The sequence below is a fragment of the Glutamicibacter sp. NPDC090743 genome (assembly GCF_044769125.1).
Taxonomy (GTDB): domain Bacteria; phylum Actinomycetota; class Actinomycetes; order Actinomycetales; family Micrococcaceae; genus Glutamicibacter.
Genome location: NZ_JBIVXE010000003.1, coordinates 56,476 through 170,657 on the forward strand (window position 1 = coordinate 56,476; position 114,182 = coordinate 170,657).

A 114,182-nucleotide genomic window follows, 5' to 3' on the forward strand; every position below is an offset into this window, starting at 1 on the left:
CAAGCGCGTGCTCAGCATCGATGAATGCCGCAACGCCGCCGGCTTTCTGCGCGCTGGCGACTGCATGCAGGGCAACCGTGGTTTTACCCGAGGACTCAGGGCCGTAGATTTCCACCACGCGGCCGCGTGGCAGGCCGCCAATGCCAAGGGCGACATCCAAGGCAACCGAACCGGTAGGAATTACTTCAATGGGTGCACGGGTTTCATCGCCCAGGCGCATGACCGAGCCCTTGCCGTAGGCCTTGTCGATTTGGCCCAGGACAGCCTCTAGCGCCTTTTCCCGATCATTTTTTGCTGCCATGGTTCACCTTTGCTCTTGCAAGCTTGCTACGTACTTGCTCATGAATTTTGTCCTGCAATAGACAGTATGCTTGCCCACCGACACTTTGGACTCCGATAGCCCTCAAGTGTGGACAGTCTCAGTGCTTAAGTTCTTGGTGCAGTTTCCTGCGTTGCTTCTAGGATAACCCTATCCGAACAGATGTTCGAAATTCAACACGGCATGTTCGAAGATCCAGTGCCGGGACTTTCGAACGGAGTCGCTACGATTCCTTCGGCTCGATATCCACGCCAAGCCAGCGTTCGGCCGGAATGTCTTGCGCCTTGCACAGGGCTTCCCAAATCCGCTTGGGCTTGATGCCCTTGTCCAGCGCCTGCGCGGCGGTAAGGCTGCCAAGTTCGGTAAGGGCCATGGAATCGGCCAGCACGTGGGAGTACCGCGCGCCGAACTCGTTTTCCATGTTGCGCCAGAAATCGCTGATTTTCACCTAATTATTCTCCCACGCATAGGCAAGGAGCCCACGCATTTCGCGCAGGCTCCTTGCACGGCTGCCGGCAGTCTCGATTACTGAGTAGCGGTAGCCCTAAAAAATTTGGTTCTAGACCGAGGCCAATGGCTTGTTGCCGCTCTTGGCGGCAAACTCGTTGGCCATATCCGTAGGGACGGTATCCGGGATAGCAATGCCCTCTGCCAGGGCAACGCGCTCGGATACTTCACGGAGCATCAGGGACAATGGGATTTCCAGCGCCACGCAGATCGAGGAGAGCAGCTCCGAAGAGGCTTCCTTCTGGCCACGCTCAACCTCGGACAGGTAGCCAAGGGAAACACGTGCGCTATGCGAAACCTCGCGAAGGGTACGTCCCTGGCGCTGACGGACGTCGCGCAGAACATCGCCGATTTCATGACGGAGTACTACCATTTTGTGCTCCTCCTTCTCGGGCTGGACCATATGGGCTTCTCCCATATCGCGCCAACGGACGACACCATTGACAGTTACGGGTTGCTTGACCATGAATTTAGCCTCTGCTCCTAGGTCCATCTCGAAGATCTAATCAAATACGGGGGCCATCCTTGCGGCCCTGCAATTCGTACAACGACAGGTCATACGATTTTGTTCCCGTACATTCACCCTAATCACTTAAATGCGACCTACGCCACATTTGCCGTGATTTTTGCGTAACATCTCGGGAAGAAGAGTATTTCGCGTCTTACTGTGAAGAAGCTTTATCCAAGATGGCAGCGAACTGGTGAAGTGCCGCCAGGGTGCTCTGCTCGCGGATCTGTGCCCGGTCTCCCACGAAGTGGTGGACTTCGGATCCCGAGTCAGCGCCCATGGCCCACCCAATATACACGGTTCCCACCGCCTTGCCATCGTGCGGGTCCGGTCCAGCGACCCCGGTTGCAGAAATCGCCGCGTCTGCACCGCAGGCACGCTGCGCCCCCACGGCCATCTGCCGGGCAACCTCGGGATCCACCGATCCCTTGGAGGCAAGCAGCGACTCATCGACGCCCAGCAGCGATGACTTCACCGCCGAGGAATAGCTGACAACTCCCCCGCGCAGCACCGCCGAGGCGCCGGGCACCTCGGCCAGGCGCGCGGCAATCATGCCAGCGGTCAACGATTCGGCCGTAGCCAGCTGCACATCGCCTTCAATGGCCTTGGCGATCACCTCGGGTGCCTGGGGCTTCATGGTGCCGGCCCTACTTCTGCTTCTTGGCCGCGGCTGCCAGCTGGCCGGCCTTGACCAGGTATTCCAGTCCGGTGACCACGGTGACGGCCAGGGTCAGCAGCATCAGGTACCACGCCACGGTGCCCAGCCAGTCAATGGTGTGGGTGTAGGGCAGCAGGTACAGGCCGATCACGATGGCCTGCAACACGGTCTTGATCTTGCCGCCCATATTCGCGGCAATCACGCCGTAGCGGATGACCACCACGCGCAGCAAGGTGATGCCCCATTCGCGCACCAGGATCACGATGGTGACCCACCAAGGCAGCTCGGCCAGGATCGAGAAGCAAACCAGCGCCGAACCGGTGAGCAGCTTGTCGGCGATCGGGTCCGCGATCTTGCCGAAGTTGGTGACCAGCCCGCGGCTGCGCGCCAGGTCCCCGTCGAGCTTGTCGGTGTACATGGCCACCACGAAAAGTCCCAGCGCGACCCAGCGCCACAGGCCTTGCTCGTGGTTATCGGCCATCAGGGCCCAGACGAAGAAAGGCACCATGATGATGCGGATGGTAGTGAGCACGTTGGCGATATTCAGCGTCGGTACCGGTGGCTGGGCACTGCGGCCAGCTTGCTCGCTCATGGGTTTCAGTTTCTTCCTGTCAGGTCCCAGGCGTCTTCGCCAGGTTCGTCGGAGCCATCGAAGTAGTCGACGGCTTGCGGGCGTTCTTCCAGATCCTTGGCAACCAGGTCCTCGGCATAGTCGGTGACCGGCTCGGCGTGGTTCACGTTGGCTTCGGCCACCAGCGCGGCCTCGGTGGCCGACGGGGTGCTGGTCGCCGGGTCATCGCCGCGCATCGCGGCCAGGACCATGGGCAGGTCATCGGGCTGGATCAGCACATCGCGGGCCTTGGAGCCCTCGGAAGGGCCGACAACGCCCCGCGATTCCATCAGGTCCATCAGGCGTCCGGCCTTGGCGAAGCCCACGCGCAGCTTGCGCTGCAGCATCGAGGTGGAGCCGAACTGGCTGGTGACCACGAGCTCGGTAGCCTGCAGCAGCAGATCCAGATCGTCTCCGATGTCCTCATCGATCTGCTTCTTCTTCTCGGCAGCCGGGATCACGTCTTCCCGGTACTCGGGCTTCAGCTGGCTCTTGACGTGCTCGACCACGCGGTGGATTTCGGATTCGGTCACCCAGGCGCCCTGCACGCGCATCGGCTTGGAGGTGCCCATCGGCAGGAACAGGGCGTCGCCCTGGCCCAGCAGCTTCTCGGCCCCGGGCTGGTCCAGGACCACACGGGAGTCGGTGACCGAGGAGGTCGCGAAGGCCATGCGCGAGGGCACGTTGGCCTTGATCAAGCCGGTGACCACATCCACCGAGGGGCGCTGGGTGGCCAGCACCAGGTGGATGCCGGCGGCACGCGCCAGCTGGGTGATGCGCACGATGGACTCTTCGACATCGCGTGGGGCGACCATCATCAAGTCGGCGAGCTCATCGACGATCACCAGCAGGTACGGGTAGGGCTTGAGCACGCGCTTGGAACCCTCCGGAGGGTGCACCTTGCCGGCCTTGACCGCCTTGTTGAAGTCGTCGATGTGCTTGAAACCGAAGTTGGCCAGATCGTCGTAGCGGGTGTCCATTTCGCGGACCACCCAGCCCAGTGCCTCGGCGGCCTTCTTCGGGTTGGTGATGATCGGGGTGATCAGGTGCGGCACGCCTTCGTAGGCGGTCAGCTCCACGCGCTTGGGGTCGACCATGACCATGCGCACCTCGTCCGGGGTGGAGCGCATCAGGATCGAGGTGATCATCGAGTTCACGAACGAGGACTTGCCCGCACCGGTGGCGCCTGCCACCAGCAGGTGCGGCATCTTGGCCAGGTTGGCCACGACGAAGCCGCCTTCCACGTCCTTGCCCACGCCCATCACCATCGGGTGCTCGGTCTTGCGGGCATTGGAGCTGCGCAGCACATCGCCCAGCGCCACGACTTCCTTGTCGGTGTTCGGGATCTCGATGCCGATGGCTGACTTGCCCGGAATCGGCGAGAGGATGCGCACATCCGAGGAAGCCACCGCATAGGAGATGTTCTTGGACAGCGCGGTGACCTTCTCCACCTTGGTGCCCGGAGCCAGCTCGATCTCGTAGCGGGTCACCGTGGGCCCGCGGGAGAACCCGGTGACCTTCGCGTCGACCTTGAACTGCTGCAGGGTGTTGGTCAGCGCATCGACCACCACCTGGTTGGCCTCGGAGGCTTCCTTGGCCGGCGGGCCGGCAGGAAGGTAGTGCTCCTCGGGCAGGGTGTAGGTGACATCCCCGGACAGCTGCAGCTGCTCGCTGCGCGCGGGGATCGGCGCCTGCGGGGATGCGGCGAGCCCGGCGGCGCGCGAGGAGACCTGGCCCATCGCGGAGGTGGTGGCCTCGGGCTCGGCCTTCAGCCCGATATTGGCCATGATCTCGGCCATCTCGGATTCGGCCTTGGTCGGGCGCTTGACCCCGGGCGGAGGACCGGAGGGCTTCGGGATGGCCACCGTGGCGGTGTCTTCCTGGGCCGGGGCGGCGGCGGACTCGAAGTCCGGGCGGGCGATGGCCTGGGTGGCGGCCTCGTCGGCGTCGAAGATCTTGCCGGAGTTGCGGTTGACGGCAGGCATCGCGCCGGTGGACTGCTCGGCAGGATCATCCTGGCCGATGACCGCCTTGTCGTAGGCGACATCGCCGGGGCGTTCAGCGTGCTCGCCGCCGTCCACGTCGTAGACCTCGGTGACCTTGCGGGCGGCCGCGGCCCGGCGTTCGAAGAAGCCGGGCTTCTTCTTCCTGGCAGCGGGGGCCGGAGCCTCGTCCTGCGGGTAGAGGTAGGACTGGTCATGGTCCTCGCCGGCTGGATCAAGTTCCACTGCGGCCGTGGGGCGGGCGGCACGGGGTGCGTCCGGGTCCTGGCCGAGCAGGCGGTTGTAGCCCGAACGCACGCGCGAAGGGATCTGCGTAAATGGCGTGGCGGTGACGATCAGGATGGACATGACCACCAGGAAGATGAACACGGCCATGGCGCCCGGGACCGAGATCAGCAGGCCCAGCGGGGTGCCCAGGATGGAACCGGCCATGCCGCCGGCATTCCAGAGGGCCTGGAAATCGTCGGAGACCGCTGGCGAGCCGTTGGCCAGCGAGGCGATGGACGAGCCGGAGAGCGTCATGATCAGCAGGCCGATGCCGATGCGGTTGTTCGCGGTGACCGCCTCCGGGTAGCGGAAGAGCCGGAAGGCGCCGATGAACAAGATCACCGGCAGCAGCACGGCCATGAAGCCCAGGGTGCCGCCGGCGACCGCGTGCACGCCGGTACCGAACCAGCCCGCATCGCGCAGGCCCCACCATTCGATGATCGCGACGATCATCGAGATCAGCGCGAGGAACAGTCCGGTGCCGTCGCGGCGCAGCTCGTAGTCAGGCTTGACGGTTCCGCCGATGCGGCGGAATGCGCCGCCGAAGATCCGGGCAATGCCCATCCACACGCTGCGTATTGCGCGCAGCGGCAGGGCGAGTTCCGCATCCGGGTTCTCGGGCGTTTTCTTGGAGGACGAGGAGCCAGGCGCCTTGGGTTTGCGCGCCGCGGTCTTCTTCGTCCCCTGAGACTGGGTACGTGGGGCCATACTCCAAGGGTATCGCCCCCGGCTGGATGCGCCCCGAATTTACACGTCTGCACGGGGTGCGCCAGCAGCTAGATAATCGTCACGTGGCGCCCGGGAACTATTGCGAGTACTCGATCACCAAGGTGTAGCGGCCATTGCCTTCCAGGCAGGCGTGGCTGCCGACTTCGTACCCGGACGCCTTGAAGGCATCCACCGTGGCGGTTTCCATCATGGCGCAGGTAGCGGCGCTGGAGACCTCTTGGGTGTAGGTCGTGCCGCTGGCGTGGGCCCCCGGGATTCCGGCCAGCCCCACCGCCCCGGCCAGCATTCCTGCCGCCGCGCCTGCGGCGAGATGGCTCTTGAACTTCATTTCCACTCCTGGTCTGCTTTCGTGCCGGGCGCTTGGGCCAAGCGCCCGCTTCCCAAGGTGCCACAGCACGGCCCTGCACTGCCAGCGGCGTCCAGCCAAGATCCAGCCAGCGCCTGGCTGCGCAGCCCGAATGGACTCAGCCGCGGGCCGCGCAGCGGTTGAGCCCAGCCCGGATGGCGAATCCTGTGGCGAAGCACACCGCCAGCAGCCCCAGGGCTGTGCCCAGGAACGGGGCCGGATCGATTTCGCCCCAGCCCAGCGCGGCCACTGCCGACGCCGGAAGCAGTGCAGCGATGCCCGCGCCGATCCCAGCAGCGGCCGATTGCCTGGCTGCTGAGACCGGATGGTTCCCCATGGCCTGGATTTCAATGGCCGCATACGCACCGCTGCAGCAGATCAGGCCCACCACCACTCCTGCGAGCGCGCCGTAGGCCAAGGGCAGGCCGAGATCACCCAGGCCGCTGCCATAGCCGTCCCCGCGGATCGGCCAGAACATCCAGAGCACCGCCAGCGCACCGAGCGCCATGCCCACCCCTGCAGCGATCGCGAACATGCTTCGGGTCATCGAGGCCACGGTCCTTGAAGTTTTCCCATTCATGGCTACAGCCTAGGACGACTAGGCAATATTTGCTACTGCCAGCGGGTTCAGCTGCCAGGTGGCCTCGGTTCGCTGCCGGGAGGCCGGGCCGCCGCTAGGAGAAGTCCAGGCCGAGCAGGGCGTTCTCGGTCACCTCGGGAAGTGCAGGGTGGATCCAGTACTGCTTGGCGGCCACCTCGCGCACATCCAGCCCGAAGGCCATCACCGTAATCATCTGCTGGATCAGCGTTGACGCCTGCGGTCCCATGTAGTGCGCGCCCAGCAGCTTGCCGGTTTCCCGGTCAGCGATGAGCTTGGCGATACCGGTGCTGTCTTCCATGGCCCAGCCGTAGGCCACATCCCCGTACTTCTGCACCTTGGCGGTAATGTCATGGCCTGCCTCGCGGGCTTCGTCCTCGGTCATGCCGACGTAGGCGATCTGCGGGTGGGTGAAGACCGCCGCTGGCACGTGCTCATGGGGCATCTGCTTCATGTCCTGTGGGTTCAGCAAGTTATGGCGTACCGCGCGCATTTCCGCGTTGGCCACATGCTTGAGCAGGAAGGGCGAGGAAATATCGCCCAGCGCCCAGATGCCCTCGGCAGATGTCGAACGGCCGTACTCATCCACGCTGACCCGGCCGTCCTCGGAGTCGATGCCGGCACGGTCCAGATCCAGCTGGTCGCCGTTGGGGATGCGCCCCGTGGCCACAAGCAGCACCTCCGCACTGGCGGTGGAACCGTCATCCAGGGTCAGCTTCACCCCGTCGGGCTCTTGCACGGCGCTGACCATGCTCCTGCCCTGGCGCACGTCATAGCGTTCTGCGGCCATCTGGTTGAATGGACCGCGCAGATCGGCATCCAGCTGGCGCATGAGCTCGGAACGGGCCAGGATGGTGACCTTGGTGCCCAGTGCCTCGAAGACGTGGGCGAACTCCATGGCAATGTAGCCGCCACCGATGATCACGATGGACTTGGGCTGGCGGGCCAAGCGCATGATGTCCTCGTTGGTGTGGAAGGCTACGCCGGAATCGATGATTTCCTGCGGAATAAACGGGCGCGACCCGGCGGCCAGGACAATCTGGTCCGCGCTGATGGTCCTGGCTTCTGTTCCCTGCCCGGTACGCAGCGTGCGCTCGCCGACAAACCGCGCGTGCTGGTCGTAGACATCGATATTCGGCGTCTGCGCGCCACGGCGGTAGTCCTCGCCGCCCTGGGCAATGGGATCGATGCGCTTGCCGAAGACCCGGCTGACGATGCCTGGCCAGTCCACCGAATTGACCTGCGCCTCGATTCCCAGCCGTGCCGCTTGCCTGGTTTCCAAAGCCACGTCTGCGGCGTAGACATACATCTTGGTCGGGATGCAGCCGACGTTCAGGCAGGTACCGCCGAAAGCGCCCTTCTCGATGATGGCAATGGATTTTCCATCGAATTCTGGACCGGGGATGGAGTTGCCCGAACCGGTGCCGAGGATGATCAGATCGTAGTGCTTATCAGCCTCGAATGCGGCGGAATTCGTCATGGCAGGGATACCTTTCACGGTCAATGCTGGGGCCCGGCAGGCAGGCGCTTGGCCAATGCTTGCCTACCGGGCAGGCTATCATCCGGGCACTGGAGTGCCACTATGTTGCACCTTGGGCTCATCGGCCAGGCTGAAGACCAGTTGCACGATGCCGTTGACCAGCACCTGCTCCGCGTGGACCCCGTAGACCTGCAGCAGAAGCCCAGGGTCCAGCACCTCCTGGGGCGTGCCCGCAGCGATGACCCCGCCGTTGGCCAGCATGACCAGCTTGCTGCAGTAGCGGGCGGCCAGATTCAAATCGTGCAGCACCACCACCGTGGTGGTTCCCAGTTCCCCGACCATGCGCAGCAGCTCATGCTGGTAGCGGATATCCAGGTGGTTGGTGGGTTCGTCCAGAAGCAGGTGCTCGGCCTGCTGGGCCAGTGTCCGGGCAACCAGCACGCGCTGCTTCTCGCCGCCGGACAGGGTCGAGTAGCGGCGGTCGGCCAAATGCCGGGCGCCGACCCGGGACAGTGCCGAAGCAACCGCCTGGTGGTCCTCGCGGGCAAAGGCGGCCAGCGCCTTGCGGTGCGCAACCCTGCCCAGGAGCACCATTTCGGCGACACTGACCGGCAGTTCGCTCGGCGTTTCCTGGGCCACGACGGCAATCCTGCGGGCCAGTTCGTTGCCGCGCAGTCCGCTGACCGGGCGCTCGTCCACGAGCACCAGCCCTGCCGTGGGCCGCAGCGCCGCATAGAGCGTGCGCAGCAGGGTGGACTTGCCGCTGCCGTTGGGGCCGATCAGCCCCACCACTTCCCCGGGGCCTGCCTGCAGCCCCGCCGATTCAATGACCAGCTTTCCGCCATAGCCCACCGAAATATCTGTAGCAGTAATCATGGTTCTTGCCTTCTTCCAGGTCCTTGGTTCCTATTGGGCCGCATTGAGCTTGCGAACCAGCGCGAACAGCAGCGGGGCGCCGAGCAATGCGGTGACGATTCCCAGCGGCAATTCCTGCGGTGCCATGGCCGTCCGGGCCAGCACATCGGCCCAGACCAGGAAGATCGCGCCGAGCAGGGCGGCTACCGGAATCAGGGTGCGGTGCGTGGCACCGACGCACAGCCGGGCTACGTGCGGAATCACCAGCCCGACGAATCCGATGCCGCCGGAGGACGCTACCAGCGCGCCCACGCACACCGCGGTCACCACCATGACGGCCGCACGCAGCTTCGCCGGAGATATTCCCAGCGCTTGCGCGGTGCCATCGCCGATGGCCAGCGCGTCCAGCGGCCGCGACCAATAGGCCAGCAGCGTGGCGGTCCCGAGCACCACGATCCAGGTGATCATTGCCGATTGCCCGGTCGCCTGCGCCAGTGAACCCAGCGTCCAGAAAAGCACCGAACGGCCCGCATTGGGATCATCCGAAGCGAAGATCAGCAGCGAGGTGAGCGCGTGCAGCACATAGCCCACGGACACCCCGGCCAGCACCAGCCGGGTGGACGTCATCTCCGAACCGACCCGCGCCAGCAGGTAGACGAAGATCCCGGCGGCCAGTGCCCCGGCAAAGGCGCTGGTGGCCAGCGAGGCCGTGCCGATGCCGGCCGTGGCGCCGAAGAGGATCGCGGCCGCCGAGAGCGTGGAGGCCCCGGAGGTCACGCCCAGCAGGTAGGGCTCGGCCAGGATGTTGCGGGTCAGCGCCTGCAGCGCCACCCCGGCCAGGGCCAGCCCGGCCCCGACGGCGGCACCCAGCAGCACCCGCGGCACGCGCAGCAGCAGGACGATGGACTGGTCCGAGGCGCTGAATGCACCAGGTACGGGCATCCCGGAAAGGTGCGCCTTGAGGATCTGCAGCACGGTGCCCGGCTCGATGGACACCGGGCCGAGCCCTACGGCCACCGGCAAGGTGGCCACGAGTACGGCCAGCAGCCCGGCGATCCACAGCCAGGTGTGCCGGGCCCGCCGGTCATGGTCCAGGTCATCGCCGGCGCAGGCCAGCGGTTCCCGGGGTTCTCGCACGATAGGTTCCAACGGGGTCATGGCTGCCTTTCGGGGGTTTCGCCAATGGAATCGGTGCGCAGGCCCAGTGCGGCACCCAGCGCAATCAGGGTCAATGCGCCAAGCACGGCAGCGGCGGCCAGGTAGCCGGCGGCGGCCAGCGCCGCTCCGGAGGCTGCTGTGCCCAGGAACAGGCCCAGGGACATGCCGGCCGCGTTCAGGCTCAGCGCGGTGCCGCGCACCTGCGTGCAACGGCTCACCAGCAGGCTCATCACGGCGGCCGCGACCACCGCGTGGCTAGCCGAAAGCAGCGCCGTGCCGGCCACCGCCAGCGGCAGCACCGGTGAGAGGTAGACGCCGAACAGCGCCACCAGCGAAATGCCCAGGCTGAAAACCATCACCGCACGGGTGCGCCGCTGCGAATCCCCGGCGTTGAGCATCCGCCCGGCCAGCAGGTGCCCCAGGAAGAAGGCCCCGCCGCTGACCGACCAGATGAACGCGAACCAGCTGGCGGTCAGCGCGAACTTCTCCGCGTACAGCGGGGCAAGGAAGGCCAGGTGCCCCATGAAGGCGCCGGCGCGGCCGAAGGAGACCAGCAGCAGCGCCCGGGCTCCGGGCACGCCGGCCAGGGTGCGGAAGGCAGCCAGGTAGCCCAGCCGGGCTGGAGCCGGAGCCGGGTCTGCCGCGCAGTGCCCGGCGCCGCGGCGGCCGTAGCGCAGCACCGCCGGGATCAGGGCGATGCTGATGGCGGCGATGGCGACCAGGTTTCCCTGCCAGCCCCAGAACATCGCCGGCAGCACCAGCAGCGGCGCGCCGATCGTGGAGGCCAGGGTCTGGGCCGTCATCACCAAGGTGGCTGCCCGGCCCGCGGCCGGGGTGGTGCCGAAGCGGTCCGCGGCCGCGGTGGACAGCGCCGGGTAGAGCAGCGCGTTGGACACCCCGGTGGCCAGGCAGAAAACTGCCAGTGCCGCCAGGCCCGAGAAGGTCCCCGCGATGGCGGCGGCGCCCATCAGCCCCAGCGCCGCGGCGGCCACGGTGCCCGGGGCGATGCGCCCGATCAGCGGGGCCAGCGCAACCCCGGCGAGCACCGCGCCGACGCCGGCCAGCCCGCGCAGGGTGCCGGTTTCGGCATAGCCGGCCCCGGCCCAGTCGGCGATGGGCACCAGGAAGGTGCTCAGCACCGTGAAGGGCAAAAGGCCCAGCGCCGAGGCCAGCAGCGCCGGCCAGATCTCGGCGATGATGCGCCGTTCGCTGGGCAGCTGCTGCGCTGTTTCGACTTCTGGCTGGCTCATGCCGCACTCCCGATTCCGGCGCTGATCATGGCCAGGTCCTCGGCGAAATCCTGCACCGCGAAGGCCGGCGAGCAGCCCTGGCCCTCCCGGGCCGAGGCCGCTTGCACCAGGGCGTCTTCGTAGGCGGCGAGCAGCGTGTCGATCATCGGGCAGGCCACGGCCAGTTCCCGGGCCAGACCGGCGATGATCCTGGTGCGGTAGTAGTCTTCCTTGGGCATCCGCGGCACATCCCACTGGCCCTGGTCATCGCGGAAGACCGGGCGGAAGGCGATGGCCGAGAAGTCGAAGTAGCGGCCCTGCGCGTCGGGCTGCGAGAAGGGGTCGATGAGCAGCGAGGCGTAGCGCACGTAGAGCAGGTACTCCTGCTCGATGGCCGGCAGCTGCTCGAAGCTGGCCGCTTTCCCCGGGTCGATGCTCTGGGGGTGCACCGGATACCCGTCATCGAGCATGAAGGCCAGCAGGTTGACCGGCTGGCCGCCCAGTGCGGCGGTGATGGCCGACAGTTCCCGCCAGGCCTCGGCCATGGAGTGGATCAGCGCCGGGGTGACCGGGCCTTCGGGATAGAGCTTGTAGACGTACTGGACGGGCGGGGCGGGGGCGAAGACCGCGCGCAGCGCCAGCTCGTTGAAGAACAGGGCCGGATGCACGTACAGCGACATGTTCCGCGCCTCGGCTTCAACCGGCGATCCCGCCAGCTGCACTTCGGTGCCGGCCGCGGCATGCACCGCACGCAGCCGCTGCAGCGCGGGCGTGGCCCCGCCAGTGGAGCTGGCGTAGATGCGGGCCTTGGCGCCGGCGGTCAGCACCAGCGCTCCGCCGGTCCCCTCCACCTGCCGGGTGTCCCCCAGATAGCTGGAGAAGCTGATGATTTCCGGGTCGACGCCGCTGCGGCGGGCGAATTCGCGCACCAGTGCCGCCGAGCCCAGCGTGGGCGAGAGCAGCACGATCCGCGCCAGCGATGCGAGCACCCCCGGTGGCAGTTCGCGCAGCACCGGCAGGTAGGCGTCGGCGGTGGCCGCCAGTACCAGGGTGTCCCAGCCGCCGCGCACCTGCTGGTAGCTGCGGTAGCGGTGCTCGATGCGCACCTGCCCGGCCAGTGCGGCATGGGAGGGGTTTTGCACCTGGACGCGGGCGGTGCCGGCGTTGGCCTCCAGCGCGTCGAAGAAGGCGGCGCAGCGCTGCGAGGCGCGCCCGGCAATGCCCAGTTCCCCGGGCAGCGCCCCGAGCAGCACGGCGCTTTGCACCGCAACCGGTCCGGTTCCGGCAATGAGGATATTTCCCAGTTCATCCATGGGCTAATTGCTTTCCGTTCTCGTGCGCGCCTTGGTGTACAGCGCGATGTCGAAGACCTGCCCGGGCTGGCGGATCGTTCCGTCCAGCTGCCACCGCCGGGGGTCCACTGGTTGCATCGGGTAGTTGAACAGCGACTTCAGCCCGTCGCCGAAGCGCATCGCGACCACCACGTCCTGCCGGGTGCGCGCGTGCAGCTGGTGCAGCAGCTCGTATTTCACGGCCACCGTGGAGCTGAAGACGATGTGCGTGGCCTGCGGCAGGAAGTCCAGCTGGTGGATTTGATCGCCCTGCAGGCCGATGTCCAGGCCCTGCCCCAACTGCGCCACGACCCGGCGGCCCAGCTCCAGCGCTTCGGGATCGATGTCGATCCCCACGGCGCTGGCCCCGGTGCGCGAGGCCAGGTTCAGCAGGGTCATCGGGAAGGAACCCGAACCGACCAGCAGCACCTTGGAGCTGGAGTCCGGGGCGACGGCGCCGAATTCCCCGGCGATGCACGATTCGATGTTGGCGAAGTAGCCCTCGGCTCCGCTGCGGCCTTCGAGCAGGCGCAGCGCCCGGTACTTCTCGATGACTGCGACGCAGCGCGCCGATTCGGTGCGCAGCGCCGCCACCAGCGCCGTGCCCTGGTCGGTGGCGGCCATCTGGACATAGCCCGGTTCATTGGCCGGGTCGGTGACCAGCTGCGCATAGCCGGCCAGCAGCTCTTCGAGCGCCGCCGCGTGCCGCGTCGATCCGTCATAGTCTCGGGCGGCTTCGGCGAACCGTCCGAGGTAGCCGTGCAGCACGCCGGCCAGGCCGGCGGCGGCCTGAGGGGCCAGTGGTGTTTCAGTCATGGATATATGCAGTCCCTTCGGCCACGATGCTTACTTCGGTGCTGATCTGCAGCGCGGTGGCCTTGGCGCGGCTGCCATCGGCGTGCACCTGCACGGTGCCTCCGGGCTGTTTCACGCTGGCATTGACCGGAGCGCCGGCTTTCGCTGCCAGGAAGGCGCCCAGCGCGGCGCTTCCCGAGCCGCAGCTGCCCTCCCAGATGAGGCTGCCCAGTGCCGGGACGCTGACCAGCGGGGCCAGCTGCCCGCGGTCCGGATCGTAGAGCATGATGCCCACGACGGACACCGCTTCGCTGGCGCCCAGATCCAGGGCCAGCTGCTGCGCACGCCCGCGCAGCTGGGGATCCGAGCCGTCGCATTCGGCGACCAGATGCACCGCATCGGCGTAGCGCACCAGCCCGGCGCCGGCGACGCCCGGGAACGGGTACGGGTCGATGCGCAGCGGCCAGGGCATTTTCAGCTGGCAGCGGTAGACGGCACCGTCCGGCTCGACCCGGCAGCCTAGCAGCTGCGCGGCGCCGGAGGCTTCGATCAGCAGCTCAAGCGGGCCGCTGCGGGCGCGGCGCGCGGCCTGCAGCGCGGCCAGCGACAACGCGGCATTGGCGCAGAATTCGCCACCGGCCATGCGCAGCCGGGCCTGGGCCCGGGGCGAGCTGGGAGGCAGGATGAACCCGACTTGCTCGGCGTGCACATGTTCGGCGCGCAGCAGCCGGTCAGCGATGCTGCGGTAGTGCGCCGCCGGGTGCCGGCTGGTCACCAGCACGGTGGTATTCGATGCCGGACTGAGCTTGACGAATTCCACGGGGGTGGCGCCCCGGACCAGGCCGCGGTTGGGGCCGCGTCCGTGCCCCGGGCGGGCCACGCGGCGCGATGAGGCCGCTTGCCGGCGCAGCGCCGCTGGCTGGCTCATCAACGGGCCAGCCGGTCGGCGATCAGCTCGACCCCGTCCACTGCCAGCGGACCGGGCGAGGAATAGTAGTAGTTCAGCGGCACGATGGCGCTGTCCTGCTCGATGGCGGGCAATCCGGCCAATTCGGGGCGGTCGCGCAGCGCCTCGATGACCTGCTGGTCGGTTTCCAAGTTCGAGGAGCCTGTCGGCAGGTACATGGCGAAGACCTTGTCGGCGCCGCTGTTCACGAGTTCTTCGGTGGAGGGCTCGAAGTAGCGCTTGGGCACGTCGTTGAAGACGTTCTGAAGGCCAAGCAGTTCCATCTGCTCGGCAACCAGCGATTCATGGCCGTAGGATCCCAAGGTGCCTGCGGTGGGCACGTACAGCGGCATCCCGCGCTGCTGGCTTTCCTGCTTGACGCTGCGCGCGGCTTGCTCGACGCGTGCTCGCATCTGCTGCACGGAGTCTTCGGCCGCCTGCTCGGTGCCGAAGAGCTGGCCGTAGGACTGGACATCCTTGTAGATCTGGTCGAAGCCGCTGAGCCCGCCGGTGGATCGGTCCTCGAATCCGGCGCAATATCCGCTGACGGTCAGCATCTTCACTCCGGCGCTTTCCAGGCGTTCAGCCAACGAGTCGAGATCGATTCCAGCAGCGATATCGGTGCCGATCACCACGTCTGCTCCCGAGTCCAGGATCATTTCGTAGGAGACATCATGCGAGTCCTCGGTAATCCGCTCCGCGTTGCGCACTGCCGCCATGGTTTCTTCGTCGAAAGGCACCTGCCAGCTGCCTGCGTAGTGCGTGAGCTTGTCTCCCGCTCCAGCGGCGGCCAGCAGGGCCGGGGCTTCCGACCCGACTGCAAGAACGCTGTCCGGCGCCTTGTCGAAGACGACCTGCCTTCCGCAACTGTCCAGGGAAATGCTCTTGGCGCCGGTGCCCTGCGGTGCACCGCTGGCAGATCCGGCTGGCGCGCCGCATCCGGTGGCCAGGGCCAGGATGGCAACCGGCACGGCCAACTTCCAGGGATTGAGTTTTTTCATCTATCAGTGCTCCATTCATGGCGGGCAGGCCTCGGCCGCCGAGATCCGGCGAGCTCCTCTGCCAACAGAGCTAAACACTAATGAGAATCATTATCAATTGTCAAAACGAGCAAGCCACGGAATACCCACTCAGCCAAGCCGTTGCCGTTTCCGGACAAGGAAAAGCAGCCGCACTGCCCGTCATTGCGTGGGCGGTGCGGCTGCTGTGAAGCTATATTCTCGTGCTGGGTTGCCGGGCTACAGCCCCTCGGACGTCAGCCATGCCGAAGCGATGTCGGCGGCAGACTTCTTGTCCACGGTGCTCTGCACGTTGAGGTCCACCAGAACCTGCGCTGTCAGTTTTTCGCTGACCGGATTCAGGACTTCTGCCAATTCCCCGGATTGATCAGCGGCCACCAATGGCACCACATTCGATGCCAGGAATAGCGACTTCGGGTCTTCAAGGACTACCAAGTCCTCCGTCTGGATCCGCGGATCCGCGGTAAAGACGTTGGCGACATTCACCGTGCCAGCGGCCAGGTCTTCAACGGTCGTGTCGCCAGTTGCCGAGAATTCGGCCTTGACGCCATATGCGCTCTCCAAGCCCTTGGGTCCATAGGGGCGTTGCGCCAATTCAGGCGGGCCGCCCACGGTCAAGGGTTCGGAAATGCCGGCCAAATCCTCGATGCTCGCAAGCTTATTGGCTTCAGCGAATTCCTTGGTCACCGTGTAGGAGTCCTGATCCGAAGCTGGCGCGGCTTCGAGCACGGCCAGCGAATCCGGCAAGGATTCCTTCAGCTCGCTGTACACCTCATCGGCGGAGCGTGCTTCGGTGTCTTCCTTGTAGAACTGCAGCAGGTTGCCGGTGTATTCAGGGAAGACATCAATACTGCCGTCTTCCAGCTGGGGCATGTAGGCATCGCGCTGCCCGATGCTGAATTTCCGTTCCACTTCCATGCCGGCTCCCTCAAGCGCCTGGGCATAGATCTCAGCAACGATTTCATTGGAATAGTAGGCCTGCGAACCGACAACGATCGCTTCCCCACCCTCCCGGGTGGCATCGCTTTCGGTGGCTAACGGATCCGCACCGGAGCATCCAGCGAGTGCGAGGCTTCCGGCCAGCACGAGAGCACTCGTGGACAATATCTTCTTGGTTCTCATGACATTTCCCTTTCGCGGGTGATTGAGTCATCGGTATCTTGGTAAGTTTTCTTCTTCTTCGAGGGCACGCCCAGCCCGTGGGGTACAGCCGTTTTCTGGGCGATGGCAAATGCCAAATCCAGCACCAAGGCCAGCGCGGCAACCATCAAGGCGCCGCCCAGGACCATGTCGAAGCGCCGCAGGTTCAGACCGGTGATGATGGGCAATCCCAGGCCGCCGAGATTCACGTAGGCGGCAACAGTAACGGTGGCGACCACTTGAAGCACTGCGGAGCGGATCCCGCCTACGAGCAGCGCAAGTCCCAGCGGGATCTCGACTTTGACGAGGATCTGCCATTCGGTCATCCCCATGGCCCGGGCAGCATCGATGGTCTTGCGGTCAATTGCTTCGAAGCCGGTATAGGCTCCGGCCAGCAATGATGGAATTGCCAGCACGACGAAGGTCAGCATGGCCGCTTCTGGCTTATGCAGTACCCCCAGAAGCAGCACCAGCAGAATCAGCAGGCCGAAGGATGGCACCGCACGCGCAACGCCGGCCAGCCCGACGGCCAATTCCCTTCCTTTCCCCGTGTGCCCAATGGCCCATCCGGCAGGGATGGCAATCGCGCTAGCAATCAGCACAGCAGCCACGGTGAACAGCAAGTGCTGCCCCAGCAAGCTAGCCAGTCCCCCATCGCCCTGCCACTGCTCGGGAGCGAAGATCCACGCCAGCGCATCGGAAATCAGATTCATGAGGACACCTTCTGCGTGGATGGCTGCGCTGCAGTTCGTTTTTGCCTGGTGCTCGTTGCATCCCAAGGCATCAGCCAACGGCCGGCCAGGAGCAACAACAGGTCAACGAGCAACGCGATCGCTGCCACCGCGATGATCCCCGCCAGGACTTCTTCAATGATGCGACGCTGCAGACCGTTGGTGAACAGGTAGCCCAAGTTGGTTACCCCGACCAGGATGCCGACGGTTGCCAGCGAGATGGTGCTGACCGCTGTCACTCGCAGACCAGCCAGAACTACGGGACCGGCCAAGGGAAGGTCGACAGCGAAGAAGCGGCGTGCCGATCCGTAGCCCATGGCAGTTGCGGCCGACCTGGTTGCCGGGTCCACCGAGTTCAGCCCATCGACCACGCTGCGCACCATGATCGCTATCGCGTAGATCGCCAAGGCGAGAATGAGATTGGCTTCGCTGATCGCGCTCATCCCGGTGAGTACGGGCAGGATCATCAGCAGAGCCAGCGAAGGGATCGTGTAGAGCAATCCGGTGATGCTCACGACCGGTCCGCGCACCAGTTTGTAGCGCCAGGCCACCCAACCCAGCGGAATCGACAGAATGAATCCGAGAATGATTGCTATCAGGGACTGGCGCAGGTGCTCCAGCGATAGCGAACCAATGAGTCCGAGATTTTCCAGGACCCAGTTCACTGGACTGACCCATCCTCGACGAGCTTGCCTTGAGTCCGGCCTTGCGCATCAACCAGGACGGTTCCGTGCTCGGTCTGCTTCAAGCTCAGCGCCCGTGCCCCACGCTGCGCGCCAATGAAGGAGGCGACAAAATCATTGGCCGGATTTTCAATGATCTCACTCGGGCTGCCGACCTGGAGCTTCTGTGCGCCCGCCGCCAGAATTACCACCTGGTCCCCCAGGAGGAAGGCTTCATCAATATCGTGGGTGACAAAAACAATGGTCTTATCGAGTTCTCTTTGGAGACGAATCAATTCTTCTTGCAGCTCGGCGCGAACGATAGGGTCCACGGCGCCGAAGGGCTCGTCCATGAGCAGGATGTTCGGATCGGCGGCCAGCCCGCGTGCCACGCCAACGCGTTGCTGCTGGCCTCCAGAGAGCTGATGCGGATACCTGTCGGCCATGGAGCCGGCAAGCCCAACCGTGCCCATCAGTTCCAAGGCACGCGCTCGTGATGCCTTGCTCGTTTCACCCATGAGCCGCGGCACGGTCGCAATGTTCTGTGCGACAGTGAAATGAGGCAGCAGGCCGGAGTTCTGCATCACGTAGCCGATGCTGCGGCGCAGGCCCACCGCCGGCTTGCTGGCGATGTCCTCGCCGTCGATACGGAGCGTACCGCTGCTCGGATCAACCATGCGGTTGATCATCCGCAGCAATGTTGTCTTGCCGCAGCCTGAGGAACCGACGAAGACAGTGGTGCGGTGGGCCGGAATTTGCAGGCTGAAATCCTTGACGGCAACGGTGCCATCCGGATAGTGCTTGGAAACATTATCGAACTCAATCATGCACATTCCTCCACAGCGGCTTCGATCCAACCCATTGGGTGATGCCCGGGCATATTCCGTCTCCTTGAGCTGGCGTTGAGCCCAATTCTGCCTTAAAAGTGCTGTGACAGCACCAGATGTCCGGGAAATAGCCAGTTTCAGGCTGCGTGGTGGTTCCCGGTTTCCTTCGGGAACATCGGTAGAGTCAGTGAAAATCATCTTTACTGCATTTGGAGAAGACCTTGCGCATATGCTCAATTGGCATCGCGACAGCAACCTTAATCGTTGGCGCCCTGGCACTCTCATCACCGGCACTCGCTGGCCAGCAAGACGTCGCCCCATCCGGTGATTGGGACAGCTCAGTGTCCATGGAAGCCCGCACCGGCGAGGTGCTGGAGCAGATCGATATGGACCAGTGGGATTCGGTCGTCGTAGTAGACGCGCAAACAGGACAAATCCTGCCGCAAAGTCCCGCCCCGGCAATCGAGCTCGATGACTCGCCAAGTCCTGCATACCTGGGCTTCTTTGGCTGACGCTTGAGCTGTGGTGCATGCCTTGCGCTTGATTTCCCATAAAAATATTGCCTCGAACCTTAATTGGTTCGAGGCAATATTTTTGGAAGCCTAGGCTTCGAGCACTACAGGAACGATCATTGGGCGGCGACGCAGCTTGCGCGATACCCACGAGCCGATCACGCGGCGCGTGATCTGCTGCAGCTGGTGCGTGGAGTGGTTCGGGTTGTTGCCCACCGCTTCCATAATCGCAGCTGCGATCTTCGGCTTGATCTCGTTGAAGACCGAGTCCTCTTCGGCTACACCACGTGCGTGGATGTCCGGGCCGGAGATGATCGTGCCGTTCTGGCGGTTGATGACGGTGATGACCGAGATGAAGCCTTCTTCACCCAGGGTGACGCGGTCCTTCAGGTCATCATCGGTTATGGTGCCGACCTTGGAACCGTCAACGTAGACGTAGCCGCATTCGACCTGGCCAACGAGCTTTGCTACGCCGTCCTTCATATCGATGACCGAGCCGTCGTCTGCCAGCAGCACGTTGTCCTCCGGGACACCGGCCTGCGCGGCCAGGCGGCCGTTGGCAATCAGGTGGCGGGTTTCGCCGTGCACCGGAAGCACGTTCTTCGGGCGCAGGATGTTGTAGCAGTAGAGCAATTCGCCAGCCGATGCGTGACCGGAAACGTGGACCTTGGCCATGCCCTTGTGGATGACCTCGGCACCCAAGCGCATCAGGCCGTTGATCACGCGGAAGACCGAGTTCTCATTGCCCGGGATCAGGCTGGAGGCCAGGATGACGGTGTCGCCCGGGTTGATCTGGACCTTGTGCTCGCCGTTGGCCATGCGGGACAGTGCAGCCATCGGCTCGCCCTGCGAACCGGTGGACATCAGCACGACCTTGTGGTCTGGCAGCGAATCGATCTGCTTCAGGTCGACCAGGACACCCTGTGGCACTTCGAGGTAGCCCAAGCGTTCGGCGATGCCCATATTGCGCACCATCGAGCGGCCGATGAAGGCCACCTTGCGGCCGTGCACCGCTGCGGCGTCCAGAACCTGCTGCACGCGGTGGACGTGCGAGGAGAACGAAGCGACGATGATGCGGCGGCGGGCGCGCGCGAACTTGGCCTCGAGTACCGGGCCGATTTCGCGTTCGGCAACGGTGAAGCCCGGAACTTCGGCGTTGGTGGAGTCCGGCAGGAACAAGTCCACGCCTTCCTCGCCCAGGCGCGCGAAGTGGCGCAGGTCGGTGATGCGGCCGTCAAGTGGCAGCTGGTCCATCTTGAAGTCGCCGGTGTGCAGCACCGTACCGGCTTCGGTGCGCAGGAATACTGCCAAGGCATCCGGGATCGAGTGGTTCACAGCTACGAACTCGCATTCGAAGTTGCCAACCTGCGCGATCTCGCCCTCCACCACGATATTGGTGTTGGCCTTGATGCGGTGTTCTGCCAGCTTTGCTTCGACGAAGGCCAGGGTCAGCTTCGACCCGTACAGAGGGATGTCTTCGCGCAGGCGCAACAGGTACGGAACAGCACCGATGTGGTCCTCGTGGCCGTGGGTCAGCACGAGGCCCACCACGTCGTCCAAGCGGTCCTTGATGTAGGAGAAGTCTGGCAGGATCAGATCCACGCCAGGCTGGTGCTCCTCGGGGAAGAGCACGCCGCAGTCGATGATCAACAGTTTCCCGTTGAGTTCGAAAACGGTCATGTTTCGGCCGACCTCGCCCAAGCCGCCGAGGGGAACAATTCGCATTGTTCCCTTCTTCAGCTTCGCCGGAGTCTGCATACGCGCAGCGTCAGCCTTGCCTACTGAACTCTCAGTCATATGTGGTTAGTCCCTTTCGTTACAGATCCCATCCACCTTCACGTAGGTCCGCGCGGATGGCATCGAGCTCTGCGTCCGACGGTGCCAACAGCGGCAGTCGGACGACGGTGTTCGGCAGGACACCCTGCCAGTGAAGTCCATATTTTGCGGCCACGGCGCCCTGAATGTGGCCCATGATGCCGCGCTGGATCGCGTCCAGCTCAAAGTGTGTGGTGCGTGCAGTCGCCAGATCTCCTGCATGCATTGCATTAACAAGCGTACGGTACTTAGCGGCCGCAACGTGAGCGGTGACCGAAACCACGCCGACAGCACCTGCCGCCATCAGCGGCAAAGTCAGCCCATCGTCGCCGGAGTACACGTGCAGATCGGTTGTGGCCAGCACGGTGGTGGTGGACTGGTAATCCGCCTTGGCGTCCTTCAGGGCAATGACCTGAGGAATCCTGGACAGTTCAATGATGGTCTCGGGCGCCAGCGCGATGCCGGTGCGTCCCGGGATGTCGTAGAGCATGATGGGCAGCTCAACGGCTTCGGCGATGGCCTTGACGTGGGCGATGACGCCGGCCTGGCTTGGCTTGTTGTAGTAGGGGGTGGTCAACAGCACACCGTCTACGCCCGCTTCCTTGGCAGCCAGCGAGAGCTTGATGGAGTGACGGGTGTCGTTGGTAGTGGAACCGGCCAGCACTGCGGCACGGTCCCCCACCGCGTCGGCGACGGTACGGAACATCTCGATGTTCTCTTCATCGGTCAGGGTCGAGGTCTCGCCGGTGGTGCCGGTGACGACCAGTCCGTCGCAGCCATCATCAACCAGCTTCGTTGCCAGTTTGGCAGCCATCGCGTAATCGACTTCACCCGCTTCATCGAAGGGCGTGACCATAGCGGTCAGCACGGTACCGAACGGGTATGCCTGATTATCAATTGCACTTGTAGCCATGGCATTAAATCTACACTCGCGCATGTTGCAATGGCATCCCCCGCGCAATTCGTGGTGCGATGATTCCATGAACGATTTGGGTAGTTCCCAGCGGTTGCTGGGCGTGGACGCGGCACGGCTTGCCGCCATCCTCGGGATGTTCGCCGCGCACGTTTTCGCGCTCTATGAAACCAGCGGCGCACCCGCCTACTCCCCAACATTTACCGGGACTTTCGCCTCCGGCCGAGCATCTGTCCTGTTCATGGTGCTGGCGGGTTTATCCTTGGTCCTGCTCTCGAAATCCTTGGCTCGAAAGGGCTGTTCCCACCCTAAGGTTTACTCAGTCCTTGTGCTGAGAGCATTAATTATTGCCGTGCTCGGAATGGCAATTGGGTCAGTAAATGAAGCCATCGCGGTCATTCTTGTCCACTATGGGCTACTGTTTCTATTGCTTCCACTGGCGCTGAAGCTGTCGAGAACAACCATTTGGGTAGTCTCGGCCCTTTGGCTGCTGCTTATGCCGGTTCTTTGGCGACCGCTGGCCAGCAACTGGATTGCGGACTCGCTGGACCATAATCCGAGCTTCGGCGACATTCTCACCCCGCAACTGCTCCTCAAGGATCTAACGGTCACCGGATACTACCCATTGATGGTCTGGTTCGGTTTCGGCCTTCTTGGAATAGCCATCGCAAGATGCAACCTGCACAGCACGAGGACTGCGAGCCTGCTTGCATTGGGCGGTTCGATTATCGCGGCGGCAACCCAATGGGCGGGCCATTCGGTGAGCATGCACAATGCCGGGCTCATAGCCCGTGAACTGGGCCTGGAATTATCCCTCGTTCCCACAATGATCACCACCGGGCGTTTGCCGGGCGCCAACCTGGATCCGTTCCTGGACAATCCAGCCTATCTTTGGCTGCCGACCGGTCACAGCAATTCTTCGCTCTCCACGCTGCACAACGCCGCCTGCGCTGTCGCTATCATCGGCCTGCTCCAGCTGATTATTGGTCGGCTGGGTGCGCTCGGCCGGATTCTGGCTGGCGCCGGCCGGGCCCCGCTGACCCTGTATGCAGGGCACATTATCTTGCTGCCGGCGCTGAAAGAGCACTTGGACCCAATGGTGATTTGGTGGGTTCTCTGTGCAACGACGGCCGTTTTCGGAATTTGGCTTGGCTTCAGCAAGGCCTCTGGCCCTTTGGAATATGGCGTCCGGGTGTTTAGCGGAGCTGACAGCACCCCCGAGACGAAGAGCAAATTCTAGAGCGATGGCCCGGACTCTCGTGAGTCCGGGCCATCAACATGATGCTGCTTTATGCAATTACTGGCTGACCTTCTGGTCTGCTCGCCAGAATTCGATCGCAGTACGCATGGATTTGCGGGCGCGCGGCTTGTCACCGCAGGCTTCATACGCCAGTGCCAGACGGTACCAGGATTTCCATGATTCCGGGTTCTCTTCCACATCCTGCTGATGGATAGGGAAATCAGCGTCGGCGGCCGAACGGAGGAAACGTCCCGACGGCATGCGGGGAAGATCCTCTGGCAGCTCACCTGAGGCGGCCAAGGACTTGCCCATTTTCTCAGTGCGCAGCCCGAAGAGCACCTCGCGAATGAGGATCCAGACGCACAGTGCAGGAATAACCAGGATTGCAATGCCCATGACCTGCGCGACCAGTTCCCCGGTTTTCAGCAGACGGATCGCCTGGGTGAAGGTCATTCCAATGTACAGCGCGAACAGCAGCAGAATGCCGCCTACCCAAAGTTTCGTTTTCACTGGCCCAGCTCCAGGAAGCCATCAAGGCCATAGGTCAGGCCCGGGCGGGAGCCAACAGTACGCAGGCCCAGGAGGACGCCTGGCATGAACGAGGCACGGTCGAAGGAATCATGGCGCAAGGTGAACTGCTCCCCCGGGCCGCCAAAGAGCACTTCCTGGTGGGCTACGAGGCCGCGCAGGCGTACCGAATGAACGTTGATTCCATCGACGACTGCGCCACGGGCGCCATCGAGCTGGGTCTCGGTAGCGTCCGGGCTCGCGGGGACTCCAGCGGCTTCACGCGACTTCGCAATCAGTTCAGCGGTACGCACCGCGGTGCCGCTAGGCGCGTCCACCTTGTTCGGGTGGTGCAGCTCAATGATCTCTACGGATTCGAAGTACTTGGCGGCCGTAGCCGCGAAAGCGCTGGCGAGCACCGAGCCCAGGGCGAAGTTGGGCGCAATCAGCACACCTGCCTGCGGATGCTTGCCCAGCAGCCCTTCCAAATTCGCGCGGCGATCATCATCCCAGCCAGTGGTGCCAACCACTGCATGAAGCCCGTTCTCGACGGCAAAACGCACATTGGCCTCGGTGGATGCCGGCACAGAAAGGTCAACAATGTGCGTTGCGCCGGCTTCAAGGATCTGCGACAAATCGTCGCCTCTTCCCAAGCTTGCTACCAATTCCATGTCTGCAGCCTCAGTTACGGCCTTGACCGCTTCCGAGCCCATTCGTCCGGCCGCGCCGAGCACGGCCACCTTGATCTGTGCACTCATGGGCTTAAGCCTATCGCCCTGCAGGCACCTGCCTTGCCAACGATTACGTGATCTCACGCGAGTTTTGCAGCGAATACCCTGAGGCGATTTCCCAGATATTTGATTCTGCTTGTTCCCTACGGCCAGCCCAACTTGTTTTGCCTAGCAAATAGGGGAAAAATATGTGTCAGGAGTCTCCAAGTAGTAAGCAGGGCCATGGGTCAGAAAATTAAGCGCTTTGGTTTCGGCATCGGCGCAACGCTTGTCGCGACCTTTGCAATCACTTCCTGCGGTTCAGGCGATGAACCAATCACCCTGTCCGATGACGAGCGAGCAACTATTACTGATGTCGTCCAAGAGCAGGGAACGGTCATCGATTCGCCGACTTGCCAGGTTGAGGTTTTCCGTATCGAGGACTCCACGACCTACGGCTGGGCTACTTGCGCACCCGATAGCCAGGACTCGGCGGACACCGCTGCCCAGGCGGATGCCTTCCCGTTCCGCATTGACGGGCAGGAACTGCGCCGTCCAGATGACGGTTCCAAAAACGAGGAAGGCGTGCAGGAGCTCTTCCCGGAAGACCTTCGTTCCGCTATTACCCAGCATTCGACCGGGGCGGGCGGTTAATTCCTTTTTGCCTGTCTCGCCATTTCAGGTGAGCGTGCCGATTTTCCCTACCGATAGTGTGTGCGCACTTTTCGCACGATGAAAGGCTGGCGTGCGCCACGATTACTTTGGGCAATTGCCCGAATCCCTCAGGACCAGGCTTTCGGTTCGTGTCGCGGGCCATGGCCCTGACGTGGTGCTGATTCACGGGCTCGGAGCATCCAGCCGCTATTTCACTCCGCTGGCCAACATCTTGGCTAAGAAGTATCGAGTGATCGTTCCCGAACTTCCAGGCCACGGCAAGAATCTGGATGATGGCCGCCCGGTGACCGTACCGCGTTTCGCGCACGAAGTAGCATTGGCGTTGCGCGAGCTGAAGGTTGAGAACGCTATCGTCCTCGGGCATTCCATGGGCGCGCAGGTTTCCATTGAGCTAGCTCGCGCGTGGCCGGATCTGGTCAAGCACCTGGTCATTGCAGCTCCTGCGGTCAACGACCGTGAAGCGACGCTGTTCAGGCAGGCCCGCCGGCTCTTTGAAGATTTCCCGCACGAGTTGAACTCGGTGAAGGCAATATTGCTCGTCGATTACCTGCGCTGCGGCATCCCATGGTGGGCCAAAAGCTGCGCCCAGATGCTGGACTACTCCACCGTTGAATTGCTTCGTACGGTCCAGTGCCCGATTGATGTCGTGTGCGGCACCCGGGATCCGCTGTCTCCACCGGAGTTCGGTCTTCGCCTGGTCGCAAGAACACCGCAAGCCAAGCTCACTGTCATGCATCATGGTGCGCATGGGTTCAATTTCTCTCATGCGCCCGAGCTTGCCGCGCTAGTAGATGCCGCGGCATGACCCAGAGAAAACGGTCATGCCCCTGGAATCGAAATCCTCAGATTCGATTCCAGGGGCACGGCACCCAGCTCTAGAGGCCCAAGTCGGCTTCACTTTCAAACGGTCCCACCACGGTGATCACTCGATCCTTGGAGGCCAGTTCCTGGGCCAGATCCTGAACTTCCTGGGCCGTGACGGCATTGACGCGAGACAGTGCTTCGTCGATGTCCTGGAATTCTCCGGTAATCATTTCTGCCCGGCCCAAACGGGACATGCGGCTTCCTGGATCCTCCAGAGCCAGCACCGTTCCACCAGATAGCTGGCCCTTGGCCTGCGCCAATTCAGTTTCGGTGATGCCGTCCTTGGCCAACCGATCAAGCTCGGCCCCCAGCAGCCCGATAACCTGAGCGGCTTTAGCCGGGGCGCAGCCCGCGTACATGCCGAAGTAGCCGGCATCGGTGTAGGCGGCGGAGAAGGAGTAGGTCGAGTACACCAGTCCACGCTTCTCGCGAATTTCCTGGAACAACCTTGAGCTCATGCCGCCGCCGAGAACAGCGTTCAGCACTGCGAGAACCTGACGGCGGTCATCATGGCCGGTGATGCCGGAGCATCCCATGATGATGTTGGCTTGCTCGCCCGGACGGTTGATTACTTCCAGCCCGGCCTTCGAAGTGATCTGCGCTGGTTCACCCATGCGGCGTGGTTCTGGCACAGCCATCGGGTCCAGTTCCCAGCCTGCTTCGGTCAGCGCCTTGAGAAGCAGCTCGCACAGCTTGTCGTGCTCCAGGGATCCGGCGGCAGTAACAATCAACTCGCTTGGGCGGTAGTGCGCACGATAGTGCTCCATGACTGCCTCGCGGGAGATCTCCATGATCTCTTCAGGAGTTCCTCCAATGGGACGCCCCAATGGGTGATCGCCCAAGACATTGGCAACGAACCGCTCGTGGGCGACATCCATCGCGTCATCTGCATCCATGGCCAGCTCCTCGATGATCACCCCGCGTTCCTGCTCCAGTTCCTGCGGGTCGATAACTGCCGAGGTGACCATGTCGGCGATGACCTCAAGGGCCATTGGCAGCTCCGTGTCCAGGACGCGGGCGTAATAGCAGGTCGATTCCTTGGCGGTGGCTGCGTTTGATTCGCCGCCCACGGCATCGAAGGACTGGGCGATTTCCAAGGCAGTGCGCTTGGCAGTGCCCTTGAACAGCAGGTGCTCCAGGAAGTGCGTGGAGCCGAAGTGCCCTGATTCCTCGTCGCGGGAACCGACCGGTACCCAGAAGCCCACTGTGGTGGACCGCTGTCCGGGCATCGCTTCTGTCAGGACTCGTACGCCACCGGGCAGGATGCTGCGCCGGACTTCAGAGCCGCCTTCGCCTCGGTGGACCAACGTCGGGTCCGCCGGGTCAATCGGAGAAAACTGCGCGGTCTCCACCGAATGCAACGGCAATGGAATCATGGCCACGAATATACGTCCTTAAGTCGTCGAGAATAGCCATTTCAAGCTAAGTACACTGTCTTTCATTCTCCCATAGAACCGCGGTTTGAAAGCAATAGCCCAGTGGTGACGGAGCCATCACATTCTAGGAAAATAGGCGATCGGATCGGGCCTGCGCAAATACGCTCCAGCTAGGTCAGCGGACTACGTTGCGTCAAGATATCCGCGCTGCTCTGCGTCAGCGCGCGCTGGGGTCTGCAGCTCCGGGTCGCTAGATGCGCCGGCAAGATAAACAGTGCTCTCTGCATCAAAATTCACGCATCCGCTGATAGCTAGTGTCCTGGCGTCTAGTGCCGCGGCCAAGAAGCGAATTTTGCGCATAGCGTCCTTGCTGCCGACGGGACGCTGCGAATCTGCGTTTTGACGGCCAGCGTTTCCACTTGGCGAAGGGACGGCTAAGAAAGAAAATCCCGCACGTTCCAAATGGAACACGCGGGATTTTCAGATCTCAAGCTATAGCCTAGGCAAGCTTGGAACGATCGAATGCATCAAGGCTGATGCCCTGCTCCAGGACGACCTTGGCCCACTCGCGAGCCGAGTGCAGGGAATGGTCGCGGTAGTTGCCACAGCTGACGGCTTCGGTTCCGGGTACGTCTTCCCAGGTAACCTTCTGCGCGATATCTTCCAGCGAACTCTTGATGGCTGCGGCGACGACCTCTGGGGTTGGCTCGCCCCACAAGATCATGTGGAAGCCGGTGCGGCAGCCAAATGGCGAGAAATCGATCAGGCCATCGATGCGGGTACGCAGCAGGCCAGCCATGGTGTGCTCGATGGTGTGCAAACCTGCCGTGGGAATCTCACCGTGGTTTGGCTGTACTAATCGGATGTCGTAGTTGGAGATGGCGTCTCCCTTGGGACCGTGCTCAACCCCGATCTTGCGCACATACGGCGCCTTGACCTTGGTGTGGTCCAGTGCAAAGCTTTCAACTTCAGCAAGTTCAATATCACTCATATGCAAAGTCTATCTGCTCACCGTCTGGCGAATCGAGAGCATATCGCGGGAGGTAACCGATAGACTTCTTAGGACGTTCGGGGCACCAATCCCCGAACTGATTTCTTTAGAGGGGAAGTTCATGTCGGACCAGAAGTCCTTGCTCGTCTTTGCGCATGCAGACGAAGCCGTAGCCTTTGCAGATGTCGAGCACCTGATTTCCGGTGTTGGCAAGGTCAATGCGTCGGTAGCCTTGGCTGGCGCGCTTGCTGAAGGCAACATCAAAAACGTCGTCGTGCTTGGCACCGCTGGCGTTGTTGGCCATGCCGGCGAAGACCGTCCGAGCTTGGACACCATTTACCAGATCACCAAACTGATCCAGCATGATTTCCCGCTGCCCTCGGCAGATGTGGACCCTACCGGTCCAATCCTGCTTCCTGATTTCCAGGTCACCATGGCTACCGGCGATGTGTTCGTCTCGAATGACGAGCAGCGTATCCACATCAACTCCTTGGGCGCCTCGTTGGTCGATATGGAGGGCTACGCCTACGCAAGCATTTGCCAGCGCTTCAACGTGCCGCTGCAGATCTTCAAGATCCCTTCCGATTACGCGGATGATTCGGCGTCGATCGACGAATGGGATGACATCGCCAAGCAGAAGAGCGTCCAGCTGCGCGAGTTCTACGACAAGCACCTTAGCTAGCCAGGGCAGCGTGGCGCAGTGGAAATGCCTTGCGCACAATTTCTCGCGAGGCACTCCCGATGATTCTTGAATCGGAAGCGTGAGCCCCCGCGATAGGTTCTCTCCGCCAAGCGGCACGCGCTTTGGAATATGAAGAAGATCTGCGAGAGTCCAATGGGCTGTGTCATCAGGCCTTGCCTCCATCCAGGACCGCCAAAGACTTTGGCAGGAACCAGCTCCCGGGCAAGAATAAGCAAAAACCCCGATTCGCCAAGCGAATCGGGGTTTTCAGCAAGAATCTAAAGACTACTCAGCAGCAACTGCTTCTTCAGCTTCTTCCTCGACGACTGGAGCCAGCGACAGCTTGCCGCGGTCATCAATCTTGGTGATCTCCACCTGCAGCTTCTGGCCAACGCCGACGACGTCTTCGACGTCCTCGACACGCTTGCCATCGTTGATCTTGCGCAGCTCGGAGATGTGCAGCAGGCCGTCCTTGCCCGGGGTCAGCGAAACGAACGCACCGAAGGTGGTCAGCTTCACGACGGTACCCAGGTAACGCTCGCCGACCTCAGGAACCTGAGGGTTGGCAATAGCGTTGATGGCCGAGCGGGCAGCTTCAGCGGACTCGCCGTTGGTTGCGCCGATCAGCACGGTGCCGTCATCTTCGATCGAGATGTCAGCGCCGGTGTCTTCCTGGATCTGGTTGATCATCTTGCCCTTAGGGCCGATGACCTCGCCGATCTTGTCCACTGGAATCTTCACGGAGATGATTCGTGGAGCGTTGACGTTCAGTTCATCCGGAGTGTCGATAGCCTGGTTCAGAACGTTCAGGATGTGCAGGCGTGCTTCGCGAGCCTGGGTCAGCGCGGCAGCCAGAACCGATGCCGGAATACCATCCAGCTTGGTGTCCAGCTGGATCGCGGTAACGAACTCGGAGGTACCTGCAACCTTGAAGTCCATGTCGCCCATGGCATCTTCGGCACCGAGGATATCGGTCAGGGCAGCGTAACGGGTTTCGCCGTCTACGGTGTCCGAAACCAGGCCCATGGCGATGCCTGCAACGGCAGCCTTCAGTGGCACGCCAGCGTTCAGCAGCGACAGGGTCGATGCGCAAACCGAGCCCATGGAGGTCGAGCCGTTGGAGCCCAAAGCCTCGGAGACCTGGCGGATTGCGTATGGGAATTCCTCGCGGCTAGGCAGCACTGGAACCAGTGCGCGCTCAGCCAGTGCGCCATGGCCGATTTCGCGGCGCTTAGGCGAACCAACACGGCCGGTTTCACCGGTCGAGTATGGAGGGAAGTTGTAGTTGTGCATGTAGCGCTTGGTCTTCACTGGCGACAGCGAGTCGATCTGCTGTTCCATCTTCAGCATGTTCAAGGTGGTGACGCCCATGATCTGGGTTTCGCCACGCTCGAAGATTGCCGAACCGTGAACGCGAGGCAGAACCTCGACCTCGGCGGAGAGCTGGCGGATGTCAGCAAGGCCGCGGCCGTCGATGCGGATCTGGTCGGTCAGGATGCGCTGGCGCACGATGTGCTTGGTAACAGCGCCGAATGCCTTGGAGATTTCACCCTCGCGGCCTGCGAAAGCGTTGCCTTCGCCAGCCAGCGATGCAACGATCTCTTCCTTGTATGCGCTGGCAGCGTTGTCGCGCTCCTGCTTGTCAGCGATGGTGTAGATCTCCGTCAAGCGGGTCGAAGCAGCAGCCTCGACAGCGGCGAAGGCATCTTCTTCGTAATCGCGGAAGACCGGGAATTCAACGGTTTCCTTGGCAGCGCGAGCAGCCAGGTCGGCCTGGGCCTCGCACAGGACCTTGATGAATGGCTTCGCAGCCTCAAGGCCCTCAGCGACAACCTCTTCGGTTGGAGCCTGGACGCCGCGTTCCTTGATCAGTTCCCAAGCGTTGTCGGTAGCTTCAGCTTCCACCATCATGATGGCAACGTCGTCGCCAGCGATACGGCCGGCAACAACCATGTTGAAGACAGCGTTCTTCAACTCGGAGTGGCGTGGGAAGGCAACCCACTGTGCGCCGTTTCCGTCATCAACCAGTGCAACGCGAACGCCGCCGATTGGGCCGGAGAATGGCAGGCCCGAAAGCTGGGTGGACATCGACGAAGCGTTGATCGCTACGACGTCGTACAGCTCATCTGGCTCGATGGACAGCACGGTGACGACAACCTGGACCTCGTTGCGCAGGCCCTTGACGAAGGCTGGGCGCAGTGGGCGGTCCATCAGGCGGCAAGCCAGGATGGCTTCGGTCGACGGGCGGCCTTCGCGGCGGAAGAAGCTGCCTGGGATGCGGCCGGCTGCGTACATGCGCTCTTCAACGTCCACGGTCAGTGGGAAGAAGTCGAAGCCTTCGCGTGGGTGCTTGCCAGCGGTAGTTGCCGAGAGCAGTGCGGTCTCGTCATCGATGTAGACCATTGCCGAACCTGCAGCCTGCTTGGCAATGCGGCCGGTTTCGAAGCGAATGGTGCGGGTGCCGTAGCGACCGTTGTCGATCTGTGCTTCGGCGAATTGGATTTCTGGACCCTCCATTAAGGGGGTGCTCCTTTCGATCGCTCCCACGTGGTGGATGAGCGAACCGTGTGGCCCTACCCAGATCTGGTCTTCGATCGAGACCCGCGCTGAGGCGCATATTTGCCCTAGCGAAAGTCACTACCGAGGACCGCGAAACTGGCGGTCGGGACCAACGGTCAGTCAGCCCTGGGAGTTATTTTCTTTTGGGGCCCGCATAGAACATGCAGACCCAGGTACTAGCCTACCGGGAATTGGCAAAAGACGCAGTTCTTGGGCGATAGGCGCGTGCCAGCCACTTGCGTCGCTGCCATTCATCGTTTGAGAGCGGCCTTGCAACCTGGGCAACCAGCGAAGATCATGCGGCGCTGCTGCCCTGGCGATCCCCGGGCGCAATCAGCACGGTGCTCGTTGACCCTCATTTAGGCAGGGAAACCTGCAGAAGGAAATTTTCTCCAGCCGGGATTATTCATAGCCTGTCGATTGTTGTTCTCCATGGGCTTTGCCCTGACGGACCGCGGCAATCGCCGCAGTCCAGAACATTTCCAGTCGCAACCCGCAAGACAAAGGAAAAACCTGATGGCAACTATGGTCAATGCATACGCAGCGCACTCTGCGACTGATGGACTCATTCCGACGCAGATTGAACGTCGTGCAGTAGGTCCGCACGATGTCTTGATTGATATCAAGTTCTCCGGCATCTGCCACTCCGACATCCACACGGTGCGTGGTGAGTGGGGAAACCAGACCTACCCGCTAGTGCCGGGCCACGAAATTGCCGGCATCGTTGCCGAAGTCGGGCCAGAGGTAACCAAGCACAAGGTGGGCGACCGCGTTGGCGTGGGCTGCATGGTCAATTCCTGCATGGAATGCGAGAACTGCCTTGCCGGAGACCAGCAATTCTGCGAGCAGAGTGTTGGTACCTACGGTGCTCGTGACCGTGATGGCAGCATGACCCAAGGTGGCTACGCCACGCATGTCGTGGTTACCGAGAACTTCGCCCTGAACATTCCTGAAGGCATCGATCTGGATGTTGCCGCGCCCCTGCTTTGCGCCGGCATCACCACCTTCTCCCCGCTGAGGCACTGGGGTGCAGGGCCGAGCAAGAAGATTGCCGTCGTGGGACTCGGCGGCCTGGGCCACATGGCGGTCAAGATCGCCAGTGCCATGGGCGCTGAGGTCACCGTTCTGTCGCAGTCGCTGAAGAAGAAGGATGATGGACTGAAGCTGGGCGCAACCGACTACCGGGCCACCAGCGATGAGAACACCTTCAAGGATCTGCAGAAGAAGTTCGACCTGATCATCAACACCGTCAGCGCTTCCATCGACGTCAGTGCCTACCTCGGACTGCTGCGCGTGAACGGCACCATGGTCAACGTTGGTGCTCCGGCAGAACCGTTGCCTGTCAATGCCTTCGCACTGATCGGGGGACGCCGTTCCTTCGCAGGTTCGCAGATCGGCGGCATCGAGGAAACCCAGGAGATGCTGGATTTCTGTGCCCAGCATGGCATTGGCGCAGAGATCGAGGTCATCGGTGCCACGCAGATCAATGAGGCTTACGAGCGCGTGCTGGCATCCGATGTCCGCTACCGCTTCGTAATCGATACCGCGACGTTGGCCTAGTTACCCCAGCTCACGCGGGTGGCAGAGAACGGTGCCGGTCTTGTCCAGCAGTGCAGGACAGATCCGGCGCCGTTTCGCGTCTGGCTAATTAATGTTCATTCGCCCCGGCGCGATCTACGAGTGCCTGCGTTCTCCCGTTGGCTGCCCTGTTCTGGAGCCTCGGCCGCAGTGCCCTGCTCAGACAAATTCCCCTTGATCGCGGCAAGCTCGGATTGGAGTTGCGCCACGGCACCACTGAGGTTCTTCAGTACCTGCCTGCGGCGGCTGGCAGCCCTGAAAGTCTTGATCATCATGGCGATGATCAGCGGAATGGCCGCGAGCAGGGCCCAGCCGCTGCGTTCAAAGAAGTCGAGGGCCACCGGCAGGGCCTGATTGAATTCCCAGAAGGAATTCACTCCCCCGGCAATCGATTCCAATGCAGATTCCACGGGAGCTAGTTGCTTGCCCACAACTGGTATTCCGGAAAGATCAGGGGCATTCACCGGAGGCTCGCCCATGGTCCATCGCGGATCACCTGGCCGCTTCAGGATATAGATCCCGGCACCGGCGCTGGCAGCGGCGAATAAGAGCACCGAGGCCAGGGCGACCGCCACTAGCTGGTGCCTCCGCCATAGCCCCGCCGCCACGGCAAAACCAATCACCAGAATCCAAATCCACATTCGCAGTTGTTCCAGGCCAATGCCCGTCAGTAAATCCATGAACTTTGCCTCATTGCTCTGGGCCGCCATGACCCAAGTTGTGCGTTGCTTCATCCCACTTAGGTACGCTATCGCGAGCAGCGGATTAATTGCCGCCTAGCACGTCAATCCGGTTGAGATCGAATCGTTCGAGTCGTCATATTGCTTCCTTGCCCCGGTATCCGGGACCCAATAGCCGATGGCTTCCGGCTCGTCCAATGCAGCGATCGGCACATGCCACCTGCCGGCAGCTCGAATGGTAATTGCCACTAGCCCTCTTGCGATCGCGGATCTGGCATCGGTTGAGGTGGCAACGCGACGCACCCCAAAGACCAGAAGGCCTCGTTCTCCAGACTCCTGCAGCTTTGCCGTTGCAAATGCCCGAACCGGTACAGTGCTCTTGCCTTGGGTGTGTTGGCGACACTGGCCTGAATTTGAGTTAATGGGTCTGGGTCCGCTGCTCGGCGGATCACCTGGGATCGAGGAGGCTGGCATTGGCGGAGCCTAATTTTGCTGAACATTATTGGGATTTCATTGAGCGGGGAAGCATCTTGGTAGTGACTCTCAGTGGACCGGCTCATCTGCGGTTGATGGATCCGGAAAATTTCGCGGCATTCCAGGACGGAGAAGAATTCGAAGCATACGGTGGACTGGCACGCCGTGCTCCATACCGAATCAAGGTGCCCCATTCCGGACCCTGGTTTCTAGCGATTGATCTGACTGGCCTCGGTGCGCGTGGGGTGCGCCACGAAGTCAGCATCGTGCTGCCACAGAAGCTGGAAGCTCGACGACCAGCCCGGGACTAGAAGCAAGATCCCGCAGGAGAACTTAGCCCGCGAGCTCACTCGAAATATCGACAAGCTGTTGCATCCTCATTCCGGGCCAACCGTGGACCATATCCACCCACTGCGCCGGAACACTCGAGAACCCGGAAGCTGCGCCAATGAGCGATCCGGCGATGGCTGCCACGGTGTCGGTATCCACGCCTCCGCGAACAGCCGCTTCCAGCACCGGAACCAAGCGAGCGTTCCCGTCTTCCGGTTCGGCGGTGGCGATCGCGCTCCATGCACCTTGGAACGCTTCAACGACCCAACCGTTATTTGTGAAGTCCCGAGGTCGATGGTTTTCGGCCTGGTGGATGCGCTGCTCCCATGCTTGTGCGCGTTCTGGTTCAAGCATCGCAAGACCACTGCGAATATCTAGTGCGCCGGTGCGCACAGCGTGGTGAATGGCTACTGTCCAAAGCCCGCAGGCCTCAGCGGCTTCATCATCAAAATGGGTCAGCTTGCTGATAGCTGCCGCAGCTTCGAATGCGGCAGCAGGCGGTTCAGACAGATAAGCCAGCGCCACGGGCGCTGTGCGCATGAGACTGCCGTTCCCGCCGGAGCGGCCAGTTCTCCGGTGAATCTGTTCAGAACCAGCTAGCGCATCATCAGCGGTCGGCTCGGCTCTTCCGTCAGCAGACGCAACATGCTGGGCGTGGGCAAGGACTGCCCGCGTCTGGTTGCCGACGTCCGGTGCGTTCGTGGCCCATTTGGCCCATTCCCGAACCATGTAGTTGCTCGCGGCACCATCAAGCTTGCCGTTGGAATCCAGCAGGCCCTGGGCAACGACTATGGCCATTGAGGTGTCGTCGGTCCACTCCCCGGGCGCAAAATCGCCCAACCCGCCACCAATCATCGAGATTTTGGCGGATTCGGGCAACGGTGCGTTGAATTCGTAGCCCGCGCCCAGGGCATCTCCGGCAGCCATCCCGGTCAGGACTCCACGAATTCGATCTTTCACCTGTACTGAATGTGCCATTTGCGCCTTTCACAGGGTGGTCGCCAATGCAGAGTAATACTGCTTGGATCCACTGTAACGATGCGCGGCGACAGTAGAGCTACCTGAGTGGCCCCGGTAGCGTTCCCACGGTTGATTTGCGTCCTTGCGTCGTCGACCGCAATAGCGAACGAGGACATTGATGCGGTCACGATAACCGTTCCGCTTCTACCTGCGATCCCGACTTCGGTAAATAGCTCACCCGGTTGGCTTCGTCGCTGTCCCGGCCTGCTGCAAGCGCGCTAACGGGCATCGCCGAGCGGAGGCAGATCTCCTTGATCTCGATAGGCGTTTGACCCAACTTCTTGCAGTTATGGCCAATGCCTGCAGGAACCAGGTTCCTGCAGGCATTGGATGTCGCCAGCCTCGGTCGTTGCGCCTAGGCGAATGCAGGCGGTGGCGGAGTCGTGGGGTCAGTTGGGTGCCCCGGCACCGGCTCAGTGGGATCCTGCGGGCCCGGGGGCGGGATCGGCCCATCCGGATGCGAAGGGCTTGGTGGTACGTCCGGCTGCGCCGGGCTTGGCGGAGCATCTGGTGTCGGCGGTTGCGCTGGCGGTTCTGGCTGGTCGGGAATACTCGGATCACCCTGCATCGGAGCACCTGATTCGTGTAAGTGATTCATTGGAACCTGCTTTCCGTCGTATCGGTTCGACCATTCAACGACGGATCGTCTCCGCCTTGCAACGGCATTCAGGAATCGCAAAGCTGCAACAGTGCCGCGACATGGCGTGGTCGCGTCGAATCGGAAAGCATCAGTCGGTTCAACCCATTGGTTTCGCAAGCTGCCGTGCGCCAGCGCAGCCGGCCTATAGCAGCATGCGCACGATTGGTGTCGCGATGAGGATGGTCAGGACAACGCGCACGAACCAGATAGCTACCATCTGCGGGATGTTCAGCGGAATCTGCGTCGCCAGGACGCATGGCACCAATGCTGAAAAGAAGATGATTGCAGAGACGCAAACGATGGCGATCACCATGCGCAGCTCGATGGATTCGTGTCCCGCAATGAGGGTTGCTGGAAGGAACATTTCAGCAATGCCGGTAGCCGAAGCCTTGCCAGCCAGCAACGGGTCATCCAGCCCGACGATCCAGGCAAATGGGACAAACAGGTAGCCTAGCCAGTCGAAAACTGGAGTGAAGCGGGCAACCACCAGTCCGAGCAATCCGACAGAGAGAATGGACGGCAAAATTGCCATGGCCATTTTCAGCCCATCCCATACGTTGGCGCCGACATTCTTGAGCAGCGATGGCGCTCGCCGCGAGGCTCCCATGGCTTCGCTCCAGGCAACGCGTGCACGATTGCCCGTGACCAGTTTTTCCTTGTCATGTTCCATGCCCAGGTACGTCGTGTCTGGAATCCGGCTCAAAGGCGGAATGCGCACCGAAATGGCGGTCACCGCAAAGGTGACTACCAGCGACAGCCAGAAGTACAGGCTCCAGTGGTCCATCAGGTCCAGCGCCTTGGCAACAATAACCATGAAGCTGGCTGACACCGTGGAAAAACCGGTAGCGATGATGGCAGCTTCGCGACCCGTGTAGCGGCCGCCACGGTACATGCGGTCGGTGATCAGCAGACCCAGCGAGTAGCTTCCCACGAACGAAGCCACGGCATCCACGGCCGAACGTCCCGGGGTGCGCCAAATTGGACGCATGACCGGTTGGCAGAAGACACCAAGGAACTCCATCAGCCCGTAGCCAACTAGCAAGGCCAAGAAGATGGCACCTACTGGAACGATCAAGCCAACGGGAATGACCAATTTGTCCAGCAGAAAAGGACCCATGTCCGGATCGCTGAGCCACGCCGGGGCAAAGTTGAAGAGCAGCGAACAGCCGACAGCCAGCCCGAAGATGTTCAGGAATGCGAATATGCCACGTACCTTGGATGCCTTCCATCCTCCGGTGACGAAGGGAATAACTGTCCCGCAGATGAGCATCAGCAAGATAATGTACGGAACGACCGGTGCCGCGGCAGTTTGAATCCACGTCACCAAGTGATCCAACGGGATGGTGCTCTTGCCGTTGATGGTGATGGGGAGGAAGAAGAACAAGATACCGATAAGGCTATAGATCACGAATCGCAGAACGACCGGAAGAGTGCTTTGTGCTTCAACGCTTGAAGTTGTCATTGGATACCGCCTTGTCGATGAGGGCGAGGGCATCAGCGTGATTTGATGCGCTATCCATACAACGCGACTCTGGCCCAGCAATGTGACGGGGATCGCTTTAATTGTCCGGAGTTTCAGACTTCGCGCAGATGAGCGCTTCTGCGCGCTTCCTGTGGCTGCGCAGATGGAAGCAGGCCCACAGAACGATCGCCCCCACTTGCCATGATTCTCATAGGACTAGTCTGTAGGATCGATATAGTCTGCATAGGCACTGATTCCAGCTTTCGGCTGAAAACACGCGCTCAAATAGGTCTTGGCGTCATGCAGGGAATAACCTAGGGAGAACACATACGCAACCGATGGCGCACACCCATCGGCCACGACGTTTCAATGCAGCACGCAGCACATAGATAGTCCAGCAGAAACGAAGGCACCATTTTGAACGGCAATGCCACCTTTAAGCACCACAACGTTGCGCTTTTATCAGTGAACAGCGTCCTCGCACCCGAGGTGGTGAGCTCTGCAGAATTCGACGAGCGACTTGCTCCTAGCCTGAAACGCCTTCGCCTGTCCAAGAAGCTTCTGGAACGAGTTTCCGGGGTCAAGGAACGCCGCTGGTGGTCTGATGGCGTTGAATTCGACGACGCTGCAATTCTTGCCGGCAAGAAGGCGCTGGCCCAGGCCGGTGTCGATGCCAGCGAAATCGGCCTGCTGATCAACACTTCGGTCACCCGCCGCAACTTGGAGCCATCGGTCGCTTCCAAGGTGCACAACGGCTTGGGCTTGCCATCCTCCGCCATGAATTTCGACGTGGCCAACGCCTGCCTCGGCTTCGTCAACGGCATGAGCCTGGCAGCGAACATGATCGACTCCGGCCAGATCAAGTACGCCCTGATTGTTGCCGGCGAAGACGCCAAGCCAACGCAGGAAACCACTTTCCAGCGGCTGAACGCTGAAACTTCCACGCGCGATGACTACATGCGTGAATTCGCCACGCTGACCTTGGGTTCCGGCGCCGCCGCTGCGGTCATTGGCCCAGCGGATGCGCACCCGGAAGCGCACCGCATCGTCGGCGGCGTATCGCGTGCCGGCACCGAGCACCACGAGCTGTGTGTCGGCGGACCCTCGGGCATGTACACGGACACGAAGGGCTTGCTGGATAACGGCCTCGAACTGGTCGTGGATGCCTGGGATGAAGCCCATCAATCCGGATGGAACTGGAAGTCCATGGACCGCTACGTGACCCATCAGGTTTCCAAGTCCTACACCAATGCCATTATCAAGGCCGTCGGCCTGGTCAAGGACCGCGTGCCAATCACTTTCTCCAAGTGGGGCAACGTCGGACCGGCTTCCCTGCCCATGACCCTGTCCCAAGAAGCCGACTCGCTGAAGAAGGGCGACCGGGTGCTGTGCATGGGTGTGGGTTCCGGCCTGAACACCGCGATGATGGAGATTGCCTGGTGACCGAGCTTTTCCCCGGTGTAGATGCCATTTATTCGAAGTATCTGGAAGTACCGTCCACGTCGCAGGTGGACTCCCCGGGCACTAGGCACCGGTGGCACGTCCTGGATAACAACGAAGAACTGAAGCAACGCGGAATTGAGCCGGCCGGCACCTTGCTCTGCGTGCACGGCAACCCCACCTGGTCCTACCTCTGGCGCAGCCTGCTGAACCATGTGTCCGAGCACGGGCTGCCGTGGCGAGTGGTGGCAGTGGACCAGCTGGACATGGGCTTCTCCGAGCGCAGCGGCAAGTTCCGCCGCCTGGCCGACCGCGTCAACGATCTCGGCGATCTGACTGGCGCACTGGGGCTGGCCGGCAAAATTACCACCGTGGGCCATGACTGGGGCGGCATCATCTCCCTGGGCTGGGCCGTTTCCCACCCGGACCAGCTGGAGAACGTGGTGTTGACCAACACCGCAATCCACCCTGCAGGCTTCGAGCTTCCCGCCGCGTTGAAACTCGCGTCCCATCCCGCGGTGCACGGTTGGGGCACCAAGACTTCCCCTGCCTTCTTGCAGGTAACCCACGCGCTGGCGCAGCCGGCCTTGGCCCCGGATATCCGCAAGGCCTTCATGGCCCCGTACACCAACGCTGAAAAGCGTGAGGGCGTAGCCAACTTTGTCGCCGATATCCCGTTCTCCCAGGATCACCCAAGCCGTCCGGCCTTGGACGAGATCTCGGAAGCAGTGCGCTCCTTGAAGGTCCCGGCCCTGATGCTCTGGGGACCCAAGGACCCGGTCTTCTCCGACCGCTACCTGCGCGATTTGATGTCGCGACTGCCCCACGCCCAGGTACACCGCTTTGAAGGCTCCAGCCATTTGGTGGGCGAAGACAACGATATTGCCACCCCGATCTTCCAGTGGCTTGCCGGCGAGAAGAGTTCCAAGAACACCTCGCGTGCCCAATCCCTGGGCGAATACCGTCCGATGCTTGCCGAACTCGATTCGCGCACCGAGGACCAATCGGCCGCGGTGGTGGACATCAATCCTGCGCGATCGCTGTCCTGGGCCGAACTGGGCCAGCGCGTGAATGCCCTGGCCGCAGGATTGCGCCAGATCGGAGTGCAGGCTGGCGACCGGGTGAACCTGCTGGTTCCACCGGGAATTGAACTGACCACCCTGATCTACGCCTGCCTGCGCCTGGGGGCGGTCATTGTGGTGGCCGATGCCGGCCTTGGCACCAAGGGCATGGGACGAGCCATCAAGGGCGCTGGCCCGAGCTACCTGATTGGCATCGACCGTGCGCTCACCGGTGCGCGGCTGTTCGGCTGGCCGGGAACCAGGATTGCCGCTGGAGACCTGCCTGCTGCGAAGCGCAAGCTGCTGGGGGTAGCCCATACCCTGCCCGAGCTCTATGAAGCCGGCAGCCAGGCCGCTTCCGGGTCCCGGGTTTTCGAGCCATCCGATCCGGATGCCGATGCGGCGGTCCTGTTCACCTCCGGCTCCACCGGTCCGGCCAAGGGAGTGGTGTACACGCATCGCGAACTGGCCGCCATGCGCGATACCCTGCGTGAAACCTACAACCTCAAGGCCGGCTCTGCGCTGGTGGCAGGCTTCGCGCCGTTCGCGCTGCTGGGCCCTGCTTTGGGTGCCACCTCGGTCACCCCGGACATGGACGTCACCGCACCGCGGACCTTGACTGCCGCTGCGTTGGCAGACGCCGCCCTCGCGGTGGATGCAACCACCGTCTTTGCCTCCCCCGCCGCGCTGGCTAATGTCCTGGAAACCCAGGATGCGCTGAACCAGGCTCAGCGGGAAACCTTGGAAGGCGTCTCGCTGATGCTGTCCGCCGGCGCCCCGATTCCCGAGCATCTGCTGGCCAAGGTGCAGGATCTGGTTCCCAATGCCCGGGTCCACACCCCGTACGGCATGACCGAGGCCTTGCCAGTCACCGATATCGACTTGGCCGGCATCCGCGCTGCCGGAGCGGGCAATGGCGTGTGCGTGGGCACCGCAGTCGCCGGAGCCACCGTTGCCATCGCGCCGATTGACGCCCTGGGCGTGGCCGGAGACAAGCCGGAATACACCCCGAATGCCACCGGCGAAATCCTGGTCCGCGCCCCGCACGTCAAGGACCGCTACGACCGGCTGTGGATCACCGAACAGCTCAGCGTCTCCATCCCCGGCTGGCATCGCACCGGCGATGTCGGGCATCTGGATGAGGCCGGACGCCTGTGGGTCGAAGGACGCCTTGGCCACGTGCTGCGCACCGCCAAGGGCGCTATTACCCCGGTAGCCGCCGAGCACGCTGTCGAGTCGGTTGCTGGCGCTGGCCGTGCCGCGCTGGTCGGCGTGGGACCTGACGGAACCCAGGCCGCGGTGGTCGTCATGGAAACGGTGCCCGCGGCCCGCAAATCCGGTCCGGCCGCCAGCGATCTGGCCCGCCAGGTTCGCGCCGCGGTCGCGGCTACCGGCACCGAGGTGGCAGCGGTCCTGGTAGTCCCAAGCCTGCCCACCGATATCCGGCACAACTCCAAGATTGACCGGGCCGCGCTCGCCCACTGGGCTGCCGCGACCCTCGCAGGTGGAAGGATCCGCAATCCGTGAGCCCATCGAAAAATGAAGACGCTGCCCGTCGCGTTCTGGTCACCGGAGCCAGTGGCATGCTGGGTGGCGCTGTAGCCCAGCTATTGCGCGACAAGGGCCACCATGTGCGCACCTTCCAGCGCGGCAGCTCGGCATCAGCCATCGATGAAGTCCGCGGCTCGCTCACGGATCCGCAGGCTGTCGCCGCGGCCGTGGAGTCCATGGACGCGGTCATCCACCTGGCAGCCAAGGTCTCCTTCACCGGTGCATGGGAAGACTTCGCCGCCACCAATATCGCGGGAACCAGCAATCTGCTCGAAGCGTCCAAGCGCGCAGGAATCAAGGATTTCGTGTTCGTCTCTTCCCCTTCCGTGGCGCACTTCGGCGATTCGCTGGCGGGCGCCGGTGCGGGTGAGGCCGATCCGGCCAAGGCGCATGGATTCTATGCACGCTCCAAGGCAGCGGCCGAGCTCAATGCCCTGGGCGCCGATTCGCCAGCACTTCGCGTCACCGCCATCCGCCCGCACGTTGTGTGGGGACCCGGCGATACCCAGCTGGTGGAACGCGTCATCCAGCGGGCCAAGGCCGGACGGCTGCCCCTGCTGGACCAGGGCGCAGCACTGATCGACACCACCTATATCGACAATGCCGCTGCGGCGATTGTCCGCGGTCTGGAACGCATGGACCACGCCCACGGGCGAGCCCTGGTGGTCACCAATGGCGAACCTCGGCCGGTGGGCGAGCTGATCGCCGGCATCTGCAAGGCGGGCGGCGCCCCGGCTCCGAAGCTCAACGTTCCGGGCTGGCTGGCCCGTGCGGCCGGTTCGGTGATCGAGAAGTTGTGGTTGGCAGCCGGTTCGCGCAACTTGGTTCATGATGAGCCGCCGATGACCCGTTTCCTGGCCGAGCAGCTGTCTACCGCGCATTGGTTCGACCAGCGCGAAACCCATGAAGTCCTGGACTGGAAACCTGCGGTAGGCATTGACGAGGGTCTGGAGAAGCTGGCGGAGCACTACCGGCGGTGAGCAAGCTTTTCCTCCGGAGGAAAAGCTCCAGCTCAATAGGATTGCTGCGATCCAAAGCTTGTAAAAATCCTTAGCGCATTGACGACGCGTTGCACCGAATCCGGGGGAATCTGCGAGAGCGGAACGTTAGGCTTTCGACTGGCAAAGCTGCTGCGCCGCAGGCTCCTTCCGACCTCTTCCAGTCCTGGGATTCCAATCAGCTCATTCAAGAAGAATTCTCTGGCCTCAGATTCAGGCGCTTCTTCGAGTGGCAACTGGGAAACAGGCTTGAAATTGAATTCCAGGGACAGCCCTTGCACACTGAAATAGAATATCGATACGGTGCCAAGCCGAGTTCCCATTGAATCGAAAATGGGAATCGTGCCCGCGGGGTATTTTGACCTCGACCCTAGGAATGGCAATTCCGACTTGAGCGCAGAATTAATCAGTTCGTCGAACGCTTCCAGGCTTTGCCTGTCACTCTCAAGAAGCCAGGAGCGGATGCTGCTTGCTTCCCACCGGGTGGTCTGGCGATTCTCCGGTGTTGATTTCGCATTGGCCAATTCTTCGCCGAATACGTGAGGCAACAGGAGTTCAAGCTCCCCATGCCGCCTCCGGGCATATTCGACTGCAACGATCGATGTCCCTGGGCCGGCCATCATATTCAAGTATTCAACCATGAGTCTCAACTGGGCATTGATTGCATCGACCGCTAGCACGATTCGAAAATTTCCCTGCGTCAGGTTCAGCGCAAGGGACTCTTTCAGTGTCGTCGCCGTCTCAGTATTTTCATCCCAAAGCGGCGTGGAAGAACGGTCACTCCAGCGCTGCGCAAATTCGTCGACGTCCATCTTCCATAGACGCGAGGCATAGTCGAACATCTGGCCAACGATTTCACGCCTGATCTGCGGATTAGACGCCAACTTGCATTCGACGAGGGTGACTTCCCCTCCGGCATCCACCACGACAATATCTGCGGGGCCGACCTCGGACTGGAATTCGCGACAGGCTTTCGCTTCGGAACTCACGCCTGGAATCAGTTCCGGGTGGTTCGCAAGGATCTCCTGTAATTCTGATTCCAAGGCATACCCAATTTTTTGGGGTTCAAACCATGCCCCGTCATCTTGCCGAACCAATATGCTCGCCATGGTTGATGCTCCTTTGCACTGTGGTCTACAGCATAACGACCGCAATTGGCCCAGGAGCAGAGGAACGGAACTATGTTCGCGTGAAAATTCGTCGCCGATCCGCATACCTTGCCGTAATTCATCAGCACTCCAAGCTCCGTTCGGCAAGGGGCGCAAGCATCGTCAGGTGTCGCGCCCTCGACGTCCAGAAGCCCCGTCCCCGCAACCTTGACACAAGTTTTTCATCAGGAAAGGGGCACTGGGTTATGTTGATTCAATGCGCAACAAGATTTCCTATCAGGGCGAAGCCGGTTCCAATTCCAATATGGCTTGCACAGAACTTTTTCCCGATATGGAAGCCGTGCCCTGCGCCAGCTTCGAGGATGCTTTCGCCCTGGTGGAAAACGGCGAAGCTGAGTTGGCCATGATCCCCATCGAGAATTCGCTGGCCGGACGCGTTGCCGATATCCACGTCCTGCTGCCCGAATCGCAGCTGCAGATCGTGGCCGAGCACTACCTGCGAATCCGATTCGATCTGCTGGGGCTGCCAGGCAGCACCATTTCGGGCGCTACTGAAGTGCACAGCCACATCCATGCGCTGGGCCAGTGCCGCAAGATCATTCGCGAGCATCAGCTCACTCCGATCATTGCTGGGGATACCGCAGGTTCCGCGCGCGAGGTGCGCGATTGGAATGATCCCACCAAGCTGTCCTTGGCGCCACCTCTGGCAGCAGAACTCTATGGCTTGGAAGCGCTGGCTACAGGGGTGGAGGATGACCAGACCAATACAACTCGTTTCGTTGTACTTGCACGCCGGCAGGATCTCCCGAGTCGCTCCACCATGCCAGAATCCGTGATCACCACATTGGTCTTCCAGGCTCGCAACGTTCCTAGTGCGCTGTACAAGGCCCTGGGCGGTTTCGCTACCAACGGCGTGAACCTCACCCGCTTGGAAAGCTACATGGTGGGTTCCGGCTTCGCGGCCACAACTTTCATGGTTGATATCGAAGGACACCCCGACGATCTTCCGGTACGCCGAGCCCTGGAGGAGCTGGACTTCTTCACCTGGGAAATCAAGATCCTCGGCTCCTATCCGGCCAGCGAGCACCGACAGAATACTGTAGCGTCCTTCGTTTGATCCCTGGAGCTAATTCCTCCGGACAGGTCCCGGCACCGCGACGAAGCTACTGGACCCTTCAGCGCTGCCACAGCTCCCCTTTCAACGACATGATTACGCGCGGTTTTCAACGTTGCGCCCCTGTATTTTCAGACTCTCGCAAAAGTTCCAGCACCCGCATTCCGCTGTGCAGCTGATCCGGGTTCCATCGGGGCTGCACCACAGCGTTCCCTTCTGCTCTGTACCAACTCCTGACCACCCTCTTTGGCATTCGATTGCACGCTATTCTTCCGGCTGACTCATTCCGAAAATACCCACTGACCTCTGCATTCAAGATCCATATAATTGACGGCTGGTAGAATGGGGATTTATAGCCTGTGCCTATGGAAGGTTTTCATATAGAAATCTGCACCTCCCGTCCGCACGGCTAGAGAACTGGTTTAGAGCACATTTGTTGTAACGCGCGGCCAAATATCCTGGATTCCGGTACTGCGGCCTGCGCGAGATTTTCAAGGCTTACAGGCCGGAGAGGAACGCTTGACTCAACGCGTCGCAATCATTGGAGCAGGACCCAGCGGCATCGCCCAGCTGCGGGCTTTCGATTCTGCCAAGAAAACAGGGCAAGATATCCCAGAAATCGTCTGCTTCGAAAAGCAGGATGATTGGGGAGGCCAGTGGAACTACAACTGGCGCTCCGGGATCGACAAATATGGCGAACCAGTGCACTCGAGCATGTACCGCAATCTCTGGTCCAATGGCCCGAAGGAAGCCCTGGAATTCGCCGAGTACACCTTCGATGAGCATTTCGGCGGGCCGATTTCGTCTTATCCGCCACGAGCCGTGCTCTGGGATTACATCAATGGCCGCGCAGAGAAATCCGATACAAAGAAGTACGTGCGCTTTGCCACCGTGGTCCGCTGGGTAGATTACAACGAAAGCACCGAGCTCTTCACCGTCACCACCGAAGATCTGAAAACCGGCAAGACTGCGTCCAGCGACTTCACCCATGTCGTGGTCGGAACCGGCCACTTCAGTTTCCCTAACGTTCCTGAATTCGCAGGAATAGGCACTTTCCCCGGCGAGCTCATGCATGCCCACGATTTCCGTGGAGCCGAGCGCTTCGCCGGCAAGGACATCCTGCTCATCGGCGCCAGTTACTCTGCCGAGGACATCGGCGTCCAGTCCTTCAAGATGGGTGCGCGCTCGGTCACCTACAGCTACCGCACCGCACCGATGGGCTTCGATTGGCCCGAGGGCACTGAGGAGCTTCCGCTCATCGATCGCTTCGAAGGGTCCACGGCCCATTTCAGCAATGGCGTGTCACGCAAGTTCGATGCGGTAATCCTGTGCACCGGCTACCTCCACCATTACCCGTTCTTGCCCTCCGGGTTGGCTCTGGACTCGCCGAACAACGTCTATCCGGATACCTTGTACCGTGGTGTCGCATCCGAGAACAACAACAAGCTGTACTACCTGGGCGCCCAGGACCAGTGGTTTACCTTCAACATGTTCGATGCCCAAGCATGGTACGTCCGTGATCTGATTACCGGGAAGGCCTCGATCCCCGCAGCGGGCGACCAGCGGATGAGCATCGATGCGTGGCTGAGGCGTGTCAATGCCATTGAAACTGCTGAAGACGAAGTGAAGTTCCAGGCCGACTACATTCGCGATCTCATCGAGCAGACCGATTACCCCATGTTCGACCTGGATGAGGTCACCCGTACCTTCATGGCATGGAAGAACGACAAGAAGAAAAACATCATGACCTACCGGGACAAGGTTTATCCTTCGGTCATGACCGGTACCATGGCAGCCACGCACCATACGCCGTGGCTCAGCGAATTGGACGACAGCTTGGAACGCTACATGGCTCCCGTTCCGTCCGAAAGCGTGGAAGACTTGGCCGCGACTGAAAAGGCCACGTCAAAGTAGCGCTGAGCGGAACCGCGCACTGTGGCTGCGTGCTTTTGGACGCAGCCACAGTGCTTCCTGATCTGCAAAACCCAGGTTCCGGGGCTAGCTCCTCCATGAGTAGCGGCGTTCGGGCCTGCCGACTCCCCCGTAGCGCAGGTTCACCTGAGCCAGGTTTTCCTCTGCCAGGTATTCCAGATACCGGCGAGCGCTCACCCGGGACGTGCCCAGCTTCTGCGCGGTTTCGGTGGCCGAGATGGGTTCGGCTGCTTCCTTGACGATGCTCTCAACCAGTTCCATGGTTTCGGCGCTGCAGCCTTTGGGAAGAGGCCGGCGCTTTTGTCCGCCGAGCCCGAAGAGCATGTTCACATCGGCCTGCTGCAATTCCTGGTCCGCTGCTTCGCCCAGTGGCTGGTAGGCCTTCGCGTAGTGCTCCAGCCGTTCGCGCAGGTCATCCCGCGAGAAGGGCTTCATCAGATAGTGGACGATGCCGCCACGAAGCGCGCGGCGCACGGTATCCATTTCCCGCGCCGCGCTGATCACCAGGACATCGAGCTCCGGCTGGACTTCGCGCAGGCGCTGCAAGAGGTCCAGGCCGTTCATGTCCGGCAAATGGATATCGAGCAAGATGAGATCCGGCGAGAGCGCGCCGGCGGCCTTGATCGCGTCACCGGCGGAGTGCGCCACGCCGACCACGGTGAACCCCGGTTCGCTGTTGACGAATCCAGCGTGCACCTTGGCGACCATGAAGTCATCGTCGATCACCAGTACTTTGATCACTTCTTGCTTCCTACTTCCTGAGTGTGGCGGTAAACCGGGCGCCTTGGGCATTGGCCGCGGCCAGCTCTCCACCGCGGCGGCGGCAAACCAGGCGGCTGATGGCAAGGCCGAAGCCCCTGCCGCCGGAAACCGCGCTGTCCTTGGTGGAGAAACCTTGGGTGAAGATCTCGTCCATGGCATCTTCCGCGATGCCTTCTCCATTGTCCCTCACGGTGATTCGCACCAGCTCGCTGGTTTCCTCGATCCCGACCTGGATTTCCGGATTGGCAGCCGCAGCGGCCGCGTCCATCGCGTTATCGACGAGATTGCCGATCACGGTGGTCAGATCTCGCGCCAGCTGGTCCTCGCACCTGCCCAAGGTTGAGCTAGGCGCCATCTTCAGGTGCACCCCTCGCTCGGCGGCCACGCTGGACTTGGCAATCAGCAACGCGGCAATCGTGGGTTCGGCGATGCACGCGGAGACGTCCTCGAAGATCTTGCTCCGGCTGAAGCTCACGCCATCGATGAAGCCCACGACCTCGTCGTATTCCCCGAGCTGGATCAACCCGGAAATTGCGTGCAGCTGGTTGGCGAATTCATGGGTCTGCGCCCTGAGCATGTCGGCGGTGGCCTTGCTGTCCCCAAGTTCTTGTTCCAGCAGGGTCAGTTCGGTCTTGTCGCGGAAGGTGGTGACCGATCCCAAATCCCGCCTGGCGGTCTTGACCGGCATCCGGTTGAAGACCAATACCCGCTCGCCGACAAGGAATTGCCGGTCGGGCAGCTCTTGGCTGGTGGTCAGTGCATGGCGGACCTGCGGAACAACATCCAATTCGTCCAGGGTCCTGCCCACGCAGTGGCTGGGCAGCTGGAGCAGCTCGATGGCGACATCATTGGCCAGCATCACCCGGCTATCCGGCGACACCGAGATGATTCCCTCTTTGACTCCGTGCAGCAGGGCTTCGCGATGCTCGAAAAGCTCTGCAATTTCCCGCGGTTCAAGCCCACGGGTCTGGTGCTTGACCCGGCGGGCCAGCAAGACTGAGCCGGCGGTGCCCAGCAGCAGCGAAATGACCAGGGTGAACAAGGCGTTGGGAGCGATCTCCTGGATCATCTCGCCGGTGCTGGGATAGCTTTGGCCGGCGCTGACGATGCCGACCATCTTCCCTTCGTCGTCCAGCACCGGAACCTGCGCAATCAAGACGTGGTTGCCATTGCGCCAGATTTCCCCGGTCCATCCGCGGCCTTCGGTGACGGCGGATTCAGGGTGCAGTATCGAGGTTCCGACTTCATCCGGGTAGCTGGAGGTGACGACCGTTCCCCGGGGATCGGCAATGGTCACGAATTGGAGACCCGAGGTGCTGCGCACCGATTCGCCCATGGCAGGCAACGCCGAACCCATTTCCGGCTCCGCCTCGGGCAGGAGCACGCGCAGCAGGGGGTTCGCAGCCAGCGATTCGGCGGCCGAGAGGCTGCGGCGCCCCTCGATTTTTTCGAAGTTATTGGTGGCCTGGGTCAGCGATACCGTGATGACCCCGGCCAGCACCACCGCGATAATGAGCAATTGCAGTATCAGGTACTGCCCTGCAAGGGTCAGCTTGCGGCGCGTGTACAGATTAGCGAGCCAGAAACGCACGGCACCCATTGCCTCGCCCCCAATATTCCAGAAATCCACGTTGCACCCGGCAGGTCCTTGCTGGCACCTGCATCCGGGCACTGTGCTACCTTACCGAAGATTCGAATGGTTCAGATCACAATTTCCGGTTACACAATGAACAGTATTTTCTTTGAGTACGCAAGAGTGACCCGGCTCACGATGGCACGTAAGTTGGTATCACTCGCAACCCCAATGAAAGCAAAGAGGCTGAATCCCCATGAAACCCTTCAAGTCGTTCCGTGCGCTGAGCGCGCTGGCAGCTGCCGCTGCACTGGCCCTGACCGCCACTGGCTGCGGCGTGACATCAGAGTCTTCCAGCACTGACGCCGCAGAGTCCAAGGGCCCCATCGCGAACCTCCGCATCATGGTGCCGAACACCCCAGGCGGCGGCTACGACACCACTGCCCGTGTTGCCGCCAAGGTCATGGATGACGCATCGCTGGCCAGCAACCCGGAAGTCTTCAACCTTGCCGGTGCCGGCGGCACCGTCGGCTTGGCCCGCATTGTCAATGAGAAGGGCAATGGCGATCTGGCCATGCTCATGGGCCTGGGCGTGGTGGGTGCAAGCTACACCAACGAAACGGACTCCAAGCTGACCGATACCACCCCGATTGCCAAGCTCATCGAAGAGCCCGGAGCGATCATGGTTTCCAAGGATTCTCCGTACAAGAGCATTGACGACTTGGTCAAGGCCTGGAAGGACGACCCAAGCAAGCTCTCGGTCGGCGGCGGCTCCTCCCCTGGCGGCCCGGACCATCTGCTGCCAATGCAGCTGGCCGAAGCCGTGGGCATTGATCCCAAGGACGTGAACTTCGTATCGTACGATGGCGGCGGCGACTTGCTGCCGGCCATCCTGGGCAACAAGCTGGCCTTCGCTGCCTCCGGTGCCGGCGAGTACATGCAGCAGATCGAAGAGGGCTCTGTTCGCGTACTGGCCACCAGCGGCGAAGAGCGCCTGGAAGGCGTAGATGCCCCGACCCTGAAGGAATCGGATATCGATCTGGCGTTCTCCAACTGGCGCGGCCTGGTGGCTCCACCTGAGATTTCCGAAGAGGACAAGGCCAAGTGGGTCAACCTGGTCACCGAAATGCATGATTCGGCCGAGTGGAAGGAAGCCCTGGCGACCAACGGCTGGAGCGACGCCTTCATGACCGGTGACGAATTCTCCGCCTTCCTCACCGACCAGGACGAGCGCGTTGCCAGCGTCCTGAAGACCCTGGGCCTGGCGTGAGCGAAGTAGGCACCGCAAAGAAGAAACGCGTCGAACTCCTGTTCGCCGCGTTTCTTCTTATCGTCGGAATCATCGTGTTTGTTGACGCGTCGCAGCTTCATGTGACGTACTCCCAGGCAGACGTTGTAGGTCCCAAGGCCCTGCCTTACGTCGTCTCGGGCATTCTCATTCTTTCGTCCATTGCCTTGGCCATCACCGTCATGCGTGGCAACCTTGCAGCGGGCGAAGAAGGCGAAGACGTGGACCTGAGCCAACCTTCGGATTGGAAGGTCCTGCTCCCGCTGATCGGCATCTTCGTGCTGAACCTGCTGATCGTTAATTGGGCTGGCTGGGTCATCTCGGGAACCATCATGTTCTTCGGCGCGGCCACCTGCCTGGGTGCACGGCGCTGGGTATTGACCTTGGTTATTTCGCTTGCCTTGGCGCTTGGTTCGTTCTACGGCTTCTATCTGGGTCTGGGCATCAAGCTTCCGGCCGGAATCCTCTCGGGGGTGCTCTAATTGGAAACTCTGGATTTATTGATGGGCGGCTTCGCCTCGGCGCTGACCCCGATTAACCTGCTCTTCGCTTTCGCCGGTGTCATCCTGGGAACCGCGGTAGGAGTGCTCCCGGGCATCGGCCCGGCCATGGCTGTGGCACTGCTGCTGCCATTGACCTTCGGCATGGAAACTTCCAGCGCACTGATCATGTTCGCCGGCATCTACTACGGCGGGATGTATGGCGGGTCAACCACCTCGATCCTGCTCAATACCCCGGGTGAATCGGCAACAGTCATCACGGCCATCGAAGGCCACAAGATGGCCAAGGCCGGCCGTGCGGCACAGGCCTTGGCCACCGCGGCCATTGGATCCTTCGTTGCAGGAACCATCGGTACCGCGCTGCTGGTGACCGTCGCCCCGATCGTCGTGAAGTTCGCGGTGGGCCTTGGCGCACCGAGCTACTTCGCCATCATGGTCCTCGCTTTGGTAACTGTCACCGCAGTCTTGGGCTCTTCCAAGATCCGCGGGTTCGCTTCCTTGGGCTTGGGCTTGGCCATTGGCCTGGTCGGCATGGACCCGGTCTCCGGGCAGCAGCGCCTGACTTTCGGCTTCGCTCCCCTGGTGGACGGCATGGACATCGTGGTGGTCGCCGTGGCGATCTTCGCCATTGGCGAGGCGCTGTGGATTGCCGCGCACTTGCGCACCAGCCCGGCCCGCACCATTCCGGTGGGTGCCCCGTGGATGGGCAAGGAAGATTGGAAGCGTTCGTGGAAGCCCTGGCTTCGCGGTACCGCCTTTGGGTTCCCCTTCGGCGCGCTGCCTGCCGGCGGTGCCGAAGTTCCGACCTTCCTGTCCTACGTCACCGAAAAGAAGCTGTCCAAGCATCCTGAGGAGTTCGGCCACGGCGCCATTGAGGGCGTTGCCGGCCCGGAGGCCGCGAACAATGCCTCTGCCGCTGGCACCCTGACTCCGATGCTCGCCTTGGGCTTGCCCACCAATGCCACCGCTGCGGTGATGCTGGCGTTCTTGACCATGAAAGGCATCCAGCCCGGTCCGCTGCTCTTCGAGAATGAACCAGACCTGGTGTGGGCCCTGATTGCCAGCTTGTTCATTGGCAACACGTTGCTGCTGCTGATCAACCTGCCATTAGCGCCGCTGTGGGCGAAGCTGCTGAAGATCCCGCGCCCCTACCTGTACGCAGGCATCTTGTTCTTCGCAACGCTGGGCGCCTTCTCGGTAAACATGCAGGTAGCTGATCTCTGGCTGCTGCTGCTGATCGGTTTGCTGGGCTTTGCCTTGCGCCGCTTCGGCCTGCCAGTGCTTCCGCTGATCCTTGGTGTCATCATCGGCCCCATGGCCGAGGAACAGCTGCGCAAGACCTTCCAGCTTTCTGCTGGTGAAGTCTCAGGTCTCTGGAGCGAGCCGCTGGCCGTGGGCATCTACGTGCTCATCGCCGTCCTGCTCCTGCTGCCAGTGCTGATCTCCGCTATTCGGCGCAAACGCGGGACAGCGTCTGCCGCCGCCGAGGCCCTGCTGGGCGACGATGCAGCTGGCGGCCCCGAGCCGGAACAGGCGAAGCCTGGCCACGGAAATGAGAACAGCAAGGCTGCTGAAAGGAATGAATCATGACGATCGTAGTGGGCTATATTCCCTCGCCAGAAGGCGAAGCCGCCTTGGAACGAGCCATTCTCGAAGCCAGGCGCAGCGAGGTGCGATTGATCGTAGTGAACTCTTCGAAGGGTGATCAGCTCGTTGACGACAGGCTTATTGACGCGAAGCAGTACCACGAGCTGGAAGCCCGCCTTTCTGATGCCGGCATCGATTTCTGGATTGAGCGCCACACCCAGGGTGCCGATGCGGCAGACCAGATCCTGCATGTAGCCCAGGCCCAACGAGCCGAGCTGATCGTGATCGGCCTGCGCAAGCGGACGGCAATGGGCAAGTTCCTCATGGGAAGCAACGCGCAACGGATTCTGCTCCAGGCTTCCTGCCCAGTGCTGTCGCTCAAAGCGTCCAGCGACTGGTAGTTCTGCACGCTGTTCGCTCAACAACGGCCAATGGCCCGCACCACGGGTGCGGGCCATTGGCCGTTGGACTTACTTCTGGTAAGGGTTGGCTGGCGGAGTGCCGCCGCCATTGGCGGTTGGATCCTGCGGCTGCTGGGGAGCAGGAGGATTACCCGGGTGCGGGCGGTAGCCGCCTTCTGCCGGCGGGATGCCACCGGCCAGACGAACGAGTTCAGTGGTGTTCTCTGCCGTGCGGATCTGTGCCAGCAAGGATTCGAGTCCTGCACGGACCAGGACCAAATAGACCAGGGACACCAAAGGACCCACGATCAGGAGCATGAGGAAGCCGAGCATTGCATCAGCCATGAACCCGGAAATCACGATTCCGAGGTAGCCGATCGCCAACAGGACCATGATCAGGATGTAAACGATCTTGATGATCGATGGCGTGATGAATTGTTTGAATTCCAAGTCGAAGAGGGACTTCACCTTATTTGCTTCTTTCTTTAGAGAAATTGCGCTGTCCCGCCCACGTTATCGAATTTCGCAGTATTCTCCCAGTAGCTGGAGCGGAATATCTTCATTTGTTGCGAAAATTTCGCCAACTAGTCGCCTGCGACTGCGTGCGGGTTATTATCCCCTGCCAAGCCAGACCCTAGACTGATTGCATGACAAGCCATGAGAAGCCGACCATCGTCCCAGCCCGATTGCAATCCGGAGACACCATCAGGGCCATCGCGCCATCGTGCTCCCGCGCCTTCGTGATGGAATTCGACAATACGAAGTGGATCACTGAACGCTTCGAGGCCATGGGGCTCAAGCAGGAATTCGGAGATCACGTAGACGAGAACGATGACTTCGACAGCTCGCCGATCCCGTCGCGCGTGGCCGATCTGCACGCCGCATTTGCCGATCCATCTGTCGCCGGAATCATCTCGGTCATTGGCGGCTTCAATGCAAACGAGCTGCTCCCCTACCTCGATTGGGATCTCATTGCCGCCAATCCCAAGGTCTTCTGCGGCTACTCGGATTTCACGGCGCTGGCAAACGCCGTGCATGCTAAGACCGGCCTCGTTACCTATGTCGGCGCGCATTGGTCCAGCTTCGGCATGCGTGATCATTTTGAACCAACCGGACAGTGGTTCCGGACCGCAACCCACGAGCACGCGTGGACCATCGAGCACGCCGGCGAATTCACCGACGATTTTTGGTTCATGGATCAAGACAACAGGTCCGTCCAGGCATCCGGCGGACCGTGGATCCTGAATCAAGGAGCGGCCACGGGCACGGTGATTGGAGGGAATCTGGGCACGCTGCATTTGTTGCAGGGCGGCGAATTCATGCCATCCTTGCACGGGGCGATGCTCTTCATCGAGGAAGACTCCTCCGAAGACATCCACGAAATCGCCCGGAAGCTCGCCTCTTTCCTGCAGTCCCCTAGCGCCGCTGGCCTGACCGGGCTGGCCATTGGGCGTTTCCAGCGGCAATCCGGCATCACCCGTAGCCTGCTGGAGCAAGTCATCGCAAAGCACCCGATCCTGCAGCGCATCCCGGTTGTGGCCAACCTCGATTTCGGCCACACTTCCCCGATGTTCACCTTGCCGATTGGCGGCTACGCCAGGCTTTCGACCGGTGACGATTCGGTGCAGCTGCACTTTGCGCATTCACAAGACCAGCTGGGCTAACCCAAGGGCCACAGCAAAAAGCGGGACCATTCCATCTCCTGGTTGGCCCCGCCTTGCTTTGCGCTCAGTAGGCCACGGCCCTCACGGGCTTAGGCCTTGTCGATCGCTTCCTTCAGCGCAGCCAGCAGCAGCGCCACCGAACCCGGATTAGCGTTGGGGCCCATCATGCCGACGCGCCATACGGTGCTCGCGTACTTGCCGACACCGCCGCCGATTTCAATATTGAAGCGGTCGAGCAGGTATCCACGGACCTTCGCCGAATCAACGCCTTCAGGAACGTAGACCGTCGTCAGCTGCGGCAGGCGGTACCCCTCCTGGGCGAATAGCTCCAGGCCCATTTCCTGCAAGCCATCTTGCAGCAAGCCTCCCGCTTCCTGATGGCGGGCGGTGACCGCGTCCAGGCCCTCAGCCAGGATGCGGTTGATGCCGGCTTCCAGCGATGCGACCATCGAGACCGGTGCGGTGTGGTGGTAGGTGCGTTGGCCCCCGGTGGAACCTGTGGCGTAGCCGCCGAGCAAGCCCAGATCCAGATACCAGGATTGGGGCTTCTGGACGCGGCGCTCGAAAGCACGGTCTGAAATGGTAAATGGTGCCAATCCCGGAGCCACGCCGAGGCATTTCTGCGTGCCGGCATAGCCAACGTCAATCCCCCATTCATCAGCCAGCACCGGCATGCCGCCAATGGAGGTCACTGCATCGGTGATCAGCAGTGCATCGCCCTTGATTGCGCCCAGCGCGGCTATATCGGAAACAACTCCGGTACTGGTTTCAGCATGCACGCCGGCAATGACGGTTGGGTTCGGGTGCGCCGCGGCAACGCGTTCGGCATCGATCGGCGTGCCGTATTCATGCTCGACGCGGACTACTTCAGCGCCAGCGCGCGCGGCAACTTCGCACATGCGCTCGCCGAATAAGCCGTTGATCGCGATGACCGCTACGTCGCCTGGGTTGATGGTGTTGACGAAAGCGGCTTCCATGCCAGCTGAGCCCGTGGCGCTCAAAGGCAAGGTACGGGAGTTTCCGGTTCCCCAGAGAGTACGCAAGCCATCAGCAACGCGATCCATGCGTGCAATGAACTCCGGATCCAGATGGCCCAGCAGCGGAAGGCCGAGCGCTGCCGTTGCCTCGGGATACGGGTTGCATGGACCCGGTCCGAACAGGTGGCGCTGAAGAACAGTCTTGCTCATGACGACTCTCTTTCATCTCAATGGGATGTTCCAACTAGAGCTCAGCATATCCCGCATCCCAACCCGAAACGAAACATATCTTCCGCATTGCAAAATTACTCGGGTCGAACTACACGGCCGCGGGCTCGATCGCCTTGAGATAATCCGGCAGCTCCGCCACGGATTCGAGGATGGCGGCATGAGGGAACCGGTCCAGCTCTTCGCGGCCCAGCTTCCCGGTCAGCACACCGATCCCATGCACTCCCGCGTGATGCGCGGCCAGCAGGTCGTTGGCGGTGTCGCCTGCGGCAACAACCTTGGCTACATCGCGAATTCCCGTCAACTCCATGGCTCGATGAATCATGTACGGCGCAGGGCGTCCCGCTGCGGCTTCATCACCGGCAACTACTGCGTCGAGAAGTTCGCCAGGACCGACCTTCCAGCCCAAGCCATCGAGGATAATATCGGCAACATCGCGCGAGAACCCCGTTGTCAACGCGATCTTCTTGCCGCTGGCAGCCAAGCGTTCCAGCGCTTCCACGACACCTGGCAAAGCGACGGGCGGATTCTCCCGGTAGTACCCCAGCAGCAAATGGCGGAAACGATCAAACTGCACTTGCACCTGCTCATCGCTGGCAACAGCTCCGCCAAGTTCAATCAGCGCTTTGATCGCTTCCTTCTTCTCGGCGCCCATCCAATGCTGCAGATCCTCCTCCTTGACCTCAACACCGAATTCGCACACCGCATTCTCCAGAGCCCGGTACACATCGGCATGTTCGTCAATGGTCGTTCCAGCCATATCGCAGGCAATGAGTTCAAACATGTCTTCTCGTTTCATCGTGTTTTCCTGTTCAGACAGCAATGCTTCGCACACGGCTCAATGAGGCGCGATGCTCGCTGGTGTTTTCAATGGTGAAGTTGGCCAGATCCGGCAAATACCGATCATCGGAGTACTCAAGTTTCTGCCCCGATTTGGCGGAAGTCACGCGCCGTTCGCGCAGGAGCGGGGCGCCGAGCCGGACACCCAGCAGCTGCGCGTCCAGTTCATCGGCCGCCACCGCGTCGATGGTGTGCTTGCCTCGGTAGAGGTCTACGCCTTGCTCCCGCAGGTACTCGAAAATCGAACCGTCATCCGCATCGAATTCGAAGAGCAGCCGACCGACTTCTTGGGTAAAGCTAGTCCGCTCCAGCATCGCCGGGCTCCCATCGAGCAAGCGCAGGCGCAGGATCTGCACCACCTTGGCACCTTCTTCGAGTTCGAGCTGCTCGGCCACGAGGGCATCGGCCGGGCGCTGCGCCAATTCCCGCGTTTCCTGTCCAGCCTCCAATCCGATGGAGCGCGCCCAATCAGTAAAGGACATGAAGGTGGTAAACGATTGGGATTGCACCTGTTGCGCCACGATTGGCGGCTTGCCTTGTCCCCCCGCAATGAGGCCCTCCGAACGCAACTGGGCGAGCGCATGCCGGACCGTGCCACGCGAGGCATTGGCGCGGGCACAGAGTTCTGCCTCGCTGGGCAGGACATCTCCTTCGTGCCATGTGCCAGCCGCTATTTCCTGCCGCAACCAGGTGGTGAGGGCTTGGTACTTGGGTTGCTTCTTGTTCTCCATCACCTCTTGATCATACAAGTGGTTTTATTGTGAAATCAGCGATTCACAAGACATTCCAGTGAACTGAAAGTGAATAGACGGACCCCATTCTGAACTCTAGGCAAACTTGTTCAAACAAGTGCCATTTCGGGTTGAATCCGCTCATCCCGGGCATGGATGATCACTGTCGTGAGCAACGAAAAAAATTTCCCACAGACCCGGCCAGTCGCCAACCACGCAGATGTGCTGGTGATCGGCGCCGGCATTGTCGGCCTGGCCCATGCCGCTCGAGCCCTGGACGCCGGCCTCTCGGTAATCGTCATGGAACGTGACCATGAGGCCATCGGCGCATCGGTCCGCAACTTCGGCCACTGCTGCATCACCGCGCAGTCCGGCGAACTCTACGACCTGGCGCAGTCAGGACGTCCCTTGTGGCTTGACTACGCTGAACGCGCTGGCTTCTGGGCCGTTGAATCGGGAGCTGTCGTGGTGGCCTCGACAGAAACGGAATTGCAGGTCCTGCGCGAACTGTCCGCACGCCGCGAAACCGGGCAGGTCGAGATGCTCAACGCGCAGGACATCGCAGAACAGTTCGGACGCGAAAGCACCGAAGGATTCCTCGGCGGCGCGTTCCTGCGTGATGACCTGCGCGTCGATCCGCGCACCACGGTGGCCAAGCTGGCCCAGTGGGTCAACGCCCATGTTGCTGGCAGCGTCCAGTTCAGCACCAGCGCCTTGGGATTCGGTGCCGGCCGGCATCGCCGGGCCAGCGTGCAAACTAATCGCGGCGCCTTCGAAGCCGACCAGGTTTTCGTTTGCGTCGGCCACGACGTGGACTACCTCTTCCCGCAGATCGCGCAGGAGCACCAGATCACCCGGTGCGCGCTGCAGATGCTCCGCGCAGAAGCTTCCGAAGACCTGGAGTTGAAGCCGGCCGTCCTCACCGCCACCTCCATGCTGCGCTACGAGGCCTTCACCGAAGTGCCAGCAGCCAAGGCCCTGCAGGCTGAAGTTCTCGCCGAGCACCCGGAGCTGCTGGATATCCAGGCGAATGTCATGTTCACCCAAAGGCCCGACGGCACCCTGCTCATGGGAGATTCGCACAGCTACGCCGCAACCCAAGCTCCCTTCCTCAAGGAAGCGACCTCGCAAACATTGCTCTCGGCCATCGGGGGCTACATGAGTGGCACCGAGCTGAAAGTCATTGAACGCTGGCAAGGAATCTATGCCTCCAGCGCTATCGGCCCCTTGCTCATCCGCAATGCCGCCGACGCCATTACCGTCGTCTCCGTGACCGCCGGAGTCGGAATGACCCTGTCCTTCGGCCTGGCCGACAAGAACATCAAAAACCTCGCCAAGCCGGCCATGGCTTCGTCGATCACCGCCTAGCTTAGCTACACCACGCATTGGAGCAAACCATGAAGATCTCTCAGGCATTTAAATTCTCTGCCGTCTCGCTGGGCCTGCTGGCCCTCACCGCTTGCGGGTCCGCCCAGGCGGATGAGCAGGCCGACTCCGCTGCCCCCGCGTTCTGCGCCGATGGGCCCATCAATTTCGGCATCGAGCCCTACGAAGCACCAGCCAAGCTCGAACCGGCGTACGGCGTGCTCGCCGACGCATTGGAGCGCGAGCTCGGATGCGAAGTCGAGGTCCAAGTTGTCGAGGACTACGCCGCAGAGGTACTGGCAATGCGCAATGGAAAACTGGATCTTGGCCAGTTCGGTCCCGTGGGATACGTGTTCGCCAGCCAGCAGGCCGGCGCTGAACCGCTCGTGTCCTTCGGGACCGCCCAAGGCGAGCTCAGCACCTACACCGGTGGCATCTGGGTTGCGAAGGATTCAGAAATCAAGACCCTCGAAGACCTGCGCGGAAAGGACTTCGCACTTGGCGGCGTGGGCTCAACCTCCGGAGATGTCCTGCCGCGCTACGCGCTGAAGACTGCCGGCATTGCCGAGTCCGAAGTCAACTTGAACTACGCAGGAGGGCATCCTGAATCACTGCTGGCCTTGGCCAACGGAACTGTCGACGCCGCCCAGCTCAACTCGCAGACCCAGGCGGTTGCCGAAGAAGAAGGTACCTTCAACCCGGAAGACTACCGCCAGATCTGGACCTCGGAACCCATCCCGAATGACCCGATCACCATCAGCGCCGATGCCGACCCGGAACTGAAGAAAGCCGTTAAGCACGCGCTGCTGAACCTGCCGGAGGAAGATATCGCCCAGGTAGGAGCTTTCCTGGATGTGACCCCTCCGGGCCCATTGCTGGAAGTCACCAAGGAAACCTACGGCCCGCTGTTCGACCTGGCTTCCGAAATGGGCCTCACCGAGGACGATATCTAACCATGGACACCACGCAATTGCCCCGTCCGGCCCTCTCGGTGAAGTCCCTGGCCAAGTCCTTCAACCAGCGCCGCGTGCTTGATGACGTCGATTTCACCGTCAACCGCGGCGAGCTCGTGGCCTTTCTGGGTGCCAACGGCTCCGGAAAATCCACCACCCTCAAGTGCGTCGCGGGATTGGCCACGCCGGATTCGGGAAGCATCGAATTGGATGGCATCCACCTGGCCGATCTCCATGGCCGCGATCTAGCCCGTGCGCGATCCCGGGCAGCCATGGTGTTCCAGAAGATCCATCTGGTGCCCCGCCGCACAGCACTGGACAATGTCTGCGCAGGCGCCCTGGCCCGTGTCACCGGCTTGGCCTCATTCTCCCCCGCTTTCTTCTCCCGCGAACTGCGGGAAGAAGCAATGGCCTGCCTGGACCGGGTTGGCATGGCCGACCGCGCCCTGGACAAGGTCGGGCGCCTTTCTGGCGGACAGCAGCAGCGCGTAGCCGTCGCCAGGGCCCTGTGCCAGCGCGCGTCGGTGCTGCTTGCCGATGAGCCGGTTTCTGCTCTGGACCCGCATGCGGCCGAGAACATCATGGAATTGCTCGCTACCTTGGCGCACGACGAAAACCTTGCAGTCGCCGCGGTTCTGCACCAGCCAGAGCTTGCACAACGCTACGCAGACCGGGCGATCGGGTTGCTGCATGGACGTATCGCCTTCAACGGTCCGGTCCAGAATCTCGGCGACGACTTCTTGGACGTTCTCTACTCTCCCGAGAGGATTGCAGCATGAGCCTCCATACCCGGACTCGCATCAAGGAGCAGGCAGTGGAAAGCACTTCGCAAATGATCGCTGGAAAATCCGCCCCAGCACTGCCCAGGGTCCCGCACAAGGCCGCCCGGCGTACCCTTTGGATTACCGCAGTTGCAGTGATTGCCGCCCTTCATCTGCTGGCCATCGCGGGAACTGATTTTGATCCGGCGCTGCTCGTGGAAGGCTGGCGCGGGATGGCACGATTCATCAGCGACGCATTCCCGCCGGATCTGAGCTGGGACAAAGTCATACTTCCTGGCTTGGAGGCAACGCTGGTCACCTTGTGGATCGGCTTGCTGGGTACGACCTTCTCCATTCCTACGGCCTTGGTGCTCGCTGTGCTCGCATGCCGCACCACGACGCCGCATCCGCTGGCCTACCAAGCAGCACGCAGCATCTTGTCCTTCTTCCGCGCGGTACCGGATATCGTCTTTGCGCTCATCTTCGTCACCGCCGTGGGCTTGGGTCCCTTCGCAGGTGTGCTGGCGCTGATCTGCCACAACACGGGAGTGATGGGAAAGCTCTGGGCCGAGTCCCTGGAAGAAACCGATCAGGGCCCGCAGGAAGCGCTGTCCACCACCGGCGCATCACGGGTTCAGCAGCTTACCCATGGCGCACTGCCGCTGGTGATCCCGCAGTTCGTTGGCTTGCTCTTGTACCGCTTCGACGTCAACGTCCGATCGTCACTGGTCCTGGGCCTGGTCGGTGCTGGCGGCATCGGCTTGCTCATCAACCAGGCGATCAAGTCGTTCCAGTTCGATACGATGCTTACGCACATCATCATCGTGCTGATTCTGATCATCGTCGTTGACCAAGCGTCCGGATTCATCCGCCGCAAGCTGGCAGTCTAGCGCCTCGCCAATCGGAAAAGCGCGCCTGGGCCCCAGCGGGTGTCCGTGAACCTTACAGGATCGAGGACACCGGCTGGGGCTTCATGGCGCTCTGGGCGAATCGTTGTGGTCCCTGAACATGCCTCGGCACCTTTACCAGCGGCGCAGGTCCTGGAAAGTCGTTGTTTTCCACTGGTTGGCATGAGCCGGTGGTGGACCGTGCACTGCTATTCAGGAATTCCCATTGGAGCGACGCGCTGGGGCAAGCCGTGCTGATGGCGGCCCTGGACGAGAACCACGCAGGTCATGGACAGCAGCACTCCGACACTGCAGGCGACGAGAAGCACGCCAAAGCCGCTGGCAGCCTCGATGAGCATGCCGCCCAGAACTGGTCCAAGCGCGAACCCGGTGCCGATCATCAAGTTCGTGGAATTCATCAGGTGGCCGCTGGAGTCCAGGTCGGAGACCGTGGCCAGCAAGTAGGGCAGGATGAAGGTCCAGGAGAATTTAAAGATGATCGCCGCGGCCGCGAACTGCACGGCTCCGCTCAACCCGAACAGCAAGCCGATGGACAGCAGCATCGCCAGATAACCGAGAATGAGGAACAGCGGGCGGCGCGGATGGTCGCCCAGGAATGTGGCCAGCAAGGAGGAAGCAATTCCCGGGACTGTCGCAACAGCGAGAATCAGGCTCGTCGTACTCAAATTGATCTGCGCGGACGCCGCGAATTGCCCCATGAACGACCACACCCCGCTCAACGCTACGTAGAAAAGCATTACCGCCGCCAGGGCCAGAAACGCCTTGGATCTCGGGGCCGGCCGGTGCCCGTAGTTGGCACTATCGGCAGCCGGGTCAGCGGTGCTTCCCAACAGCACGTTGCCATCGATGCGGTGCGCAACCGCCATGCAGCACAGGGCTAGCCCAGCCATGGTCCAGTAGATCGCAGACACCGCGGAATCCGCGAAGAGCACCGGGAAGAGCGCCAGAATCACGGCGCCCATGACCAGCTGGGCCGCAACGAATAACCCATAGGCCCGTCCTGGGTTCGCGCTCCTGCCGCTCAAGCTCAGGATCACCACGGTGATCGAGCCAGCAGCCAGGGACGTCACAATGCGGCACACCGCCAAGAGCGCGTAGTTGTCCGCAAAGCCCGAGACCACATTTCCGGCCACGGCAACCAGCGTGAAGACACGAGTTGCCGTCACGAGGTTGACGCGCTTGAGCCACAGATAGGCGGGGATAGTCGCCAAGCTGAAGGCCCCGAGCTCCATGGACAGCAGCCCGCCTACTTGGGTAGCCGTCAGGCCGAATTGCGCCACCAGCTTGGAGGCGATCACCGGTGCGGTCAGCAGCACCATGTACAGCACCGCGCTGTAGGCACCGATGTAGATGTAGGTTCCGCGGTCGCCGCCTGTTTTTGTGCGCGCGCCAGCCAGTATCGAGTCCATGGCTTTCCTTCGAGACAGCGGCGAGTTGCCGCGGGTAAATAATGATGCTCCGGCCGATACCCTGGCCGGCTGAGAACAACGTGCTGGGCAGGCGATTAGCGCACCGGCACGCTCGAGGATCCGAGTCGGTCGTAGACCTTTTGCCCGCTGAACCAGGTCTGCTGTGCAGTGATCTGCGGCAGCTCTTCGAGTTGCACCTCAAACGGGTCTGCCGAGAGCATGATGAAGTCAGCGGACTTACCGATTTCCAGCGACCCGGTCAGGTCATCCAGTCCCATCGCTTTGGCGCAATTGATCGTGTAGATGCGCAAGGCATCCGCCAAGGTCACGGCTTCTTCCTCCCAGAGCGTTCCGGGGAAAGCTCCGGTAGGATCCTTGCGGGTGACCAGACCGTAGATTCCTTCCCATGCGTTCGGGGAAACGCTCACCGGCCAGTCCGAGCCGCCGGCAACTAGCGCCCCGGTGGCCAGCAAGGTCTTGTTCGGGTGCATCTTGGATGCCCGGTCGGCGGGAAGGACGAGTTTCATGGCTTCGGTAATCACCCCGGGGAACCACAGTGACGGCGAGATATCCGCGGTGACTCCCAGTTCTGCAAAGCGCGGCAGGTCATCCGGGTGAATGAACTGGCCGTGGGCGATATGGTATTTCGGGTCGCCCAGACCTGCATCGCGCACCTTTTGGACTGTGTCCAGGACCAGGCGCACCGAAGCATCGCCGGTGCAGTGGATCTTCGCGGAAATGCCCCGCCGCGCCGTGCTCATCAGCCAGCCCTCGAGTTCTTCTGGAGGCATTGTGGTGTTGCCGCAATGGCATTCAGGGAATCCCGCACCCTCCAGATACGGTTCGATGAAGGCTCCGGTCCCTGCCGGCGGAACGCCATCAAGGAAGATCTTGATGAAATCCGGGCGGTGATGAGTTGACCTGGTTTGCTCGCGCTCGGCAATGATCCCCTCGCCCAGCGGATGGGTCCCGAAAATGAAGTCATTGGCCTGCATGCTGGAAACCACCCAGGCGTGCAGATTCCCGGATTCATCGAGTTCTTTCAGGGCCTGCATGAGTTGCAAGGAGGCGGCAGCATCCTGGAAACCGGTGATGCCGTAAGAATGCAGTATTTCCATGCCCCGCGATGCCGCTTCGGCCAACTGCCAAGTCGGCGTGGGGCTCAGTGATTCGCGGACCTGTTCGACAATGACCCCGCCGGCTTCCAGCAGCACGCCGGTGGCTCGGCCTTCGGCATCCCGCATGATTTCCCCGCCTTCGGGGTGAGGGGTCGCGCCGGTGATGCCCGCAAGCTCCAAGGCATGGCTGTTCACCCATCGGTTGTGCTTAGCATCATCCTTGAGCAAGGCCGGCCGGCCGCCGGTGGCCTGATCCAGCCGCGCCAGTGCCTGGGGCGTATTGATCTCGCTCAACAGGCCCGAACCCCAGCTGCCACCGATGACCCACTGGTCCGCAGCCAGCTTATCCGACCAGACCGCGACTGCCTCCAGGAACTCGTCCAGGTTGAGAGTTGGCGGAACGTTGAGCTCGAACAGGTCCATCTGCCCGGCAAGCATGTGATGATTGTGCACGTCCATCAGCCCGGGCATGATCGTGGCCCCGTCCAGATCGATAATTTCCATTTCCGGCCCACGCAGCGCCAGCGCATCCTCTCCGAGCGCGACAATCTTTCCTGCGCGGACGGCCATCGCATTGACTATGCGTTCATGCGGATCCAGCGTATGGATGGTGCCGTTGACCAAGAGAAGGCTAGGGGCGGTGTTCACGAGTGCAATCCTTTCGAAAGATACCAATCCGGGATGGCTCTCCAAGGTTCAAGAAGTGATGCACGGCATATCCCGGCCGGTGCATTCATTCTCGCAAAGTCCGCCCCAAGGGCGTTGGCTTTAAGCGCATGCTTAGTTGGCAACGCACGCCAAACTCGCTCCGGGGCTAGAAACAGGAGCCACGTCCCACTTGTTCTCCCTCCGGAGCACGATTCCGGAAAGCAAACTGGCAACTTGCGCATCGCCCTTGCGACAGCCTGCCTGTTGTACAAGGGTGGAAGGACGAATGCGAAAGGAGCACACCTTGAAGAAAATCCTCATGGTCCTGACCAGCGTTTCCGAAATCGGTAATGACAAGGAACCTACCGGATACAACGTCGCCGAGGCCGCACATCCATGGAAGGTGTTCCGGGATTCCGGGCACTTCGTCGACTTCGCTTCCATTAAAGGCGGACGGCCCCCGCGCGACACAGTGGACCAGGACGACCCGGTCCAGGTCCAGTTCACCCAGGACGAAACGACCCGTGCCGGCTTGTACAACACCGCAAGGGTTGAAGTCGTCGACCCCGAACAGTACGACGCCGTGTACCTCGTGGGAGGCCACGGCACCATGTGGGACTTCCCCAATAATGAGGGCCTGCAAAAGCTGGTCGGCGCTATCTACAACAAGGGCGGCGTTGTCGGTGCAGTCTGCCACGGCCCGGCCGGTCTGCTCGATGTCGAGCTGCATCATGGTTTGAAACTCTTAAGTGGCAAAACCGTTGCAGCATTCACCAACGATGAAGAAGTGGCCGTAGGCAAGGATAAGATCATTCCGTTCTTCCTGGCCGACAAGCTCACCGAGCAAGGCGCCACGCATATCGCCGCCGATAACTTCGAAGAGAATGTACAAGTCTCCGAACGCCTGGTCACCGGACAGAACCCAGCTTCCGCCGCAGGTGTCGCCAAGGAAATGGAAAAGCTCTTGGCCGAAGTGATCCACCAGGAGAAGGCCGCTGAAGCCGCAGCCGCCGAGTCCGAGGCCGAGGCACAATGAGCTAAGTCGTAACCCAGCCCGAAATCTCATAAAAAACGCTTGGATCCGTGTAGCTTCGCGGATCCAAGCGTTTTCGACTTCTACTGGAATTTGTATGACGCATTCCGTACTCCATGCAACGCCATGCACCCCTTGCCGAAAGCGTGGCTGGTGATGCAAGCAGCTTGGAAAGTGTCTCGGATTGACCCGACAATACTCGTCAATCGATTGGGTCTGGTTCGCAACCTGGCCGTCCCTGCATCGCAAAAGCCTTCTCATACAGAATGGCGCTCTCATCCGGCCAGCCTGGATCTCGCGGAACGACACCGGTAGCAGCCCAGAGCGTCTCCCTTAGCCACTGTGCGAATCCAGCTACACGGAAGTTGCCTACAGCGCCTGCATCCCCTTCAGCATGCTCAAGCAAGACAATTGCTCGCCTCATCCCACCGAGCTCGTCCTGAATGACGTTCCACAGCTCTTCATCCTTAGTGAACACAACGTCGTAGCTGTCTTCATCTTCTTCGGGAGGCCATTCCATCATTTCGCGTTCAACCGGCAAGGACCGGGAAGCAAGGAGCTCCGGGTCGGAAATATCGTAGGCTGCAACTACACGTGCCGAGTCTACATATTCATCGATGAGGTTGCCGGCGAACCTGGAGTAGTCGAAGGTCTTGCCACCCAACGAGGTGAGAAGTGCTGCAGCTTCCGACACGCGTGGAGCAGCGCCAACCCCGTAGTGTGCACGAGCAGCCTGCAAGAGTTCTTGGTAGTCAGTCATAGTTCCCCAATTCAAGCACTATTGGTACCGCCAACAGTAGCTGGCGGCACCAATGCTTCGTGCAAGTTCTTTCCCAGGTCGAGCTTCCGCAGAAGAGATGAACGTCAGGGGTCCGCTTGTTCGGGTGGAAGTGCCACATGTACCCTTCTTGCCTCCTCCACTGATTTCGGGTCCAACTGGCGCCTTGCCGTCCTTAGTAGCTGCAGCTAATGATTTTGCTTTGTTTCTGGAAAGCGCCCAAACGCCGTTGCCCTTCTTGCCACGGGTGACAGCCTTGGTTTTGGCCAGGGTCTTGGCGCTGATGAAGCTCTTATTGCTCTTGCGCGATGCCGGGTAGTAATCGCGCTACTTCGATTTGCACTTCACCAGCTGCTGCCCGTGGTGGGAGCCCTGTCGAATCAACTTCGTGCGGCTCCCCTCGGCCAGTACTTTCCTTGCGGTTTCTCCATGCTGATCGCCCAAGGCATTCCCGGAGGACGCAGCTGAACCAGCAACCGGTATCCGCCGGGGCCTGATCCCACCGGCAACCGAAGGACGAGAGCAATGGCTCTCGTCCTTCGGTACACGACTATCAGGCTCTAGAATGCCAAGTCCAAGCGATTATTTGCCGGTACTGGCAACCCGTAGTTTCCGCGAAGCGTACTCTGCTCGTATTCGGTACGGAAAAGCTTGCGCTGCTGCAAAATCGGGACTACCTGCTCCGTGAATACTTCGAGACCTGCCGGCAAGACCGGAGCCATGATATTAAATCCATCGGCCGCTCCGGCTTTGAACCAGTACTCGATCCGGTCCGCCAGCTGCTCCGGCGTACCCGAGAACGTCTGGTGTCCCCGGCCAGGACCTAGCTCCCGGATGATCTGGCGAACTGTGAGCTTCCTTCGGTAACCCAAATCCAAGATGAGATCCCTTCGGGAGGTGGATTTCTCCTTGGCCACGGTATTCTCCAGCTCGGCGGGAAGTTCTCGGTCCAGTTCAAGGATTGCCGGCTCCACATGCAACTGCTGGGCCAACGTATTCCTGGCGTATTCCGGCAGAATGAGCTCATCCAGGGAATCCGCCAATTCATTGGCTTCGGCTTCCGTGGAACCAAGGATGGGAACAATTCCTGGAAGGACTTTGACCGAATGCGCTGCTCGGCCGTTACCTGCTGCCTTGTCCTTGATTTCCTGGTAGAAGTCCCTGGCAGACTCAAATGATTGGTGAGCGGTGAAAATGGTTTCAGCCCATCGCCCGGCGAATTCCTTGCCGGCGGCCGAAGCTCCCGCCTGGACGATCACCGGATGCCCCTGGGGCGACCGCGGGACATTGAGCGCTCCAGCAACCTGGAAGTGCTCCCCGATGTGGGCCGCGGGGTGTATCTTGCCCGGATCCGCCCAGATCCCGCTTCCCTTGTCAGCAACGACTGCATCCGGCTCCCAGGAGTCCCAGAGCTTCTTCACCACCTCCAGGAATTCCTCGGCGCGACGGTATCGTTGCGAGCTGTCTAATTGGGCGGATTGGGAGAAATTCCTCGCCGCTGCATCGCCTGCTGTGGTGACGACGTTCCAGCCCGCACGCCCATTGCTGATCGCATCCAGGCTTGCAAAGCGGCGGGCAAGATTATAGGGGTCGTTGTAGCTGGTTGATGCGGTCGCTATCAGCCCAATGTGCCGGGTCAACGGGGCGATGGCAGAAAGCACTGTCACAGGGTCGAGGATTCCTGCAGGTCGTTGGGCGACCGGCCCTTGAAGCACTGGGCCGTCTGCGAAGAAGATCGCGTCGAGCTTCGCTTTCTCGGCCAGCTGCGCCAAACGGATGTAGTGGCCGATGTCCGTTCCGGCAAGAGGGTCGCTCAGCGGCAGGCGCCACGAGGATTCATGATGCCCGGTAGTCATCAAGAACGCGTTGAGAGTCAAAGTTCGTGTCATGGTTGTAGTCCCTTCGGTAGGAAGATTGTCTAGGCGCGAGCCCAGCGCGAGAAGTGGCGCTCCAGCGCTACAAGTGCTGCGTTGACCGTGAACCCTAGGATGGCGACAGTGAGTATGGCTGCGTACATTTTCGGGATCAGGAAACTGGCTTGCGAATTGGTGATCAGGAAGCCCAGTCCAGCCTTGGCGCCGATCATTTCGGCGGCGATGAGCACCAGCACGGACGACGTTCCTGCCATCCGGACGCCGGTAAAGATGATGGGTACGGACGAGGGCAAGACAACTTTCGCGAAGATCTCGTAGCTGGTGAGCCCCAAGGTTTTTGCCGCCCTGATCAGCAAGGGATCTACGCTGCGTGCTCCAAGGATCGTGTTGAGAAGCACCGGGAAGAACGCCGCGTAGACGACAATCGATACCTTGGATACTTCGCCAATACCGAGAAGGAGCGTGAAGACCGGAAGCAACGCCAAGGCCGCGGTATTTCGGAATACCTCCAGCAACGGGTTGAGGAAATCGCCGACTTTCGAGAACCACGCGACGACCAATCCGACGGGCACGCCGATGAGGACAGCGAGCGTGAATCCTACGGCCGCCCGGCCCAGGCTTGCCAGGATGTGCGTGCCCAGATCCCCTGAGGCAATCATCTTCCCCAGTGCCTGCAGTACTTCATGCAAGGGAGGAAGAAAGACCCGGGATGATGGTTCCAGGACGAATTGCGGGACAAGCTCCCACACCAGGAGAAAACCGATGATCGCACCCGAACGGTACAGCGTTGACCGCAGTCTTCCGGCCAAACGCAGGAAAGGAGAAGGCCGATTTGACTCCCCGGTGGAGCCCTGCAGGCGCTGGTCCGGTACGGCTAAGGTGCTCATGCTGGTACTCCTGGAGAAACGAGCGACTTGTGGCTCACCGGCGATTTGCCGGCACTGGGAGCGGACTCGTGAAGCAGCGTCCAGATGCGATGGCGGTAATCGCTGAATTGGGGAGCCGAGCGGATGTCATCAACACTGTGGCGCCCGTCGAGTTCAATGTTGATGATCTCCTTGATTCGTCCGGGTTTGGAGGACATCACCGCTACCCGCTGCCCCAGGTACACGGCTTCTTCGATGCCGTGCGTAATGAAGACAATCGTGGTTCGGGTGCGACTCCAGATATCTAGCAGCAAGTCCTGGAGTTGTTCGCGTGTTTGGGCATCCAGGGCGGCGAACGGCTCATCCATCAGCAGCACCTTGGGTTCATGGGCCAAGGCACGGGCTATGGCCACGCGTTGACGCATGCCGCCGGATAGTTCATGGGGGTACTTGTCTTCCACACCCTGCAGGCCAACGAGTCGCAGATATTCGTTAGCGCGGATCCGCCTTCCCGATTTGTCCAGTCCCCGACCGCGACGGGCCTGGCTCTCCAGCCCCACCTCGACATTGGCCACTGCCGTGAGCCATGGGAAGAGCGCGTATTGCTGGAAGACTACTGAACGTTCCAGGCTGGGACCGGAAACCGGCTCGCCATCAACGAGAACTTCGCCCGAAGTTGGCGCGGCCAACCCGGCCAAGATATCCAGAAGAGTGGATTTGCCGCATCCGCTGGGGCCGACAAGGGTGAAGAATTCTCCGTCCTGGATCCGGAGATCCAGTGATTCAATGGCCGTGACGGCAGTATCTTCACTCGATCCGGAGCGGAGGAATTTCTTGCCCAAGTTCTTGATCTCAATGGTAGACATGCGCGATTACTGCCCTTCGTTTGCGACGTCGTTGAATTCGTTGGTGTAGTACTCGCTGGGGGTGATTTCTCCTTCGATAATCCCCGCATCGTTGAGCCATTGCGCCCATCTGCTGAAGTCCTCGTCTTCGATGGCTGCGTGTTCGCCCAAGCCATAGCCGTTGAAGTACTGCAGGGATTCAACGTCGTCTCCGCGATCCCTGGATTCAACGATTGCGGTGAATCTCTTGATGACCTCTTCGCGCGGATGCGTCGAAGCCCAGTCCGCTGCTTTGGCAATGCCAGTGGCCAGGGAATGCGCTGCTTCAGGGTATTGAGCGATGAAATCATCCCGAAGGACGTACTCTCCGGCATCAAAGTTGCTGAAGACTTCCGTGTCCCTGAAAACTTCTCGCAAGCCGCCTTGCTTCACTGCATGCACTTGGGAAGCCCCGGAAAGAGCGCCAACGTCGACCTGATGGGTGCGAACAGCTTGTGCGGTGTCGGTAGGTGGCAAAACGACCAGCTGCACCTGCTCGATCTCTTGCGGCGTCAGGCCTTCGGATTTCAGATAGCTGCTAACGACCGCTTCAGAATGAGCGCCCAAAGTATTGACTGCAATTGTCTTGCCAATGAGGTCCCTCGGTTCTTCGATGCCGCTGTCTTCGCTCGTGTAGAACCCGACAAAGTAGTCTGCATTGGAACCATAGGATGAGACCACCGCGGTGACAGGCGATCCAGCTTCCTGCAGCTTCACCACTGCTCCGGAGAACGCGCTGCCGATCTCGGTGGCACCGGTGGCCGTGTTCTGGATCGCCGAGGGCCCGCTGGAGTTGTTGCCAACCCATTCCAAGGACACACCGTCAAGGTAGCCCAGGTCTTCAGCCAGCTCCGGAAGGATCACGGTATTGGCGCTTCCTTCGTAGCGGACGGTTATTGTGCCGTCAGGGTTCTCAAGATCCGTGCCGTGAGCTGACGCAGTGCATGAGGCTAAAAAGAACGCTGCTGCCGTCAGCCCCGCCGCCGTGCCCATGCTACGAAAGTTCAACCGTTTGAAATTATTCATCCCTGTTCCCCTCTATTTCGCGCTTTTTCCGTGCTTGGTAGCCATGCAACCACTTCGGCGGCGCCTCGGAAAGGGCATGGAAAACTGGAGAAACGAGAAGAAACCTGAGGTCAAAGTGACCTTCAGGTTTCGGAAAATGTCGCGGGATGGCTCATTAGCCTTAGCCCAACGGTACGTGGCTCCACAGGAAGGTCAGATACCGAGATATTCGGGGCGGAATTTAATCCGGGGAAACCTTAGCGGGTGCGTCCAAGGTCGCTCCGACGCCTGTTCCGTCATGTGCTTGCCTGCGGGATGAGCTTGGGAGAGCAGGAATTCATCCGATTCTTGCCTCTGTCGATTACTGATCTTGATTCGTGCCGGCAAATAGCGAACACATGAACGGCGTTGCCAAGGTCCGGAGGCAAAGAAAAATCCCCGACTCCTGAAGCGGAGACGGGGAATTTCTTGCTCTGAAGCAGAGGACTACTTGCGCAGGCCCAGACGCTCGATCAGCGAACGGTAACGCTCGATGTCGGTGTTCTTCAGGTAGCCGAGCATACGACGACGACGACCAACCAGAGCCATCAGGCCACGGCGGGTGTGGTGATCATGCTTGTGCATCTTCAGGTGCTCGGTCAGGTCCGAAATACGGCGGGACATGACGGCAATCTGAACCTCAGGCGAACCGGTGTCACCCTCGTGGGTAGCGTAAGCCTTGATGATTTCGTTCTTGATAGTGGCATCCAATGCCATAACAAACTCCTAGAGTTGGACCGCGTTCATAAGTCGGTGCGAACGTCGAGACGCTCACGGCGGAAACTCGCAACCGCGGACTGCAGCGAGAACCATCGTCAATCATATCACCGACGGGTGCGCCGGCGGGACCTCCAGGCATGGGTGAGATAGGGCACCTGCACCTTTGCGTCCTGCTCGTGCCCCAGATGCTCCTGCCAATACCAGGCCAAGTTCGCTTCCACCTTGGCGCGGGTAGTCTCTGAAGACTTGCGGTAGTAGCTGCGGGATTTGGTCAGCTCGACGATCTCGTGGAAATCCAGTTCCATGGACCAATGCCAGATGCCATGCTCCGCCTTCTGGAACTGCGGTCCCAACGGCGGCTCCAGCTCGGGCCGGTGCACATCGCCGGCATGCATGATGCGTGCCAAGCGGTGAACCCAGGGAATGGCGACATCCAGCTGATTCCACAGCAGGGTGAGCCAACCGCCATCATGGAGCAATCGGGCCGCTTCGGCACTGGCTTGAGGGTGGTCCACCCAGTGCCATGCCTGGGCATAGGTCACCAGGCCAGCGCTATCGGCCTCCAAGCCGGTCGCTTCACCTGCGGCGCAGGTTACCTCGACCGCTGGCAGCCGCTTGGACAGGACCGAGAGCATTTCTGCCGATGGGTCTACGGCCCTGACTTCCAGGCCTGCACCGATGAGCTGTTCGGTGAAGATCCCCGAACCGCAACCGATGTCAATGGCACTCACCGGTCGGTGCTGCAGCGTGAATTCCAAGGCTTCCTGCGGATAGGAAGGACGGATCTTGTCATAGCTTTCAGCGTCGGCTTGGAAAGCGGAAGCTAATTCGTCGCGGCGCTGGGCGCCCACGACGAAGGCCCGCTGCGGCAATGATGGTATCTCAGCCATGATTCCTAGTGGCGTTCTATAGCCAGCACCGCACGGGCCTGGTCAACGTCCTCGGTCATCTGCTCAATGAGGGCTTCGATGCCGCGGTAGGCAACCATCGGACGCAGGTGGGAAATGAACTCAACGACAATCTGCTGTCCGTACAGATCGAAATCTTCCACGCCTTCTTCGGGGCGGTCAATCACGTGGGCTTCAACCACTCGGGAGACGCCATCGAAGGTGGGGTTCGACCCGACGGAAATTGCTGCTGGCCAACGCACCTCGGCCTCGTCGATCACCCAGCCGGCATAGACCCCATCGGCGGGGATGATGCCAGTGGCTTCGGTGTCCAGATTCGCGGTGGGAAATCCCAGCTCGCGCCCACGGGCATGGCCATGGACTACTTCACCGCGCATGCGATGCGGCCGGCCGAGGATCGCGGCGGCAGCTTCGACATTGCCGGCGGCTAGTTCTTCACGGACCCAGGTCGAGGACAAGCGGCGCTTGTCCCCTACGTCTTCGACACCTATGACTTCAAAACCGTATTTGGTGCCCAGTTCCTGCATGTAGCTGAAGTCCCCGGAATTGCCGCGGCCAAAACGCACATCATGCCCGACCACAACGGCCACGGCATTCAGCTTCTCTACGATGATGGAGCGAACGAACTCTTCAGCGCTCTGGTCCGCGAATTCCAGGGTGTAGTGGATCATCAGCGTGGCATCCAGGCCAACGCTGGCCAAGGTGTCCACGCGGTCAGCCAGACCCATGATCAATTCAGGAGCATCATCGGGACGGTGCACCAGCGCCGGGTGCGGGTCGAAAGTGATCGCTACCGATTGAGCCGAGCGTGCTTTGGCCTGCGCGACAGCTGCATCCAGCACCTCGCAATGGCCCAGGTGGACACCATCAAAGTTGCCAATGGTCACGACAGTGGGAGCCATATCCGCGGGGACGGCATCCAAGCCCTTCCAATAGTGCACTTTGCTCCTTCAGAAATTCTGCTGCGGTGGATGGAAAACCCACCGTGGTAATTCTTGCACGTCTTTAGGCGTGACGCTCATTACGGTTACGGTACAGCCACCACAAGCCGACAATCGGCAGCACCAGTGGAACGTAGCCGTATCCTTCGCCGAAACCGCTCCACACCGATGGATGGGCGAAGTCTTCGGGGTGGGTCAGCGACAAGATGCCGACCACGATCACGCCTGCCAATTCAACGGCTACCGCCCAGAGCGAAACCAGCCAGGCACCACGCTTGGCTGAAGACAGCGAGAATGTGGCAAGGATATAGACCAGGCCAGAAAACAGCGACAGGCTGTAGGCTATCGGCGCTTCGTCGAATTTGCTCATGATCTGGTACACCGCGCGCACGCTCGCCGCCAGGGCGAGGATGCCGTACACGGCAATGATCACCCGGCCCAGTCCGGTGGACCGGCTTGGCTTGGGGGCCTTATTGGTGCTGCGCGCCTGAGCGGCCTGCATGATTCGCGAATTTCGCGGCTTTTCACCCATGTGAGTACTCCTACTGCCAGATCTGTTCCATGCGGAACACCATTACGAAGGTGACGGCGGCCGACGCGGCCAGCACGGCGTTGGACCAACGGCTCTTCTCGCTGATCGCCCAGAAGAAGGCCACCGGCGGCATGATCAGCGCTGTGATGAAGTAGCCCCAGAATTCCACCGGGTCGCCTTGCACCGCATTTCCCCCGACCTGGCGGATCGCGGCCGCGATGCCGTAGGCAATCAGGAAAAGCTCGGTGGCCACCGCACCGATCAGCGCCCAGTCATCCGGGTGCTTGCGGATAGCGGTTGCGATAACTGCCACCAGCAATGCCAGTGCGCAGACCACCGCTCCGGCGATGAAGAATCCATTGACGGCAATCAAGCCAGTTCCTTTCGGGATTACTTAGCGGTGAAGACCAAGGCCGTACGCGCCTTGTCGCCCTTGTCTTCCAGCAGTGCGACCAGCACGCCATTGGGAGCGAAAGCCGCAACGGTCTGGCCTTCGGCAATGTCCATGCCCAGATGCGAGGCGGGGATGGTGCGGCCGAAAGACAATTCCACGGCTTCGTCGACGCTGACCGTGCGGTTCGGGAACAGCGCGGCAGCAGCCTTTTCGATTGGGAGAATCTCGAATTCCCCGGCCAGCTGCTCCAGGGTGCGGGTGAGCTCGATCTTGTATGGGCCCACCTCGGTACGGCGCAGCGCCGTCAGGTGCCCGCCAACGTTCAATGCTTCGCCCAGGTCGCGGGCCAACGCCCGGATGTAGGTTCCAGAAGAGCACGATACCGTGACGTCGACGTCGAGGATCTTGCCGCCGTTTTCGCGGCGCACCTCATGGATCTCGAACCGCGAAATGGTGACCGGGCGGGCCTTGAGTTCTACCTGTTCGCCAGCGCGCACGCGAGCGTAGGAACGCTTGCCATCGACCTTGATGGCCGAGACCGAGCTCGGGATCTGCTCGATGTCTCCGCGCAGCTGGGCGATCTCGCGCTCGATGTCTTCGTCGCTGACCGCTGCGGCGATGCGCTCGGAAATGATTTCGCCTTCGGCATCGTCCGTGACGGTGTTCTGCCCCAGCCGGATGGTGGCGGTGTAGGTCTTGTCGTGGCCGACGATGTAGGTCAGCAGCCGGGTTGCCTTGTTCACGCCGATAACCAGCACGCCGGTGGCCATGGGGTCCAGGGTGCCTGCGTGGCCGACTTTTCGAGTCCCTGCAAGTCTGCGGATGCGACCGACCACATCGTGGGAGGTCATTCCCTGCTCTTTGTCGACTAATACGAGGCCTGAGGCCTGCTCTTGCGTGTTCTGACCGGCTTTACTCACGCCTTCCAGTATATGGCTTGTGCAGAGAATAAGGCTGTCGCTGGTTCCAAGCGTGGCAGATCCCACTTGCAGCCTATTTCCATGAGCCGGCAATGCTCCGGGACCGGGCCCGCCAGCCCGCGGATCCGGCAGCTTCACGGCCTGCCAGCAAGACGCAAAAAAAATTTCCAAGAGAATCCAATCCGTCGGGCAACCTGCCCCGAATGCTCATTGACAACCTGATCCGCACGGACAGGAAAAGGACCGACGACATCAGTCGCGGCGAAGCAAGGAGAAAATCATGAAGCGCACATACAGCAAAGTCGCTGGAGCATTCGGGCTCATCGCAGTCGCCGCCATGGGACTGAGCGCCTGCTCGACCGGTTCGGAAACCATGGAATCGCCCACGGCGTCCGCCTCGGAAAGCAGCTCGCCCATGGCCAGCGAATCGGCAATGGATCCAGCAAGCAATCTTGTGGGCAAGGGTTGCGCGGCCTACGCCGAAGCAGTCCCGACCGGTGATGGCTCGGTAGCCGGAATGGCCCAGGATCCAGTGGCCGTCGCTGCCTCGAACAACCCGCTGCTGACCACCCTGACTTCTGCAGTCTCCGGTGAGCTGAATCCTGATGTCGATCTCGTCGATACCCTCAATGGCGGCGAATTCACCGTCTTCGCACCGGTTGACGACGCCTTCGCGGCAATCCCGAAGGATGACCTGTCCGCAGTTGCCAAGGATGCCGACACCCTGACCAGCATCCTGACCTACCACGTCGTTTCCGGCCAGATTGCACCAGATGATCTTCCCGGAACCCACGCAACGGTCCAGGGCGAAGAGGTGGAAGTCACCGGTAGCGGCGACGATCTGGAAGTCAACGGGGCTTCGGTCATCTGCGGCGGCGTGCAGACCGCCAACGCAACCGTGTACCTGGTGGACACCGTCCTGATGCCACCGGCAAAGAAGTAGTATCGCCAGAATCATCAAGGCCGCTGGCATGAAGGTGGTGCATGGAATACCTTCCAGGCATCACCTTCGCCGGTGCAACGGGAACCTGGTTCCCTTGGACGGATCTTTTCGCAAAACGCCACGCCACAGCAGATAGCCGCTTAGCCACAGATGCATGAGACCCTAGGATTCATGAGTTCCAATAGACTCGATGCCATGGAAGACGATTCCGTGAAAACGCCAGACGTCCTGCTGCAACAGGTCGCGCTGGGAGATGAATCTGCCTTCGAATCGCTCTATGATGCCATGGCTTCACGGGTCTTCGGACTCGTGCTGCGGGTGCTTCGCGATAATGCACAGAGCGAAGAAGTCACCCAGGAAGTGTTTGTCGAAGCGTGGCAACAGGCAAGGCGCTTTGATCCGGCGCGTGGCACGGCAGCATCATGGCTGCTGACTATTGCCCACCGCCGGGCCGTCGACCGGGTGCGAGCAAGCCAAGCGAGCCAGGACCGGGATTTGCGCGTTGGAATCAAGGAATTCCAGGACAGCTACGACGACGTGGAAGAGAATGCCATCTTGCACGACGAGACCATGCGCGTAGCCCAAGCCCTGCAGCGGCTCACCGCCCCGCAACGCGAGGCGATACACCTGGCCTACTTCGGCGGATACACCCACACGGAAGTCGCAGAGCTGCTGAAAATACCGGTGGGAACCGCGAAAACGCGAATACGCGATGGAATGGGCAAACTTCGAGAACTGATGGGAGCGGCGTAATGGACAAGCACGAGAACGAGCTGACCGACAGCTTCGCCCTGGATGCTCTGGAAGACAAGGAACGCGAAGCCCTCCAGCATGGGGGTCCCGACTCTGCCCTGGCACGCCGGGAACTGGATGCCCTGCAGGAAACTGCTGGACTGCTCGGCTTGTCAGCGCAACCGGTCAATCCTCCGGCCCGGCTGAAGAACAACATCATGGCCGCTATCCGCACTACCGAGCAATTGGCACCTGTGCAGGAGACGGCCCTCGATCACGACGGCGTCCAGGCACAGGACCCAATAGCTCCTGCTGAACCAGCTGCTCCTGCTGAACGGGAAACCGAAACCACTGCAACGCACCAGGCCCCGCAACCTGGCGCAGAACGCGGCCCGCAGCGCTTCTTCGCCTTGGCCGCCGGCGTCCTGCTGCTCGCAGCGGTGGCCCTGGGCGGCTTGGCCATCAACCAGAATTCCCAGCAGCGCGAGCTGGAAAGCCAGATGGCCGCCATGGCCTCGCATCAAGAAGAGCTCAGCCGGATCCTGGCTGCCCCGGATGCCAAGTCGAAAACGCAGACACTGGACGACGGCGCGCGAATCACGCTGTCCTATTCTGCCGACGAAGGCCTGATGGCGGTGTCCACCTCGGGCATGCCAGCCCTGTCCAGCGACAAGGGCTACGAGCTGTGGCTGATCTCGGCAGAAGGGGCGGTTCCTGCGGGAATGCTCACCGGCGGTGATGCCAACGGCATGATCATGGTTTCGGATCCAATGAAGGGCATCACGCACTTCGGGATCACGGTCGAGCCGGCCACCGGCTCCCCTGCCCCGACAACAGACCCCATCATGGTCCAATCGCTGTGAGCGTGCGGAAGTTCTTGTAGCCTGTTCCAATCCGCAATGCTGCCCGTTCCGAAAACACTGTGAGAAGTTGTTCCCCTGCATTCTGCAGGGGAACATGGACCGCAACGCATGAGGTGAGTGGCAGTGGGCATTTGGCAGAAGCGCAGCAGCAGTAAACTCGTATTCCACGCGGTGGCTGGAATTTGCTCGGCCGCAATCATGTTTGCCGTGGCCCAATTCGCCTCGGCATTTTTCAACAATGCATCCTCGCCGTTTTTCGCGCTGGGTTCAGCCATTATCGACCTGACTCCCCCATGGCTCAAGGACTTCGCCATCGCGACCTTCGGGACCAATGACAAGTTGGCGTTATTCATTTCCATCGGTGCAGCCGCCGCAGTCCTGGCGGCGATGATCGGCCTGATCGCCAAGCGAAGTTTTGCGCTGGCCTGCACGGCCATCATCGGCTTGGCCGTACTGCTCTCCAGTGCCGTGGCCGCTCGTGCTTCCACCAGCCTGCTGGATATCATCCCGACGGTACTGGGCGCGATCGCCGGTATCGGGCTTCTGCAGTGGCTGACCCGGCTGGCTGTGGCCGCGGCCCCAAGGCAGGACGAGGGCGCCAACGCGACGGGTCCAAGCCGCAGGAAGTTCTTGATAGGCGCAGCCCTGTCCCTGGCCGCCGCGGCCGTCTCCACCGGTGTTTCCACCTCGCTGTCGGCATCGCGGAATATGGCGGCCGCCGCACGCAAGGCCTTGCGCCTGCCTGCGGCCCGGACCAAGGCGGAACCCCTGCCCGAAGGTGTGCAGGTAGAAGTAGCGGACATGCCCCGCTTCGTGACTCCCAACCAGGATTTCTACCGCATCGATACCGCGCTTTCGGTGCCGCAGATCGACCCGAACCAGTGGTCGCTGCGCGTGCACGGCATGGTGGAGAAGGAATTCACCGTGAACTTCGACGAGCTGCTGGGCGAAGAACTCGTGGAAACCTATCTGACGCTCACTTGCGTGTCGAATCCCGTCGGCGGCGATCTGGTAGGCAACGCGAAATGGCTGGGCTACCCGCTGCGTAAGCTGCTGGAGCGCGCGGTTCCGCAGGCCGGCGCGGATATGGTGCTTTCGACTTCGCACGACGGTTTCAGTGCCTCCACCCCGCTCCAAGCGCTCACCGACGACCGGATGGCTTTGCTGGCCATCGGCATGAACGGAGAGCCGCTGCCTTTCGAGCATGGTTTCCCGGTGCGCATGGTGGTTCCAGGTCTCTACGGCTACGTGTCGGCCACCAAATGGGTGGTCGATTTGGAAGTGACGCGGTTCCAGGACAAGGCGGCCTACTGGACTACTCGCGGCTGGTCCGAACGCGGTCCAATCAAGATGTCTTCCCGCATCGATACCCCTCGCCCGTTCGCCCAGGTGCCTGCCGGAGAAGTCGTCTTGGGCGGAACTGCATGGGCGCAGACCCGGGGCATTTCGCGTGTGCAGGTGCAGATCGATGACGGACCGTGGGCAGATGCCCAACTGGCGACCGAAGCCTCGCTGGATACCTGGCGGCAGTGGCGCTTCGTATGGAAGGACGCAGCACCCGGAACGCACTCGGCAACCGTCCGCGCCTATGATGCACAGGGCAAGCTGCAGACCAGCGAGAAAGCCAACCCGGTGCCCAATGGCGCCAGCGGCTGGCAGCGCCTGCAATTCACCGTGCAGTAGCTCCGGGGCACCGGTGGGTTGTTCACACTGCTGCCGACTGCGACCGGGGCTGGCTGGCCTGTTGGGCGCCGCCTTTGGCTTAGCTCCTGGCTCAGCGGGCATGGCCCCGGCAGGCTAGTGGCTGCGCAGCGTCTTGATGACCTTCTCGACCCGGCGCGTCCTGGTGTCCTCGCCGCGGGCAGCCACGATGGGGTCCACGTGGCCGCGCTGCTTGCTGTAGGACAGCTTGTTCCAGGCGTCCAGCAGCTCTGGCTCGGCGGAGAGCAGCACGGCCAGCGGTTCGGGGATTTCGACGGTGCGCGGCTCTTCGTCCAGCTCGACTTTCACGCTGATTTCATCGCCCGCACCCTTGCCCGTGGCAGCACGGGTCTCGGAGCTGAAGGAAATGAGGAACTGCCCGTGCATGGAGGAAATGCTGTTCCGGTACGTGTAGTCCCCGTCAATGCACACGATGACCGGCACGCGCTTGCCGCGGCCGAATCCGAGCACGATGCCATCGGGAACCACGATGCCCACGTTGTTCCCGCCGGTTGCGCTCAATGTTGTGGTGAATTCTGGCATGTGCTGCACCTTTGGTCGGATCCGGCGGTTTCTGATCACGCTATCCCACCACCTTCCCGGCGACCAGCCTTCGGCAGGGATTCGCGCTTCGCTGTGAGGGTAATCGAGGCCAACGCACAACGCCCCGACCAGCACGCAATGCGTGCTGGCCGGGGCGTTGGTCCAGTCAGGATGAAGCCCAGAAGCCCTTAGGCTTCTTCGGCGTCCTCGTCCTTCTTGTACGGGTCCTGGTCTCCGGCGAAGTCCTTGCCTTCGCGCAGAGCTGCAACCTCGGCGTCCTTCTCGCGGGCCTTGGCCAACAATTCCTCCAGGTGCGAGGCACCCTCGGGGATTTCGTCGGCGACGAATGCCAGCGTTGGGGTCAGGCGGATGGTCAGATTGCGGCCCAATTCCTTGCGCAGGGCACCGCCACGCTTTTCCAGCATGGTGGCGATGTCCTTCTTCATCTCGTCATCGCCAAAGACGGTGTAGTACACCGTAGCGTGCTGCAGGTCGTTGGTGACGCGAGCGTCGGTCACGGTGACGTTGTCAATGCGCTCGTCCTTGATGACGTTGCGCAGCGACTGGGCCATGAGGACCTGTACGCGCTTAGCCAGGCGTGCGGCGCGGGCTGAATCAGCCATGGTTTTCTCCTAATGGTTCAAAACTCGTGGGCGCTTGACCAAAGCTTATCGGTCAAACGCCCACGAATCAGTGAGTCACACTGCTAATTGCTTGTCGGCAATTAGTCGCGTGGCTTTTCGCGCATCTCGAAGGTCTCGATGATGTCGCCTTCCTTGATGTCGTTGAACGACCCCAGGCCGATACCGCATTCGAAGCCCTCGCGGACCTCGGTGACATCGTCCTTTTCGCGGCGCAGCGAATCGATGTTCAGGTTGTCGCCCACGACGTTGCCGTCGCGTACCAGGCGAGCCTTGGTGTTGCGCTTGATGGTGCCCGAGCGGATGATCGAACCGGCAATGTTGCCGAACTTCGAGGAGCGGAAGACCATGCGGATCTCGGCGGTGCCGAGGGCCACTTCTTCGAACTCCGGCTTGAGCATGCCCTTGAGCGCATTCTCGATGTCGTCGATAGCGGAGTAGATGACCGAGTAGAAGCGCATGTCGACGCCCTCCTTGTCGGCCAGTTCTGCCACGCGCTCGGCTGGGCGGACGTTGAAGCCAATGATGATGGCGTTGTCCACGGTTGCCAAGTTGACGTCGTTCTGGGTGATCGCACCGACACCGCGGTGGATCACGCGCAGCTGCACATCGTCGCCGACCTCGATCTTCATCAGCGAGTCTTCCAGTGCTTCAACAGCACCGGAAGCGTCACCCTTGAGGATCAGGTTCAGGGTATCGATCTTGCCATCGGCAACAGCCTTGTCGAAGTCTTCCAAGGTGATGCGCTTGCGGCGCTTGGCCAGCATTGCGTTGCGCTCTGCGGTTTCGCGCTTGTCAGCGATCTGGCGGGCGGTGCGCTCGTCTTCGGTGATCAGGAAGCCGTCGCCAGCACGCGGGACCGAGGACATGCCCAGGACCTGTACCGGACGCGATGGCAGTGCCACGTCGAGGTTTTCGCCGTTCTCGTTGAACATTGCACGCACGCGGCCGTGGGCGGTGCCTACCACCATGGTGTCGCCAACGCAGAGGGTACCGGACTGGACCAGGACGGTAACAACCGAACCGCGGCCCTTATCCAGGTTCGCTTCAATGGCCACGCCACGAGCGGACTTGTCCGGGTTGGCCTTGAGCTCAAGCACGTCCGAGGTCAGCAGGACAGCGTCCAGCAGCTCGTCGATGCCCTGCTTCTGCAGTGCCGAAACCTTCACGAACATGGTGTCGCCACCGTATTCTTCTGGAACCAAACCGTATTCGGTCAGCTGGCCCATGACCTTGTCAGGGTTGGCGCCTTCCTTATCGATCTTGTTCACTGCGACGATGATCGGCACGCCGGCAGCCTGTGCGTGGTTCAGTGCTTCCACGGTCTGCGGCATGACGCCGTCATCCGCGGCGACAACCAGCACGGCCACGTCAGTGACCTCGGCACCACGGGCACGCATGGCGGTGAACGCCTCGTGGCCCGGGGTATCGATGAAGGTCATTGCGCGATCGCGGCCCTCATGGATGTGGTTGATCTGGTACGCACCGATGTGCTGGGTGATGCCGCCATGCTCGCCCTCGATAACGTTCGACTTGCGGATAGCATCCAGCAGTCGGGTCTTACCGTGGTCGACGTGGCCCATGATGGTGATGACTGGGGCGCGCTCTTCAAGCACGTCTTCGCCTTCAGCCTCAAGTTCGGCATCCAGGTCCAGGCCGAAGCCTTCGAGCAGTTCCTTGTCTTCGTCCTCAGGGGAGACGACAAGCACCTTGTAGCCCAGCTCTTCGCCGAGCACCTCGAAGGTTGCCTCATCCAGCGACTGGGTGGCGGTAGCCATTTCACCGAGGTGGAACAGTACGGTCACCAGTGCTGCTGGGTTCGCGCCAATCTTGTCAGCGAAGTCGGTGATCGACGCGCCGCGGCGCAGACGGATCTCGGTGTCGCCGTTGCCGCGTGGAACATTCACGCCGCCCAATGACGGAGCACTCATCTGCTCCAATTCCTGGCGCTTTGCGCGCTTGGACTTGCGCTGCTTGCCGCGACCGGCGCCTCCCTTGCCGAAAGCACCGCCAACGCCACCGCGACCGCGTGGTGCACCTGGGCGGAAGCCGCCACCGGTACCGCTGCCGCCACCGCTGCCGCCACCTGGGCGACCGCGGCCGCCGGCACCTGCACCTGGACGTCCGCCGCCTGCTGGCGCTGGACGATCGGTGCGGTTAGGCATCATGCGCGGGGTTGCAGTGGTACCTGCGCCAGCACCTGGGCGTGGACCGCCGGCACCTGCTGGGCGTGGGCCACCTGCGCCGGCTGGGCGTGGAGCGCCCTGGCCTGCTGGGCGTGGACCGCCGGCACCTGCTGGACGTGGACCGCGCTGGCCGTCACGTGCCGGACGTGGACCGCCCTGGCCGTCACGAGCCGGACGTGGACCGCCGGCACCTGCTGGGCGTGGACCGCGCTGGCCGTCGCGTGGTGGGCGAGGACCGCCCTGGCCGCCTTCGCCGCGCATACCCTGCTGCGAGGAGAACGGATTGTTGCCTGGGCGTGGACCGCCCGGACGAGGTGCGCCTGGACGTGGGGCACGACCGCCTTCGCGGTTGCCGCCACCACGGCGTTCGCCGGACTCAGCGCCGCGCATACCCTGCTGGGAAGAGAACGGGCTGTTGCCTGGGCGTGGAGCACCTGGCTTCGGAGCTGGCTTGGCACCTGGCTTCGGTGCCGGGGCTGCACCTGGCAATGGAGCGCCAGGGGTTGCCTTCGCGACCGGAGCTGCAGGCGCCGCAGGTGCGGCTGGGGCAGCTGGGGCTGCAGGAGCCGGAGCTGCCGCAGCTGGCTTAACGCCTGGCTTCGGGGCCGAGGCACCTGGGGTAGCAGCCGGCTTGGAAGCCGACTTCGGTGCTCCAGGGGTCGCTGGCTTGGCGGCGGCTGGCTTGGCAGCAGCTGCTGGCTTAGCGGCACCGTTGGAACCTGGGAATGCGTCGCGCAGCTTGCGCGCTACTGGCGGTTCAACGGTCGAGGATGCCGAGCGAACGAATTCGCCCATGTCCTGCAACTTGGTTAGTGCTTCTTTTGAAGTGATTCCGAGCTCTTTAGCGAGCTCGTGAACGCGGGGTTTAGCCACATCTCTCCTGTGTCGATGTGATCTGCTCAAACCCCGGTATCAAAAGATAAATCTTTAGATCAGCGGTCTGGCAGATCAGCTGTGTAATTCGTGAAATTCTTCCGTCGCACGGTGGATCACGCAGAACTGATTGTTCATCGTTGTGCGCTCAGCATTGCCGACTCATCGGGTTGCCATCAGATTTCTGACCCGCTTTCATCATGTTTGCCAGATAGCTGGTTGCTTGCCAGCTGATCTTCGTATGCAGTGAATTCCTGCAGCACCTGCGAATCGTCTACCGCAGACCTGAAGGCCCGCGCGAACGCCCGGCGCTGCACCGCTTGCTGCACACACTTTTCGGTCCCGTGGGTCCAAGTGCCCCGCCCGGAAGCGGAACCCTGTTGATCCAAACTCACCGCATGCAGCGGTGTACCGTCTTTCAGGACCCAACGGAGCAGCTCATTTTTACTGGTTACGGTTCGACAGCCAATGCACGTGCGTTGCTGATGCAGCTTCATGCGAGCGCCGTCGCCACCTTCCCTAGTTATTACGAGCCATCTACTAGTCTAGCGCGTTTGGACGCCATAGCACGCATGAGTTGTGGCTCACACGCAGCTAGGCTTCCAACACGCTGAACTGGAATTATTTCCCGCAGCTGCTTAGAGCTGCGGTTCCTTGCCGCCCGAGGCAGCCAGGATGTCAATGCGCCAGCCGGTCAACTTGGCAGCAAGGCGAGCGTTCTGGCCTTCCTTGCCGATTGCCAGCGAGAGCTGGGAGTCGGGAACAACCACGCGAGCACGGCGTTCGGCTTCGTCCAGGATCTCTACCGAGACGACCTTCGATGGAGACAGGGCCGCGGCGATGAACTTCGCTGGATCCTCGTTGTAGTCAACGATGTCGATCTTCTCGTCGTTCAGTTCGTTCATCACGGCGCGCACGCGGGTTCCCATTTCACCGATGCAAGCGCCCTTGGCGTTGACACCGGCCTTGGTTGCGCGCACAGCAATCTTGGTACGGTGGCCAGCTTCACGAGCCAGTGCCTCGACCGTGACGGTGCCGTCAGCGATTTCTGGAACTTCCATTTCGAACAGCAGGCGAACCAGGTTCGGGTGGGAACGGGACAGGGTAACGGCTGGGCCCTTGTTGCCGCGCTCAGCGGAAACAACGTAGGCGCGCAGGCGGTTTCCGTGCTGGTACTTCTCGCCTGGGGACTGCTCAACTGGTGGCAGCAGCGCTTCCAGATCACCGATCTTGACCTGCACCATATGCGAGGAGTAGCCCTGCTGGATGACGCCGGAGATCAGGGTGCCAACGCGGGCTGCGAACTCGCCGACAACCTGCGCATCTTCAGCTTCACGCAGGCGCTGCATGATTACCTGGCGGGCGGTGGAGGCGGCGATGCGGCCGAAACCGTGCGGGGTGTCGTCGAATTCGCCCAGCAGCACGCCGGCGTTGTCGCGGTCCTCTACCAGGATCGCCACATGGCCGTTGCTGCGCTCAATGTGCGCGCGGGCGCCAGGCATGGCGCCTTCGGTCTTGTTGTAAGCCAGCAGCAGTGCCGACTCGATGGTCGGAATCAAAACATCCATTGGGATGTCGCGGTCTTTTTCCAGGATGCGCAGCGCATTCAGATCGATATCCACGCTTAGCCCTCCAAATCTTCAGTATCGGCAGTGTCAAATAGTGCGTCATCGAAGTTCAGCTCTGGATCGACAACAGCTTTACGGATATTTTCAAAGGCATAGGCCGCAGGCTCGAGCACCTTGACCTTCATGCCCTTCTTGGCCGGCTCGCGGTGCTCAGCAATCAACACGTCGCCGTCGTTGACCTCAAGCAGGCGCCCGCGAAGCTTCGTGCCGTCGGCCAGCGAAATCTTGACCATGCGGTTGAGGGCGCGGATCCAGTGGCGCTGGGCAGTCAATGGGCGGGAGAGTCCTGGGGAACTGACTTCGAGTTCGTAAGGAGCCGACGATGCGTAGACGGCGTCCTTGTCCAGAGCGTTGGAGATGGTGGTGGTAACTTCACCAAGTTCATCGAGAGTCAGCGTTTCGTGACCGTCGGCCTTGTCGACGATGATCTGCACGATCATCTGCTTGCCGGAGGGACGCAAGGCGACTTCCTCCAGGAGAAGCCCGTGGGATTCTACTTCCTTGGAGAGCAATGCAGTCAGACGCTGCGCTTCCTGTTCGGTATCGGCCGGCATTCCGGTCATGGATATCCTCCCACGCTATTCGATGTTGTCCGTTAAGCCTATATTGCGTTCCGCTCATTGAGAACATCTAAACGGGCACAGGTGAAGGAACTCACGCCCATTTTCTATCCATCGTGGCGCTCGACACCGCTATTGCCCTCTTTACCTGCATTGATCATGGCATGATCGAAACGCTATGACTGAAAAATCGCCCCATTCCGCCCGTCGCACCGACAGGCAAGTACGCCGCGCTCCAGGCTGGATTGCTCCGGTACTGGCTGGTGCAGTTGCCGTTGCCGTGACGTGGGGCATTGGCAGCACCATCTTCCGAGGCGCCCTGGTGGAGCGGGGCCTGCCCGAACAGGTCAATGAGGCCAGCGCCGATGCCCGCATGACGTGGGAATACGGAGCAAAGCTGGCAGACCTGGCATCTCAGGCCCAAGCCATGGCCCAGCTGGCACCCGAGGATAACGCTTCGAGGCTATCCGCATTGGCGACTTCCTTGTCGCAGGGGTCAGCGGTGCTCGGTGAATTGCGCTTCGACGACCAAGAGCCTGCGGCATTGCCGCAAAGCTTCTCCCCCGACGCGCTGGTTGCGCTTGCCACGAATGTCGCCGACGCATCGTCAGTGATGCCTGCCTTCGCAGAACCGTCGCTGTCCAGGGATTCGAAGCTGGCCCAGATTGCTTTCCAGATCAATCTGGACGCCCGCAGCGCTGTTGCATCTTTGGGAGAAGAGCGTGATTTGGACTTGGCCTTGCCACTGAGTGCAGTCTCGGGTGAAGAAGAGCAGAAAGACCAGCCAGTAGCCTGCCTGCCTAAGGAGGAGCTGCTGGACCCCGCGAAGGAAATCACCGAAGCGCAGAACATCGAACCAACGGCCGTCGCCCGGGCCCTGGACCGCGGCTATGCACTAGATTTCGTTCTGCAGCTCACGGCTGCACGTGGTGCCGACAGCGCCAAGGAAGCCATCGAAGCTCGACGCAGCGAGCTGGGACGCCAGCTTCGCGGCCTGCGTGCGACCGTTGACGAACAGTGCGCAGACCTGCGTGAACCCGCCTATGCGCTACCCAAAGGCGGCCTCGAAGACCTGGCTGCCCTATCCGCGGAAGCCGAAGGGGATTTTGCTGATGCATTGGTCGTAGCAGCGGGCGTTAGCGATGGTGCAGCCGGCGCAAAAATTTCCGCCGTCGCTTTCCAGACTCTCAATGGCCAGCAGGGATCGAATGAGGAATACCGCATCCTTGAGACTGGCGAAGTCGGGAAATAGTTTTGGATTCAGCTAGAATTTAGCCGTATTTCACGTTTCGTTGAATTATCACGAAATAATCACGACTGCTAATTGCCCTGAGTCGAAATAGAGCACGGTTCGGGTACAGCCAAAACAGCGCGAGGCGCACTAAAATTCACGGATGATCCGTAATTTCCATCCGCACTATAAGATATAACCCGCATATGGCATGCGGGTTTTACGCGGTATTACCCGATACCAATTTATCAACGACCACCATTTCCTCCGCCATGGAGTGATTTCAAAGATATATGAATCTCGTTCCTATTCACTGGCTCTCGATATTCGCGCCGAAAGGGGCTATCGTGAATATCAAGTGCTTGAGATACGGAATTTGGCTCCCATAACACGGAGCGGGATTCTCCGCTTTCTTCCACTTATTGGGGAACTAACAACTTGCGGCTAGGTCGTCAATTGGAGGTTGGGTAATGTCAGGTCGATTCATGCGTTCGAAGACAGCAGAACTGGTCAGCGAAGTGATCGGTTCAAGGCAAGGTCGGGCGCAACTCAGTTCACATGGTTGGGTCCAAGGCATGCCTATTGTCATTGCGCAACCTGAGGAAACAGTCAACGACGTCATGTCGCTCGTGGCCGCGCACCAGCCGCCAGCTCTGATCGCTACTCTCGATCCGGAGAACAACGATTTGTGGTTCCTGTATGTATCCATCGGTTGCACAGCGTTGAAGGTTGTAGATCCGCTGGCAAGCCACACTACGGTTTCCCAACTCTACAAAACTGCAATGGGTTCCAGCTTCTTGACTTTCAGGATCGCGCAAATGGCGACCAGTTCCATGGTCCATGCCATTGAACCCCAGCATGTCCAGCACTACGCCGGATACCCGCCAATCGACACATCAGCAGCTAGCGGCCGCTAAAGCTATCACTTGCCGGCGAGGATCAGGTCCGAGCCGAGCTTGATGATCAGTGCCGAAACGACGATCACGAAAACAATGCGAATAAAGGCGCTGCCCTTGGAGATCGCCATGCGCGCCCCGAGATAGCCTCCGAGCATATTCATCACGCCCATGGCCAGGCCTAACGCGACTAGAACGTGCCCCGTGGGGATGAAGAGCAGCAGAGCACCTGCGTTGGTGCAAAGGTTAACGATCTTCGCCTTGGCGGAGGACTGCAAGAAGTTGTAACCCAGCACTGTCACCATGGCGATGATCAAGAACGATCCAGTCCCGGGACCGATCATCCCGTCGTAGCCGCCAATCAGCAGCCCAATCAGGATGGCTCGAAGATAATGCCCATGCCCGGCGTAGCGCAGGCGCGACAGCTCCCCGGCTTTGGGCTTCAGGATCGTGAACAGCAGCACCGCAATGAGCGCTGCGATAATGATGGGCTGAATGGCTCCAGAGGGAAGAATTGTGGCCAGCGCAGCTCCGCCGAAGGCACCGAGCATGGCAGTCAATGCCATCGGAATAGCGGTCTTCAAATCCGGGCTGGTGCGCCGGTAGTACGTCACCGCGCTGGTAGCCGTTCCGAAGATTGAGCCCAGCTTATTCGTGGCCAGCGCCTGCACCGGCGTGATGCCGGGGAAAAGAAGCAGCGCGGGCAATTGAATCAGGCCGCCACCGCCAACTACCGCGTCAATCCATCCAGCGCCCAAAGCTGCAAGAAGCAGCAACACCAGGGGCCAGAAGGAGACGGGTTCACCGTTGACGGACAGCAATTCCAAGAACTCTTGCACCGCGCTACTCCCCTATTCAGTTATTGGCTACAGCCTTTTAGGCGCTCAGCTCAGCGACAACGTCCTCGACCTTGACATCGCGGCGTTCGCCGGTGGCACGATCCTTGACCTCAACTACGCCCTCAGCAAGTCCACGGCCCACAACAACGATGGTTGGAATGCCGATCAGTTCGGCATCCGAGAACTTCACGCCCGCGGACACCTTTGGACGGTCATCCAAGATAACTTCCAAACCGGCCGATTCTAGTTCTGCGGCCAACTTCTCAGCAGCCTCAAGCAGCTCTGGGTCCTTGCCGGTAACGACCATGTGGACGTCGGCTGGAGCAACCTGCTTTGGCCATGCCAGACCGTTTTCGTCATGGTAAGCCTCGGCCAGTGCTGCTACCGCACGGGTGACGCCAATGCCGTAGGAGCCCATGGTGACAACCTTCAGCTTGCCGTTCTGGTCCAGGACCCGCAGATCCAGAGCCTCAGCGTACTTGCGGCCAAGCTGGAAGATATGACCCATTTCGATACCGCGTTCGGTGCGCAATGGGCCCGAGCCGTCCGGTGCCGGGTCGCCCTCTAGCACGTTGACCGACTCGATGGTGCCGTCAAAGCCGAAGTCGCGCTCGGCCACCAAGCCGAAAACGTGCTTGCCCTTTTCGTTGGCGCCGGTGATCCACGAGGTACCGGATACTACGCGAGGATCAACCAGGTAGGTGATGCCGCTGGTGCCTTCGGTACCCAGAACAGCCTGATCCAGGCCGTTGCCTGGGCCGATGTAGCCGGCAATCAATTCCGGGTGCTTGGCCAAGTCTTCACCGCTAGCGGCTTCAACCTGGACCTCGCCGATGATGCCCAGCGGGGCACCCACGGTAGCTTCGACACGCTTCAGGTCCACCTGGCGGTCGCCTGGAACACCGATGACTACCAACTGGCGGTTGCCTTCTGGATCGGTCACCGCCAGGACAACGTTTTTCAGGGTGTCCTTGGCTTCCCAAACACCGGACTCGCGTGGGCGCAGCTCGTTGGCCGCGGCAACCAGCGTCTCGATGGTCGGGGTATCCGGGGTATCGACAACTTCGAACGCAGGTGCGTTGGCGTAATCGATGGACGCTGGCACTACGGTGGTGACAGCTTCCACGTTGGCTGCGTAACCGCCGGCCGAACGGACGAAGGTATCCTCGCCAATAGCTGTTGGATGCAGGAATTCCTCGGACTTGGAGCCGCCCATGGCACCAGCCTGCGCGAAGACCGGAATAACTTCCAGACCCAGGCGCTCGAAGATCTTCAGGTAGGCGCCGCGGTGAGCCATGTAGGCTTCGTCCAGGCCTTCATCATCGATGTTGAAGGAGTACGAATCCTTCATGATGAATTCGCGGCCACGCAGCAGGCCCGCGCGTGGACGTGCTTCGTCGCGGTACTTGTTCTGGATCTGGTACAGGTAGACCGGAAGATCCTTGTACGAGTTGTACAGATCCTTCACCAGCAGCGTGAACATTTCCTCATGGGTCGGTGCCAAGAGGTAGTCTGCATCTTTGCGGTCCTTGAGACGGAACAGGCCTTCGCCGTATTCGGTCCAACGGCCGGTCTGCTCGTAAGGTTCACGTGGCAGCAGCGCTGGGAAGTGGACTTCCTGGCCGCCGATAGCGTTCATTTCCTCGCGAACAATAGCTTCAACGCGCGCAAGGACCTTCAAACCCAACGGCAACCAGGTGTAGATGCCCGGGGCCGCACGACGGATGTAACCGGCGCGTACCAACAACTTGTGGCTGGCGACTTCGGCGTCAACCGGATCTTCACGCAAGGTGCGCAAGAAGGTAGTGGAAAGCTTCAAAACCACTCGGGGTGTCCTTTTCCGTCCGTCGACTTCAGAAATAATTTCGGATGCCGACTAGCTATGCAAAATCAAATGGGTTTTGGCCGCAAAATTGGCCTTAATCAATGCTACAGCTTTCGGCCACTTCCCAATAAATTCAAGGGCTTGCGCGGAATCGTGTTGCGTGCCCGGGGCCGGATGCGGGCCTCTGGATAGATGGTGGGCGCTGCAGGGTTCTGTTTCGTTGAGTCGCTGCCAGCAAAGGACATCCCAGTCGGGTGCCAGTTCCCCGCCGATTTGTACTTGCCAGCACCCATGGCGAGGCTTACGCGGAAGCATGGTGCAGCTGGGTCGGCTGCGGCGCGCAGGCCGGTGCACCGGCGTTATTGCGGCATCCGCGGTCTGCGCCGATTCATAAACTGCGCAGGTGCCAGGAGCGTGGGAATCATGGTTCATCCGGCTTTCCGTTCAATTCGTTGTGCGATTTCCAGGCCGTTGCAGTTCAACGAAACGTCCGGATAAGGCCCGAAAACCGCCACGTGGCAGACGCGCGGGTGACCCGGAGGAAGCGCCATACAGCGCTTGCTCCGGGTCCGGGAAACCGATTCACGGGCAGGGAAACGGTGTTATCAGGATTGATGATAGGTTTCGGCGAGCGCATACACCGGAGTTCCGATGCCCTCGTACCGTGCCTTGAGCTGCAAGCCCAGATACTTCGAATAATGCCTGGACTGGTGCAGGTTGCCTCCGTGGAACCAGAGGTTCTTGACCTTGGTGGGCTTCCACATATTGCGCAGCTCCCCCTGCCATGGACCCGGATCCTTGGCGGTCCCCGACCCCAGGCCCCAGCATTTTCCGACTTCATCCGCGACTTCCTGGGAGATGAGCTTCGCCGCCCATCCGTTCATCGAGCCGTAACCGGTGGCGTAGACCACCGCGTCCGCCGGCAGCCTAGTGCCATCGGCCAGCACCACCGATTCTTCGGTCAAGTGCGATACCTCGCCATGGGCCAAAGCAATCGATCCGTCGGCCACCAGCTCGCTGGCACCGATGTTGATGTAGTACCCCGAGCCGCGGCGCAGGTACTTGAGGAACAGCCCTGAACCGTCGTCGCCGAAGTCCAGCTCGAATCCCGCATCCGCCAGCGACTTGTAGAAGTGCGCATCTTCCTGCTGGATTTTCTCGAAGACCGGCTTATGGAATTCCGGGAGGACTTTGTACGGGATGGAGGCGAAGATCAGGTCTGCCTTGTTGTGGTCTATGCCGGCAGCGAGGGCTTCTTCCGAGTACAGTCCGCCCAGCACATGCTTCATCAGCGATTCGGAGCGCACGATATGCGTGCTGGAACGTTGGACCATAGTCGGCTTGGCCCCGTTTTGCACCAGATCCGCGCAGATATCGTGTGCGGAGTTGTTGGCGCCGATGACCACGACGTTCTTGCCCGCGTACCGTTCGCCGCCTGGATGCTTGGAGGAATGGTTCTGCTCTCCTTTGAAGATCTCGGCTCCCGGGTACTGGGGAATGTTCGGAATACCGGACATGCCAGTGGCCAGCACCAGCTGGGTGGGACGCAGGGTCAACGGCACTCCGTCGCGTTCTACCTCGACGATCCACCCCTCTCCTTCCGGATCCTGCCGGGCGCTGGTCGCTTCAGTCAGGGACCAATAGTCCAGCTCCATGAGCTTGGTGTAGCTTTCCAGCCAATCCCCCATCTTGTCCTTGGGCGTGAACACCGGCCAGTGGTCGGGGAAATCAATGTAGGGCATATGGTCATACCAGACCGGATCGTGCAGCGCCAAGGAATGGTAGCGCGAACGCCATTGGTCACCGGGACGCGGATGCCTATCGATGACCAGGGCAGGAACACCCATGCGCTTGAGCCGAGCGGCCAAGCCTATGCCGCCTTGGCCGCCGCCGACAATCAGCGTGTAGGGCTGGTCGGTGATCCCCAAGGACTGCTGCTGCGCGGTGCGCCGATCAAGCCAGTTTTCCTTGCTCATCGCTACGCCGTGCTCGGCGCCCAGTTCGCGGCGCGGACCAGCAGGTTCGGGGAATTTGCGCAGGCCCTGCGCGGTGCTCAGCAGGGTCCAGGCCTTCCCATCGCGCAAGCGGAGTAATCCAAGCCCGTTGAATGCGTCGTTCTCGAACGTGTACCAGGCTTCAATGACGCCGTCAGCCTCTTGTGCGCTGGTGACTTCGATGTTCCGCGGCCACGCGCCTCGTTCAACGCCAAGCAGCATCTTCTCGATCCCGTCACGGCCCTCGCTGGTGTGAAGGTTCCATGTCATCGAGGCCAGATCCCGCCAGTAGCACTCCTCCGAAAATAGCTGCACAGCTGCTGGCGCGTCACCCGCTTCCAACGCTATCTGCAAGGAATGGAACCAGCTCCGGGCTTGCAACAAGCAATCATTGTCAGTCATTTGCGTCTCATCTCTTCATCGGGATTCAATGGATGGCCATTCGGGCCCTCCGCGACTAATGAAAGAATATGATCTGCGTCACAAAAGAAAAGCGTTGCAATAGGTTGCAGCTGCTCCGGGATTGCTAGTGGCTGCTCACCGGGACCACGATCCGGTAGGGACGTGAGGCGATCAGGCCACGCAGCTTGGAACGCAAGCGGGATATTTCGGCGCGGATGGTGACGTTCGGCGTATCCGCAGGCCACAGGCTCGCCAACTGCCCTGAGCTCACTCCGTGAGGGTTCGCAGCCAGCAGCTCAAGGATCTGCCAATGCTTCGCGCTCAAGTTGATGCGCGTCGCCCCACCGGGCGAATGGACAATAGCCTGCAGTGAAGCCCCTGCGTACAGCTGGAGGCTCACCTGGCCTTCTGCCCTTTGCAGCAGCCAGCCTCCCGGTGTCCGCCGCGCATCAATTGATCCCAGCCCGGAAATCCAGTTCCGCCCTTCTTCCATGGACATCGGCAAATTGAGCTTGGATCCAACACTGTAGCCTTGGGCGGCGGCTATAGAGCCTTGCACGTCAACTAGGACGTACTCGCCTTCGGGCAGTTGGGTGGAAAGCTGGAGCGTCTGCATTTTCAAGGCATGCTCGGTTTGCAGGAATAATTCTGCTTCTCGGGCCACGGATGAGACCAGAGCCAAGGAGTGCGGATGCGCCGTGCGGAACGAGCCTGCCAGCGTGATCGTGCCAATCAACGCCGAGGCGGCAGGATTCATGACCGGCGCCGATGTGCAGACCCAGTTGTGCTGTTCTTCCCGGGCATGCTCCGGGCCGAAAATCTGCACCGGGGCACGCTCGGCCATTGCCGCGCCGATCCCATTAGTGCCCACGTCGCTTTCGCGCCAGCGTGCACCGGCGACAAATCCGATGCCGTCACTTCGGCGGCGTACTGCAGAGGGCCCGAGCACCCAGAGCACGAATCCTTGCTCGTCGGAGATGACCAGCTGGTTTCCCGCCTGGGTGGCCAAGGAGAGCAAACGCTCCTTGAAGAGCTCGACCAGTCCGTTGAGTTCTTCGTTGGCCTGCCTGCGCTCGCGTATTTCGGAAGTATCCAAGGGAACGATATCTGTTCCAAGCTTGCCGGCCCTGGACCATGAACGAGCCACCACTGGCCGCACCACTTCAGGGATGCACGCACCTTCGGCCCAGAGCTGATGCAGGGACTTCAAGCTTCGGGCTTTGCGCGTCGGATCCTCGCCCGCAGTCAAGGCAGCCTCGATGGATTTGCGTGGCGCACCGTGTTCCAGGGTCATCCATTGAGAATGCCATGACTCGCGCATCATTGGGAAGCATTTGCCGCGCAAAGAAGTGAAGGCTCTTCTGATTCCCTTGGAACCAGAAGAGCCTTCAACGGCTGAAGGAGGCCTACTTGGCCGTGGCCTTAACCTCTTCAACTGCCTTGTTCAGTTCCTCAACGAGTGCTTTCACAGCCTCGCCATCAGCTTGTTCGCCAGTTTGGGTGCGAGAAACGGCCACAACATTTTCACCGACTACGCCCTGAATCTGGTAAGAACCGCCTGGGACCTCTTCGCCATTCATGGTCATGGCAGTGTGGGTTGCGATGGTCTTGTCCGCATCGGATTCAGCATTCAGGATCTTGGCCGAGGCAGAAACTTTCTGGCCCGCAACACTCATCGAGAAGTCCTCGCAGCCCTGCAGGTCCTTGGCATCTACCATGTCCTTGATTGCATCCAGCTTGGCAGTATCCTCGTAGCCAGCGACGGAGTAGCTGTTGCTCTCGCCTGTTTCGCCAACGACGATCGCTGCGGCCATGTTGACGCCGTCCAGGTCCTGGGTCCCCTGCTGCGAGACGAACTCGGCGCACTTCGCAGGTTCGATCTCCATCTGATCGATCAGGCCCTTGGCGCTTTCCAATGAGCCGCTAAGTGCATCGCTATCCAGAACCTGCACATTCGGTCCGTCTCCACCCAAGGTTTTGGCAACTGCAGCGGCTTGCTCAGCAGTCAGCGCTGGCACCCCCGCGCTCTCCTGCTCCTGAGGGGCCTCCGAAGAGCCAGCAGCGCCCTCGGTCCCTGAATTCGAGCTGCAACCGGTCAAGGCAAGGGCAACTGCTACAGGCAGCACCCAGAGTGAACGCTTCTTCATGGTGATTTCCTCACATTGGAGATGATAAGCCATCCACAGTATTTCACAATGTGTTGGAAATAAAAGGACTATGAGAGAGTGTTGCAGCGAATGGAATAGAGTCCAAAGTTCACTTGAATGGTCAAGGGTTGGTCGCTTGCCACCCGTTGCCAGGAAAAGCACCAGTCAAAGAGAAATCGGCAGGCACCGCACAGAAACAAGGTCCCAGCAGTTGATTTATCGTTCATCTGCCAAGGGGGCCAATACGACTCGGAGGTACGCTGCTTCGAGGAAAAGGCATGTTGGCTGCTAAACCACGAGCTCTGCACTCCTCGGTGCAAGGCCAACTGATGTTGGAGAGTCCATAAAACGGATACCCCGCCCGTTCGGCTACTGAACCGCCTCGATTTCGGCGAACGCCCGATCTGCCAGCTCCACTGCCTGTGCGGCCAGTTCAGCTGGTTGCTGCGAACCGGTCTGCAGGGTAACCAGCACGAAATTGCCATCTTGCAGAGCCTGCACAACGACCGAGGTCAGTAGCTGTCCGCCACCCGCATCCATCTGGGTGGACATGGTCAACGATTGATCCGCTTCGACGTCCAGCGGCAGGATCTGGCGTTGAGTTTCGATTTCCTCGCCGCCCAGCTCAACAGTGGCCTTTTCACATCCCTCCAGATCATCCAGCGTCAATGCCTCCGATACGTTCTTGCGGGTGGCCTCGTCGGTCAACGAGAAGACCTGCACGACTTTGCCGACGGATTCGGAGGAACTGGTCGCCGTTGCGGATACCGATGCCGTCAAGTCGGTAACTGAATACTTGGCATTCATCTCGGCACACTTTTCCGGCTTGATTCCGCTGGGAGTTTCAGCGTTCTTGGCAACTTCCAGTTGCTTCTGCATCTGCTCATTGCCAACTATCTGGACTGCGTTGTCGCCTTCCAAAAGCTTGGAAGCAATGGACTCTACCTGCTCCGCACTGAGCACATCACCCGAGGCAGAAGTCTTCTTGCTTTCCGCCGGGGCCGTCGAAACAGCCGTTTCCGCTGGTTCTGTCGCGGAATTCGAAGAACATCCAGCCAGCATCATGGTCGTGGCCAATGGCAATGCCCAGAGGGCTAAACGCTTAGTCATCTATTGCTTTCCGTAATTGCCACCGGAAGACCGATGGCGTCTTGAAATGAACTACTGGGTAAGTCGGTTCATGAGTTCTTGGAGGATCCCGGATGCTTCTTCAACTTCGTTCGCGGTGTTCGCGGCAGAAGTGGAACGCTGAATGCCGAGCAGAACGTTCGAATTAGCGGAGCGAATGATGAGCTGCTGTTTGGTGGACGACCCATCACTGCTGGTAATTACATACCCGTCGGCTAATCCTGCAGCAGAATCAATAGGCTGCTTTGCAATGTGGTAAGCGCGAGTCTCATTGCCTAATTTGACTGTGTAACGCGAGCAATCAGCATTGGCCTCAGTTTTGGCAACCCATTGCGCTTGCAAAACTTCAGGGTCTTTGTAGATTGCAACAGATAGGTAGCTGTCCTCGAATTCGATGGCGCCCATCGTGGCGCTCTGCAATTGATCTGCGACCGGCTCAGCAAAGGTAACTCCGCATTTACTGGGATTCACTTGGACGTCCTCTATCCACTCCTGTGCTTGCGGAATGCTCTTGCGTAGCTGTTTGTCGTTGATGACATGGGAGTTTTCTTCGTCTTTGGCGAAATCCTCAAGCAGATTTTCCAGCTGTCCGTCGTCGAGCTGGACTGGGGCGACCGTCGAGGCACCGGTTTCGACTTCTGGCGAACTGCACCCACCAATGAGGAGTACTGCTGCGCCCATAGCAGCACCCAAATACGCTTTAGTACCAATGGCTTGAACCACAAATTTTCCCATCACCATCACTTTTACACTTTCGAGTCTAGAAGACTGATGATCATTCGATGGGCATTGTTGCTCCCGCGTTGAGCGGAAGAAGAAATAGCCCAAGTTGCATAGCACCTGGGCCCCGTTTCCCTTGCCGGGTCATTAAGCGAATGGATTGCTCTCCATTAGCCGGAGAAATGGATGTTTGCCGCAGCTAAGCGAAAGTCCTCAAAGGATGCTAAACAGGTTTCCCGCCACTCGAGCTTCGCCAGCGATACAAAGGAAAAGCAGGTAATGGGGACTCATAGCGGCTAAGTGGGTCGCGGCGATAAGCTCAACTTCCGGCAACAGTCGTTAATGCGACTTTATTTGTCGATGCTCGGGCTTCATTGGCCGCGCAGCTGGAGCACTGACTGCCGCGAATACCGAATGGCCCGTTATAGCGCCGTATTAGTCATGAGAACGTTGCACAACTGACGATGAACCGGGATCCGCAATCAACTTCGTTTTCGCCTTCACCTGCGGGATTCTTTGCAGCCAGCCAAATCCGCGGTAAGGCGGAATTGTTTCTGGCGAAGTAGCTGCAGGTGGCTCAAGAGCAGAACCGGTTGATTTCCACGTTGCCCGTGCCACTGCTGTTCAGAACAGGATCGTTGCGAAGGTGCCGACCTGTTCAAAGCCGATGCGCTGATAAGTCTTGATTGCAGCGGTGTTGTAGTCGTTGACGTACAGGCTCACTACAGGAGCGAACTGCATCGCGTAGTCCACCGTGGAGGCCATGTAGCCGGCAGCCAAGCCTTGGCCGCGATACATCGGGTTCACCCAAACACCTTGGATTTGCACTACTTCGTCGGTGACGGTGCCTAAATCAGCCTTGAAAATCACGTTGCCGCGCTGGTCGCAGTCCATGAGCGTGTGCCCCTCACGAATTAACTGGCGTACACGGTTGCGGTAGAAGCTTCCACCGTTTTCCAACGGCGAATATCCAAGCTCTTCTTCGAACATGGCAGCGCTGGCAGGCAGGACTAGGTCGAATTCCTGAACCTGAGCCGGCCGAATCCGGTTGCGGCGAATTCCCTCCGGGATTTGGGTGATGGCCATTAGTGGCTGATTTTCCCGGACATCAAAAATTTCTTGCGGACCATCCCGCAAGACGTCATGCATGGCCAGAACTGTTTCTGCCGGTCCGAATACCGAGGCGAATCGCTGTCGGGAATCGATGGCATGCATAGCGTACTTCTGGGCATCGGACTCCGGCATGGCGGTGGGCGCCATGTTGGCGCCCACCCAGCATGCCGATTCAAGACCTTCGCTGCCGTCCAAGCCAACGATGTGGGCAAACCCGTCTGGGACCGCTGACCGGTGGATGCTCACCTGCGAACGGGTGAATATATTTGCGACGGGGTCGCGATCGAGCAGCTCAATGAGGGCTGTCGTATCACGACGGCCCAAGATGCGCGGCTCTCCCTCGACGCTCCGGCGGCTAGTTCTAGCTGACGGAGACCATGGGAGAACCCGAGGAAGGATTCTCGTCATTGTCCAGTCCCATTTCTGCTGCCAAACGGTTGGCTTCTTCAATCAAAGTCTCAACAATTTGATCTTCCGGGACGGTCTTGATGACTTCGCCCTTAACGAAGATCTGTCCCTTGCCATTGCCGGAGGCAACGCCGAGGTCAGCGTCGCGGGCTTCACCCGGTCCGTTGACAACGCAGCCCATTACGGCCACGCGCAGTGGAGCCTTCATGCCTTCGAGCCCAGCGGTAACCTGCTCGGCCAAGGTGTAGACATCCACCTGGGCACGACCGCAGGATGGGCAAGAAACGATGTCCAGCTTGCGGGGGCGCAGGTTCAACGATTCCAGAATCTGGTTGCCGACCTTCACCTCTTCTACCGGTGGAGCGGACAGCGATACGCGAATGGTGTCGCCAATGCCCTTGGAGAGCAGTGCACCGAAAGCGGTGGCGGACTTGATGGTGCCCTGGAATGCTGGACCGGCTTCGGTCACGCCCAGGTGCAGTGGCCAGTCCCCGCGTTCAGCCAGCATCTCGTAGGCACGGACCATGATCACAGGGTCGTTGTGCTTTACCGAGATCTTGAAGTCATGGAATCCGTGCTCTTCAAACAGGGAAGCTTCCCAAACAGCTGATTCAACCAGCGCTTCAGGGGTGGCCTTGCCGTACTTCTGCAGCAAGCGGCGATCCAGCGAGCCAGCATTGACGCCGATGCGAATGGAGGTGCCGTGGTCCTTGGCGACCTGCGCGATTTCCTTGACCTGGTCATCGAACTGGCGAATATTGCCGGGATTCACGCGCACCGCGCCACAGCCTGCTTCGATGGCAGCGTAGACGTACTTTGGCTGGAAGTGGATATCGGCGATCACCGGGATCTGCGACTTCATCGCAATGATCTTCAGCGCTTCCGCATCCTTATCCGTGGGGCAGGCCACACGCACGATGTCGCAGCCGGCAGCGGTCAGCTCGGCAATCTGCTGCAAGGTGGCGTTGATGTCGTGGGTCTTGGTGGTAGTCATCGACTGAACCGAAATCGGCGAGTCGGAGCCGACACCTACGGATCCAACCTGGAATTGGCGAGTCTTGCGACGTGGTGCGAGTACCGGCGGTGGGCCTGCCGGCATGCCTAGGCTGACCGAAGTCAATGGACGCCTCCGAATAGATTGTGGGTATTTCTCTAGTCCAAGTATGTCACCGTATCGCGGTGAGCGGGTACTCATGCGAGAAAGGCCACGGTTACCGTGGCCTTTCTTGCACTATTGAGCTTCCGGGGATCGTGAAAACCTAGTTAGCTTCGGCGATTTCCTTGATGCTGCTCAGCACGCCAGAGACCTGCTCGACAACTTCAGCGTCATCCTTCGGGTGCAGTTCAGCGAAGCGTACTACCGAGTTAGGGATAGCCAGCTTGACGTTTTCAAGCACGTTGGCGCCGGCGATGTTCAGTGCCTTGCGCGCTTCGTCCTGCGCCCAGACGCCACCGTACTGTCCGAAAGCGGTGCCAACGACCACGGTTGGCATGTCCTTGAGCGCACCGGCGCCGAAGGGGCGGGACAGCCAGTCAATGGCGTTCTTCAGGACAGCTGGCATGGTGCCGTTGTACTCAGGAGTGACCAGCATCAGCGCATCGGCGTCACCGGCTGCGTCGCGCAGGGCCTGGGCGGCGGCAGGAACACCACCTTCCACGTCGTGGTCCTCGTTGTAGAAAGGAATGTTCTCCAAGCCGCTGAACACGGAAACTTCCATGCCTTCAGGTGCGTTGTGCGAAGTGGCTTCGGCCAGCTGCTGGTTGGTCGAACCATTGCGCAGGGAACCGACGAGGGTGAGGACCTTGGTGGTCATAGGGTGTTCTCCTAAAGGCAGAAATAATAGAAAGCTGACGCTTCACCTACTTTCAACCGTTTCCCCACCCCAACCATTCCGTGCAGCAAAGTGACATGAAGCACAGTAGCTGATCGCTGGGATCAGTCCATCCCTGGTTTGCGGCGAAGTTGCTTGGTGGCTGAGCGAGTAGCTTTGGCACTCAGCCTGCGCCGGTGAGAACCGCGGGTAGGTTTCGTTGCCTTGCGTGCCGGTGCATCCGGCGCCAGCGCTTTTTCCACGATTTGCCCCAACTTCTCTTGGGCGAGCTGGCGGTTGCGCCATTGCGATCGCTCTTCGGAAGCAGTCACGACGATGGCCCCGGCCACCAAGCGAGGTCCGAGCTTCGCCAGCAAGCGCTGACGCTGCCAGTCGGACAAGGCCCGCGAAGCGCCAATAACCCAGGTGAGTTCCACCCGTGAGTCCGAGGTATTCACATGCTGCCCGCCGGGGCCCGAGGAACGGGAGAAATGCCAGTTCAGCTCGGCTGCAGGGATCGCCAGCGTTGACGTGATCTGCACATCCATGATGTTTTCCACTTCCTTTCCCCTACCAGTCTGCGCCATCCGAGCTGTTTAATGCAGGCAGCCTCCGCTGTTCTCGGAAAAGAACAGCGGAGGCTGGTGCAAGGTACCTATCGCCTAGGACGCGAAATCTTCCAGCAGGCCAATTACCGGGTTCCATTCGGTGACGGTGGCCGCGCCGATTCCGCCAACCTTCTGGAAAGGATCATTGGAAAGCACTTCGTCCAGCGCAGCTTGCGCTTCTGCCGCGAAGATCAACAGCGCGCCGTCGTTGACCGGAGTCGGCCCCGAAGCAAGAAGGCGTACCGCACCTTCGCCCAGGAAGCCGCAAAGGTACTGGCGGTGTGCTGGACGGTGTTCATTGCGCAGCTCGGTGGAGTTCTCGGCGTACGCGTATTCAACAGCAAAAACAGTCATGCCTACAGCATATTTCTCCCCGCTTAGAACAGCTGTATCGGCTTGAAGATATCCGCATATATTAAGAGCCCGCCCATGACCAGCATCGCTACCACCACGACATAAGTCAGCGGCAAAAGCTTGACCGTGTCCACAGGCCGTACCTTCTTGATCCTGAAGATCCTGGCAACTGTGCGCTTCAGCCCCTCATACAGCGCGCCCACCACGTGGCCGCCATCCAGCGGCAGCAGCGGGATCAGGTTGAAGGCGAACAGGGCCAAGTTCAAACCGCCCACCAATGACAGCAAGGTTGCGAATTTGTCAGCTACCGAGATGGAATCCTCCGCGCTGATCTCTCCGGCAATGCGCCCAACGCCCACGATGGACACCGGCCCATTCGGGTCGCGTTCCTCGCTGCCAAAAGCAGCTTGGGCGACATCCACCATGCGCTGGGGCAGGTGTAAGATGACATCGCCAATTCTCAGCAACTGATCCCCGATCACGCCGGGAACCGCGCTCAGCGGCTGGGTCAGGTCCCGCTGCAAGGAGCCCATCCCGACGAAACCGACCTTGGTCATGATGTATTCGCCCTGCTCATCGAGCAGCACGTAGCCATTTTCGTCGGTCGCCGGGCGTTCGGTCAGGTACGGAGTCAGCTCGGTGGTGCGAATCTGCCCGTCGCGGGCATAGTCCAGGGTGATGGGTTCTCCTGGATGATCGCGGATGACATCGGTGAGCTTATTCCATTCAGCTTCCGCAACAGCGGTGCCGTTTACGGCGGTGATCGTGTCCCCTGGCAGGAGGCCTGCCTCGTAAGCCGGCGCTGGGACATCCTTGTCGGTGCATTCGGCCTGCTCTGCGTTCTGTGCGCTGGCAATGCACTGGTACACCTCGGAGACTGTGGTGGTTGGCGTAGCCTGGCCGAAGCTGGTCAGCACGATGCCGATCACCACGAACCCGATGACCAGGTTCATGATTGGGCCACCGAGCATGATGATGACGCGCTTGTAGATCGGCAGCTGGTAGAACAGCCGGCCTTCATCGCTGGGCAGCACGTTCTCGTTGGCCTGCGAGCGTGCGTCATCCACCATCTGTCCGAAGACTCTCTGGAAGAGATTCGGCTTCTTCCCGGAAGCATCCGAGACGACCTGGTCGCGTGGCGGGTACATGCCCACCATCGAGATGTAGCCGCCCAGGGGCAGGGCCTTGATGCCGTATTGCGTTTCGCCACGCTTGAAGGAAACCAGCGTTTTGCCGAAACCGATCATGTACTGCGGAACGCGCAGCTTGAACAGTTTCGCGGGTACCAGGTGCCCGATTTCATGCAGTGCAATGGACAGCCCGACGGCTACCACCATGAATAGGACGCCGCCGATGAACAGCAATGCACTCATGCTTTGGCCTCGATGATCTTCGTTGCATGGGCGCGGGCCCAGCGGTCTGTTTCCAGCACTGTTTCGACCGATAGCGCTGCGCTCATCGGGGTGTACTCGTCCAAGGCCCGTTCCACGGTCTCAACGATGTCGGTGAAGCGGATCTTTCCATCATGGAAGGCATCCACTGCAATTTCGTTGGCGGCGTTATAGACAGCCATATGCGTTCCCGACGACGCTGCGGCCTGCTTGGCAAGCTTTACAGCGCTGAAGACCTCCTCATCCAGTGGTTCGAAGGTCCAGCTTGCTGCGGTGGAGAAATCGCAAGCCTTCGCGGCACCGGCAACCCGATGCGGCCAATTAATGCCCAAAGCGATCGGCAGGCGCATATCCGGCGGCGATGCCTGGGCGATCACCGAACCGTCGATGAACTCCACCATCGAGTGAATGATTGACTGGCGATGCACCACAGGCTCGATCTTTTCCAGTGGCACGTCGAACAGCAGGTGGGCTTCGATGACTTCCAAGGCCTTGTTGACCATGGTGGCCGAGTTGGTGGTGACCATGCGCCCCATGTCCCAGGTTGGATGAGCCAGCGCCTGGGCGGGGGTGACATCACGCAGCTGCTCATGGCTGTAGCCGAAGAATGGACCGCCAGAGGCAGTCACCAGCAGCTTGGCCACTTCCTCGGGCGCGCCAGAGCGCAGGGCCTGGGCGAGGGCGGAGTGCTCGGAATCAACGGGCGAGATCTGGCCTGGTGCCGCGATCCGCTTGACTACCTGGCCTCCGATGATCAGGGATTCCTTATTGGCCAGTGCCAGCAGGTGGCCGGCTTCCAAGGCAGCAATGGTCGGGGCTAGGCCAATGGCACCGGTGATGCCATTGAGCACCACGTCGGCCTCGGCGAAAGCGGCAACCTCGGTTGCCGCATGCGCGCCGGCCACCAGCTCGGGAGTGTATCCGGTTACCGATGCATCTTCTGCGGCTCTCTTAATGGCCGCGGCAAGCTCCTCCTTGGATTCCACGGCGCTGCCAACGAGCGCAGGGCGGTGCTTAATTGCCTGGCGAGCCAGTAATTCAAGGTTGTACCCACCGGACAGCGCTGCCACGGAGAATTGTCCGGATGCGTTTTCGATGACGTCCAGTCCCTGCGTGCCGATGGAACCGGTGGAACCGATCAGGCTGACGCGACGGGGATGTCCGGCTGGAATGAAAGTTTTCTGGGAGCTCACCCTACCCATTATGGTTCGTTTTACTGTGAGCGCCCAAAGAGCGCCACACCCCAAAATCAGGATGCAGCGCCCCCTCTGGCAAGAATCAGAGACCTAAGCTGCGGGCAATGAGCATCTGCTGGACCTGCGTGGTTCCTTCGCCGATTTCCAGGATCTTCGAATCGCGGTAGTGCCGTGCAACCAATGACTCATTCATGAATCCGTAGCCGCCAAAGATCTGGGTAGCATCACGGGCGTTATCCATCGCCGCTTCGCTGGCAATCAGCTTGGCATGCGCGGCTTCGATCTTGAAGTCCTTGCCGGCGAGCATCTTCGCCGCCGCCGCGTAGTAGGCCAGACGGGCCGTGTGGGCGCGCGAAGCCATGCGAGCGATCATGAACGAGATGCCTTGGTACTGGCCGATGGCCTGACCGAAGGAAGTCCGTGTCTTGGCATACTTCACCGCCTCGTCGAGGCAACCCTGGGCGGCTCCGGTGGCCAACGCCGCGATGGCGATACGTCCCTCATCGAGAATTTCCAAGAAGTAGGCGTATCCGCGTCCGCGCTCGCCAAGCAGGTTCTCCTCCGGAACTCGCACGCTGCTGAAGCTCAGCGGATGGGTGTCACTGGCACGCCAACCCACCTTGTCGTAGGCCTTCTCCGCGGTGAATCCTTCGGTTCCCGTCGGCACGATGATTGCCGAGATTTCCTTCTTGCCGGTTGCTTCGTCGACACCGGTGACAGCGGTGGCCGTGACGAGGGAAGTGATGTCGGTACCGGAGTTGGTTATGAATTCTTTGGCGCCATCGATAACCCATTCGCCATTTTCCAGTTTCGCTTTGGTCAAGGAAGCTGAGGCGTCGGAGCCTGCACCGGGTTCGGTCAGGCCAAAACCGGCCAAGCGTTCGCCGGCGGCCAGGGCTGGCAGCCACTTCTGCTTCTGGCCCTCGCTGCCAAAGCGGTAGATCGGCATCGCGCCCAGGGAGACGCCGGCTTCGAGAGTGATGGCTACCGACTGGTCTACCTTGCCCAGTTCTTCGAGCGCCAGCGCGAGGTGGAAGTAGTCGCCGCCGGAACCGCCGTATTCTTCGGAGACTGGCAGCCCGAAGAGACCCATCTGCCCCATTTGCTTGACGATGTCATAGGGGAACGCATGGTTGGCATCGTTCTGCGCGCTCTGCGGGGCTACGACTTCCTGGGCGAATTCGCGGACCATGTCGACCAGGTCTTGATACTGGTCGTCGAGTTCGAGATCAATCATCAGGCTCTCTCTTCGTTGAGGGACGAACCGGCATCGGCTGCGGGATGTGCATAAACCGGTGGCGGTCATGTTCTGCGCCAGGTGCGTGAGTTTCTTGGAAGCACACGCCGCGACGCGTATGGTTAATATTTATTAACTGGTTGCTGCCTACGGGTGGGTAAACAGCTACATTTTTGACATTAGTGGCAGCGGTCACACTTGTCCAGACCGAGGCTTGGCAAACGTAAGGAGTTGATTGTGTTGGCGAGCAAATACCAGTCGCTCAATGAACCAACAGAGCGTGAGCGCGCCAAAGCTGAACGACGAGAAGCACTCTTGCGCGAAGCCACTCGACTGTTCGCCTTGAATGGCTACGCGGGTGTTTCGCTGGAGGATCTGGGCGCTGCCTGCGGCATCTCCGGTCCGGCCGTGTACCGGCATTTCGCCGGCAAGCAGGCAGTGCTTATCGCTCTGCTAGTAGATATGTCCAAAGATATCTATGCCGGGGGCTGCACGGCCACGGAAGCCGGCGGCACTCCCCTGGAGGTGCTTTCGCGTCTGGTTGATTTCCACACTGACTTCTCGCTGTCCCGCCCGGACATTTTGCAGGTCCAGGACCGTGATTTGAAATCGCTCCCGAAGGCCGAACTGGCATTAGTCCGCAAACTCCAGAACTCCTATATCGGGCTTTGGACTACGGAACTGGCCAAATTGCATCCCACCGGAAGCAAGCAGTCGCACAGATTCCGCGCGCACGCCGTCTTCGGCTTGCTGAACTCGACTGCTCATTCCGCACACTCGCCGAGGACTAAAAAGTCCGGCCTGAAGCCGTTATTGTCCAACATGGCACTCGCCGCACTCACTTCCCCGGTAGTGTAGGTTTCAAGCCATTGTTCACTGGTGTGCCAATACCGGCACGCTGACCCACACGATTGAAAGGCCTTTATCGTGCAGCTACGAGAAGTCCGCCCTTCCGACTTGGACGCATTCTTCGCTCATCAGCAAGAACCCGAGGCGAACCTCATGGCCGCTTATCAAGCGCGTAACCCAGCCGACCGCGCGGTATTCGACCACCACTGGAACTCGATTCTGAACGATCCGAATGTTCTGGTTCGCACCATCGAGCATGAGGGCGAAGTCGTTGGATCCATTCTGGTCTTCGACGGCGAAGTACCAGAGATCAATTTCTGGACTTCGACCAAGTACTGGGGCAAGGGACTGACCACCAGCGCGGTAGACACCTTCCTCGCCGAATACACCAAGCGCCCATTGACCGCGCATGTGGTCCAGGACAATCTAGGTTCCATCAAGGTCCTGGAACGCCGAGGGTTCAAGACCGTTGGCACCGAGCAGATCTTCTCCAACGCCCGCGCAGAGGTCGTTACCGAAAACGTCATGCAGCTGGACTAGATTCCAAAAGATAGGCAAAAGCTGGCTCTCGGCAGAGAGCCAGCTTTTGCCTATTAACGGGCCTCTACCGCCGAGGTTCCCTTGGTCCTTTCCTGGATCAGCATCGTCCCGCGCCCGGCGCAAAGCCCCAGGCAGGCGTCTGCGGGTTCCGCCCGAGCTGGTTTTCTGCTGCACGATCCGTGCAAGAACGCCAGTGCGGGTCATCCTGTGATTCCTGCAGCGATGAGTGTTGAGCCCGAGGCACTCCCTCTCGTTCAGCTGGTCCAAGTTCTGCCGCCCAGCACCTGCTCGTAGGCCCGCAAGTACTTGTATCGCTTTCCCGGACCGAGGCCGGATCCGGGGAATCGGCTTTCGCCATGTCCAGCTCTCCCGGGCAGACGGAAGGGGCCCGCTTCCAGTGAAAGATCTGGAAACGAGCCCCCTTATTCGTCGTTCAGCTCAGCATCTACTTCGTGCTGTTCAGCAAGCGCCAAGCCTCACGGCGTACTGCCTGCTCATGCGGATCCGGCACCGGAGCCGCGGCCAACAGGCGTTTGGTGTAGTCGTGCGTTGGGGCATGCAGCACGGTATCCACCATGCCCTGCTCAACCGCCCTGCCTGACTGCATCACTACGACCGCATCAGCCAGCATGTCAACGACAGCCAGATCATGGCTGACAAAGAGGCACGCGAAGTTGAAGTCCCGTTGCAGGTCCTGCAGCATTTCCAATACGACTGCCTGCACCGAAACATCCAAAGCACTAGTTGGCTCATCGGCAATCAGCAGCTCGGGGTTCAAGGTCAACGCGCGAGCAATGCAAACACGCTGACGCTGGCCGCCTGAGAGCTCGTGGGGGTATCGGTTGATTACGTTGCGCGGCAGCTTCACCGCATCGAGCAGTTCTTCAGCACGCTTGATGCGCCCTGCTTTGCTGCCAACCTTGTGAACCACCATCGGTTCGGTGATGCAATCGCCAATAGGGAAACGCGGGTTCAAGGATGCTGCCGGGTCCTGGAAGATGACGCCGATTTTCTTGCGAACCGCACGGGCTTCCTTCGGGGAAAGTTTCGGCAGATCATGGCCCTGGACCGACAAGCTGCCGCTAGCCACAGGCAACAAGCCGAGCACCGCCTTGGCGATGGTGGATTTGCCAGAGCCGGACTCGCCCACAATGCCTAGGACTTCGCCCTTGGCAATATCGAAGCTCACCTCTTCCACGGCGCGGAAGATCTTTCCCCGCATGTCGTATTCCAGCACGAGGTCCTTGGCTTCCAGCACCAGCTCGCGTCCTGGAGGCGCAGTTTCGGAGCTGTGCGGGGGCGTCGCAGTAGTAACAGCCGGAGCAGACAAGCGCGGTACCGCGGCCAGCAGGCGCTGGGTGTATGGATGTTCCGGGCGCAGCAGAACTTGCTCCACGGTGCCGGTCTCGACGAGGTTGCCCTGGAACATCACGGCCACTTCATCGGCCATATCCGCGACAACACCCATGTTGTGGGTGATCAGCAAGATGCCGGTATTCAGTCGATCCTTCAGCTCGCGCAGCAGATCGAGAATTTCTGCCTGCACCGTTACATCCAGTGCGGTGGTTGGCTCATCGGCGATGATCACCTTGGGATCGCAGGATATCGCCATGGCAATGACGATACGCTGGCGCTGGCCGCCGGAAAACTGGTGCGGGTACTGCTTGACGCGCTTGGCGGGATCCGGGATGCCCACCATGTCCAGCAGCTCGATGGCCCGGTCGGTTGCTTCCTTGCCATAGGCGATGTCGTGCAGTTCCAGCGCTTCAGTCAACTGCCGCTCAATGGTCAGCACCGGGTTCAGCGCAGTCATGGGCTCCTGGAAGACCATCGCGATGTCGGTGGCACGCATCTTGCGCAGCTTGCCTTCGTCCAGGCCAACCACGTTGACGTTGCCGACCTTGGCGGCACCTGAGACATTGGCGTTTTCCGGCAGCAGGCCCATCGCCGCAGTTGAGGTGACGGACTTGCCGGAACCGGACTCGCCAACCAGCGCCACGACCTGCCCGGGGCGGACGGTCAAGGACAAGCCCTTGACTGCGTGGACGTCTGCACCACCGGTGGCAAAGACGACGTTGAGGTCGGTGAAGCTCAGCGCGTAGCCGTCTGAGCCTTGTTCGTTCATTGGTGCTGCGTGGCTCATGGCTTCTCCTTGCGGGTTGGAAGGGCGAACAGGCCGGCGCGGCGGCGGCGCTTCTTTCCGATTTGGCGCGGGTCGAACGCATCGCGCAAGCCGTCACCCAAGAAGTTCACCGACAGGGCGATGGTAACGATGATCATGCCTGGCCACCAGAACAAATACGGGCGGGTGGTGAAGGCGTTCTGGTACTGGCTGATCAGCAGGCCCAGCGAGGATTCTGGAGCCTTCACGCCGAAGCCCAGGTAGGACAGCGAGGACTCCAGCAGGATCGCGCCAGCGATCGCGAAGGTTGCGTTCACGATGATCACGCCCATGGTGTTGGGGATCAGGTGCTTGAAGATCACGCGGCTGGTCTTCGAACCCATGGCCTGGGCGGCAGCAACGTATTCGCGTTCGCGCAGCGAAAGGATTTCACCGCGCACCAGTCGGGCCAAGCCGGTCCAGGTCACCAGGCCGAGCACGAGGGCCAGGATGATGATGGAACCGGTGGATGCACCAGCCATCTTGCCCAGAACAGCGGCCAGGACCAGCAATGGGATCACGATGAACAGGTCAGTGATGCGCATCAGGATTTCGTCGACCCATCCGCGGAAGTAGCCGGCAACAGCACCGATGACGGTTCCCAGGACAGTGGCGACCAAGCCAACCACAACGCCGATAATGATGGACTTCTGCGTGCCGTTCATGACCAGGGCGAAGTAGTCCTTGCCGACCGAGTCCTGCCCGAAGGGGTGCTCGCCGATGCGGATGCCTTCGCCGCCGAGCCAGGCGGGGACCAGGCTCAAGGTCGGTTTGCCGCCATCCACAACGGCACCAGCGTGGTAGAAGTTCTGTCCCCACCAGCCGGGGATCGGTCCCCAGCCAATGGAGCTGAAAGCGAAAACGGTGATGACGACCAGGATCACCGCGGAAATCATCGCCGGCTTGTGGCTGACGAAGCGCTCGAGAACAATGCGTCCCTGGCTCTTCGGCTTTTCGTGGATTTGGGCCAGCTTGGCGTCTTCCACCTCGGCCACGGAATTCAGGTTCTGCGGCTCGTTCTCGTTCAAGTTCTTGTTCGGGGTGCTCATCGCTGGTCCTTAGGGTTGCAGGCATGAAGGATGTTCATTGGTCCATGCCTCCTAGACTCGGATTCGTGGGTCAAGCAGGGCGTAAACGATATCCGCCAGCAAGTTGAAGATGATTGCGGCGGTACCGGTAACCAGGAAGAACGCCATCACAGGTGCCGGGTCGACATGATCCAGTCCGGTTGCGAACATTTCGCCCATGCCCTTCCAGCCGAAGACGCGCTCGGTAATCACGGCACCGCCGATCAGGCCGGCGAAGTCGAAGGCTGCAATGGTGGCGATGGGGATCATCGCGTTGCGGAACGCGTGCCGGAAAATCACGGTGCGTTCGCTCAATCCCTTGGAACGGGCGGTGCGAATGTAGTCCTGGCGCTGCACTTCGAGCATGGAAGAACGCGTGTAGCGCGAATAGCTAGCCAAAGAAATCACTGCAAGCAGGATGGTCGGCATCAGCAACTGGGTGCCGTTATCCAGGAAGTGATCCCAGAAACCGCCTTCTAGGTTAGCAGTGGACGACCCGATGGTCGCGATGGGGCGTCCCTTGACGTCCAGGAAACCAGGCCAGGCGCGGAACATGTGATCGACAACGGTCAATCCTGCACCGACAACACCGGTGGCTACGGAGACGGACATCGCTGCTTTGCGCAAGCGGCCGCCCATGAAGCGCCCGACTACTGCCGGAATCGCTACCGCGAGGACCAATCCGAACAAGAGGATCCATGCGTTTGGTTCCAGCAGCATGTAGAAGGTCGCGTAGTACATGGCCAAGACCAGTACGACGGTAATCAGTGCCGGGTACAGCACGCGCTTTTCCTTCAGGCCAACGCTCATGGCAGTGGCGCTCAAGGCCACGAGTGCCGTCAGCACGATGATGATTGCGGGGCCCATTTGCGGGTAGCGGTAGAAATTCAGCCAAATGCTGTACTGCAGCACCAGCGGGACGAAAACAGCGGCAGCTATGAAGGTGATGCCACGGCGCTTCAAGGAGCCCCCGAGGAACATCTGCAGGACGAGTCCGACGACGATGCCTATGGCTATGGATGACCCCAGGGATATCTGCGGATCCGCCAGCCAGTCGTTGTAGCTGATTGCCAGGTACTCCTTGAGCAGCACAGCTGCCCAGAAGACGGGAAGCGAGAAGAAGAGGAAGGTCATGAAGGTAACGATGTAATCCAGGCCGGAGTACTGGCGGATTGCAGTCAAAACGCCAATGGCGATACCCAGAACCGCGGCGATCACCGTAGCGAGCACTACCAGCCGCAAGGTGGACGATGCGGCGTTGGCCAGCAAGCCGGAGACCTCTACGCCGTTGATATTCTGTCCCAGGTCGCATTGGCCAATCAGGCATTTGCTGGCGCCGGTCAGCCAGTCCCAGTAGCGTCCGTACCAGGGTGCATCCAGGTTCATGTATTCCACACGCTGGGCCATCAAGTACTCGCGGTTATCCGCGTTGCTTTCGCGGAGGTCCTTGAGCGGGTCACCTGAATTGATAACCAGTACGTAGAGCAAGAGCGATGCGGCGAACAGCACGGCAAGTGCTGAGCCTAGTCTCTTGGCGATAAATTTCCACACGGTTCTAATGTCCTACTTTCATCTCACGGAAGTGAGCCGGCCCTTGAGGTTGGGGACCTTTGAACACACTGCGGGGCCCGATTTTTGATCGGGCCCCACATGTGCTCACTCACATTGTGCAAGTACGTTGCCTAGGGGCAATTACTCAGCACGTACCCACTGCTCGGCGTTCCAGACGATCTGGTCCTGCGTTGCGGTGTGACGGACATTTTGGATATCCGAACCCGAGGCGCTCAAGCCTGGGTGGGCGAATACCGGGATGCCGAACAGGTCATCCCACAACAGCTTCTCGATCTTCTTGGTCTGCTCGGCATGGACAGCCGGGTCCAGCGAGCTTGCCAGGGTCGCCCATGCTGCATCGACTTCAGCGTTCGAGTACTGGCCGAAGTTCTGCGGCTTGCCGGTGGCGTAGATGTTCTGGCCGGAACTGATCTGGCCGGAACCTGCCCAAGCGAACAGTGCTACTTCGTAGTCGCCACGGTCTTGCGCACCGTTTGGCGAGAAGAAGTCAGCCGAACCGGTGTCCTCGATCTTGAAGCCCGCTTCATCGCAGGAGGACTTGATGGCCGAGACCTGGTTGGCGCGGCGTTCATTAGGTGCCGAGTAGCCGATGCGTACTTCGGTACCCACAGCGTCCTGCTCTTCGAGGATCTTCTTGGCGCCTTCGATATCAACCTGGTCGTAGCGGCCGTCGTAGGATGCGTCCACTACTTCCTGGTAGTTATCCTGGAACGGGAAGACTTCGCGGGAGTTCATCACGATGGCGTCGGGGTTCAGCGGCTTGATCAGGTTGTCAACAATCTGCTGACGTGGAACACACATGGCAAAGGCCTTGCGCAGTTCCAGATTGGTCATTTCGTTGCCCTTGGCGAAGTTGAAGTCAAGGTGCTCCCAGGTCAGGGTGTCGCCCTTCTGGATTGCTACAGCGTCGCCAAGATTCTCCAGCTGCGCGAGCGTATCAACGGTGGGCTGCGGGTTAATGACGTCAACGTCTTTATTCTGCAATGCCTGGACCATGCTTGCGTCTTCAAGGAAGCGGAAGGTCAGTTCCTTGGTTGCAGGCGCGGGGCCATAGTAGTTCTCGTTGGCAACCAGGGTTACGGACTCTCCAGCTTTCCAGCTACCCAGCTTGTAGGGACCGGATACAGGCGAGATCTTCTCATCGGGCAGCTTGCCCGGGTCAGTCATCCAGCCTTCGTTCCAGAAATCGGCAGCCTTCTTCAGCTTGTCGGATTCCCCACCGAGAATGGCTTTGACGAGCTCTTCGGTGCTCATGCCCGACTCTTCGGCCACCACATGTGCTGGGTGGAGCATCCATGACTGGAGGGCCCAGTCCGGGTCAGGCTCGGCGAATTCAACAGTGAATTCCTTGCCATCCCAGTCGCCCTGCGGACCAGCTGGAACAGTGTCGCCGAGATCAACAGAGACCGAGTTGAACAGCGGCTTGTCCTTGGCACCTTCGTTGAGGTTCAGGTTCTGCACTGCCCATGCCAGCACGGAGTCGGCTACGGTGATCGGCGTGCCATCGGACCATTTGGCTTCTTCGTTGATGGTGTACTTGATGGTGAGCGGATCGTCGCTCACCTTCTCATAGCTGCCCAAGGCCTCGTTGGGGTACAGCGTGCCGTCAGTACCGAAGTAGCTGAACCCAGCGAACATCCGGTCCACGATGGCCGAGTTGTAGGTGGAATAGGTGTTCGGAGTAAAGCCGTTGTAGCTCAGGAATTCCGGGGCACCGACGGTGACGTTGATATTGTCTTCGGCAGTCTTGATATCACCCAGATCGGCTTTGCCGCTGTTTGCTGCTTCTGCCGAACCGTTGCCGCCACCTGCGCCAGCATCCTTTGATGCATCGGCGCCTGTGTCTCCGCCGCCTGGTGCACAAGCCGAAAGGGCCAGGGCCAGTGCTGCGCCTACAGCTACTGCTTTCGAAACGCGCTGAAACCGCATTTCGCCTCCTTGAGTTCTTGAACGATACGAGTGCTGGATCGGTGGATCCAATGTGGATCAGATCACATGATCAATCCATTGAGCAATAGACTAACCCGAATTTTCTGGCTTGGATATAGAAAGAAGCGCTTCAGATATTGCCGCGACTCTCCCCCTGAGAGTCATTCGCAACGCGCTTGTTACCCACGGGTTTACGAGATCCAGCTCACATCCCCGAGATTTCAAGGATTTCTTTCAGATTGGGAAAAATCAATCGGGCAACTGTTTCATGCATGTTGACTCGCGGAGTGATTTATAACATTTTTGCAACGTTTGTTTCAGATTGATTAAATCTGAAATATTCGTTGAATATGACGTTGCTTGAGCTCAGGTTAAGCGCAAAATGGGCCGGTGAAACCTTACGGTTTCACCGGCCCATTCAGCGGATTTCCGAGCTGCTAGATCAGCGAAGCTCCAGGGATCGCAGCCAGCAGGTTGCGGGTATATGCACTCTTTGGCGCATCGAAAATCTCGTCCGTCGTTCCCTGTTCGACGAT

At 60.7% G+C, this 114,182-nt stretch carries 106 protein-coding genes (2 of these 106 only partly in view); 30 read left to right on the forward strand and 76 right to left on the reverse strand.

From position 1 onward, the window contains the following. The 20 genes from recA to ACIQTS_RS06805 all read right to left on the reverse strand — a co-directional run. Nucleotides 1-301, reverse strand: the start of a protein-coding gene (recA, locus tag ACIQTS_RS06710; protein WP_105658167.1) for a recombinase RecA. The gene continues 752 nt to the left of window position 1, outside the view; 301 of the gene's 1,053 nt are visible here — the first part of the coding sequence; the start codon lies at nucleotides 299-301; its stop codon lies off the left edge, out of view. 241 nt (nucleotides 302-542) lie between these two features. Further along, entirely contained in the window at nucleotides 543-767 is a 225-nt protein-coding gene (locus ACIQTS_RS06715; protein WP_402472227.1) for a DUF3046 domain-containing protein, read from the reverse strand. 111 nt (nucleotides 768-878) lie between these two features. Next, a complete protein-coding gene (locus tag ACIQTS_RS06720; RefSeq protein WP_105658240.1) occupies nucleotides 879-1,292 on the reverse strand; it encodes a helix-turn-helix domain-containing protein in 414 nt (137 codons plus the stop codon). A 196-nt stretch (nucleotides 1,293-1,488) separates the two neighbouring features. Beyond that, nucleotides 1,489-1,971: a CinA family protein gene (locus ACIQTS_RS06725; RefSeq protein ID WP_400290473.1), complete on the reverse strand. Its 483-nt coding sequence runs from the start codon at nucleotides 1,969-1,971 to the stop codon at nucleotides 1,489-1,491. A gap of 10 nt (nucleotides 1,972-1,981) precedes the next feature. Further along, nucleotides 1,982-2,584: a CDP-diacylglycerol--glycerol-3-phosphate 3-phosphatidyltransferase gene (pgsA, locus tag ACIQTS_RS06730; protein WP_332487900.1), complete on the reverse strand. Its 603-nt coding sequence runs from the start codon at nucleotides 2,582-2,584 to the stop codon at nucleotides 1,982-1,984. Between the two features lie 5 nt (nucleotides 2,585-2,589). Then, on the reverse strand, nucleotides 2,590-5,580 hold the full coding sequence (locus ACIQTS_RS06735) for a DNA translocase FtsK 4TM domain-containing protein (RefSeq protein ID WP_402472232.1): 2,991 nt from the start codon (nucleotides 5,578-5,580) through the stop codon (nucleotides 2,590-2,592). A gap of 97 nt (nucleotides 5,581-5,677) precedes the next feature. Continuing rightward, nucleotides 5,678-5,929 (reverse strand): hypothetical protein, encoded by a 252-nt coding sequence (locus ACIQTS_RS06740; protein WP_332498703.1) that lies wholly within the window; start codon nucleotides 5,927-5,929, stop codon nucleotides 5,678-5,680. 136 nt (nucleotides 5,930-6,065) lie between these two features. Continuing rightward, nucleotides 6,066-6,527 carry a hypothetical protein gene (locus ACIQTS_RS06745; protein WP_400290465.1) on the reverse strand — a complete coding sequence of 154 codons (462 nt, stop codon included), beginning with the start codon at nucleotides 6,525-6,527 and terminating at the stop codon, nucleotides 6,066-6,068. A gap of 94 nt (nucleotides 6,528-6,621) precedes the next feature. Next, complete coding sequence (gene mtr / locus ACIQTS_RS06750; protein WP_400290463.1) at nucleotides 6,622-8,025, reverse strand: mycothione reductase; 1,404 nt, start codon at nucleotides 8,023-8,025, stop codon at nucleotides 6,622-6,624. A 78-nt stretch (nucleotides 8,026-8,103) separates the two neighbouring features. Further along, on the reverse strand, nucleotides 8,104-8,901 hold the full coding sequence (locus ACIQTS_RS06755) for an ABC transporter ATP-binding protein (protein WP_400290461.1): 798 nt from the start codon (nucleotides 8,899-8,901) through the stop codon (nucleotides 8,104-8,106). 30 nt (nucleotides 8,902-8,931) lie between these two features. Further along, the gene (locus tag ACIQTS_RS06760) at nucleotides 8,932-10,017 is read right to left on the reverse strand and encodes a FecCD family ABC transporter permease (protein WP_402472237.1); all 1,086 of its coding nucleotides are present in this window, start codon (nucleotides 10,015-10,017) and stop codon (nucleotides 8,932-8,934) included. 17 nt (nucleotides 10,018-10,034) lie between these two features. Continuing rightward, a complete protein-coding gene (locus tag ACIQTS_RS06765; protein ID WP_332594692.1) occupies nucleotides 10,035-11,288 on the reverse strand; it encodes an MFS transporter in 1,254 nt (417 codons plus the stop codon). Then, nucleotides 11,285-12,580, reverse strand: a complete 1,296-nt coding sequence (locus tag ACIQTS_RS06770) for an opine metallophore biosynthesis dehydrogenase (RefSeq protein WP_402472240.1) — start codon at nucleotides 12,578-12,580, stop codon at nucleotides 11,285-11,287. Before ACIQTS_RS06770 ends, ACIQTS_RS06765 begins: the two co-directional genes overlap by 4 nt. Nucleotides 12,581-12,583: 3 nt before the next feature. Continuing rightward, complete coding sequence (locus ACIQTS_RS06775; RefSeq protein ID WP_400290455.1) at nucleotides 12,584-13,414, reverse strand: class I SAM-dependent methyltransferase; 831 nt, start codon at nucleotides 13,412-13,414, stop codon at nucleotides 12,584-12,586. Further along, nucleotides 13,407-14,321, reverse strand: coding sequence for a hypothetical protein (locus ACIQTS_RS06780; protein ID WP_400290453.1), 915 nt, complete (start codon nucleotides 14,319-14,321; stop codon nucleotides 13,407-13,409). The genes ACIQTS_RS06775 and ACIQTS_RS06780 overlap by 8 nt, the downstream gene beginning before the upstream one ends. Further along, nucleotides 14,321-15,340 carry an ABC transporter substrate-binding protein gene (locus tag ACIQTS_RS06785; RefSeq protein ID WP_332594695.1) on the reverse strand — a complete coding sequence of 340 codons (1,020 nt, stop codon included), beginning with the start codon at nucleotides 15,338-15,340 and terminating at the stop codon, nucleotides 14,321-14,323. Before ACIQTS_RS06785 ends, ACIQTS_RS06780 begins: the two co-directional genes overlap by 1 nt. A 237-nt stretch (nucleotides 15,341-15,577) precedes the next feature. Further along, on the reverse strand, nucleotides 15,578-16,480 hold the full coding sequence (locus ACIQTS_RS06790; RefSeq protein WP_400290449.1) for an ABC transporter substrate-binding protein: 903 nt from the start codon (nucleotides 16,478-16,480) through the stop codon (nucleotides 15,578-15,580). Next, nucleotides 16,477-17,211 carry an ABC transporter permease gene (locus tag ACIQTS_RS06795; RefSeq protein ID WP_402472244.1) on the reverse strand — a complete coding sequence of 245 codons (735 nt, stop codon included), beginning with the start codon at nucleotides 17,209-17,211 and terminating at the stop codon, nucleotides 16,477-16,479. Before ACIQTS_RS06795 ends, ACIQTS_RS06790 begins: the two co-directional genes overlap by 4 nt. Then, the gene (locus ACIQTS_RS06800) at nucleotides 17,208-17,894 is read right to left on the reverse strand and encodes an ABC transporter permease (protein WP_402472247.1); all 687 of its coding nucleotides are present in this window, start codon (nucleotides 17,892-17,894) and stop codon (nucleotides 17,208-17,210) included. Before ACIQTS_RS06800 ends, ACIQTS_RS06795 begins: the two co-directional genes overlap by 4 nt. After that, complete coding sequence (locus tag ACIQTS_RS06805; RefSeq protein WP_400290445.1) at nucleotides 17,891-18,718, reverse strand: ABC transporter ATP-binding protein; 828 nt, start codon at nucleotides 18,716-18,718, stop codon at nucleotides 17,891-17,893. The genes ACIQTS_RS06800 and ACIQTS_RS06805 overlap by 4 nt, the downstream gene beginning before the upstream one ends. Before the next feature lie 341 nt (nucleotides 18,719-19,059). On the opposite strand from ACIQTS_RS06805, the gene ACIQTS_RS06810 reads away from it, so the two are divergent. Next, nucleotides 19,060-19,230 carry a hypothetical protein gene (locus tag ACIQTS_RS06810; protein ID WP_402472250.1) on the forward strand — a complete coding sequence of 57 codons (171 nt, stop codon included), beginning with the start codon at nucleotides 19,060-19,062 and terminating at the stop codon, nucleotides 19,228-19,230. A 90-nt stretch (nucleotides 19,231-19,320) separates the two neighbouring features. Here the strand turns inward: ACIQTS_RS06810 and ACIQTS_RS06815 are convergent, their stop codons facing one another. Beyond that, nucleotides 19,321-21,027 (reverse strand): ribonuclease J, encoded by a 1,707-nt coding sequence (locus tag ACIQTS_RS06815; RefSeq protein ID WP_105658187.1) that lies wholly within the window; start codon nucleotides 21,025-21,027, stop codon nucleotides 19,321-19,323. A 19-nt stretch (nucleotides 21,028-21,046) separates the two neighbouring features. Next, nucleotides 21,047-21,958, reverse strand: coding sequence for a 4-hydroxy-tetrahydrodipicolinate synthase (gene dapA / locus ACIQTS_RS06820; RefSeq protein ID WP_400290442.1), 912 nt, complete (start codon nucleotides 21,956-21,958; stop codon nucleotides 21,047-21,049). A 67-nt stretch (nucleotides 21,959-22,025) separates the two neighbouring features. On the opposite strand from dapA, the gene ACIQTS_RS06825 reads away from it, so the two are divergent. Next, complete coding sequence (locus tag ACIQTS_RS06825) at nucleotides 22,026-23,198, forward strand: heparan-alpha-glucosaminide N-acetyltransferase domain-containing protein (RefSeq protein ID WP_400290441.1); 1,173 nt, start codon at nucleotides 22,026-22,028, stop codon at nucleotides 23,196-23,198. A 57-nt stretch (nucleotides 23,199-23,255) separates the two neighbouring features. Here ACIQTS_RS06825 and ACIQTS_RS06830 read toward each other — a convergent pair whose 3' ends face one another. Beyond that, nucleotides 23,256-23,708 carry a tetratricopeptide repeat protein gene (locus ACIQTS_RS06830; protein ID WP_133832973.1) on the reverse strand — a complete coding sequence of 151 codons (453 nt, stop codon included), beginning with the start codon at nucleotides 23,706-23,708 and terminating at the stop codon, nucleotides 23,256-23,258. Beyond that, complete coding sequence (gene dapB, locus ACIQTS_RS06835) at nucleotides 23,705-24,463, reverse strand: 4-hydroxy-tetrahydrodipicolinate reductase (protein WP_332727695.1); 759 nt, start codon at nucleotides 24,461-24,463, stop codon at nucleotides 23,705-23,707. Before dapB ends, ACIQTS_RS06830 begins: the two co-directional genes overlap by 4 nt. A gap of 195 nt (nucleotides 24,464-24,658) precedes the next feature. On the opposite strand from dapB, the gene ACIQTS_RS06840 reads away from it, so the two are divergent. Together ACIQTS_RS06840 and ACIQTS_RS06845 are read left to right on the forward strand one after the other, a co-directional pair. Continuing rightward, complete coding sequence (locus tag ACIQTS_RS06840) at nucleotides 24,659-25,069, forward strand: hypothetical protein (protein ID WP_402472256.1); 411 nt, start codon at nucleotides 24,659-24,661, stop codon at nucleotides 25,067-25,069. A 115-nt stretch (nucleotides 25,070-25,184) separates the two neighbouring features. Next, nucleotides 25,185-25,895: an alpha/beta fold hydrolase gene (locus tag ACIQTS_RS06845; protein WP_402472259.1), complete on the forward strand. Its 711-nt coding sequence runs from the start codon at nucleotides 25,185-25,187 to the stop codon at nucleotides 25,893-25,895. Nucleotides 25,896-25,965: 70 nt separating this feature from the next. Here the strand turns inward: ACIQTS_RS06845 and ACIQTS_RS06850 are convergent, their stop codons facing one another. Together ACIQTS_RS06850 and ACIQTS_RS06855 are read right to left on the reverse strand one after the other, a co-directional pair. Then, entirely contained in the window at nucleotides 25,966-27,336 is a 1,371-nt protein-coding gene (locus tag ACIQTS_RS06850; RefSeq protein ID WP_286134282.1) for a pitrilysin family protein, read from the reverse strand. A gap of 493 nt (nucleotides 27,337-27,829) precedes the next feature. After that, entirely contained in the window at nucleotides 27,830-28,321 is a 492-nt protein-coding gene (locus ACIQTS_RS06855) for an S-ribosylhomocysteine lyase (protein WP_105658194.1), read from the reverse strand. 121 nt (nucleotides 28,322-28,442) lie between these two features. On the opposite strand from ACIQTS_RS06855, the gene ACIQTS_RS06860 reads away from it, so the two are divergent. Then, entirely contained in the window at nucleotides 28,443-29,003 is a 561-nt protein-coding gene (locus ACIQTS_RS06860) for a purine-nucleoside phosphorylase (RefSeq protein ID WP_402472263.1), read from the forward strand. Between the two features lie 285 nt (nucleotides 29,004-29,288). Here the strand turns inward: ACIQTS_RS06860 and ACIQTS_RS06865 are convergent, their stop codons facing one another. Beyond that, nucleotides 29,289-31,520 (reverse strand): polyribonucleotide nucleotidyltransferase, encoded by a 2,232-nt coding sequence (locus ACIQTS_RS06865; protein ID WP_402472265.1) that lies wholly within the window; start codon nucleotides 31,518-31,520, stop codon nucleotides 29,289-29,291. Between the two features lie 558 nt (nucleotides 31,521-32,078). Here ACIQTS_RS06865 and ACIQTS_RS06870 point away from each other — a divergent pair. After that, nucleotides 32,079-33,122: an NAD(P)-dependent alcohol dehydrogenase gene (locus ACIQTS_RS06870; protein ID WP_402472268.1), complete on the forward strand. Its 1,044-nt coding sequence runs from the start codon at nucleotides 32,079-32,081 to the stop codon at nucleotides 33,120-33,122. A gap of 95 nt (nucleotides 33,123-33,217) precedes the next feature. On the opposite strand, the gene ACIQTS_RS06875 is transcribed toward ACIQTS_RS06870, so the two are convergent. Then, nucleotides 33,218-33,820, reverse strand: a complete 603-nt coding sequence (locus ACIQTS_RS06875; RefSeq protein ID WP_402472270.1) for a hypothetical protein — start codon at nucleotides 33,818-33,820, stop codon at nucleotides 33,218-33,220. A 473-nt stretch (nucleotides 33,821-34,293) separates the two neighbouring features. Here ACIQTS_RS06875 and ACIQTS_RS06880 point away from each other — a divergent pair, with 473 nt between their 5' ends. Then, nucleotides 34,294-34,605, forward strand: a complete 312-nt coding sequence (locus ACIQTS_RS06880) for a DUF1883 domain-containing protein (protein WP_166650648.1) — start codon at nucleotides 34,294-34,296, stop codon at nucleotides 34,603-34,605. A gap of 22 nt (nucleotides 34,606-34,627) precedes the next feature. Here ACIQTS_RS06880 and ACIQTS_RS06885 read toward each other — a convergent pair whose 3' ends face one another. Then, complete coding sequence (locus ACIQTS_RS06885; protein WP_388023932.1) at nucleotides 34,628-35,602, reverse strand: ADP-ribosylglycohydrolase family protein; 975 nt, start codon at nucleotides 35,600-35,602, stop codon at nucleotides 34,628-34,630. An 824-nt stretch (nucleotides 35,603-36,426) separates the two neighbouring features. Next, entirely contained in the window at nucleotides 36,427-37,746 is a 1,320-nt protein-coding gene (locus tag ACIQTS_RS06890) for a YjiH family protein (RefSeq protein WP_400290428.1), read from the reverse strand. Nucleotides 37,747-38,163: 417 nt separating this feature from the next. On the opposite strand from ACIQTS_RS06890, the gene ACIQTS_RS06895 reads away from it, so the two are divergent. From ACIQTS_RS06895 to ACIQTS_RS06905, 3 genes are read left to right on the forward strand one after another with little or no spacing between them, the layout of a single operon-like run. Then, a complete protein-coding gene (locus tag ACIQTS_RS06895) occupies nucleotides 38,164-39,189 on the forward strand; it encodes a 3-oxoacyl-ACP synthase III (RefSeq protein ID WP_013348415.1) in 1,026 nt (341 codons plus the stop codon). Continuing rightward, on the forward strand, nucleotides 39,183-41,774 hold the full coding sequence (locus tag ACIQTS_RS06900) for an alpha/beta fold hydrolase (protein ID WP_402472731.1): 2,592 nt from the start codon (nucleotides 39,183-39,185) through the stop codon (nucleotides 41,772-41,774). The genes ACIQTS_RS06895 and ACIQTS_RS06900 overlap by 7 nt, the downstream gene beginning before the upstream one ends. After that, nucleotides 41,771-42,778: an NAD-dependent epimerase/dehydratase family protein gene (locus tag ACIQTS_RS06905; protein WP_402472273.1), complete on the forward strand. Its 1,008-nt coding sequence runs from the start codon at nucleotides 41,771-41,773 to the stop codon at nucleotides 42,776-42,778. Before ACIQTS_RS06900 ends, ACIQTS_RS06905 begins: the two co-directional genes overlap by 4 nt. A 32-nt stretch (nucleotides 42,779-42,810) precedes the next feature. Here the strand turns inward: ACIQTS_RS06905 and ACIQTS_RS06910 are convergent, their stop codons facing one another. After that, nucleotides 42,811-43,905 carry a hypothetical protein gene (locus ACIQTS_RS06910; RefSeq protein WP_402472276.1) on the reverse strand — a complete coding sequence of 365 codons (1,095 nt, stop codon included), beginning with the start codon at nucleotides 43,903-43,905 and terminating at the stop codon, nucleotides 42,811-42,813. Between the two features lie 256 nt (nucleotides 43,906-44,161). On the opposite strand from ACIQTS_RS06910, the gene ACIQTS_RS06915 reads away from it, so the two are divergent. Both ACIQTS_RS06915 and ACIQTS_RS06920 read left to right on the forward strand, forming a co-directional pair. Beyond that, complete coding sequence (locus ACIQTS_RS06915) at nucleotides 44,162-45,022, forward strand: prephenate dehydratase (protein WP_400342814.1); 861 nt, start codon at nucleotides 44,162-44,164, stop codon at nucleotides 45,020-45,022. Between the two features lie 516 nt (nucleotides 45,023-45,538). After that, nucleotides 45,539-46,933 carry an NAD(P)-binding domain-containing protein gene (locus ACIQTS_RS06920; RefSeq protein ID WP_402472278.1) on the forward strand — a complete coding sequence of 465 codons (1,395 nt, stop codon included), beginning with the start codon at nucleotides 45,539-45,541 and terminating at the stop codon, nucleotides 46,931-46,933. Nucleotides 46,934-47,017: 84 nt separating this feature from the next. Here ACIQTS_RS06920 and ACIQTS_RS06925 read toward each other — a convergent pair whose 3' ends face one another. Continuing rightward, nucleotides 47,018-47,692, reverse strand: a complete 675-nt coding sequence (locus ACIQTS_RS06925) for a response regulator (RefSeq protein WP_400342810.1) — start codon at nucleotides 47,690-47,692, stop codon at nucleotides 47,018-47,020. A gap of 10 nt (nucleotides 47,693-47,702) precedes the next feature. Then, nucleotides 47,703-49,313, reverse strand: coding sequence for a sensor histidine kinase (locus tag ACIQTS_RS06930; protein ID WP_105661847.1), 1,611 nt, complete (start codon nucleotides 49,311-49,313; stop codon nucleotides 47,703-47,705). A gap of 229 nt (nucleotides 49,314-49,542) precedes the next feature. Between ACIQTS_RS06930 and ACIQTS_RS06935 the strand changes: the two genes are divergently transcribed. Genes ACIQTS_RS06935 through ACIQTS_RS06950 form a run of 4 tightly spaced genes read left to right on the forward strand, consistent with a single transcriptional unit; the run spans nucleotide 49,543 to nucleotide 53,062 of the window. Beyond that, nucleotides 49,543-50,556, forward strand: coding sequence for a Bug family tripartite tricarboxylate transporter substrate binding protein (locus ACIQTS_RS06935; RefSeq protein WP_400290412.1), 1,014 nt, complete (start codon nucleotides 49,543-49,545; stop codon nucleotides 50,554-50,556). Next, complete coding sequence (locus ACIQTS_RS06940; RefSeq protein ID WP_332594928.1) at nucleotides 50,553-51,056, forward strand: tripartite tricarboxylate transporter TctB family protein; 504 nt, start codon at nucleotides 50,553-50,555, stop codon at nucleotides 51,054-51,056. Before ACIQTS_RS06935 ends, ACIQTS_RS06940 begins: the two co-directional genes overlap by 4 nt. Before the next feature lie 21 nt (nucleotides 51,057-51,077). Then, complete coding sequence (locus ACIQTS_RS06945) at nucleotides 51,078-52,664, forward strand: tripartite tricarboxylate transporter permease (protein WP_402472734.1); 1,587 nt, start codon at nucleotides 51,078-51,080, stop codon at nucleotides 52,662-52,664. Further along, entirely contained in the window at nucleotides 52,661-53,062 is a 402-nt protein-coding gene (locus tag ACIQTS_RS06950; RefSeq protein ID WP_332727091.1) for a universal stress protein, read from the forward strand. The genes ACIQTS_RS06945 and ACIQTS_RS06950 overlap by 4 nt, the downstream gene beginning before the upstream one ends. Nucleotides 53,063-53,131: 69 nt before the next feature. Here ACIQTS_RS06950 and ACIQTS_RS06955 read toward each other — a convergent pair whose 3' ends face one another. Then, nucleotides 53,132-53,530: a DUF4282 domain-containing protein gene (locus ACIQTS_RS06955; protein WP_105661845.1), complete on the reverse strand. Its 399-nt coding sequence runs from the start codon at nucleotides 53,528-53,530 to the stop codon at nucleotides 53,132-53,134. A gap of 179 nt (nucleotides 53,531-53,709) precedes the next feature. On the opposite strand from ACIQTS_RS06955, the gene ACIQTS_RS06960 reads away from it, so the two are divergent. After that, nucleotides 53,710-54,726, forward strand: coding sequence for a S66 peptidase family protein (locus tag ACIQTS_RS06960; RefSeq protein ID WP_402472282.1), 1,017 nt, complete (start codon nucleotides 53,710-53,712; stop codon nucleotides 54,724-54,726). Nucleotides 54,727-54,815: 89 nt separating this feature from the next. Here the strand turns inward: ACIQTS_RS06960 and ACIQTS_RS06965 are convergent, their stop codons facing one another. From ACIQTS_RS06965 to ACIQTS_RS06975, 3 genes are all read right to left on the reverse strand, one after another. Beyond that, complete coding sequence (locus tag ACIQTS_RS06965) at nucleotides 54,816-55,913, reverse strand: pyridoxal-phosphate-dependent aminotransferase family protein (protein ID WP_402472285.1); 1,098 nt, start codon at nucleotides 55,911-55,913, stop codon at nucleotides 54,816-54,818. Between the two features lie 109 nt (nucleotides 55,914-56,022). Continuing rightward, on the reverse strand, nucleotides 56,023-56,730 hold the full coding sequence (locus ACIQTS_RS06970) for a phosphonatase-like hydrolase (protein ID WP_402472287.1): 708 nt from the start codon (nucleotides 56,728-56,730) through the stop codon (nucleotides 56,023-56,025). Between the two features lie 13 nt (nucleotides 56,731-56,743). Next, nucleotides 56,744-57,502 carry a GntR family transcriptional regulator gene (locus tag ACIQTS_RS06975; protein WP_105661922.1) on the reverse strand — a complete coding sequence of 253 codons (759 nt, stop codon included), beginning with the start codon at nucleotides 57,500-57,502 and terminating at the stop codon, nucleotides 56,744-56,746. Nucleotides 57,503-57,670: 168 nt separating this feature from the next. On the opposite strand from ACIQTS_RS06975, the gene ACIQTS_RS06980 reads away from it, so the two are divergent. From ACIQTS_RS06980 to phnE, 4 genes are read left to right on the forward strand one after another with little or no spacing between them, the layout of a single operon-like run. Continuing rightward, nucleotides 57,671-58,870 (forward strand): TIGR03364 family FAD-dependent oxidoreductase, encoded by a 1,200-nt coding sequence (locus tag ACIQTS_RS06980; protein ID WP_402472291.1) that lies wholly within the window; start codon nucleotides 57,671-57,673, stop codon nucleotides 58,868-58,870. A 29-nt stretch (nucleotides 58,871-58,899) separates the two neighbouring features. After that, nucleotides 58,900-59,820 carry a phosphate/phosphite/phosphonate ABC transporter substrate-binding protein gene (locus ACIQTS_RS06985; protein WP_105658230.1) on the forward strand — a complete coding sequence of 307 codons (921 nt, stop codon included), beginning with the start codon at nucleotides 58,900-58,902 and terminating at the stop codon, nucleotides 59,818-59,820. A gap of 2 nt (nucleotides 59,821-59,822) precedes the next feature. Further along, a complete protein-coding gene (locus ACIQTS_RS06990; protein ID WP_400290402.1) occupies nucleotides 59,823-60,599 on the forward strand; it encodes a phosphonate ABC transporter ATP-binding protein in 777 nt (258 codons plus the stop codon). Further along, nucleotides 60,596-61,471, forward strand: a complete 876-nt coding sequence (gene phnE / locus ACIQTS_RS06995) for a phosphonate ABC transporter, permease protein PhnE (protein WP_402472294.1) — start codon at nucleotides 60,596-60,598, stop codon at nucleotides 61,469-61,471. Before ACIQTS_RS06990 ends, phnE begins: the two co-directional genes overlap by 4 nt. A 206-nt stretch (nucleotides 61,472-61,677) precedes the next feature. Here the strand turns inward: phnE and ACIQTS_RS07000 are convergent, their stop codons facing one another. Both ACIQTS_RS07000 and ACIQTS_RS07005 read right to left on the reverse strand, forming a co-directional pair. Further along, nucleotides 61,678-62,898: an MFS transporter gene (locus ACIQTS_RS07000; RefSeq protein ID WP_400290399.1), complete on the reverse strand. Its 1,221-nt coding sequence runs from the start codon at nucleotides 62,896-62,898 to the stop codon at nucleotides 61,678-61,680. Between the two features lie 95 nt (nucleotides 62,899-62,993). Next, on the reverse strand, nucleotides 62,994-64,664 hold the full coding sequence (locus ACIQTS_RS07005; protein ID WP_402472297.1) for an amidohydrolase: 1,671 nt from the start codon (nucleotides 64,662-64,664) through the stop codon (nucleotides 62,994-62,996). A gap of 304 nt (nucleotides 64,665-64,968) precedes the next feature. On the opposite strand from ACIQTS_RS07005, the gene ACIQTS_RS07010 reads away from it, so the two are divergent. Then, nucleotides 64,969-65,700 (forward strand): type 1 glutamine amidotransferase domain-containing protein, encoded by a 732-nt coding sequence (locus ACIQTS_RS07010; RefSeq protein WP_402472738.1) that lies wholly within the window; start codon nucleotides 64,969-64,971, stop codon nucleotides 65,698-65,700. Nucleotides 65,701-65,899: 199 nt separating this feature from the next. Here ACIQTS_RS07010 and ACIQTS_RS07015 read toward each other — a convergent pair whose 3' ends face one another. The 11 genes from ACIQTS_RS07015 to truB form a co-directional block, all read right to left on the reverse strand. Next, complete coding sequence (locus tag ACIQTS_RS07015) at nucleotides 65,900-66,457, reverse strand: hypothetical protein (RefSeq protein ID WP_400290395.1); 558 nt, start codon at nucleotides 66,455-66,457, stop codon at nucleotides 65,900-65,902. 578 nt (nucleotides 66,458-67,035) lie between these two features. Then, nucleotides 67,036-68,364 (reverse strand): LLM class flavin-dependent oxidoreductase, encoded by a 1,329-nt coding sequence (locus tag ACIQTS_RS07020; RefSeq protein ID WP_402472301.1) that lies wholly within the window; start codon nucleotides 68,362-68,364, stop codon nucleotides 67,036-67,038. Between the two features lie 29 nt (nucleotides 68,365-68,393). Next, complete coding sequence (locus ACIQTS_RS07025) at nucleotides 68,394-69,236, reverse strand: ABC transporter permease (RefSeq protein ID WP_105658236.1); 843 nt, start codon at nucleotides 69,234-69,236, stop codon at nucleotides 68,394-68,396. After that, complete coding sequence (locus tag ACIQTS_RS07030; RefSeq protein ID WP_105658237.1) at nucleotides 69,233-70,081, reverse strand: ABC transporter ATP-binding protein; 849 nt, start codon at nucleotides 70,079-70,081, stop codon at nucleotides 69,233-69,235. The genes ACIQTS_RS07025 and ACIQTS_RS07030 overlap by 4 nt, the downstream gene beginning before the upstream one ends. 6 nt (nucleotides 70,082-70,087) lie before the next feature. Beyond that, complete coding sequence (locus ACIQTS_RS07035; protein WP_402472303.1) at nucleotides 70,088-70,963, reverse strand: ABC transporter substrate-binding protein; 876 nt, start codon at nucleotides 70,961-70,963, stop codon at nucleotides 70,088-70,090. 627 nt (nucleotides 70,964-71,590) lie between these two features. After that, nucleotides 71,591-71,860 (reverse strand): 30S ribosomal protein S15, encoded by a 270-nt coding sequence (gene rpsO, locus ACIQTS_RS07040; protein WP_013348393.1) that lies wholly within the window; start codon nucleotides 71,858-71,860, stop codon nucleotides 71,591-71,593. 107 nt (nucleotides 71,861-71,967) lie between these two features. Beyond that, a complete protein-coding gene (locus tag ACIQTS_RS07045; RefSeq protein ID WP_400290388.1) occupies nucleotides 71,968-72,753 on the reverse strand; it encodes a class I SAM-dependent methyltransferase in 786 nt (261 codons plus the stop codon). A 5-nt stretch (nucleotides 72,754-72,758) separates the two neighbouring features. Beyond that, entirely contained in the window at nucleotides 72,759-73,712 is a 954-nt protein-coding gene (locus tag ACIQTS_RS07050; RefSeq protein ID WP_105657289.1) for a bifunctional riboflavin kinase/FAD synthetase, read from the reverse strand. A gap of 64 nt (nucleotides 73,713-73,776) precedes the next feature. Further along, nucleotides 73,777-74,244, reverse strand: coding sequence for a hypothetical protein (locus tag ACIQTS_RS07055; RefSeq protein ID WP_181148828.1), 468 nt, complete (start codon nucleotides 74,242-74,244; stop codon nucleotides 73,777-73,779). Nucleotides 74,245-74,254: 10 nt separating this feature from the next. Beyond that, nucleotides 74,255-74,617 carry a hypothetical protein gene (locus tag ACIQTS_RS07060; protein WP_105657288.1) on the reverse strand — a complete coding sequence of 121 codons (363 nt, stop codon included), beginning with the start codon at nucleotides 74,615-74,617 and terminating at the stop codon, nucleotides 74,255-74,257. 17 nt (nucleotides 74,618-74,634) lie between these two features. Continuing rightward, on the reverse strand, nucleotides 74,635-75,558 hold the full coding sequence (gene truB, locus ACIQTS_RS07065; RefSeq protein ID WP_105661834.1) for a tRNA pseudouridine(55) synthase TruB: 924 nt from the start codon (nucleotides 75,556-75,558) through the stop codon (nucleotides 74,635-74,637). Nucleotides 75,559-75,838: 280 nt separating this feature from the next. Between truB and ACIQTS_RS07070 the strand changes: the two genes are divergently transcribed. The 4 genes from ACIQTS_RS07070 (at nucleotide 75,839) to ACIQTS_RS07085 (ending at nucleotide 79,779) form a co-directional block, all read left to right on the forward strand. Then, nucleotides 75,839-76,501 carry a fasciclin domain-containing protein gene (locus ACIQTS_RS07070; RefSeq protein WP_105657286.1) on the forward strand — a complete coding sequence of 221 codons (663 nt, stop codon included), beginning with the start codon at nucleotides 75,839-75,841 and terminating at the stop codon, nucleotides 76,499-76,501. Nucleotides 76,502-76,672: 171 nt separating this feature from the next. Next, entirely contained in the window at nucleotides 76,673-77,254 is a 582-nt protein-coding gene (gene sigK / locus ACIQTS_RS07075; RefSeq protein WP_286134161.1) for an ECF RNA polymerase sigma factor SigK, read from the forward strand. Beyond that, entirely contained in the window at nucleotides 77,254-78,096 is an 843-nt protein-coding gene (locus tag ACIQTS_RS07080) for an anti-sigma factor domain-containing protein (protein ID WP_400290384.1), read from the forward strand. Before sigK ends, ACIQTS_RS07080 begins: the two co-directional genes overlap by 1 nt. A gap of 198 nt (nucleotides 78,097-78,294) precedes the next feature. Beyond that, nucleotides 78,295-79,779 carry a molybdopterin-dependent oxidoreductase gene (locus ACIQTS_RS07085; protein ID WP_105657310.1) on the forward strand — a complete coding sequence of 495 codons (1,485 nt, stop codon included), beginning with the start codon at nucleotides 78,295-78,297 and terminating at the stop codon, nucleotides 79,777-79,779. Between the two features lie 114 nt (nucleotides 79,780-79,893). On the opposite strand, the gene ACIQTS_RS07090 is transcribed toward ACIQTS_RS07085, so the two are convergent. The 6 genes from ACIQTS_RS07090 to rimP all read right to left on the reverse strand — a co-directional run bounded on the left by ACIQTS_RS07090 (nucleotide 79,894) and on the right by rimP (nucleotide 86,231). Beyond that, a complete protein-coding gene (locus ACIQTS_RS07090; RefSeq protein ID WP_402472313.1) occupies nucleotides 79,894-80,340 on the reverse strand; it encodes a YdeI/OmpD-associated family protein in 447 nt (148 codons plus the stop codon). A gap of 188 nt (nucleotides 80,341-80,528) precedes the next feature. Continuing rightward, nucleotides 80,529-80,963 carry a 30S ribosome-binding factor RbfA gene (gene rbfA / locus ACIQTS_RS07095; protein ID WP_105657282.1) on the reverse strand — a complete coding sequence of 145 codons (435 nt, stop codon included), beginning with the start codon at nucleotides 80,961-80,963 and terminating at the stop codon, nucleotides 80,529-80,531. Between the two features lie 101 nt (nucleotides 80,964-81,064). Further along, nucleotides 81,065-84,040 carry a translation initiation factor IF-2 gene (gene infB, locus ACIQTS_RS07100; protein ID WP_133832994.1) on the reverse strand — a complete coding sequence of 992 codons (2,976 nt, stop codon included), beginning with the start codon at nucleotides 84,038-84,040 and terminating at the stop codon, nucleotides 81,065-81,067. A 176-nt stretch (nucleotides 84,041-84,216) separates the two neighbouring features. Then, nucleotides 84,217-84,537 carry a YlxR family protein gene (locus ACIQTS_RS07105; RefSeq protein ID WP_105657280.1) on the reverse strand — a complete coding sequence of 107 codons (321 nt, stop codon included), beginning with the start codon at nucleotides 84,535-84,537 and terminating at the stop codon, nucleotides 84,217-84,219. Nucleotides 84,538-84,678: 141 nt separating this feature from the next. Further along, on the reverse strand, nucleotides 84,679-85,662 hold the full coding sequence (nusA, locus tag ACIQTS_RS07110; protein ID WP_105661830.1) for a transcription termination factor NusA: 984 nt from the start codon (nucleotides 85,660-85,662) through the stop codon (nucleotides 84,679-84,681). 2 nt (nucleotides 85,663-85,664) lie between these two features. After that, nucleotides 85,665-86,231: a ribosome maturation factor RimP gene (gene rimP / locus ACIQTS_RS07115; RefSeq protein WP_402472318.1), complete on the reverse strand. Its 567-nt coding sequence runs from the start codon at nucleotides 86,229-86,231 to the stop codon at nucleotides 85,665-85,667. 175 nt (nucleotides 86,232-86,406) lie between these two features. Between rimP and ACIQTS_RS07120 the strand changes: the two genes are divergently transcribed. Beyond that, nucleotides 86,407-87,480 (forward strand): hypothetical protein, encoded by a 1,074-nt coding sequence (locus tag ACIQTS_RS07120; protein ID WP_400290378.1) that lies wholly within the window; start codon nucleotides 86,407-86,409, stop codon nucleotides 87,478-87,480. Between the two features lie 554 nt (nucleotides 87,481-88,034). Further along, nucleotides 88,035-88,376, forward strand: coding sequence for a hypothetical protein (locus tag ACIQTS_RS07125; RefSeq protein ID WP_400290375.1), 342 nt, complete (start codon nucleotides 88,035-88,037; stop codon nucleotides 88,374-88,376). A gap of 5 nt (nucleotides 88,377-88,381) precedes the next feature. Here the strand turns inward: ACIQTS_RS07125 and ACIQTS_RS07130 are convergent, their stop codons facing one another. The 15 genes from ACIQTS_RS07130 to ACIQTS_RS07200 form a co-directional block, all read right to left on the reverse strand. Then, on the reverse strand, nucleotides 88,382-89,194 hold the full coding sequence (locus ACIQTS_RS07130; RefSeq protein WP_181148826.1) for a TSUP family transporter: 813 nt from the start codon (nucleotides 89,192-89,194) through the stop codon (nucleotides 88,382-88,384). A 37-nt stretch (nucleotides 89,195-89,231) separates the two neighbouring features. Further along, complete coding sequence (locus tag ACIQTS_RS07135) at nucleotides 89,232-91,019, reverse strand: proline--tRNA ligase (RefSeq protein ID WP_402472322.1); 1,788 nt, start codon at nucleotides 91,017-91,019, stop codon at nucleotides 89,232-89,234. 605 nt (nucleotides 91,020-91,624) lie between these two features. Continuing rightward, nucleotides 91,625-93,415 (reverse strand): NAD(P)/FAD-dependent oxidoreductase, encoded by a 1,791-nt coding sequence (locus tag ACIQTS_RS07140; protein ID WP_105657274.1) that lies wholly within the window; start codon nucleotides 93,413-93,415, stop codon nucleotides 91,625-91,627. 124 nt (nucleotides 93,416-93,539) lie between these two features. Beyond that, nucleotides 93,540-94,709 carry a GAF domain-containing protein gene (locus ACIQTS_RS07145; protein ID WP_332727080.1) on the reverse strand — a complete coding sequence of 390 codons (1,170 nt, stop codon included), beginning with the start codon at nucleotides 94,707-94,709 and terminating at the stop codon, nucleotides 93,540-93,542. A gap of 112 nt (nucleotides 94,710-94,821) precedes the next feature. Then, nucleotides 94,822-95,562: a hypothetical protein gene (locus ACIQTS_RS07150; protein ID WP_402472327.1), complete on the reverse strand. Its 741-nt coding sequence runs from the start codon at nucleotides 95,560-95,562 to the stop codon at nucleotides 94,822-94,824. Nucleotides 95,563-95,931: 369 nt separating this feature from the next. Further along, nucleotides 95,932-96,672, reverse strand: coding sequence for a hypothetical protein (locus ACIQTS_RS07155; protein ID WP_402472329.1), 741 nt, complete (start codon nucleotides 96,670-96,672; stop codon nucleotides 95,932-95,934). A 51-nt stretch (nucleotides 96,673-96,723) separates the two neighbouring features. Continuing rightward, a complete protein-coding gene (locus ACIQTS_RS07160; protein ID WP_402472332.1) occupies nucleotides 96,724-97,518 on the reverse strand; it encodes a hypothetical protein in 795 nt (264 codons plus the stop codon). Nucleotides 97,519-98,034: 516 nt separating this feature from the next. Continuing rightward, a complete protein-coding gene (locus ACIQTS_RS07165; RefSeq protein ID WP_332498225.1) occupies nucleotides 98,035-98,931 on the reverse strand; it encodes a GNAT family N-acetyltransferase in 897 nt (298 codons plus the stop codon). Next, nucleotides 98,885-100,051, reverse strand: coding sequence for a flavodoxin-dependent (E)-4-hydroxy-3-methylbut-2-enyl-diphosphate synthase (gene ispG / locus ACIQTS_RS07170; RefSeq protein ID WP_402472336.1), 1,167 nt, complete (start codon nucleotides 100,049-100,051; stop codon nucleotides 98,885-98,887). Before ispG ends, ACIQTS_RS07165 begins: the two co-directional genes overlap by 47 nt. A gap of 139 nt (nucleotides 100,052-100,190) precedes the next feature. Next, complete coding sequence (locus ACIQTS_RS07175; RefSeq protein ID WP_105657266.1) at nucleotides 100,191-100,745, reverse strand: NAD(P)H-dependent oxidoreductase; 555 nt, start codon at nucleotides 100,743-100,745, stop codon at nucleotides 100,191-100,193. A gap of 122 nt (nucleotides 100,746-100,867) precedes the next feature. Next, nucleotides 100,868-101,290 (reverse strand): alternative ribosome rescue aminoacyl-tRNA hydrolase ArfB, encoded by a 423-nt coding sequence (gene arfB, locus ACIQTS_RS07180; RefSeq protein WP_402472741.1) that lies wholly within the window; start codon nucleotides 101,288-101,290, stop codon nucleotides 100,868-100,870. A gap of 114 nt (nucleotides 101,291-101,404) precedes the next feature. Beyond that, on the reverse strand, nucleotides 101,405-101,704 hold the full coding sequence (locus ACIQTS_RS07185) for a YciI family protein (protein WP_402472340.1): 300 nt from the start codon (nucleotides 101,702-101,704) through the stop codon (nucleotides 101,405-101,407). 23 nt (nucleotides 101,705-101,727) lie between these two features. Further along, entirely contained in the window at nucleotides 101,728-103,077 is a 1,350-nt protein-coding gene (locus ACIQTS_RS07190) for a M50 family metallopeptidase (RefSeq protein ID WP_400290363.1), read from the reverse strand. Beyond that, complete coding sequence (dxr, locus tag ACIQTS_RS07195) at nucleotides 103,074-104,297, reverse strand: 1-deoxy-D-xylulose-5-phosphate reductoisomerase (protein WP_105661821.1); 1,224 nt, start codon at nucleotides 104,295-104,297, stop codon at nucleotides 103,074-103,076. Before dxr ends, ACIQTS_RS07190 begins: the two co-directional genes overlap by 4 nt. Nucleotides 104,298-104,373: 76 nt before the next feature. Then, the gene (locus tag ACIQTS_RS07200) at nucleotides 104,374-105,528 is read right to left on the reverse strand and encodes an acyl-CoA dehydrogenase family protein (protein WP_105657262.1); all 1,155 of its coding nucleotides are present in this window, start codon (nucleotides 105,526-105,528) and stop codon (nucleotides 104,374-104,376) included. A 237-nt stretch (nucleotides 105,529-105,765) separates the two neighbouring features. On the opposite strand from ACIQTS_RS07200, the gene ACIQTS_RS07205 reads away from it, so the two are divergent. Together ACIQTS_RS07205 and ACIQTS_RS07210 are read left to right on the forward strand one after the other, a co-directional pair. Next, a complete protein-coding gene (locus tag ACIQTS_RS07205) occupies nucleotides 105,766-106,386 on the forward strand; it encodes a TetR/AcrR family transcriptional regulator (RefSeq protein WP_105657261.1) in 621 nt (206 codons plus the stop codon). A 69-nt stretch (nucleotides 106,387-106,455) separates the two neighbouring features. After that, nucleotides 106,456-106,917 carry a GNAT family N-acetyltransferase gene (locus tag ACIQTS_RS07210; RefSeq protein ID WP_105657260.1) on the forward strand — a complete coding sequence of 154 codons (462 nt, stop codon included), beginning with the start codon at nucleotides 106,456-106,458 and terminating at the stop codon, nucleotides 106,915-106,917. Between the two features lie 445 nt (nucleotides 106,918-107,362). On the opposite strand, the gene ACIQTS_RS07215 is transcribed toward ACIQTS_RS07210, so the two are convergent. The 5 genes from ACIQTS_RS07215 to ACIQTS_RS07235 form a co-directional block, all read right to left on the reverse strand. Further along, nucleotides 107,363-109,060, reverse strand: coding sequence for an ABC transporter ATP-binding protein (locus tag ACIQTS_RS07215; protein ID WP_332486603.1), 1,698 nt, complete (start codon nucleotides 109,058-109,060; stop codon nucleotides 107,363-107,365). Continuing rightward, entirely contained in the window at nucleotides 109,057-110,127 is a 1,071-nt protein-coding gene (locus ACIQTS_RS07220) for an ABC transporter permease (RefSeq protein ID WP_105657258.1), read from the reverse strand. Before ACIQTS_RS07220 ends, ACIQTS_RS07215 begins: the two co-directional genes overlap by 4 nt. A 51-nt stretch (nucleotides 110,128-110,178) precedes the next feature. Continuing rightward, on the reverse strand, nucleotides 110,179-111,696 hold the full coding sequence (locus ACIQTS_RS07225; protein WP_105661818.1) for an ABC transporter permease: 1,518 nt from the start codon (nucleotides 111,694-111,696) through the stop codon (nucleotides 110,179-110,181). A 141-nt stretch (nucleotides 111,697-111,837) separates the two neighbouring features. Continuing rightward, the gene (locus ACIQTS_RS07230) at nucleotides 111,838-113,646 is read right to left on the reverse strand and encodes an ABC transporter family substrate-binding protein (protein ID WP_400290355.1); all 1,809 of its coding nucleotides are present in this window, start codon (nucleotides 113,644-113,646) and stop codon (nucleotides 111,838-111,840) included. Nucleotides 113,647-114,083: 437 nt separating this feature from the next. Continuing rightward, nucleotides 114,084-114,182 carry the end of an ABC transporter ATP-binding protein gene (locus tag ACIQTS_RS07235; RefSeq protein WP_105657255.1) on the reverse strand. 1,545 nt of this gene lie beyond the right edge of the window, so 99 of the gene's 1,644 nt are visible here — the last part of the coding sequence; its start codon lies off the right edge, out of view — the gene reads right to left on this strand; its stop codon occupies nucleotides 114,084-114,086.

What these genes read in the sequence shown, in the direction of transcription:
- ACIQTS_RS07020 (WP_402472301.1), bottom strand. Translation starts at nt 68,364, where the DNA reads ATGACACGAACTTTGACTCTCAACGCGTTCTTGATGACTACCGGGCAT.
- ACIQTS_RS07165 (WP_332498225.1), bottom strand. Translation starts at nt 98,931, where the DNA reads ATGACGAGAATCCTTCCTCGGGTTCTCCCATGGTCTCCGTCAGCTAGA.
- ACIQTS_RS06765 (WP_332594692.1), bottom strand. Translation starts at nt 11,288, where the DNA reads ATGAGCCAGCCAGAAGTCGAAACAGCGCAGCAGCTGCCCAGCGAACGG.
- phnE (WP_402472294.1), top strand. Translation starts at nt 60,596, where the DNA reads ATGAGCCTCCATACCCGGACTCGCATCAAGGAGCAGGCAGTGGAAAGC.
- ACIQTS_RS06935 (WP_400290412.1), top strand. Translation starts at nt 49,543, where the DNA reads ATGAAACCCTTCAAGTCGTTCCGTGCGCTGAGCGCGCTGGCAGCTGCC.
- ACIQTS_RS07070 (WP_105657286.1), top strand. Translation starts at nt 75,839, where the DNA reads ATGAAGCGCACATACAGCAAAGTCGCTGGAGCATTCGGGCTCATCGCA.
- rbfA (WP_105657282.1), bottom strand. Translation starts at nt 80,963, where the DNA reads ATGGCTGATTCAGCCCGCGCCGCACGCCTGGCTAAGCGCGTACAGGTC.
- ACIQTS_RS06965 (WP_402472285.1), bottom strand. Translation starts at nt 55,913, where the DNA reads ATGAGCAAGACTGTTCTTCAGCGCCACCTGTTCGGACCGGGTCCATGC.
- ACIQTS_RS06825 (WP_400290441.1), top strand. Translation starts at nt 22,026, where the DNA reads ATGAACGATTTGGGTAGTTCCCAGCGGTTGCTGGGCGTGGACGCGGCA.
- ACIQTS_RS06960 (WP_402472282.1), top strand. Translation starts at nt 53,710, where the DNA reads ATGACAAGCCATGAGAAGCCGACCATCGTCCCAGCCCGATTGCAATCC.
- ACIQTS_RS06770 (WP_402472240.1), bottom strand. Translation starts at nt 12,580, where the DNA reads ATGGATGAACTGGGAAATATCCTCATTGCCGGAACCGGACCGGTTGCG.
- ACIQTS_RS07045 (WP_400290388.1), bottom strand. Translation starts at nt 72,753, where the DNA reads ATGGCTGAGATACCATCATTGCCGCAGCGGGCCTTCGTCGTGGGCGCC.
- ACIQTS_RS06870 (WP_402472268.1), top strand. Translation starts at nt 32,079, where the DNA reads ATGGCAACTATGGTCAATGCATACGCAGCGCACTCTGCGACTGATGGA.
- ACIQTS_RS06865 (WP_402472265.1), bottom strand. Translation starts at nt 31,520, where the DNA reads ATGGAGGGTCCAGAAATCCAATTCGCCGAAGCACAGATCGACAACGGT.
- ACIQTS_RS07190 (WP_400290363.1), bottom strand. Translation starts at nt 103,077, where the DNA reads ATGAGTGCATTGCTGTTCATCGGCGGCGTCCTATTCATGGTGGTAGCC.
- ACIQTS_RS07015 (WP_400290395.1), bottom strand. Translation starts at nt 66,457, where the DNA reads ATGACTGACTACCAAGAACTCTTGCAGGCTGCTCGTGCACACTACGGG.
- ACIQTS_RS06855 (WP_105658194.1), bottom strand. Translation starts at nt 28,321, where the DNA reads ATGAGTGATATTGAACTTGCTGAAGTTGAAAGCTTTGCACTGGACCAC.
- ACIQTS_RS06890 (WP_400290428.1), bottom strand. Translation starts at nt 37,746, where the DNA reads ATGACAACTTCAAGCGTTGAAGCACAAAGCACTCTTCCGGTCGTTCTG.
- ACIQTS_RS07055 (WP_181148828.1), bottom strand. Translation starts at nt 74,244, where the DNA reads ATGGGTGAAAAGCCGCGAAATTCGCGAATCATGCAGGCCGCTCAGGCG.
- ACIQTS_RS06975 (WP_105661922.1), bottom strand. Translation starts at nt 57,502, where the DNA reads ATGGAGAACAAGAAGCAACCCAAGTACCAAGCCCTCACCACCTGGTTG.
- ACIQTS_RS06950 (WP_332727091.1), top strand. Translation starts at nt 52,661, where the DNA reads ATGACGATCGTAGTGGGCTATATTCCCTCGCCAGAAGGCGAAGCCGCC.
- ACIQTS_RS06915 (WP_400342814.1), top strand. Translation starts at nt 44,162, where the DNA reads ATGCGCAACAAGATTTCCTATCAGGGCGAAGCCGGTTCCAATTCCAAT.
- ACIQTS_RS07145 (WP_332727080.1), bottom strand. Translation starts at nt 94,709, where the DNA reads ATGACCCTGGAACACGGTGCGCCACGCAAATCCATCGAGGCTGCCTTG.
- ACIQTS_RS06735 (WP_402472232.1), bottom strand. Translation starts at nt 5,580, where the DNA reads ATGGCCCCACGTACCCAGTCTCAGGGGACGAAGAAGACCGCGGCGCGC.
- ACIQTS_RS07080 (WP_400290384.1), top strand. Translation starts at nt 77,254, where the DNA reads ATGGACAAGCACGAGAACGAGCTGACCGACAGCTTCGCCCTGGATGCT.
- ACIQTS_RS06745 (WP_400290465.1), bottom strand. Translation starts at nt 6,527, where the DNA reads ATGAATGGGAAAACTTCAAGGACCGTGGCCTCGATGACCCGAAGCATG.
- ACIQTS_RS07125 (WP_400290375.1), top strand. Translation starts at nt 88,035, where the DNA reads ATGCCTATTGTCATTGCGCAACCTGAGGAAACAGTCAACGACGTCATG.
- ACIQTS_RS07185 (WP_402472340.1), bottom strand. Translation starts at nt 101,704, where the DNA reads ATGACTGTTTTTGCTGTTGAATACGCGTACGCCGAGAACTCCACCGAG.
- ACIQTS_RS07200 (WP_105657262.1), bottom strand. Translation starts at nt 105,528, where the DNA reads ATGATTGATCTCGAACTCGACGACCAGTATCAAGACCTGGTCGACATG.
- ACIQTS_RS07140 (WP_105657274.1), bottom strand. Translation starts at nt 93,415, where the DNA reads ATGACTGACAATGATTGCTTGTTGCAAGCCCGGAGCTGGTTCCATTCC.
- ACIQTS_RS06725 (WP_400290473.1), bottom strand. Translation starts at nt 1,971, where the DNA reads ATGAAGCCCCAGGCACCCGAGGTGATCGCCAAGGCCATTGAAGGCGAT.
- ACIQTS_RS06720 (WP_105658240.1), bottom strand. Translation starts at nt 1,292, where the DNA reads ATGGTCAAGCAACCCGTAACTGTCAATGGTGTCGTCCGTTGGCGCGAT.
- ACIQTS_RS06840 (WP_402472256.1), top strand. Translation starts at nt 24,659, where the DNA reads ATGGGTCAGAAAATTAAGCGCTTTGGTTTCGGCATCGGCGCAACGCTT.
- dapA (WP_400290442.1), bottom strand. Translation starts at nt 21,958, where the DNA reads ATGGCTACAAGTGCAATTGATAATCAGGCATACCCGTTCGGTACCGTG.
- ACIQTS_RS07025 (WP_105658236.1), bottom strand. Translation starts at nt 69,236, where the DNA reads ATGAGCACCTTAGCCGTACCGGACCAGCGCCTGCAGGGCTCCACCGGG.
- ACIQTS_RS07030 (WP_105658237.1), bottom strand. Translation starts at nt 70,081, where the DNA reads ATGTCTACCATTGAGATCAAGAACTTGGGCAAGAAATTCCTCCGCTCC.
- ACIQTS_RS07230 (WP_400290355.1), bottom strand. Translation starts at nt 113,646, where the DNA reads ATGCGGTTTCAGCGCGTTTCGAAAGCAGTAGCTGTAGGCGCAGCACTG.
- ACIQTS_RS07090 (WP_402472313.1), bottom strand. Translation starts at nt 80,340, where the DNA reads ATGCCAGAATTCACCACAACATTGAGCGCAACCGGCGGGAACAACGTG.
- ACIQTS_RS06990 (WP_400290402.1), top strand. Translation starts at nt 59,823, where the DNA reads ATGGACACCACGCAATTGCCCCGTCCGGCCCTCTCGGTGAAGTCCCTG.
- ACIQTS_RS06815 (WP_105658187.1), bottom strand. Translation starts at nt 21,027, where the DNA reads ATGACTGAGAGTTCAGTAGGCAAGGCTGACGCTGCGCGTATGCAGACT.
- ACIQTS_RS07150 (WP_402472327.1), bottom strand. Translation starts at nt 95,562, where the DNA reads ATGAAGAAGCGTTCACTCTGGGTGCTGCCTGTAGCAGTTGCCCTTGCC.
- ACIQTS_RS06945 (WP_402472734.1), top strand. Translation starts at nt 51,078, where the DNA reads ATGGGCGGCTTCGCCTCGGCGCTGACCCCGATTAACCTGCTCTTCGCT.
- ACIQTS_RS06875 (WP_402472270.1), bottom strand. Translation starts at nt 33,820, where the DNA reads ATGGATTTACTGACGGGCATTGGCCTGGAACAACTGCGAATGTGGATT.
- ACIQTS_RS06885 (WP_388023932.1), bottom strand. Translation starts at nt 35,602, where the DNA reads ATGGCACATTCAGTACAGGTGAAAGATCGAATTCGTGGAGTCCTGACC.
- ACIQTS_RS06780 (WP_400290453.1), bottom strand. Translation starts at nt 14,321, where the DNA reads ATGAGCCAGCCAGCGGCGCTGCGCCGGCAAGCGGCCTCATCGCGCCGC.
- ACIQTS_RS07215 (WP_332486603.1), bottom strand. Translation starts at nt 109,060, where the DNA reads ATGAGCCACGCAGCACCAATGAACGAACAAGGCTCAGACGGCTACGCG.
- arfB (WP_402472741.1), bottom strand. Translation starts at nt 101,290, where the DNA reads ATGGATGTGCAGATCACGTCAACGCTGGCGATCCCTGCAGCCGAGCTG.
- ACIQTS_RS06740 (WP_332498703.1), bottom strand. Translation starts at nt 5,929, where the DNA reads ATGAAGTTCAAGAGCCATCTCGCCGCAGGCGCGGCGGCAGGAATGCTG.
- rpsO (WP_013348393.1), bottom strand. Translation starts at nt 71,860, where the DNA reads ATGGCATTGGATGCCACTATCAAGAACGAAATCATCAAGGCTTACGCT.
- ACIQTS_RS07155 (WP_402472329.1), bottom strand. Translation starts at nt 96,672, where the DNA reads ATGACTAAGCGTTTAGCCCTCTGGGCATTGCCATTGGCCACGACCATG.
- ACIQTS_RS07220 (WP_105657258.1), bottom strand. Translation starts at nt 110,127, where the DNA reads ATGAGCACCCCGAACAAGAACTTGAACGAGAACGAGCCGCAGAACCTG.
- ACIQTS_RS06785 (WP_332594695.1), bottom strand. Translation starts at nt 15,340, where the DNA reads ATGAAAAAACTCAATCCCTGGAAGTTGGCCGTGCCGGTTGCCATCCTG.
- pgsA (WP_332487900.1), bottom strand. Translation starts at nt 2,584, where the DNA reads ATGAGCGAGCAAGCTGGCCGCAGTGCCCAGCCACCGGTACCGACGCTG.
- ACIQTS_RS06860 (WP_402472263.1), top strand. Translation starts at nt 28,443, where the DNA reads ATGTCGGACCAGAAGTCCTTGCTCGTCTTTGCGCATGCAGACGAAGCC.
- ACIQTS_RS07120 (WP_400290378.1), top strand. Translation starts at nt 86,407, where the DNA reads ATGACTGAAAAATCGCCCCATTCCGCCCGTCGCACCGACAGGCAAGTA.
- ACIQTS_RS07000 (WP_400290399.1), bottom strand. Translation starts at nt 62,898, where the DNA reads ATGGACTCGATACTGGCTGGCGCGCGCACAAAAACAGGCGGCGACCGC.
- ACIQTS_RS07105 (WP_105657280.1), bottom strand. Translation starts at nt 84,537, where the DNA reads ATGAAGCTGCATCAGCAACGCACGTGCATTGGCTGTCGAACCGTAACC.
- ACIQTS_RS06790 (WP_400290449.1), bottom strand. Translation starts at nt 16,480, where the DNA reads ATGAGAACCAAGAAGATATTGTCCACGAGTGCTCTCGTGCTGGCCGGA.
- ACIQTS_RS07085 (WP_105657310.1), top strand. Translation starts at nt 78,295, where the DNA reads ATGTTTGCCGTGGCCCAATTCGCCTCGGCATTTTTCAACAATGCATCC.
- ACIQTS_RS06930 (WP_105661847.1), bottom strand. Translation starts at nt 49,313, where the DNA reads ATGGGTGCCGTGCGTTTCTGGCTCGCTAATCTGTACACGCGCCGCAAG.
- ACIQTS_RS06805 (WP_400290445.1), bottom strand. Translation starts at nt 18,718, where the DNA reads ATGATTGAGTTCGATAATGTTTCCAAGCACTATCCGGATGGCACCGTT.
- ACIQTS_RS07175 (WP_105657266.1), bottom strand. Translation starts at nt 100,745, where the DNA reads ATGACCACCAAGGTCCTCACCCTCGTCGGTTCCCTGCGCAATGGTTCG.
- ACIQTS_RS06970 (WP_402472287.1), bottom strand. Translation starts at nt 56,730, where the DNA reads ATGAAACGAGAAGACATGTTTGAACTCATTGCCTGCGATATGGCTGGA.
- ACIQTS_RS06775 (WP_400290455.1), bottom strand. Translation starts at nt 13,414, where the DNA reads ATGACTGAAACACCACTGGCCCCTCAGGCCGCCGCCGGCCTGGCCGGC.
- dapB (WP_332727695.1), bottom strand. Translation starts at nt 24,463, where the DNA reads ATGAGTGCACAGATCAAGGTGGCCGTGCTCGGCGCGGCCGGACGAATG.
- ACIQTS_RS06910 (WP_402472276.1), bottom strand. Translation starts at nt 43,905, where the DNA reads ATGGCGAGCATATTGGTTCGGCAAGATGACGGGGCATGGTTTGAACCC.
- mtr (WP_400290463.1), bottom strand. Translation starts at nt 8,025, where the DNA reads ATGACGAATTCCGCCGCATTCGAGGCTGATAAGCACTACGATCTGATC.
- dxr (WP_105661821.1), bottom strand. Translation starts at nt 104,297, where the DNA reads ATGGGTAGGGTGAGCTCCCAGAAAACTTTCATTCCAGCCGGACATCCC.
- ACIQTS_RS06755 (WP_400290461.1), bottom strand. Translation starts at nt 8,901, where the DNA reads ATGATTACTGCTACAGATATTTCGGTGGGCTATGGCGGAAAGCTGGTC.
- rimP (WP_402472318.1), bottom strand. Translation starts at nt 86,231, where the DNA reads ATGACCGGAATGCCGGCCGATACCGAACAGGAAGCGCAGCGTCTGACT.
- sigK (WP_286134161.1), top strand. Translation starts at nt 76,673, where the DNA reads ATGAGTTCCAATAGACTCGATGCCATGGAAGACGATTCCGTGAAAACG.
- ACIQTS_RS06985 (WP_105658230.1), top strand. Translation starts at nt 58,900, where the DNA reads ATGAAGATCTCTCAGGCATTTAAATTCTCTGCCGTCTCGCTGGGCCTG.
- ACIQTS_RS06795 (WP_402472244.1), bottom strand. Translation starts at nt 17,211, where the DNA reads ATGAATCTGATTTCCGATGCGCTGGCGTGGATCTTCGCTCCCGAGCAG.